This window comes from Streptomyces sp. NPDC085481 (assembly GCF_044541845.1).
Taxonomy (GTDB): Bacteria; Actinomycetota; Actinomycetes; order Streptomycetales; family Streptomycetaceae; genus Streptomyces.
Genome location: NZ_JBITTJ010000002.1, coordinates 339,066 through 450,312, shown reverse-complemented (window position 1 = coordinate 450,312; position 111,247 = coordinate 339,066). Strand labels below are relative to the sequence as shown.

Here is a 111,247-nt window from a genome sequence, read left to right as displayed (position 1 = left end):
CGGCTGTCGGCCGAGCGGGCGCGGGCCGCCGCAGAAAATCTTGACGAGGGCCGCATTGTGGATCAGGGGGGCGGGAAGACTGCTGAGCGTGGCCCCCTGGCCACGTCTCCCGAGCAGTCAGACCCCACTGCGGCACCCACCGCAGACCTCGCCACCGCCGCCGCACCGCCCGAGTCCGAGGCTGCCCCCACAGCCGATCCGGACACGGATGTCCAGCAACTCACCGCGGGACTGCTCCGCCTCCATGCCGAGCGGATGCAGGTGCTCGCGCGTGAGCAGCGCACGCGCGACCGCTTCACCGCGCTCCACCCGGAGGTGGCGGTCGCCGAAGTGGCCGCCCTGCCCGGCGATGTGCACGACCTCGCGGGGCTGCGGGCGATCGGTGACCGTCTGACGCTCGGTCGCATGCCACAGCCATAGCCGCACCCCTGGCCCTGGCTCCGACCCTGGCCCTGGCCCTGCGCTGAGCCCTGCGCTGGCCTAGGCGCGCGACCAAAGTGCTGCGCCGTGGCCGGTGTGACCTAGCCCACCGCCGCGTACGTCTCATACGTCGCGTCGTCGTCGATCGCCACGGGCAGCAGGCCCGCTCCCCGCTCGTACTCGGTGCGCGCCGTCTCCAGCAGCCGCCGCCACGAGGTGACGGTCGGCCGGCGGCGCAGCAGCGCGCGTCGCTCGCGCTCCGTCATCCCGCCCCACACGCCGAATTCCACCCGGTTGTCGAGGGCGTCGGCGAGGCACTCGGTCCGCACCGGGCACCCGGTGCACACCGCCTTCGCCCTGTTCTGCGCCGCACCCTGTACGAAAAGTTCATCCGGATCGGTAGTGCGGCAGGCCGCCTGCGCACTCCAGTCAGCTACCCAGCCCATACCGGCGCCGTCCTCTCCCGAATCGAGGCTCCCCCACGGCGGTAGCGGCATATTCACCGCTGCCAGTTGGGACGTTACGGAAGGTGGGCACAGCGCAACACCCCCTTCGGGCCCAATCTTGAATGGCCCGAACGGACTATGCGTACGCGGCAGATCACCCAGGGGAGTGATGCGAGGACATAACCCTCATACCGGACATGAGCCCGATTCAGGCATGAAGCTCCCGCACTTCGGGTGCACGGGATTTCATGCCGACGTCACGCACGGGTCTTGATGCCGGACCACACTGCTGTGACAGTTGGGAGCAGCTTAGGCCAAGGCATATACGTGTGTCCGGCGAATGAGAACGTAGACACCTCACGTTGCTATGCCGTCAAGTTCACGGGATGAGTCCTCCGAACACAGCGCGGTCGTGTGGCCACTTGTGACGACCGCGTACTCGTGACGTCGAGGACCGATGAGCAACTCGGGCCCGGTGCAGAACACCGGGGTTGGTTGGCGCAGGATGATGGACATGGAGAGCGCGATCGAGAAGATCAAGATCTGGTTCCGCTTCGTTCCACGAGAGGGCTGGTTCCCGCAGGACACCGAGGGCCTATGGGCGACGAGGCTCGACGTCGACACAGCCTGTGTGCAGAACACCCCCTTCCTTCAGGACGGGGTGGCCGAGGGTGACGTCGTGCGGTTCCGGACCGACGCCGACGGCCTTCACTGGGCTGTCGAGCGGATCAGCTCTTCTGGCAACTGCACGATTCGCGTTGTGCCTGTCCCTACTGGCCCTCTGGGGCGCAGCGCCCAGGCGGTGCGTCAACGCCTCTCGACGTTCGGACTCGATGGCGAGGCCTTCAGCGATGACTTCCCCATGGTGGCCTTCACCGTGCCGTCCGGCACGGACTACGCCGGGATCAAGGCCCTCCTCGCCCAAGGGCAGGAGGAAGGCTGGTGGCATTTCGAGGTTGGCTGCGGCACGGACGAGTGGTGGAACGCCTGACCTCTGCGGCTGGCCACCCTCATTGCGGCTGATCATGCAACCGCCGCCTCGGCCGCCAGTGGTGGCGTGGGGAAGGCCGCTTCTTCGTCGAAGAGCTTGCGCTTCTGAAGCCAGTGGTAGAGCTGGCCGATCATCCTGTTGAAGAGGTTGCGCTGGGCGGGCGCGTGCCAGTCGCCTTGTTCGCGGCGGCGCCGGTAGTGGGCGTTGGCCCCAGCGGATGCCCGGCGTGAGGTGAAGGCCCAGAGGTAGCCGGCGTGGTTGAGCCGGTCGTTCTTCACCCACCGTCTGGTGATGGCGGACTTCTTGCCGGAGGCGCGGGTGATGGGTGAGGGACCGGCGTAGGCCTTGAGGCCGCGGGCGTCGGCGAAGCGGGTGAGGTCGTCGCCGATCTCAGCCAGGACGCGGGCGGCGAGCTGGATGCCGGTGCCGGGGAAGCTCAGCAGGATCTCGGCGTCCGGGTGCTGAGGGAAGGCCTCCTCGACCGCTTTGGCGAGCTGGTCTGCGGCGGTGCGGGCGGCGTCCAGCTGGATGAGGAGGGCGAGCATCTGGAGGCGGTCCGCCTCGGCTTCGATGCCGCGCTGGCGGCCGGCTCGCTTGAGCGCGGCTTGGATCAGAGCGTCGTCGACCAGTGGGGGCTGGTGGTCCCACTCGGGGTGCGGTCAGCCGCGCGGCCCGGGCCGGGGTCGGGGCGGTCCTGAGGAGCTCGCGGGCCTCGGGCCGGCACAGGCCGTTGGCCCAGGCGGCGAGGGCGGCCAGGGCGGCCGGGTAGTACTCGCGCAGCAGGGAACGGAGCTGGTTGGCGAGCTGCTGCCGGTTCCACAACGAGTCCTGCTGGGCTCGGGCGAGGACGGTGATCGCACGGCCGAGGGCGCTGTCATCCGGCAGGGACCGGTGGGCGTGCATGTCAGTGCGGCGGATGTTGGCGAGGACAAGGGCGTCGCCGGGGTCGCACTTCTTGCGCGAGACGCTGTGCCGGTCGCGGTAGCGGGCGGCGGCCATCGGATCGATCGCGAACACCTTGCGCTCGCCGGTCCGCAGGACGGCGACCAGCAGGCCGCGGGAGGTTTTGATCGCGACCGGGATCGGGTTTGCGCTGGTAACGAGCGCATGCGGGCCACGCAGCGACCTAATCCCAGGCCTCGACCGCATCACGGCCGGGCCGCCATCTCACTAGCCGTTCGTGGCACCAGCGCACCCCACGGGTCTCGGTCTGCGCGGGAGCTCATAGGGCTCGGGCATATCGAGAGGTCACCGTGCGGCGTGCTCGCCCCACCAACGCCAACGAGTAATCAAGGCGATGGGATCGCCGGCGCCGGACGGCACCAGGTCTCAGCCGAGGCCTCATGGACCAGGCTGGCTTCAGGCATCCGTGCGGCGCCGACGAAGGCGGTGGCGGCCACGAAGACGCCGAGCGTCACCGCTCTGTGCCGAGGCATGCCAGCCCGGGTGATCGAAGGCATCCGCCCGGCGCCCACATGACCGCCACCACTCGCACCGGACCGCGCACCGATCTACGTTGAGGCCTCGACAGCCCGGCTGCACCTGGATGTCACGGTCTGGTACTCGAACGCTCCGAGAAGCACCCGCTCCTGCAGAACGCTCATGACTACGGATTAGGCTGCCCCCATGGCAAAGAAGCGCTCGGGCGGAGGTCTGACCGGGACCCAGCAGGCCGCCAAGTTCCTCGGTGTCAGTGTGCTCTCCGGAGCCGTGCTGGCAGGCATCGCCCTGCCCGCGGCCGGAGCACTCGGACTGGCGGCCAAGGGCACGGTCGAGGGGTTCGACGAGATCCCGTCCAACCTGAAGACACCACCCCTGAGTCAGCGCACCACCATCCTTGACTCCGAGGGCGGCCACATCGCCACCGTGTACTCGCGCGACCGGAAGGTCGTGCCGCTGGAGAAGATCTCTCCGTACATGCAGAAGGCGATCGTCGCGATCGAGGACTCGCGCTTCTACGAGCACGGCGCGATCGACCTCAAGGGCGTGCTGCGCGCGATCAACCGCAACGCCCAGTCGGGCGGCGTGTCGCAGGGCGCGTCCACGCTGACCCAGCAGTACGTGAAGAACGTCTTCGTCGAGGAGGCCGGCGACGACCCCGAGAAGGTCGCGCAGGCCACGCAGCAGACCATGGGCCGCAAGGTCCGTGAGCTGAAGTACGCGATCCAGGTCGAGGAGGAGCTGGGCAAGAAGAAGATCCTGGAGAACTACCTCAACATCACGTTCTTCGGGCAGCAGGCGTACGGCATCGAGGCCGCCGCGCAGCGCTACTTCTCCAAGCCCGCCGCCGGCCTCACGCTCCCCGAGGCCGCGATGATGGCCGGCCTGGTCCAGTCGCCGAGCCGCTACGACCCGGTGAACGACATCCAGGAGGCCACCAAGCGCCGGAACACCGTCCTCCAGCGCATGGCCGACGTCAAGGACATCAGCCAGGCGGAGGCCGACAAGGCGAAGGCCACCCCGATCACGCTCAAGGTGAAGTCGCCGAAGAACGGCTGCATCACCGCCGTGGACGGCGCCGGCTTCTTCTGCGACTACGTCCGCAAGACGATCCTCAACGACCCGGTCTTCGGCAAGACCGCCGAGGAGCGCCAGAAGCTGTGGAACCTGGGCGGCCTGACCGTCCGTACCACGCTGGCGCCGCGCGCCCAGGCCGCGGCCAACGAGGCCGCCGTCGCCAAGATCGACAAGGACGACAAGGTCGCCGCCTCGGTGGTGCAGGTCCAGCCCGGCACCGGCAAGATCCTGTCGATGGGTCAGTCCCGCCCGTACGGCCTCGACCAGAAGCTGCACCAGACGACGCTCAACCTCGCCGTCGGCAAGGAGATGGGCGGCACGACGTACGGCTTCCAGGTCGGTTCGACCTTCAAGCCGATCACGGCCGCGGCCGCGCTCGAGAAGGGGCTGAGCCCGGCGCAGTCGTTCACGACGCCGTGGAAGATCTCGGTGCCGATGAACTCGTACACCACCTGCGCGGGCGGGCCGGCCGGCGCCGGCAACTGGGACCTGTCGAACGAGGTCGAGTCCGAGGCCGGCAGCTGGGACATGACCAGCGCCCTCGGCAAGTCCATCAACACGTACTTCGCGCAGCTGGAGCAGATGACCGGCCTGTGCGAGACGGTGCAGATGGCGAAGAAGACGGGGTACGAGCGGGAGCTCGGCAAGAAGCTCAAGGAGCTCCCGTCGATCACCCTGGGCGGCCAGGAGGCCACCCCGCTCGACATGGCGTCGGTGTACGCCACCTTCGCCAACCGCGGCACCTACTGCACGCCCGTCGCCATCGAGTCGATCACGACGGCGAACGGCGAGAAGCTGAAGGTCCCGCAGACCGAGTGCTCGCGGGCGATGTCCGAGCGGACCGCGGACACGATCAACCAGATGCTGAAGGGCGTCGTCGAGGACGGCACGGGTACGAAGGCCGGTCTGAGCGACCGCGACAACGCGGGCAAGACGGGTACGACCAACGACCGCAAGGACGCCTGGTTCGTCGGCTACACGCCGAACCTGTCCACGGCTGTGTGGGTCGGCGACGACGTCGGCGAGAAGACCTCGATGTACGACATCACCATCGGCGGTCAGTACTACGACAAGGTCTGCGGCGGCTGCCTCCCGGGCCCGATCTGGAAGATCGCGATGACGGGGGCGCTCGACGCCGCCCAGACGCCGGGCTTCGTACAGATCAACGTGCCGCGTGGCGCGAAGCCGGAGGACAAGGACAAGGACAAGGACAAGGGCAAGCGCCCCGGCGACAACAAGCCGGGCCAGCGCCCGGACAACCCGTTCCCCGGCGGCATCACGCTGCCGCCGGACCTGATCGGCGGGGCGAACGGACGCGGCCAGGGCAACGGCGGCCGCAACGGCTGACCTGCCCGCGCCTGGCCCGACCGGTCCGTCCTGTCCGACCGGTCCGTCCGGTCCGGCCTGTCCGACCGGTCCGACACGAAAGGCGCCCCTTCCGGGTCACGGAGATCCAGGAGGGGCGCCTTCGTCGTACCCGTACGCGTACGGGGTCAGCCGGCCAGAAGCCGCTTCACGACGGCGGCGACGCGCCCGCCCTCGGCCTGGCCCGCGACCTTGGGGTTGACGATCTTCATGACGGCGCCCATGGCCCGCGGCCCCTCGGCACCGGCGGCCTTCGCCTCCTCGACGGCGGCGGACACGATGCCCTCCAGCTCCTCGTCGGACAGCTGCTTGGGCAGGTACGCGTCGAGGATCCCGCCCTCGGCGATCTCGCGCTCGGCCGACTCGGCGCGACCGCCCTGGGCGAAGGCGTCCGCGGCCTCGCGGCGCTTCTTCGCCTCCCTGGCGATCACCTTCTGCACCTCGTCGTCGGAGAGCTCGCGCTTGGTCTTGCCCGCGACCTCCTCCTTGGTGATCGCGGCGAGGGTCATCCGCAGAGTCGAGGAGCGCAGCTCGTCGCGGCCCTTGATCGCGGCGTTGAGGTCGTCCTGAAGCTTGGCCTTGAGCGTGGTCATGGGGTCAAGTGTGTCAGGTGCCGGGGCCGCCACGCCCGCGCATTTCCGCGCCGGGGGTCTGCGACGATATGGGGATGCGCGCACGGTACGGGATCCCCCTGAAGATCACGGCAGGACTCACGGCGACGGCCGCGGCCGGAGTCGTCTACGCGGCGGGCTTCGAAGCCCGCTCGTTCCGACTGCGCCGGGTGACCATCCCGGTGCTGCCGCGGGGCATGCGCGACCTGCGGGTTCTCCAGGTCTCCGACATCCACATGGTGAGCGGCCAGCGCAAGAAGCGGGCCTGGCTCCAGTCGCTCGCGGGCCTGCGCCCCGACTTCGTGGTCAACACCGGCGACAACCTCTCCGACACGAACGCGGTGCCCGAGGTGCTCGACGCGCTGGGTCCGCTGATGGAGTTCCCGGGCGTGTACGTCTTCGGCTCCAACGACTACTACGGGCCGCGGCTGCGCAACCCCGCCCTCTATCTGAAGGAGAAGATGCAGGGCCGCCACGGCCTCAACGGCAACCCGCCGGTGGTCGGCGCCGTGCACAATCCGTGGGAGGGCATGCGGGACGCGTTCGACGCGGCGGGCTGGCTGAACCTCACCAACACGCGGGCCCGCCTGAAGCTGCCGGACGTGGAACTGGCCTTCACCGGCCTCGACGACCCGCACATCAAGCGGGACCGGTACGAGCGGGTGGCCGGCGGCCCCGACCAGGACGCCGACTTCACGGTGGGCGTGGTCCACGCCCCGTACCTGCGGACGCTCGACGCGTTCACGGCCGACGGCTACGAGCTGATCCTGGCCGGCCACACCCACGGCGGCCAGCTCTGCATCCCCTTCTACGGCGCCCTGGTCACCAACTGCGACCTGGACACCGACCGCGTGAAGGGCCTGTCCACCCACACGGTCGACGACCACACCTCGTACCTCCACGTCTCGGCGGGCTGCGGCACCAACCGCTACACCCCGGTCCGCTTCGCCTGCCCCCCCGAGGCCACGCTCCTGACCCTGACGGCGCGCCCCTGACGGTCCCCGTGGACCACGCCCGACCTGCGGCGCGGGGAGGCGAAAACCGGATTTCGTCTCTGGGCGCGGGTGGGCTAAAGTAATCGATGTCGCCGCGACGTGAAGAACAGAGCAGCGACATCGGGGTGTAGCGCAGCTTGGCAGCGCGCTTCGTTCGGGACGAAGAGGTCGTGGGTTCAAATCCCGCCACCCCGACAGCTGAAACACCAGGTCAGGGGCCTGATCCGCGAGAGCGGGTCGGGCCCCTGAGTGGTTTCCTGGATCACCTTGGGAGCCGTTTGGGAGCCGAGTATGGGATGTGGCTCCCAGCAGGATTCCGGCTTCGGGGCTCCGTCGGCAGGTTTGTGGCCTTGGACGCGCACTCGCGACAAGTGCTGGCGTTCACGATGGACTACCTCACACGACAGAACGCGCTCGAGCGGGAGGACGTCCCGCTTCCTGCCGCAGTGATCACTTACGGCCGGGCCCTCACTAGCCCACCGTCTGCCACTCTGAAGAACCAGGCGGGGCAAGCCGCACCGGCCCTCGCAGCATCCACCCCAGCCTCTGCAACCGACTGAGACATTTCGTCACGATAGGTAACGTGCTGCATCCTTGAATTTGAGGCACCAGACTTCAAGGCCGCCCATCGGTCAGGGGACACAGCCGGTCCAGCTAAACAGGCAGGTCAGGCGACCCTAACCAGGCTCCAGCCCGCACCAGACCCATCCTTGAAAACTAGGCACTGAAATTCAAGGATGTCTGAGTATCCTTACATTGTGGATGCGAATCTCTTGGGTCAGTCACCGATCGGCACCTTGGTGCCGATCAGCGGCTACGACCCCCGTGCCGGCCGTGACTACCACGCCCACGCTTACGTCCCGGATGACCTGCCGCACAACGTCGAACTCACCGGGTCAACCCATCTGGCAGTCGCCAAAGCTGCTGCCGCTGTAGCAAGGGCTGACCAGGCGGCTCGGCAACTACCGAACCCGCGACTCTTGGTCCGACCGTCCATCCGGCGCGAGGCTGTGAGCACCTCCGCCCTGGAAGGTACGTACGCCGCGTTCACTGACGTCCTCGAAGCCGACTTCAAGGACCGCGCCCAGCTATCTGCGTCGGTTGCTGAAGTACTCAACTACGTCCGCGCCGCGGAGGAAGCCATCGCTTGGGTAGGTGAGCGCCCGATCACCCTCGCGCTGCTACAGCATCTCCAAGGGATCCTCGTACAGGGAACTCCCAGCGAGACCCGAGACGCTGGGCGGGTTCGGACGACCCAGGTCTTCATTGGACTCAACAGTGCCAATGTAGAAGATGCGCGTTTCGTCCCAGCACCGCCTGATCACAGACTCCGCGACGGCTTGCTCGTGTGGGAGGGATGGATCAACGGGAGCCAGGAGACGCACACCCTCGTGAAGATGGCTCTCGGTCACTATCAGTTCGAGACGCTTCACCCCTTTAACGATGGAAACGGCCGGCTTGGGCGCCTCGTGGTCGTCCTGCAGCTCATGGCGGCAGGTGAACTCCAACTTCCCATCCTCAACCTGTCACCGTGGCTCGAAGTGCGACGCCGCGCCTACCAAGACCACCTGCTCGACGTCAGCGTGACAGGCGATTACAACCCCTGGGTTTCGTTCTTCTGCCAGGCCGTAGAGGCGCAGGCCCACGAGGCGATGCGTCAGGTCAGCGGCTTGATCGACATCAAGCAGAAGTTCATGGATCAGCTGCGCTCCCTTCGAGCCAAGGGGGTTTCACTCCAGATCGCGGAAGACCTGATCGGCTACCCGATGCTCACAGTGAGAGATGCTGCCGACCGTTACGGAGTTACGTACCAGGCCGCTAATCAGGCTGTGGCGAAACTCGTTGAGCTGGGGATCCTTCAGCAACGGTCGGAGGGTAACTACGGCCGGATCTTTGCGTGCAACGACGTGCTGAGAGTCATGCAGCTACCACCACCGCCACAGCAGACCACCCTCCCAATCTCGTGACTATCGGCGACATGGTGCTCTCCTGCATCAGGCGCACCGGAAGAGTCGCCTGATACAGGTTGTGCTGATGCAAGGACAGACGGTACGACCGTGACCATGCACCGTTGGTCGCCGCTCAATGATCGCCAGTTGGCCCTACTTGCCCGCATCGGGGAGGGAACGGAGCCTGTTACCTCAGGCAGTCCGGAACTTGCTGCCACCGCTCGCGCCCTGAAGGGCCGGGGGCTGATCACCATGCCGAAGCAGGGCGGGAAGTGGCAGGCGGACATCACCTATGCCGGGCGCTTCTACCTGGAGCACGGGCATCACCCAGATCGGCCGGAGCGGTCTCCGCGCAGGCAGCCGTCGGCGGCCCCCGAGCCGAAGCCACAGGTTGCCTCTCCCCTTCGTCGACAGACCGCTGCCTCATCCGAGACAAAGCCAGCTGCGCCGGGTGCTGCGAAGCACCCGCGCCCCTCACCGGCGGAGGTCGGAGCGACCCTGATCGCCGAAGTGCAGCAGGCTGGGCGCTTCCTCCGCATCCCGGACCCGAGCGAAGGGGAGCGGGCCCGCTACCGGAGAGCATTCGACGCCGCGCGGCAGTGTGCGCCTGAGGGCTACCAACTGAAGTACAGCGGGCGGGCAGAGGGAGACTTCTTCCTTGGCCTGCTCCGGGTGACGGGCGAGGACGACACCGAGTGGAACCGGATCCGACTGGCCCGCAGTCGTGTGATCACCGACGTCGAGGACGTGATCGCGGCGGTCACCGCGGACCACAGCGCCTTCGAGATCTCGGACGAGGTGCTCCCACGGGTGCTTCTCTCCTTCGGCTCCTCGCCGAGCAGGCCCTCGCGCGACACGGCGATATCGCGGTGTCGAAGAAGCGCAGGCAGGTGAGGCCGCTGCTCACGGTCCACGGCAGGACGTACGAGATCAGCTTCAGCGAGCGGCAGAAGCAGGTCCGTTACGTGCCCACGCAGCCGGGCCGGCGGACGTACGACTGGCAGCGGGTCACCCCGGCCCACCGGCTCGAGCCGTCCGGCGAGCTGGAGCTGCAGGTGGCCCAGCAATCGGGGTACAGCTACGGATACCGCTACGGCTGGAAGAAGGAGTGGGCTGACACCCCCAAGAAACCGTTGGAGGACCAGATCGGCTCCGTCTTTCGGGCGCTGAAGGCCCGCGCGGAAGAAGAGGAACAGACCCGGCTGGCGCGGGAGGCGGAACAACAGCGTCAGCGTGAGGAGCGAGAGCGGCAACAGGAGGAACGCCGCCTGCGAGAGGCCAGAGAGGAAGAGGAGCACCGCCGGCGGAAGGCAGAGAAGGAGGAGCGTACGCGGCGAGAGTGGGAAGCGGCGGTCAGCGTCGCGACGATCAAGGCAGTGGACGCCGTACGGGTCGACCGGTTCGGCACCGCCCTGGCGCAGTGGCGGGCCGCAGGAGAGATTCGGGCCTTCTGCGCCGCGCTCGACGAGGCCGCCTCCGTCTCGGACGACGCCCACGAAGCCGGGCGGCTGCGCGAGTGGTCAGCGTGGGGGAGGACGGAGGCCGACCGCCTCGACCCGACAGTGGCCGGCAAGGGCCTGACCGCCCACAGCCTCCACGCGGAGCCCACGGGCGACCAGCTACGGCCCTTCCTCGACGGATGGCATCCGCAGCGGCCTGAGAAGGAGAAGCCTCCGAAGAAGGAAGAGCCCAAGGCGGAAGCCGAACCACCCAAGCCGGAGCCGGAGCGGTGGCGCGGCTTCACCGACGAACGTCTGGACCAAGGCTGGAGATATGGACGCCCAGGTCGCGCTCAATGGTGGAGGCGATGACGCCGTGCCCGCGGTCACGTAGGGCCTTCGCCGCCCGCTCCACCAGTTGCCCAAGCCGGATGACCTCGGCGCGCAGGGCGACCAGCTCGTCGTAGCGCTCGGCCTTGTCCTGACCACACCACTCACGGACGGTCCGGAGGACGGCCGCTTCCCCGTCCAGCTTGCGGTCGTCACGACGGCTGTAGGAGTACCAGGAGGACTGGGTACGCTCCTCGGCGATGGCCTGCTGCTTGCGGTCCACCTCCGGAAGGATGTCATCGGCGAGGCCGCCGGCCACGTGGCGTGCAATGCGCTCCGTGACCGGCCACCCGGCCAGACACATGCCATCGCGGTTCTCGTAGACCATCGGATCGCCTCGCAACTCCGCGGGATCCACCCCGACAACAGGGGCGCTGTCGTCGAGACGGCCCATCTCCAGGATCCCGGCGTCCGCAACACTGCGCCGCAGACGCAGCTTGCTCTTCGGGCGGACGAACCCGAGGACCATCCGCGCGGCCTCGAAGTCGGCGCTACCCCGCACGTGGCGCGACGCCTCGGCAAGCGCGAGCTCGCTCGCGTCATCCGCGCGGAACGCCTCGGCGTCCTCCCAGCGCGCCACGAGGGAACTCGGGTTGACCCACTCCTGCAGCCCGGCGTCGTCGCCTTCGAGGAACCGCACGTGGAGCCAACCGGTCCTGCCGCTCCCGCCTACCCGTACGACCTCGACCCGGCGAACCGCGCTGCCCAGCTCCTTCGGCCTCGCTCGGTAGGCCCAGTGCTCACCCATCTCCATCTGTCCATTGAGCCAGGTCTGTTGACCCCAGCACCGGCATTTACTCGAACCGTAGGAGTGAACCGAACGCACAGGGCCGACGATTCGCCGGCAAAGACGGCACGAGCCTCATCATCGCGAGGTCTTCACCAAGACACATGATTCCGCGCGTGCGCGCAGGAGGTCGTTGAGGACGCGCACCGGGGACGTGGGGCACATCGCCCGACGGGCGTCGAGCGCTGCCTCCCACCGCTGGGTGAGGCCGAGCACGAGGCGCTTGCGCATGCCGGGGGTGACATGCGCGTAGCGGGCCGAGACGGAGCCGTCGATGTGGCCCATGCGCTCGTCCATGAGGACCTTCTCGGTGCCGAGGTCCTCCATCATCGTCCGGTGAGTGTGGCGCAGACCGTGCGGCGTGAGCCCCTTGGCGATCGGCACCCAGCAGGCGTCGGCGCGGTCGCCAGCGTTGCGCCCTCGTGCCGGGACACCAGGCCACGGCTCGCCGAGGAGCGGCACCGGTCGTGCCTCCTGCGGCGCCTTCTTCGGGTACCAGCCGGATACGGCCGGCGTGAACAGCCAGGTGGCGAAGCCGTTGCGCCGCCAGTGGGCCGCGTGCTCCGACACGGTGCCGCCGCGTACGAACCCGAGGTCCGCGATGGCCTGCTCCACCTTGGCCCGCGTAGCTTCGGCGACGCGGTTGGGGTGGTTGAGGACGTTGGACACCGTGCCCGTGGAGACTCCGGCGCGGCGGGCGACGTCGACCAGCTTCGCGCCCTGGTGGCCGCTGTTACGGGCCGCGCCGAGTCCTCGGTAGACGTAGGTCTGCCGTGGCAGGGGCACGGGGTCGGCTTCGTACGGGCGATGTGGTTGGCAACGAGGGCTGACAGCCAGTCCATCGAGTCGATGGTGCGATAGCTGTCGTCCTTGGGCGGGACGCGCACGAGCTCGCCGGTATCCAGCTCGTACAGCTGCCACTCGACACGGAACGAACCGCGCCGGGCGAACTCCGTCTCCAGGCCGACTATTTCGCCCCAGCGCATGCCGGTGTAGCCCTTGTGCACCACGGCGACGAACTCGTCGTCGCGGCCAGAGAGCAGGGAAGCCCGCTCGGCGGTCAGCAGGATGCCGAGCGCGTCGGTGACGACCTTCTCCGGGCCGCGGTCGCGGGAACGGCCAGCACGCTTGCCGCGCCCACGCCGCCTCGCGGCCGGGTTGGAGGTGATCAATCCCTCGTCGATCGCGTCCTCGAGTATCAGGTGGAGCGTCGAGCGCCAGGTCTTGACGCTGGAGGCCGCGTACAGGGCCCGCTCCTTCTTCTCCCACAGCTCGACGTCCGTGCGCAGGATGCCGGAAAGTCGTCGAAGGCATTGTCTGTCAGCTCCGCGAGGCACTGCCACGGCTTGAAGGGGATGTCTCCGAGCGCCTCCAGGAGTTGCGGGGACGGTGTCAGGTCGATCTCTTCGGTGCTCGGCTCGCTGGTCTCGCTCGCCATGGTGCCCCCTCCAGCCCGTGATTTCGGTACCAGCCCCGCTGCTACGTCATGCGAGGTAACTGGTCAACTGATACACCACGGCGCTGACAATCGGCCGTGAGCTTCAGGGATATCTCGCCGACCAGCGCGTTTGCCGAACACGTGGATGAGGCGAGCGGCCCGTCATACCTGCCCACGGCAGAGCGGCTCGTTGGGAGCCACCTGAATGGTCTGCGCCGCAGCAGCGCGGCGCAGACCTGCGTGCATTCCAGTGCCCCACAGGGGCACGTCAATCAGGCAGCGGCCCTCGCGGATGCCTTGACCCACGCGGCACGATCCCCCGTCACATGCAGCGGCACGCCCGGCGCAGCGGTGGTCCTCGCCCGTCGAGGCTCCTGGAATGCACCGGCGAGACGGCTCCTGATGATCTCCTCCCGCAGATCGGCAGACAGGCCCTCGGGAATGCAGACCCACACCTTGCCGTCGGGGCTGGTGTCCGCCAGTGCGTATCCACGGGACTCGGGGTCCAGCTGCGAGTCCTCCACGACCTTGGCTCTCATGTGAGTGGTCACCGAGTCCACCGGGGGAAGGGCGTTCGGGGTGGCACACAACTCGGCTCGCGCGATCAGTTCGCCGAGCACTGTGCGCAGCTGTCGGGCTTCTGACAGGGAGAGGTTGCAGAAGCCGCCGCTACCGCGCTCGATGGTGAAGGCCAGCCGGGGGACTCTGCTGTAGGCCGGCTGTTCCAGACCTACCTGGATCTCGTCGTGAGCGACGACGCCCAGAGAGTCGACCGAGGGTTGGTGAAGGCCCAGCTCGACGATCTCGTTCTCTCCGCAGTGGAAGCGGTCCTCCAGCGCGCCGTCGGTGTGGCCTTCCTCGCGGTAGTGGCACCACGCCGGGCACAGGGAGGTGATCTCCACCGGGTGCTTCGGCCCGCCGGCGTACGCATCCTGGCTGGAGAGGTCCGCTCCCCCGAGGATCGCTGCGTACCGGTACTTCAGCGCCCGCAACGCGACCGTGTACTCCTCCAGCTCGTTGATGGCGGACTCGAACTGAGGCAGGTCCAGTTCGGCCCAGCTGCCTGCGGCGCCGAGCCAGATCTCCGGCTGCCGTTGCCCCTCGCCCTCGTCGAGCAGGCCGATGGTCACGGACAGCGCCGCCGCGTCATATCGGCTGCCCCGGTACGCGGGACCGAGCCACTCAACCGCAGCGCTCTCGTGCGCCTGATGGAGCGCATCATCCGCCGGGCCACTACACCAGGCCGGGCAGGCGTCGCCCTTGGGTACGCACAGGTTTTCAGTCGGGACAGAAGCGAGTTCCGGTGCCATGGTTCCTCCAACAGCGCGGGCTTCGGCACTTAGAACCAGCTTGACCGGAGAAGGCGCCATGACCCATAAATGCCCCAATAGTGCATTTTTGGCAGTCCAACTCAGTAAAATGCGCACGCCTACAGGAGAGTGATCGCGGGGTTCTTGGCGCACAACCGGTGGTCAAGCGTCGACGCTACCTGTGGGCTGCTGCGCCAGCTACGGCAAACTCGCCGAGTTCTGGGTGCGGTTCTGGTTGCATGCGTCTCCGCTGAACACTCCGCCGCAGGGCGGGCACCCACGACCCCTACCGGCCCCCACGCGAGCGCCGCCGCGTCCGAGCCCCTGTCGCTTCACGACGGAAAGCGAGTGTCGCAAGCCGGCGGACGTGGGCTCTGGGAGCCGTCTGGGAGCCGACCTGCTCCCCGGCTCCCTTCCGTACCCGCCGAGAGCAACTCGTACCAAGCCTCTGACCTGCCCAAACACCATCCACGCAGGCCAGATCACTAGCCGAACCTCATTCGGGACGAAGAGGTCGTGGGTTCAAATCCCGCCACCCCGACAGCCACAAGACCAGGTCAGGGGCCTGATCCGAGACATCGGATCAGGCCCCTGAGTGGTTTCCGGGGTCCTCTTGGGAGCCGGGTTCGGGCCACGGCTCCCCGAGTCCGGACCAGATTCCAGAGGCAGAGCCCATTGGACCGCGCCAGGAACCGTCCGAGCCATAGGCTCTGAGTGCCTGGCCAACGCCGCCGGGCACGGCGAGGGGGCACGGTGGATCATCTCTTCACGGTTTCGGGTCCGTCGGCGATACCGGTCTCACCCACGGGGCTGGCCGCGGAGGGGCTGCTCGAGCGGCAGCATCTTCAGGAGTGGGTGATCGACAACCCGCAGGTCCTCGGCGAGGCGGTGCTCGTGATCACCGCGGAGTTCGACCGGTGGGCCGACACGGACGGCGTTCCGGCGCGCGACCGGCTGGACGTCCTGGGACTGGACGCCACGGGGCGGCTCATCGTGGTCGAGCTGAAGCGGGGAGCAGCCGACCGGGACGTACACCTCCAGGCGATCACGTACGCCGCCCTGGTCTCCCGCTTCGTGGCGAACACCGGCAACCGCGCAGTTCAACAGCAACAGCTGCGCTTCCGGTTTCCCGAGGGCAGCCAAGTCCTGGAAGCGGTGGTTCCCTCGCGGCCCGAGGAAGAGTTAGGTGTGGTCAGGCGTCGTGAGTGCGAGCGGTCCACCCGAGAGGCCGTGTTCACCATTGGCCACCGCGAATGCGGCCAGACCGTAGCCTTTCGGATCCTCGCGTCAGGTAGGGATGCCGGCAAGTGGGAGGTCATACCCCACAACCCCGGCGGAGATGTCGGCTTCCATGAGCGCTCCGCCGAGCGCAGACGAGACGACCGGGAACACGTGCCTGCTTTCCTCTCCCTGACGTTCCTGCTTTTCAGCGTCCCGCCCCTCTTCACCTTCTTGGGATACATCGGCGAACCCGCTGCGGCGATCGTCAGCATCGCCTTCCTCGCCAGCATCGCGCCCCACCTCGCCCCCACAGCGCGCGCCCTGCGGGACTTCCTCACGCGGCCCCCGGCAGGGTCTGCCGTGACCATCAGTCGCGTCGACTCAGGCGTCCTCGCGTTCGGAGAGGACGCGCATATCCACGATGTGTCCTTCCCGCCGAACCGACCAGCCGCAGGTCCCACTGATCCAGCGTGATCCCTCCGCGTAGTGCGCTCCATCGCGCCCGGGAAGCGACTCCGCGCGGGAGGGCATCGGCGGCGTGGCAGACGGAACACCCCTGGGGCCGTCCGCGAGCCGCTTCGCGGCAGAAGTGGTCCTGCAGACGGGGCGTGGATGACCCGCTTCGGGGCCGGCGAGGGATTCCGCCGCCCCACCCCCGACGGATCGCTCAGGACCTTGGCGCGGGCACCAGAGCGCGGCGTGGCCGAATTTCGATAATCGACTTTGGGACAAGTGCGTTGATTACCGGCCAGACCATTCCACCATCCTGGAATATCCCCTTCATTTCCCCATAGCCTCTATGGCGACCGCAAGTCTGGAATAGAGAGGGAACCGTGAAGCTCACGAAGCGAATTTCAACGTTCGGAAGCGCACTCACAATCGCAGCCTCGGCGCTCGCAATGACATCGACCCCTGCAAGCGCCACCGTCACAGCGGACCCGTGCGCAGGGAAGTCCGAAAACTACATCGTCAAGAACTACGCCAGGGGATTCGTCAACCTCCCCCTGCGTTGCGGAACGTCGACCTGGGGCTACCGACACCTGGTCCCCAAGCATGGATTCAATGACAGCCAGATCGCCAACACGGTGGCACGAGGCAAGCAGAGCTTTGGGTTCTACTACACGAACCTGGCCCAGTGTCCGCCCATGACGTTCAAGGTCGTCTACAACGACGGGGCCCTTGGCGGTACCGGAGTCAGGCCGCAGGGCATCATTACCGCCTACTACCAGGCCGGCCACATTTCATCCATCGCCCCTCAGTCGACCGAAGCCGCCTGCTAAAATCAAGCATGGAGCAAGTGAGCATCCCTCCCGACCTTCAAATGGAATTGGAAAAGCCGTTCGGAGGCCTAGGAGATCCTGCTTTCAAGCTGTCAAACATCGCGTTCTCACGTGAAGGCGGAGAACTTACACTGTCTGCGACCGTGGACATCGCCCCGGACCGCGAGCACAGCGAGCGGTGGCTCCTCAGCCTGGAGTTCTCCGAATTTGACGCCGCCGCTGCGCATCAGGACGAAACAGCAGAAGCACACTCCTGGTTCGCCTTGATGGCGAAGACAAACATCATCGAGTGGTGGCACACACGGAAAACCGAGCCCAACATGCCCCTGCCTCCCCGCCGCATCGGATAGGCCCCCGATGTTTCGGTGAGTGACGCATCGCCCGCCGGGCAGGCGCCGGCTCGCACTGGGAGCCATCTGGGAGCCGATCTGCTCCCCAAGCCCCCGCGACACCGCCCAAGTCCACGGCGCACCAACGCTGTGACCAGGCGAAACCTGCACCGGCTCTTTCCGCGTCCGGGTGACTAGCTGAGTGACTACGGGTTCGGAGAGGCCCTGAAGATCTCGTCCATGGCCGTGGCCCCGGCCTGGATCACGGGTCTGATCTGTTTCCGGTAGACAGCCTCGGTCACGGCCGTCCCGGAGTGGCCGACGAGCCGGGAGATCTCTTCGACCGGGACCAGGCTGAGGTGAACAACGTCCGCACTGCGTGCCGTCGGATCGGGGGGCTGTGGCACTGTTCGTTGCCCCCCCCTTTATCCGTTAATGGACCGACGTGGACATGCCCAATCGGCAGGATGCCTCGGACCCCGTGGGTGTCTGACTGAGTGACCACCGGGTTGCCTGCGGGCGGACGCCTACGGGCGGCCACGGACCTCCGTCGCAGGTCAGCACCGTAGAATGGGCCGTTCGCCCGTCGCCCCGGAATGCTTCGGGACGAAGAGGTCGTGGGTTCAAATCCCGCCACCCCGACTTCGTAAGACCAGGTCAAGGGCTTGATCCACTCAGTGGATCAGGCCCTTCCTGCGTCTCCCGTGATCGTTTGGGAGAAATCCGGGAGAGGCTCGGTCGGGCTCTCCCGGGCCGCCTCCCGTCGGCAATCGCTCAGCGCGCGGACCGTTCGCTCCTCCGCGCCCACGACAGGACAGGTCCGCTCCGCCATGCCCTCCCCCGCCCTCTCCCTGCGTCGTCCGTCCTGGCTCTCCCCGAAGGTGTTGCGGACCGAGGTGCTCGGCGGGCTCGTCGTCGCGCTGGCGCTGATACCCGAGGCCATCTCGTTCTCGATCATCGCGGGAGTGGATCCGGCGATCGGGCTGTTCGCCTCGTTCACCATGGCCGTGACGATCGCGATCGTGGGCGGACGGCCCGCCATGATCTCGGCGGCGACCGGGGCGGTGGCCCTCGTCATCGCTCCGCTGAACCGCGAGCACGGCTTCGGCTATCTCGTGGCCGCCGTCATCCTGGCGGGTGTGTTCCAGATCGTGCTCGGCGCGCTCGGCGTGGCCCGGCTGCTGCGCTTCGTGCCGCGCTCGGTGATGGTCGGCTTCGTCAACGCCCTCGCCATCCTGGTCTTCATGGCGCAGGTGCCCGAGCTGCGGGACGTGCCGTGGGCCGTGTATCCGCTCGTCGCGGCCGGGCTGACGCTGATGGTGTTCTTCCCGAAGGTCACGACCGTGGTCCCCGCGCCGCTGGTCTCCATCGTCATCCTCACCACCATCACCGTGGCCGCCGGCATCGCCGTGCCGACAGTCGGCGACAAGGGGGCACTGCCGTCGGCACTGCCCGTTCCGGGGCTGCCGGACGTGCCCTTCACCCTGGACACGCTGGCGACGATCGCCCCGTACGCCTTCGCCATGGCGCTGGTCGGGCTGATGGAATCGCTGATGACGGCGAAGCTCGTCGACGACATCACGGACACGCGCTCCAGCAAGACGCGCGAGTCCGTCGGGCAGGGCATCGCGAACATCGTCACCGGGTTCTTCGGCGGCATGGGCGGCTGCGCGATGATCGGGCAGACGATGATCAACGTGAAGGTGTCGGGGGCCCGCACCCGGCTCTCGACGTTCCTCGCCGGCGTGTTCCTCATGGTGCTGTGCATCGCCTTCGGACCGGTCGTCTCCGAGATCCCGATGGCCGCGCTGGTCGCCGTCATGGTGATGGTCTGCTTCGCGACCTTCGACTGGCACTCGATCGCACCGAAGACGCTGAAGCGGATGCCGGCCGGTGAGATCACCGTCATGGTCATCACCGTGACGTGCGTGGTGGCGACCCACAACCTGGCGGTCGGCGTGATCGCCGGGTCGGTGACCGCGATGGTCATCTTCGCCAGGCGCGTCGCCCACCTGGCGAACGTCACCTCGGTCACCGACCCCGACGGGACCCAGGTCGTCTACTCCGTCACCGGCGAGCTGTTCTTCGCCTCCTCCAACGACCTGGTCGCGCGGTTCGACTACGCGGGAGACCCGGACAAGGTCGTCATCGACCTGGCCTCGGCCCACATCTGGGACGCCTCCACCGTCGCCGCGCTCGACGCCATCGAGACGAAGTACGCCCAGCGCGGCAAGACCGTCGAGATCACCGGCCTGAACGAGCACAGTGCCCGCATCCACCGCACGCTGAGCGGCGAACTCTCCCCCGGACACTGACGGGTCCCAGCGGCGGGTTCGCGGCCCCCGACGGTTGCCGCCGGGCCGGCTCGTCAGTCGGCGGGCCCTGCTGGACGTGAGTGCCGAGCGGTGCCCCCGCTCGCGTACGCCCCCGGCCGTGAGGCCCGCTCACTCGCAGCGGGCCTCACGGCGGGATGCACGAGGGGTCAGCCGATGATCTCGATCTTCCCGTTGGACACGGGCGTCTCGGGGACCGCGGGCGACGCAGGGGCGGTGAGCCCCTTGAGGAGCTGGGCGAGGTCGACGCCGGTGGTGGAGCTGAGGAGTTCCATGCCCTGGGCGACGTTGTCGGTGACGGTGCGGGAGAGCTTGCTCGCGCCGTCGGTGGAGATGACGGTCATCTTGTCGATGGCGGCCAGTGGCTCCGCGGCCTTGGCGACGACCTGCGGGAGGACCTCGACCAGCATCTGGAGGACGGCGGCGTCGCCGTAGCGCTCGAAGGCCTCGGCCTTCTTGTTCATCGCCTCGGCCTCGGCGGCGCCCCTGGCGGCGATCGACGCGGCCTCCGCGTCTCCCTCCAGCTGGACCGCCTGGGCGATCGCGGCGCGCCGGGCCCGCTCGGCCTCACCGCGCTTGGCTCCCTCGATGGCCTCCGCCTCGGCGAGGGCCTGACGGCGCTGCTTCTCACCCTCACCGGTCAGGCGAGCGCGCTCGGACTCGGCCTGCGCGGCGGCGATCGCGGCGAGGCGCTCGGCCTCGGCCTGCTTGACCCGGGCCACCCGCAGGGCCTCGGCTTCCTGCTCGGCCTGGTAGCGGCGAGCGTCGGCGGGCTTGCGGACCTGGGTGTCGAGCTGCCGGTCGGTCAGGGCCGCCTGGCGCTCGGCGACCTTCTCCTGCTCCGTGAGGATCTGCTGCTGGCGGTCCGCCTCGGCCAGCGGGCCCGCCGCGTTGGCCTGGGCGGCGGCCGCGTCCGTCTCGGCCTTGATCTCGGCCTGGCGGAGGTACAGCGTGCGCTCCGCGACGGCGATCTCCTCCTCCGCCTTCAGGCGGGCCTGCTCGGCGGTGCGGCGGGCGTTGGCCTCCGCGATGTCGGCCTCCTGCTTGGCGCGGGCGGCCTCCGGCCGGCCGAGGTCCTCCAGGTAGGAGCCTTCGGTGGTGATGTCCTGGATCTGGAAGGCGTCGAGGACGAGCCCCTGGCCGGACAGGCTGGCCTCGGCCTCCTCCGCGACCTGCCCGGCGAAGGCGGCGCGGTCGCGGATGATGTCCTCCACGGACATGCGGCCGACGATGGCGCGCAGGGCGCCGGACAACACCTCCTGGGTGAAGCCGACGATCCCGTCCTGCTGCTGGAGGAAGCGCTGGGCGGCCGCCCGGATCGCGTCCTCGGTGCCGCCGACCTTGACGATCGCGACGCCTTCGAGGTTGGCCTTGATGCCGCGCAGGGTGACGGCACCGCGGACGGCGACGGGGATGTGACGGCTGGACAGGTCGAGGGTGAAGCGCTGCTGCACGAAGGGGACGACGAACACCCCGCCGCCGACCACGACCTTCTGGCCGCTGTTGTCGGTGACTACCTGACCGGTCGTGGGGTCCGTGGACCTCTTGCCGCGGCGGCCCGTGATGATGAACGCCTCGCTGGGGCCGGCGACTTTGTAGCGGGTGACGACGGCCAGGGCGAGCAGGACGAGGAGGACGACCACCCCCACGACGGCGGTGACGACAGGACTCATGGCACAACTCCCGTAGAGCAGATGGAAGAAAGGATTCGTCAGCGCTCGACGGCGCGCACGGTGACCGAGGTGGACGAGGGGACGGCCGTCACCCATACCTCGGCGCCGCGAGGCAATGCGTCGCCTTCGGTGGCCGCGGCGTACTTGACCGGCTGGCCTCCGAGGCTCAGGAGGACCTCGCCGTAACGACCGCCCGCCGGAATGGCGGTGACCACGGTCCCGGCCGACCCCACGAGGTCGCCCTGGCGCGGGGCGTCACCGCTGCGGTCCCGCAGCAGGGCCCGGCCGAGCCGGTAGGTCGCCCAGCCGGCCCCCGTGCCGGCGAGCACTCCGGCGGTGGTCGCCGCTCCCGGCCCGAGTCCGGTGGACCCGAGCACGATCGCCCCCGTGAAGCCGAGCATCGAGACGAAGCCCGCGATCACCGGGAGCGACAGCCACCCGTCGAACAGTCCGTCCAGGGCGCCGTCGAAGATCCCCTCCAGCACCCCGTCGAACACCAGCGAGCAGACCAGCAGGACGATTCCCGCGATGCCGAGGCCCAGGAACAAGCCCATGAGCACCTCCCCCGTCAGACCGGTGATCTCGCCGGACAGCCGCATGGTGCCACCGCGCGCGTCCCGCGCACATTGCCTGCCACCGGCAATCTTTACGCGCCTTTGACGCACGCGGCTCACCCCGGCTGCACGCGCCGCACCGTTCAGTTCACCGGCATCCGACAACGAGATCGACGTGGACGTCGGCAAAGGGGCGTCGCATGGCGCGCGTTCATGCCGGATCCCGGCAACGACCGAGGCACGGCGCTGCCGTCAGGGACCCGTTAGAGGCGCGCAAGAAATGTATAAAGTTGCCGGTGGTGTGCCAGGGAGCCCGGTCGGCGAACAGGGGACGACCCCCTTCGAAGATCGGGGCTACCGCCATGGTGCTCGTCGCTGTCCGACGCGCAGTGCAACCGACCAGGAGGGGCACCATGCCAGCCCGTGATCTCGCCGAGCCCTATCCCCACGTGACGACCGACGACCCTGCCGTGGACGCCGTACGGCTGGTGGCCGAGCGGAACCTGCCCGCGCTCCTGGTCCTGGACACCGATGGCACTCCGTACGCCGTCGTGCCCGGCTCCCAGCTCGTACGGGAGCTCATCCCGGAGTACGTGATGGAGGACCCGCTGCTGGCCGCGGTCATCGACGAGCGGCACGCGGAGGCACTCGCCGAGGACCTCGCCGGCAAGACGGTCGCCGAGTGGCTGCCACGACGGACCTTCAAGCCGCAGTACGTCGGCCCGGACGCCGGGACGCTCCAGATCGCGGCCGTCATGGCCCGCTCCCACGTCCCGCTGGTCGCGGTGCTGGAACGGGACGGCGAGGGGAGCCGGCTGGTCGGGGTGGTCTCGGCCGCACGGCTCATGCGCCACCTGCTCGAAGTGGGCGGGCAGGGGTGAGCGACTGGCAGAGCTGGGTGGCCGTCGCCGTCTTCGCCGGCACCTATCTCCTGATCATCACCGAGTGGGTGCACCGCGTCGCAGCCGCCCTCGGCGGGGCCGCACTCATGCTGGCCATCGGCGCGACCGACGACGTCGCGGCGTTCCACTCCGACGAGACCGGCATCGACTGGAACGTCATCTTCCTGCTCCTCGGAATGATGGTGATCGTCGGCGTACTGAAGCGGACCGGGCTCTTCGAGTACCTGGCGATCTGGTCGGTGAAGAGAGCCAGGGCCCGCCCTTTCCGGGTCATGACGATGCTGGTCGTCATCACGGCGGTCGCCTCCGCCCTGCTGGACAACGTCACGACCGTGCTGCTCGTCGCACCCGTCACCCTGCTGGTGTGCGACCGGCTGCGGCTGCCCGCCGCGCCGTTCCTGATCGCCGAGGTCTTGGCCTCCAACATCGGCGGCACCGCCACTCTCGTCGGGGACCCGCCCAACATCATCATCGCCAGCCGGGCCGGGCTCACCTTCAACGACTTCCTCGTCCACCTCGCTCCCCTGTGCGCGGTCCTGATAGTCGTCCTGGTGCTGCTGTGCCGGGTGATGTTCGCCGAGCACTTCGTCTACGACGAGAAGCGCGCCGCCGAGCTGATGGAGCTGCGCGAGCGCGAGGCCATCTCGGATCCCCGGCTCCTCGCCCAGGGCCTGGGGATCCTCGCCCTGGTCGTCGCGGGCTTCGTCCTCCACCCCGTCCTGCACTACGAGCCCAGCGTGGTCGCCCTTCTGGGCGCCGGCCTGCTCGTGGCCATCTCCAAGGTGGAGACCGACGAGGTGCTTGGCGAGGTGGAGTGGCCCACCCTCGCGTTCTTCGCAGGGCTGTTCGTCATGGTCGGCGCGCTCATCGAGACCGGCGTGATCGGCACGCTCGCCGGCTCCCTCGCCGACGCCATCGGCGGCGCGGAACTCGGCGGCTCCATGCTCCTGCTGGGTGGCTCCGCCGTCCTGTCGGGGGTCGTGGACAACATCCCCTACGTGGCCACCATGGCGCCCGTCACAGGCCGGCTGGTCGCCGACATGGGCGGCGACCCCGACCACGTCATGTGGTGGGCCCTCGCCCTGGGCGCCGACCTCGGCGGCAACGCCACCGCCATCGGCGCCTCCGCCAACGTCGTGGTCCTCGGCATCGCCGAGCGCAACCGCACCCCGATCACCTTCTGGCAGTTCACCAAGTACGGCCTCGTCGTCACCGCTGCAACCGTCGCCGTGGCTGCCCTGTATCTGTGGCTGCGCTATTTCGCGCTCGCCTGAGAGACCCGCCGACGGGTTCCGGACGGCTGGACTCAGGGCCCGCTGCCGGGCCAGCCCAGCAGTCGGGCGCCGATGACCGCGGTCTGCAGGGTGTACCGGTGTCGGGGGTCGGCGGGGTCGGCCTGGGTGAGGGTGTGGATGCGCTCCAGCCGGTACGTCAGCGCCCGCACGCTCAGCGACAGCCGGCGGGCCGCCTCGGTGGCGACGCAGCCGCTGTCGAAGTACGCGGCCAGCGTGTCCAGGAGCGGCCCGGCGCCGCCGCGAGCCCGGCGCAGCGGGCCGAGCATGCTCTCCACCAGGTCGGCCATGGCCTGCCGGTCGCGGGTGAGGACCGGGTAGACCAGCAGGTCCGCGGCGTGCAGCACCGGGCCTTCCAGGTTCATCCGGTCGGCCAGGTCGAGCGCGTTGAGGGCCTCCTCGTACGAGTGGACGACCCCGCCCGCCCCCGGGTGGGAACGGCCGATCGCGACCCGGCCGCCGTCGGTGGCCGCGTACGCCCGTTTGGCGAAGTGGGCGAGTACGTCGGGCTGGTCGCCCGGGGCCACGCAGACGAGCCGGCCGTCCTTGGTGGCCAGCAGGATCTTCCGGTTGCCGAACCGGGAGAGGACCGCTTCCTCGATCCCCCGGGCCACCGGGTAGCCGTCACCGTACGGCTCGGGCCCGGCGGCAACCGCGACCGCATGCGCCTGGGAGAGCCTCAGGCCGAAACGCTCGGCGCGCTCGGCGAGGCGGCCCAGGTCGCTGCGTCCGTACAGCAGGTCGTCGATGAACTCCCGGCGCGCGGCCTCCTCCTGACGGACCGCGTGGTGCTGGGCCCGCTCGTAGCCCTCGGCGAAGGCGTCCACCGCCTGCTCGACCACCGCCAGCAACGAACCCACCGCTCCGGCGGCCAGCCGCGGCTGGATCTCCTGCGCCGCGGCGAGGTGGTCCCGTATGAGCCCGCGCAGCGGCAGCCCGGCCTCCGCCGCCCGCTCGCCCTGCACACGGCGGGACTCCAGCTCGGCGCGGGTGAGCCGACGTCCTGTGGCGCACGCGCCCAGCAGGATCTCGGCGTACCCCGCCACGTGGTTCTCCGGTGCTTCCCGGTCCGCCACGGCCCTCCCCCGATCCTGACGCGCCCCTGATGAGTCCTTGACGCGGGGACCAGGGTGCCACGGGCCTCACGGTGAACCGTCACCGGCATCACGACGCCGTGACTGCCCGTAGCGGTGGTCAGCGGTTGTCGTCGAGTTCCTGGTGCATCTGGGGCTGGTCGTCCTGGCCCTGGGTGAGCGCGGCCTTCTCCATGTCCCTGAACGCGGTCGAGGCGACGCCGAGGATGTCCTTGTAGGGGTTGACGCCGGTCACCTTCTCCGCGCCGCCGCCCAGGAGACCGCCGCCGATCCCGCTGACGACCTTGTGGCCGGCCGCGAGGGGTTTGCCCGCGGCCGACAGCAGACCCTTGGGAAGGCCCGCCATGTCCGCGTACTTGTCCCCCAGCGCGGTGCGGACCATGGCGATGAACGCGTCATGGGAGGGGCCGGGGAAGAACCTCCGGTAATAGTCGACGGCCTGCTTGGTCATGAAGACCCCGTCGTCGGTCCTCTTCCACTCCTTGTCGCGCTCCTGGTTCCACAGCCGGTCGACCTCGTCGGCGTCCTTGGGCAGCACCCACTTCTCCGGCGTGCCGAGGTAGTGGTTGACGTAGTGCCACGCGCACATGAACCCGTGCGCGTCGTCCTTCGAGACATCCAGGCCCAGGTTGCGCATCGCCTGGAGGATCTGCACGGAGAACACGCAGGCGGCGCCGGTGGTGTACTTCTGCGAGACCGGCTCGCCCCACGTGTCGTAGTCCCACTCGCCGCTCTTCTTGTGCAGCTGACGCACCGAGGCATGGACCAGGCGGACCTTGGTGACGTTCGCCTTCAGCGTGCCGTCGGTGTAGGCGCCCTTCTTGTCCATGTCGACGAACAGGCGCGAGGACTGCGACAGCCGCCGGCCCGGCCCCTCCACGCCGCCCAGCCGGCCGGTGGAGCGCAGGGTGAACGCGCCGGTCGGAGACAGGTACGTGCCGATCAGGCCGACCGTGCCCTGGAGCATGGCCACCTCGCCGCGGTGACGGTCGAAGAACTTCTCCGCCGCCTTGACGTCCGCGTCGGTCCAGCCCGGCGGGTCGGCTTCCGCGTTCTTCAGGAAGGCCGCCAGCTTCGGCGGAAGCGTGGAGCGGTCCTGACCTGGCTTGAGGGTCCCGATCGTCCGGAACAGGGCGTTGACCCCGTCGATCTCCTTGTTGTCGATCAGATCCGAGACCAACACGTCAGCCTCCGGATCACCCACCTTGCTCGCAGCCTCGAGCTCCTGGGCAACGTACTGAGCGGTCAGCGGCACAGCGCACCTTCCTCATCCAGGGAGAAACGGACCGCTCGCCGGACGGCACCACGGGAGGACCCCCGGGCGGTCTCCGCAGCCGGCGAGCACCACCATGCTCCCGGCCCCGCCGGCACGCACCTACCGCCGCTGGGCAATGGATCGTTTCCCCCTCACCCGGACGGCGTAGTCCCTCACGAGGGCGGTGGCGGGCCGGGACCCTGGCCGACCGCAACGCACCCGGCACGGCGAGCGACGCCGGAGGGCCGGGGGCTCGGGCGTCCGGGCGAGGCCGCACCGCAGGGCGCATGACCGCCTACGAGCGGGGAAGGCGCCCAGTGAGGTCAACGGATGGCGGGAGGCCGCCATGACTCGGTCAGTCGGAATCGATCTGTGGCGTTTCCGGACGACCGCACGTGACGGCCGGGGCGGGGGCGCGGACACAGGGCGGGGCGCGGGGCGCGGCAAGGCTAGGTGAGGCGAGGCGAAGGAGCCATGACAGAGAAGAAGATCATCACGGTGATCGGTGCCACCGGGCGGCAGGGCGGCTCGCTCTGCCGGGCGGTCCTGTCGGACCGGGACGGAGAGTTCGCCGTCCGTGCCGTCACCCGCCACCCCGAGTCCGTCCCGGCGCAGGAACTGCGCCGGCTGGGAGCCGATCTCGTACGGGCGGACATGGACGACGAGCCGAGCCTGGCACCGGCGTTCGAGCACGCGTACGGCGCCTTCCTGATGACGAACTTCTGGGAGCACATGTCCGCCGAACGGGAGAAGACCCAGGCTCACGCGCTGGCCCGGGCCGCCTCCCATGCCGGAGTGCAGCACGCGATCTGGTCCACGCTCGAGGACACCCGGGCATGTATCCCTCTCGACGACGACCGGATGCCGACCCTCCAGGAGCACTACAAGGTGCCCCATTTCGACGGCAAGGCCGAAGCCGACCACTACTTCACCGACCAGGGCGTACCCACGACGTTCCTGCGCTCCACCTTCTACTGGGAGAACCTGTTCGGGGCGTTCGCCCCGCAACGCGGCGGGGACGGCGCCCTCCGGCTCACGTACCCGATGGGCGAGAGCAGGCTCTCCGGCATCGCCTTCGAGGACATCGGCAAGACCGCCCTGGAGGTCTTCCGGCGCGGCACCGACCTCATCGCCGCCACCGTCAGCATCGCCGGCGAGCATCTCAAGGTCGCCGACATGGCCGCCGCCCTCACCGGGGCCGTCGGCGAACCGGTGCGCTACCGGCCCCTCACCGCCGACGAGTGGCGTGCGCAGGGCTTCCCCGGCGCCGACGAGACCGGGAACATGTTCCAGTACTACGCGGAGTGCGAGAAGGGCTTCACCGCGGCCCGGGAGCTCACCGCCGTCCGCGACCTCAATCCCGCGCTCCAGGACTTCGCCACCTGGCTCGCCGCCAACCACAGCAGACTCCGCACCCACTGGGCGTGATGTTCGCTGGTTGCGCGTGGACGACTCCTTGCGCGTGGGACGACCCCCGCGTGGGACGACCCCTTGGAGACGTCAGCTCTCCGCCGGCGGCCCCGGGTCAGCGGTGCCCGGGCGGACGATGACGACCGGGCACGAGGCGTGCAGGGCGCACTGCTGGCTGACCGAGCCCAGCAGGAGGCTCGCGAAGCCTCCTCGGCCCCGGCTGCCCACGACCAGCACGTCTGCACCCTCCGAAGCCTCGGTGAGGACCTTGGCCGGGTTTCCCCGGGCGACGTGCTCCTCCAGGGGCACCTCGCCGGTCTGGGCGAGCACGGTCCGTACCTCGTCCAGGAGTGCCTGTCTGGCGTGTTGCGCGTCGAAGGCGGCGTCGACGGGCGGCGCGGACCCGCCCGCTGCTCCGGGTACGTCGTAGGCCCCCCACGCTTCCAACGTCGCGCCGATCAGGCGGGCGTGCCGGGCTGCCCACCACAGTGCCTCGTGTGAGGACGGAGAGCCGTCCACTCCGACGACCACGCGCCGGGTCCGGTCGGTCCGGCCGGTCTGCTCGCTGGCGTTCATGACCGCACCCCCTTCACATGCGGGCTCCTCTTCAGGCGACTGCCCGGGGGAGGCCCGCTCATTCACGCGACCAGGCAGGCATGTGCGAGATCGCCACGGCCGAGGTCCTCGACAACCTGTGGCCGCCCGGCGGCGAGGGGCTTGGGTGGGCAGCTCTACGATGAGGCGTCCAAGGGAAGGGTGGGTCTTCAGGTGCTGGTCGCGGACCGATATCGGCTCCACATGTGTGTCGGGCGTGGCGGCATGGGTGAGGTGTGGCAGGCCACCGACGAGGTGCTCGGGCGGGACGTGGCCGTGAAGTTGATGCTGGGTCACGAGCACGACCCTTCGGCCGCCGACCGGTTCCGACTCGAGGCGCAGACCGCGGCCCGGCTGAGTCACCCTCATGTGGTGGGGGTCTTCGACTTCGGTACGTGGGACGGAAAGCTCTACCTCGTCATGGAGTTGGTGCAGGGCGAGAGCCTCGCCGGCGAGCGCGGCCAGGCGGCCGCGCTGCCCGCCGAGCAGGTCGCGACCGTCGCCGCGCACGCCGCCGCCGGGCTCGCGGCCGCGCACCGGCAGGGTGTCGTGCACCGGGACATCAAGCCGGGGAACCTGCTCAAGGACGCCGACGGGACCGTGAAACTCGCCGACTTCGGCATCGCGCGCTTCGTCGACGACCCGTCAGCGGCGCTCACCACCACCGGACAGATCGTCGGCACCGGGCTCTACCTCGCGCCCGAACGGGCCCTCGGACAGTCCGCGTCACCCGCGTCCGACGTGTACTCGCTCGGGTGCGTGCTCTACCAACTGCTCACCGGGCGCCCGCCGTTCCGGGGCGACACGGCGACGGCCCTGCTGTACCAGCACATCGACACCCCGCCGGCGCCGCCTCGGCAGCTGGGCGTCGCCATGCCGGCGGCGTTCGAGGCCTTCCTGCTGACGCTGCTGGCCAAGCAGCCGGAGCAACGGCCCGCGGCGCAGGCCATCGCCGACTGGTTCACCTCAGGAGCGTGGCGGGACCAGCCGATGCCGCTGCCGCCGCAGGCCGCACCCGCGGCCCGGCAGGGTGTGTCCGCCGCTCCGCCGGGTGGGCACGCGGCCCGGCAGGGTGCGACCGGCACCCGGCACGGTGGGCCCGGGCCCGGGCCTGGTGCTGTGCACGGCGGGGCCCTGGCCGGCGCCTCTCAGGCCGCGCCCGTACGACCGCAGGCCATGCCCGTACGGACGCACGGCGGCGCGGCCTCCCCGCGCGCCGGGCGTCGTGCCCAGCAGTCCGCCGGGAATCCGCTCGCCGCGATCTCGCGCCGCCGTCCCCGCAGGACGGCGGCCGTCGCCGGCGCCATCGCCTTCGTCGTCTTCCTGCTGATCGGGATGGCCTGGCTCCGCTGACCTGGTCCATTGCGTCCATGCATCCATGGCGTCCATGGCGTCCATGCCGTCGATGGTGTCGATGGTGTCGATGGTGTCAATAGACGCGCGGGGCCATCACATGGCCGTCCAGCTCCTCCGGGCCGAGCAGCAGACAGCGGGGCACGCCCGGGCCCGGGGTCGCGCGGACGATCACCGGTGTGGGCGGGTCGGTCGGCAGCTCGACGTGGACCATGACCGGGCGGTCGTCCCGGGTCGTCGCGTAGCCCGTCTCCTTGCCGTCCACCAGGATCTCGACGACCGGATGGTGGCCGGTCTGGACGGTGGCGCTGATCGAGTGGCCCCGGTAGTCGATGTGGAAGTGGTGCCGTGCTCTCATGACGCGCCTCCGCCCTTCCCGGGCTCCGGAGCGGCTTTCCGCTGCCTCCAGCGTAGGACGAGCACGAGGAGTCCGCGCAGCCTCAGGCGACCGCCCAGGCCATGGCGCCCATCAGGACCAGGGCCGCGCAGATCCCCAGGTTGACCGCCTTGTACTGGAGGAAGACCGCCGCGAACTCGCGGATGGTCGCGCTCGGCCAGAAGTACGCGGCGGTCGGCGAGCCCACCACCTGACCGTTCACCCCGGCCTTCCGGGCCATCAGGGCGGCCCGGAAGGCGTGGAAGTTGTTGGTGACGATCACGCACTCGGCGCCGGGCCGCCCCTGCTCCATCAGGTCCTTACTGAAGAGCATGTTCTCCTCGGTCGTCCGCGAGCGGTCCTCGCGCACGATCCGGTCCGCCGGGAAGCCCCGCTCCACCAGGTAGTCCGCCATGGCGTGCGACTCGGGCAGCTCCTCGTCCGGGCCCTGCCCGCCGGAGGTGATCAGCAGCGGCAGCGCGGGCACCTCGCGGCGCCGGGCGAGCGTCTCGTACACCTGCCGGCCCCGCTCCAGGCGGCTGGCGAGCAGGGGCGGTACGCGACGGCCGCCGATCAGGCCCGAGCCGAGGACGACGACGTAGTCGGCGTCGCGGCGGATGCGCATCCTGCCGTAGAGGAAGGCGTAGCCGATGAAGCAGACGAAGAGGAAGGAGACGTAACCGAGCACCATGAGGAGCGTGCCGACGACTATGCCGAGCGCCGTCGAGTGGGTGACGACCGCGGCGACCATCAGGGCCATCACGCCGAACATGCCCAGGCCCGCGAGCAGCGAGAGCAGGTTGGCGGGGCGCCGGCCCTCCTTGCGGACCATCTTCACGCCGTTCGCGCACAGCAGCCCGGCCAGGACGACCGGGCCGAGGCCGAGCAGCAGGAGCACGGCGACCGTCGCCGTCACGGCGACGCCGGGTGGGGCGTCGTCGAGCCCGGCGAGCAGGCCGAGGCCGAGGAAGGTGACGGCGAGTCCGAGGTAGACCGCGTTGCCGAACCGACGGCGGTCGCGCAGCACGCCCGCGCCGAACAACAACAGGAAGACGGCGGCCACGACGTAGGCGAACATGCCGTCATCGTAGGCGGCGCCACCGGCAACCGGCCTGCCCCCGGCGGCCGGAGAGCCGTCGTCAGGATCACGCCCCCTTCGGAGCCTTCGCCGCCTTCGACGCCTTGATCGAGTACATCAGGGGGATGCGGGGATGGTCAGCCGCGAAGCGGTAGTAGCCGTCCTCGTGCCGCGTGAGCGCGTCGAAGCGGGGGAACAGCGTCGCGTCGTGCTCGTGCAGGAACTCGATGCGCAGGCCCGCCTTCGCGATCGCCGTCACGACCTCGCCGACCGGGTGCACCCACTCGACGCTGCGGTTGTGTTCGGTGGGGGCGTCCAGGTCCGCGTACGTGCCCGGCGAGGTGTCCACCCACGGGTCGCGCACGAAGTAGTCGTTGACCAGCCGGATCGCGCTCTCGTCGTCGAACGAGTCGGCGATGGGATGGAACTCGGCGACGTACAGGAAGCCGCCCGGTGCGACCAGCGAGGCGGCCGTCTCGGCCCAGCGGTCGAGGTCGGGGAGCCAGCACAGTGCCCCGCCGCCGGTGTAGACGATGTCGTAGGAGGAGTCCGGCACGGCCTCGGCCGCGTCGTACGCGTCGGCGGCGACGAACGCGGCCTGCTCGGGAGTCAGACCGAGGTCGGCGGCGAGCTGGCGGGCCGTCTCGACGGCCGGCTCGGAGAAGTCCAGGCCGACCACGCGCGAGGCGCCGTGCCGGGCCCAGGACAGGGTGTCCAGGCCGATGTGGCACTGGAGATGCAGCAGGGAGCGCCCGGTGACGTCGCCGACCTCGGCGAGCTCGAAGTCGCGCATGGCCTCCTTTCCGGCGCGGAAGGCGTCGAGGTCGTAGAAGTCGCTCGCGACGTGGATCGGTACCCGCTCGTCCCAGCGGGCGCGGTTGGCCGCGTACCAGTCGTCAGGGGTCGGTGCGTACATGCCAGGGAGGTTATCCACAGCTTGCGGACACCGCGAACGGTTTGTCGGCGGCGCGGAGCATGATGGCTGCATGACTGAGAGCAGCAAGGGCCAGGACAGGGACGCCGAGGACGTCGGCGTGCGGGACATCGAGGTGAAGGACCTCCCCGTCTGGGAGCAGCGGTTCCGCGCGCCGCGGGTCTCGCTGCCCGAGTGGGCCGAGGAGGCCCCGGACCGCTCGCTGTTCGTGTCGAACGCGACGGGGACGTACGAGCTGTACGCGTGGGACCGGGCCACCGGCGAGCAGCGGCAGGTCACCGACCGGCCGAACGGGACGACGGACGGCACGCTGTCCCCGGACGGCCGGTGGGTGTGGTGGTTCGCGGACACCGACGGCGACGAGTTCGGGGTGTGGATGCGCCAGCCCTTCGATGTCGCCGACGGCGCGGCCGGGGGCGCGGACGAGCCGGCCGTGCCCGGGCTCGCCGCCTCCTATCCGGCGGGGCTCGCCATCGGCCGGAAGGGCACGGTGGTGGTGGGCAGGTCCACGGACGAGGAGGGCTCGACCGTGCATCTGCTGCGCGCGGGCGGGGCCGAGCCGGTGGAGATCTACCGGCACCGGGAGTCGGCCGGTGTCGGCGACCTGTCCTACGACGAGAGCCTGGTCGCGATCGAGCACACCGAGCACGGGGACGCGATGCACTCGGCGATCCGGGTGCTGCGCGCCGCCGACGCCTCCGTGCTGGCCGAGCTCGACGACACCAAGGGCGGCACGGAGGAGCTGGGTCTGAGCGTCCTCGGCTTCGCGCCGGTCGCCGGGGACACCCGGCTGCTCGTCGGGCACCAGCGGCGGGGCCGCTGGGAGCCGATGCTGTGGGACCCGGCGACGGGCGCCGAGACCGATCTGCGCCTCGACCTGCCGGGCGACGTGGAGGCCGAGTGGTATCCGGACGGCTCGGGGCTGCTGATCGTGCACAGCTTCGAGGCGCGCAGCGAGCTGTGGCGGTACGAGATCGCCACCGGCGCCCTGGTCCGGGTGGACACCCCGGCCGGCTCGGTGTCGAGCGCGACGGCCCGGCCCGACGGCTCGGTGGAGTTCCTGTGGTCGTCGGCCGCCGAGCCGCCGGTGGTGCGGTCCACGAACGGCTCGGTCGTCCTCGACCCTCCGGGCCCCAAGGCGCCGCCGTCGGTGCCGGTGGAGGACGTGTGGGTCCAGGGCCCGGGGGGCCGGGTGCACGCGCTCGTGCAGCGCCCGGCGAAGGGTGAGGGGCCGTTCCCGACCGTGTTCGAGGTGCACGGCGGCCCGACGTGGCACGACAGCGACGCGTTCGCCTCGGGCCCGGCGGCGTGGGTCGACCACGGCTACGCGGTCGTGCGGGTGAACTACCGCGGCTCGACCGGCTACGGCCGGGAGTGGACGGACGCGCTCAAGCACCGGGTCGGCCTGATCGAGCTGGAGGACATCACCGCGGTCCGCGAGTGGGCGGTGGCGAGCGGCCTGGCCGACCCGGAGAAGCTGGTCCTGGCGGGCGGCTCCTGGGGCGGCTATCTCACCCTGCTCGGCCTCGGCACCCAGCCGGACGCCTGGGCCGTGGGCCTGGCCGCGGTGCCCGTCGCCGACTACGTGACGGCGTACGAGGACGAGATGGAGGCCCTGAAGGCGCTGGACCGCACGCTGCTCGGCGGCTCGCCGGAGGAGGTGCCGGAGCGGTTCGCGGCCTCCTCGCCGCTGACGTACGTGGACGCGGTGAAGGCTCCGGTGCACATCTCGGCGGGCGTCAACGACCCGCGATGCCCGATCCGCCAGATCGACAACTACGTGGACCGGCTGGCCGCCCGGGGCGCGGTGCACGAGGTGTACCGGTACGACGCGGGGCACGGCTCGCTGGTCGTGGAGGAGCGGATCAAGCAGGTCGCCCTGGACCTGGACTTCGCGGCCAGACACCTGGGGACGCGGGGGACCCGGCCGACGGAGGGCTGAGTCCGCTTGCGTACCGTGGGGGTGTGTACCGGTTCCTGAGAACGCCCCGCTGGTGGGGGATCAACATCTTCGTCCTGCTGGCGATCCCGTTCTGCGTGTTCATGGGGACCTGGCAGCTGGGCAAGTTCGAGGACCGCGTCGACTCCCACCAGAAGGCGGAGCAGCGGCCCGACCCGGCGACCGTGCGCACCGAGCCGCTGGACGCGCTGCTGCCCGTGGACCAGGAGACCTCGGGCCGTATCGCCTCCGCCAGCGGACGGTACGGGGAGCAGTTCCTGGTCCCCGACCGCGCCCTGGACGGCCGCTCCGGCGCGTACGTCCTGACGCTTCTGAAGACGGACGGCGGCAAGGCGCTGCCGGTGGTCCGTGGCTGGCTGCCCACCGGCGCCACGGCGCCGGCCCCGCCGTCCGGCGAGGTCACGGTCGTGGGCGCGCTGCAGGCCTCGGAGAACCCGGGCAGCAAGGGCGTGCGCACGGCCGGCGGGCTGCCCGAGGGGCAGCTGGGCATGATCAGCGCCGCGTCCCTGGTGAACGTGGTCTCGGACGACGTGTACGACGCCTGGGTCACCCTCACGGACTCCCCGGCCGGGCTCACGCCGGTGCCGGCGGCCGCGGCCGCGGGCACGAGCCTGGACATGAAGGCCTTCCAGAACCTGGGCTACACGGCCGAGTGGTTCGTGTTCGCCGGCTTCGTGGTCTTCATGTGGTTCCGGCTGGTGCGCCGCGAGGCGGAGGCCTCCCGGGACGCGGCCCTGGGGCTGTAGGCCCGGTCGGCTTCTGGGCCCGATGGGCTTCTAGGCCCGGTCGGCTTCTAGGCCCGGTCGGCTTCTGGGCCCGGTCGGCTTCTGGGCCCGCTCGGGTTGTAGGTCTCCTCTGGCGGTAGGCCCTTCCGCCCCTCGCGGGCATCCTCTCAGGACGCGTCCAGGACCCCGGTCCGGTAGATCGTGCCCGCGCACGCGTTGGGGATGGTCGCCTCCGCGACCGGGCCGCCCGGGTCCGCCGTGTGCGTCACGGCGACGCTGCCGTCGGCCTGGGCGCCGTCCGCCAGGAGCTGGGCGGAGGCCGCGTTGCTGCCGTCGGTGCCCGTGCCGGCCGAGCCGCCGGCGGTGGTGCCGCCCGAGGCCGAGCCGCCGCCGGAGGACGTGCTGGGGGTGGGGGTCGGCGTCGGTCCCGTCGTGGTGGGGCAGGTCTCGCTGGGGACCCAGGCGAACCGCACCTCGTAGGCGTTGTCCGGGGTCAGCAGCAGCGCGGGCGACTCCTGCGAGGGGTCGGGCAGACCGCTCGCCGCGTCCCCCGCCGTGTGCGAGACGACCGTGATCTTCGCCTTGTCGGCCGCGCCCCGCGCCTCGAAGCCGACCTGACCTGCGCCACCGAGGGTGCAGTCGCGGCCGGAGACATTGGCGATGCGGAAGGTCCCGTAGACCTTCCCCGCGGAGTCGGGCGCGCCCGCCTGGACCGAGCTGACGCCCAGCTGGCCGGCCTCGCAGGTCGGCGAGGGCACCGGGGCGTCGGACTTGGTGCCGGCCTCGCCGCCGGAGCCGCCGCCCTGCGTGCCGGGCACCGGGGCGGTCGGCCGGCCCGCGCCCGCGGCCTCGCCCTGGCTCGGGGCAGCGGTCCCGGCGGGCGCGGTGGAGCCCTTCTGGCCGCCCTCGATGCCGGTCTCGGTGCCGGTGCCGCCCTGGGCCTGCTCGCCGTGGCCCGCGTTCACGGGGTTGTCGGCGGCGATCCCGCCCGAGTTGGCGACGTGCACGAACGCCGGCACGGCCGTGCCGACGAGGACGACGGCGGCGGCGATGCCGACGACCGCCTGTCGCTTGCGGGCGCGCCGTACGGGCACGGCGCGGCGCAGCTGCTCCAGCGCGTTGTCGGAGGGTTCGAGACCGGACACCGCGCCCTGGAGCAGTCGCCGCAGCGCCAGCTCGTCGGCCGAACCGGCCTCCGGCCCTTCGTTCACCATCCCGCGTCCACTCAGGTCGTCCCGGTCCAGCGGCCCGCTCATGAGGTCGCCTCCATGGCGACGCGCAGGGCCGCGATGCCACGCGAGCCGTACGCCTTCACCGATCCCAGGGAGATCCCCAGGGTCTCGGCGACCTGCGCCTCGGTCATGTCCGCGAAGTATCGCAGCACCAGCACCTCGCGCTGGCGCCGCTGGAGCCCGCGCATCGCCTTGATCAGCGCGTCCCGCTCCAGCTGGTCGTAGGCGCCCTCCTCCGCGCTCGCCATGTCCGGCATCGGCTTGGAGAGCAGCTTGAGCCCGAGGATGCGGCGGCGCAGGGCGGAGCGGGAGAGGTTGACGACGGTCTGGCGGAGGTAGGCCAGGGTCTTCTCGGGGTCGCGCACGCGGCTGCGCGCCGAGTGGACGCGGATGAACGCCTCCTGCACGACGTCCTCGCAGGAGGCCGTGTCGTCGAGGAGGAGCGCGGCGAGACCGAGCAGCGACCGGTAGTGGGCCCGGTAGGTCTCGGTGAGGTGGTCGATGGTGGTGCCGGCAGCCATCGTGTCGTCAGCGCCCTCGCGGGGCGCGGAAATACCGCTCACGGCGGCCGGTCGGGTCCTGATGGGCATGGGCGCGATCACCGGCATGCCGCCGGGCGGGCGCGGCCGCCGGAGCGGGCGCACCACTGCGCCGCGCAACGGGATGACCGCAGCGATGTCGAGTACCTCTGCCACGCCTGTTGGACACGCTTCCCCCCGTCAGGGTTGTACGCGTACGGCACCGTTTTTGGCGGTGCGTCGTTTGTCCTCATGCGTACCGTTCTCCCCCAATGCCCCGCTTTCACAGCGTGTTTCCGCGCCGCGCAGCCGTCCACACCGTCATGGGTGCACGCGAAGACGCCTCCCGCCCGACCACCGGTTGCAGAGGGGAGGGAAGAGCATCGTCGTCCAGGACATCTGACCTGTTCAAGAGGATACTGACGCCGATTTGCTCACAAGGCGTTCACAGATCCTACAAAGTCGAGCGGTCGCGCGGTGCCGGAATCCGGACGCTCGTGCCGCCGTCGCACCTACGAGGCGCTGAGCGTTCCGGCGATCCGCTCCGCGATCTGTACGGCGTTGAGCGCGGCCCCCTTGCGCAGGTTGTCCGCGCACACGAAGAAGTCGAGCGCCCGTTCGTCGTCCATCGACCGCCGCACCCGCCCCACCCACGTCGGATCGGTGCCCACGACGTCGGCCGGCGTCGGGAAGTCGCCCGTCGCGGGGTCGTCGTACAGCACGACGCCGGGCGAGGTCGCCAGGATCTCGTGGGCGCGGTCGACGGTGACGGGGCTCTCGAAGCGCGCGTGCACCGAGACGGAGTGTCCGCTCACCACGGGGACCCGGACGCAGGTGGCCGCGACGCGCAGCCCGGGCAGGTCCAGGATCTTGCGGGTCTCCTCGCGGATGCGCAGCTCCTCCGAGGACCAGCCGTCCTCGGCGAGCGCCCCGGACCAGGGCAGCACGTTGAGCGCGACCGGCCCGGGGAAGGGCCCGGTGTGGTCGCCGACGGCCCGCCGTACGTCTCCGGGATGGACGCCGAGCTCGCCGCCGGTCACCAGGGCCATCTGGTGGCGCAGCGCCGCCACGCCCGCCTTTCCGGCGCCGCTCGCCGCCTGCTGGGCGGTGACGACGAGCTCGGCGATCCCGAACTCGGCGTGCAGGGCGCCCACGGCGACGATCAGCGCCAGCGTGGAGCAGCCGGGGCTCGCGACGATGCCGCGCGGCCGTACCCGTGCGGCATGGGGATTGATCTCGGGGACCACGAGCGGCACGTCGGGGTCGGCCCGGAACGCCGCTGAGGTGTCCACGACCACCGCGCCCTTGGCGGCGGCGATCGGCGCCCACTGCGCGGCGACCGCCTCGGGCACGAGGAAGAGGGCGAGGTCGACGCCCTGAAGTGTCTCCTCGCCCAGCGCGAGGACCTCGCTCTCCTCCCCGCGCACGGCCAGCTTGCGGCCGGCCGATCGCGGGGAGGCGAGGAGTCGGATCTCGCCCCAGACGTCCGCGTGGTGCGTGAGCATCTGGAGCAGCACCGCGCCGACGGCACCGGTCGCTCCCACGACCGCGAGCGTCGGCTTGGCGCCTAGCTGCGGCATGTCACCGGCCGGTGCCGCCGTAGACGACGGCCTCATCCGAGTCGCTGTCCAGACCGAAGGCGGTGTGGACGGCGCGCACGGCCTCGTTGACGTCGTCGGCGCGGGTGACGACCGAGATGCGGATCTCGGAGGTGGAGATCAGCTCGATGTTGACGCCCGCGTCGGACAGCGCGCGGAAGAAGTCCGCGGTGACGCCCGGGTTGGTCTTCATTCCGGCGCCGACGAGGGAGATCTTGCCGATCTGGTCGTCGTAGCGGAGCGAGTCGAAGCCGATCGAGCCCTTGGCCTTCTCCAGGGCGTCGATGGCCTTGCGACCCTCGGCCTTGGGGAGGGTGAAGGAGATGTCCGTGAGCCCGGTCGAGGCGGCGGACACGTTCTGCACGATCATGTCGATGTTGATCTCGGCGTCCGCGACGGCCCGGAAGATGGCCGCGGCCTCGCCCGGCTTGTCCGGCACGCCGACGACGGTGATCTTCGCCTCGGAGGTGTCGTGGGCGACACCCGAGATGATGGCCTGCTCCACCTTCAGGTCCCCTTGCGGTTCGTTGCTGACCCAGGTCCCCTGCAGCCCCGAGAAGGACGAGCGGACGTGGATCGGGATGTTGTATCGGCGTGCGTACTCGACGCACCGGTGCAGCAGCACCTTGGAGCCGGAGGCGGCGAGCTCCAGCATGTCCTCGAAGGAGATCCAGTCGATCTTCTTCGCCTTCTTCACCACACGCGGGTCGGCGGTGAACACGCCGTCGACGTCGGTGTAGATCTCGCAGACCTCGGCGTCGAGCGCCGCGGCCAGGGCGACGGCGGTCGTGTCGGAGCCGCCGCGGCCGAGCGTGGTGATGTCCTTCTTGTCCGCGGACACGCCCTGGAAACCGGCGACGATGGCGATGTTGCCCTCGTCCAGCGCGGTGCGGATGCGGCCCGGCGTGACATCGATGATGCGCGCTTTGTTGTGGACCGAGTCGGTGATGACACCGGCCTGGCTGCCCGTGAACGACTGGGCCTCGTGGCCCAGGTTTTTGATCGCCATGGCCAGCAGGGCCATGGAGATCCGCTCTCCGGCGGTCAGCAGCATGTCGAACTCACGCCCGGCAGGGATCGGGGATACCTGCTCGGCGAGATCGATCAACTCGTCCGTCGTGTCGCCCATCGCGGAGACCACGACGACCACTTGGTGGCCGTTCCTCTTGGCATCCACGATCCGCTTGGCGACGCGCTTGATGCCTTCGGCATCGGCAACGGAGGAGCCTCCGTACTTCTGCACGACAAGGCCCACGTGCGCTCCTCGCTCAGTCTTCGCCGCAGCTGGCACTGCGGTCGGCTCAGTCTAACGAGCGGCCCGGAATCGCCGACGGTATATCACATCCTGAGATGTCCCGCTCAGCTTGTGATCACCGCCGGAGGCCCGGGCCGCCCGTGCAGAGCGCATGCCCGGGAGTCCCGGAGGTACGCGCCGATGTGGGCGGCCTCACATGCCGACGTGGCCGTGGCCGACGTGACCCACGTGCCCGACGTGCCCGACGTGCCCGACGTGCCCGAGGTGCCCGAGGTGCAGCGTGAACGGGTGGTCGTCGCCCAGGAAGCGCAGGCTGTCGTCCGCCACCGCCGCGAACTCGGACGCCGCCCGTTCCGTCTGCCCCACGGCGTCGTAGAGCCACACCAGATGGAGCCGGGACATGAGGGTGTCGGGGTGCGCGAAGCCCAGGAGCTCCGTGCGGCCGGCGAGGGTCCGCTCGTGCTCGGCGATCGCCCGCTCAAGGCGCCCGGCGACCTGACAGGCGACCCCCAGGTCGCTGCGGACCCGCAGGGTGCCGCGGTGTACGGGGCCCAGCAGCCGTTCCAGACCGGCGAGCGCGCCTTCGAGCAGGGCCAGTGCGCGGTCGTTGTCGCCGAGATGGCGCAGGGTGACCGCGAGCCGCCCCCGGGCGAGATGCGTCTCTGCCGCCTCCTCGCCGAGAAGACGGGTGAGGTCGTCGACGACCTGCCGCTGGTACCGGGCCGACGCCGCCAGGTCCCCCTCGCGCGACCAGCACTGCGCGACGCCTTCGCGGGCCAGGACGGTCTGCGGATGATCCGCCCCGAGCACCCGCTCGCGGCAGGTCACCACCCGCTCGAACCAGACCTCCGCGCGACCCGTGTCCCCGCCCTCCATCAGGAACCACGCCGCCCGTTCGATCAGCGCGGCCGTCCGTGCCGTGTCCGCCGCCGCGCCGGCGTACTGCGCGTACGCCTCGACGTGCGGGAACAGCTCCCGCCAGGCGGTCCACTCCGAGACGCCCGCCACCTCGGTCGGCGCGACCTGCTCCAGGGCCTCCTCGGCGAGGAGCCGGGCCGCGGCGATGTCCTCCGCCCGCCGGTGCGGATCGTTCCCGTCCGGCGTACGGGCCACCCCCTGCACCAGACGGTGCACCGACACCGCGCCGTCCTCGTGCAGGGTGAGCATGCTGTGCGAGGCGAGCCGGCCCAGCGCGCGCCGTACGGCGAAGGGCGTGGCGAGCCGGTCGAGGAGGGCGCGGGGGATCCGGTCCGGCGCCCACCAGGCGAGGACCCGCAGGATGGTCCCGGTGAGCGGATCCGCGGCCACGAGCCGGTCCAGGGTCAGCCGCCAGGTCCAGGCGACGGCCTGGCCGCCTTCGGCCCCGCCCTCGACCGGGATCTCGTACAACTCGCCTGGATACGTGCCGAGTTGTTCCAGGTACTCGACGGGTGTCGTGCCCGTCTCCGCGCAGTACGCCGCCGCCTGCGCGACCGCGAGCGGCAGCTGCCCGAGGGTCGCGCACAGCCGGTGGGCCCCTGAGGTGTCGCGCGGCCCGGTGTGCGTGAGGATCCGGGTGAACATCTCGACGGACTCGGCCCGGTCCGGCACCTCCAGGGTGAGCACCCGGGCGATCCCGTACCAGCCGCCCGTCTGCCGGGTCGTGATCAGGATCCGCCCGCCGCGGACACGGTCGAGCAGGGGCGCGAGGTCGGCGGCCGCGGAGACGTCGTCCAGGACGAGCAGCCAGTCGTCGTGCGCGGACAGCCATTGCAGGGCCCGCTCGCGCAGGGCCTCCGGCGGCAGTACGTCGATGAGCGCGGGCTGCTGGGCGGCGGCGAGGCCGACGAGACCGGCGTCCAGCTCGGAGCGGCTCTCGGCGGTGATCCACCAGACCAGCGCACGGCCGGCGGCCTGCCCGGAGGCCCAGCGCGCGGCGAGCGTGGACTTGCCGACACCGCCGAGGCCGCAGATCACGACGATGTCCAAGCCCTCGTCGAGCACCGCCAACTCCCGCTGCCGGCCGACGAAATGGGCCTGCCCCCGGGGCACGTTGACCAGTCCTCGCGGGGCGGCCGGGGCCGCGGTCAGGGCGTCCGGCGGCAACAGGGTCGCCCGCTCGATCCGGGTGACGTGGTCCCCCGTCGAGACCCATCCGATGTTCCCGCCTGCGGCCACCGCGCGGTCGCCGGAGGCGTGGACGCCGTCGGCCGGACCGCTCCCGCCGCCCGTGGCACCGCCGCCCGTACCCGTACGGTCCGCGCTCACGCGTCGCCCGTCGACACGCTCCCGATGTCCCCGCCGGCGGCCACCGAGCGGTCGCCGGAGGCGGTCACGGGACCGGAGGGGGAGGCGGGCGCGGCGGGCGCGCCCGGAGCGGGGGTCGGGGGCGGCGTCGGTGCGGTGGCGCCCGGCGCCGTGGCGTTGCCGTTGCCGTTGCCGGTCACCGCGACGCCGATGCTGCCGCCGGCGGCGACGGAACGCTCACCGGAGGCCGTCACGCCCGCCGCGCCGCTCGCCGAAGGCCGCGCCCAGAGGGACAGGCCCACGCCCACGAGCGCGAGCACCGCGCCCACCACGCTCGCGATCTGGTCGGCCTTGCCGAGGTCCGCGACGGCGACCGCCACCAGGGCCGCGGCCCCCAGCGCGCCGAGCCCGGCCCCGGTCCACATCAGCACTCTCGAACGCCCGCTCCCCGTCATGAAACCCATGATGGCAGGGCGTTCCCCAGCGTGCCGCAACACTGTTCTCACAAAGGTTTCGGCATCCGAGACGGCAACGGTGTGACCTGGACACATCCCTCACGGGGTGTCAGTCTCCGGCCATGCGTTCTCGCTCCGCCGCCATCGCCGCGGCCGCCGTTCTCGCCGCCCTCGCCGCCTCCGGCTGCGCGCCCCAGGAGGCCACCGGCACCGCCTCGGGCCCGGCCCCGTCCGGGTCCGGGCCCGCCGGGTCGGCCGCCTCCTGTGCGGCGGACGCGCTCGCCACCAAGGCGAAGGGGAAGTTGACCGTCGGCACCGACACGCCCGCCTACGCGCCCTGGTTCCAGGACGACGACCCGTCCAACGGCAAGGGCTACGAATCCGCCGTCGCGTACGCCGTCGCGCGGAAGCTCGGCTTCGCCAAGGGGGACGTCGTCTGGCAGAAGGTCGCCTTCAACAACGCCTTCGCGCCCGGCGCGAAGACGTTCGACTTCGACATCAACCAGGTCTCCGTCAACGAGGACCGCCGCAAGGCCGTCGACCTGTCATCCGGTTACTACGACGTCCGCCAGACCGTCATCGCGCTGAAGAACTCCAAGGCGGCCAAGGCGACGAGCATCGCGGACCTCAAGGGCGCCAAGCTCGGCGCGCAGGTCGGCACGACCAGCCTCGACGTCATCAACGAGTTGATCAAGCCGTCCGAGCAGCCCGCCGTCTTCCAGAAGAACGACCTCGCCAAGGCCGCGCTCAGGAACGGCCAGGTGGACGCGATCGTCGTCGACCTGCCCACCGCGTTCTACATCACCGGCGCCGAGGTCCCCGAGGCCAAGGTGGTCGGCCAGTTCGAGACCACCGGCGGCGCCAAGGAGCAGTTCGGCCTCGTCCTCGACAAGGGCTCCCCGCTGACCGTCTGCGTGTCCGGGGCCGTCGACGCCCTGCGCAAGGACGGCACCCTCGCCGCCATCGAGAAGCAGTGGCTGTCCGACGCGGCGGGCGCCCCGGTGCTCAAGTGACCGTCCTCAAGGAAGACACGCACGACGAGGCGTACCGGCCGTCCGCGCGGCGGATCGAGCGCGAGCGCTACAAGCGCTCGCGCACCCGCCGCGCGACGGCCGTCGCCGCCCTGAGCACCGCCGTCACCCTGGCGGCGCTCTTCCTGATCGTCACCAACTCCCCCGGCTGGCCGCGCACCAAGGAGACGTTCTTCAGCTGGAAGTACGCGCGCCAGGCGCTGCCCCTGGTGCTCGACGGCCTCTGGCTCAACCTCCGCCTGCTCCTCGTCTGCGGCGCCGTCACCCTCGTCGTCGGCCTGCTGCTGGCGGTCGCCCGCACCCTGCGCGGCCCGGCGTTCTTCCCGCTGCGGGCGCTCGCCACCGCGTACGTCGACTTCTTCCGCGGCCTGCCGCTCATCATCTGCCTGCTCGCGGTGATCTTCGGCGTCCCCGCGCTGCGCCTCCAGGGCGTCCCCACCGACCCGGTGGTGCTGGGCGGCACCGCGCTCGTGCTGACCTACTCGGCGTACATGGCCGAGGTGTTCCGGGCCGGCATCGAGAGCGTCCACCCCAGCCAGCGGGCCGCCGCCCGCTCGCTCGGCCTGTCCGGCGCGCAGACCATGCGCTTCGTCGTCCTGCCGCAGGCCGTACGGCGGGTCGTGCCGCCGCTGCTCAACGACCTGGTGTCGCTGCAGAAGGACACCGGCCTGGTCTCCATCGCGGGCGCGGTCGACGCGGTGTACGCGGCACAGATCCTGGCCGGCAAGACCTTCAACTACACCCCGTACGTCGTCGCCGGCCTGGTCTTCGTCGTGCTCACCATCCCCATGACCCGCTTCACCGACTGGGTCACGGCCCGGATGAACCGGCGCCAGTCGCAAGGAGGCACGGTATGACGGACACGCCCGTCCTCCGCCTGGAGTCCGTCCGCAAGACCTACGGCCGCAGCGTCGTCCTGCGCGACGTCGACCTGGCGGTCCCGCAGCACTCCGTCACGGTGCTCATCGGCGCCTCCGGCTCCGGCAAGTCGACGCTGCTGCGCTGCGCCAACCTCCTGGAGGAGATCGACGACGGCGCCATCTTCCTGGACGGCGAGGAGATCACCGACCCGCGCGTGGACGCCGATGCCGTACGGCGCCGGATCGGCGTCGTCTTCCAGGCGTACAACCTCTTCCCGCACATGAGCGTGCTCGACAACATCACCCTCGCCCCGCGCCGCGTCCACAGGGCCGGGCGCCGGGAGGCCGAGGAGCGGGCCAGGGAGCTCCTGGACCGGCTGGGCCTCGGCGAGAAGGCGGGCGAGTACCCGGACCGGCTCAGCGGCGGCCAGCAGCAGCGCGTGGCCATCGCCCGCGCCCTCGCAAGCCGGCCGCGCCTGCTGCTCCTCGACGAGGTGACGGCGGCGCTCGACCCGGAGCTGGTGGGCGAGGTCCTGAACGTGGTGCGGGACCTCAAGGAGGAGGGCATGACGATGGTCATCGCCACCCACGAGATGGGCTTCGCCCGGGAGGTCGCCGACGAGGTCTGCTTCCTGGAGAACGGGATCGTCCTGGAGCGCGGCACCCCCGCGGAGGTCTTCGGCACCCCGGTCCACGAACGGACCCGCCGCTTCCTCAGCCGGATCGTCGAAGCGGGACGCCTTTAGCCCCTGTCCCCTGGCCTCTGGGCTCTGACCTCTAGCCTCTGGCCCCTGGCCTTTGGCCTCTGGCCCCTGGCGTCTAGGTCCTGTCCGGCGGATCTTGATCAGCCAACGCCCAGAGTGCAGTGGAGAAGCGCGGAGATTGCCTGGCACCGGCATGGTCAGGCACCACCAGGTCCAGCGACAATGTGGCATCTTCGGGCCGGACGTGACTCGCGTTCCTGGCCTCTTAACGGTCGGAGCGGAGCGGCACCATGGCATGGGTAGTAGGAACGGGCGCGTTCTTGGGGCTGCTGGCGATCGTGTTGGGAACCGTGACGCTCCGGACAGGGTGGATCGTGCCCACGGCGCGCCGCCACGTCACCAGGCCCCGGCTCCACGGCCTCGGTGCCCTGCTCACGGGCACATCCCCCCTTCTGCAGAGCCTCTTCTACTTTCGAATCTTGCCGAGCGTTTCGTGGGAGGTCCGCTTCTTCGGCGGAAACGCCTTCCTGTTTGCTGGACTCCTCCTCATTGTCCTCAGTCAGATGCTGCCGGTCCGCCGAAGCCCGGACCACGCCGATCCCTCAGGCGTTTGAAGGGTGCGGGCAGATCACGGCCGTAGCCATAGACGGGTCGCCGCGATGGTGACGGTGCCGTGGAAGACGTAGGCCCTCTTGTCGTAGCGGGTGGCGACAGCCCGGGAGTTCTTGAGCCGGTTGATCGCCCGCTCGACCTCGTTGCGGCGCTTGTAGATCTCGCTGTCGAAGCCGGTGGGCCGGCCGCCCTTGCTGCCGCGTCGTTTGCGGTTGGCCCGCTGGTCCTTCGGTTCGGGGATGGTGTGCTTGATCTGGCGTCTTCGCAGGTAGCGGCGATTGCGGCGTGAGCTGTATGCCTTGTCGCCGCCGAGGTGGTCCGGTCGGGTGCGTGGCCGTCCGCCCTGCGGTCGGGGAACGCCGACGCGTTCGAGGACCTCGATCATCTGCGGCGCGTCGCCCCACTGGCCCGGCGTGACCAGGAACGCCAACGGCCGGCAGCCGCCTTCACCCGCGAGATGGATCTTGCAGGTCAGGCCGCCCCGGGACCGTCCGAGTCCTTCGTCAGGGCGGTGGTGCCGGGGCGTGGTCCTTTTTTCGGGACACGTGGCTTCTTCTTCCGGGCGCCCGCCGCGTGCTGGTGGGCCCGGCAGGACGTCGAATCGACGCTGACCATGCTCCAGTCGATCCGGCCCGCGAGATCGGCGTCGGCCTGGACGGCACGCAGGATCCGATCCCACGTGCCGTCTGCCGACCAGCGCCGATGCCGTTCATAGACGGTCTTCCAGCTGCCGACTCGCCGGTCGCGTCGGTGCCGAAGACGGCGTCCAGGAGGGTTCGGGTCCCGCAGGCCACCAGCGTGACCAGACGCGGCATCGGGTATCCGGCCGGCCCGTTCTGTCCTGCCTTCGCCTTGGGGAAAGCCAACAGGTTCGCGGGTGTGTCCGGCAGGGCGATCCGGGTGCCGTCGATCGCGACCACCAGCCTGCCCGCGAACCGTGTCATCTGTGTCGCGGTCACCGCTGCGGGGCCTTTGACCAGGTCGAACAGAGCTTTCAATGGTTTGGGGCCGACACGTCGCATCGCGGCCGTGATCGATGAACCTGCCGGCACGGGCAGCGGCACGGACAGTGAGGCGGTCAGCCGGGACCAGATCCCGGTCCAGCCCACTCCGGTGAACAGCGCGCCTGCAAGCAGGAGGTAGACCACCACCCGCGACGGCGGCCGCCGCACCCGCTGCTGCAGACCACCCGCGGATGCGAGTGCCTCATCGACGAGATCGAACGGAACGACCTGGGTCAACTCGCCCAGGTGACCCACGGCAAACACACCGGGGGCATGCGTAATGACAGAATCGGACACCGCAGCCCTTGTGGAGGAACACGAGTCTTGGCGGACCCGAGAACCACTACAAGGGCTGCACCCGTATCACCAGCCGAAACGCCGAGCGTTTGCGTCACGGATCGAACCCCTAACCGAACGGCATTGCCCCTAACCCCCACAGGGCAGGCCGTCACTGACGCGGGACCTCGATGCCCGCCGCGCGCAGGTGCCCCTCGACCAGCGTGTTCAACCGGGCGATGGACGGCGCCTCGTCCTCCCGGTGGTGGTTGACCACTCCGTACCGAGAGACCGCGTCGGGCCCGTGCGGTCGCTTGTCCGGCAGCGTCAGCAGCGCGCGGACGCCCAGCAGGTTGGCGGCCACCGATGAGGCCAGCTCCTCGATCCGCGGGTCGTCGGGATCCCAGGACCTCGCCTCCCAGCCGCGCTTGGTCAGCTCGACGAACTCGGGGTCGTCGAGCCGGTGTTCGAGGTTGGCCAGGAAGAGGTCGAAGACCTCGGGAGTCAGCGCCCGCGACAGCACCAGAGCCTCCCGCTGGGTGGTGACGTAGTCGGGGCTGAAGTCGAGCTCAACGAGTCGCTCCAGGACCGCGCAGGCCCGGTCGGGCAGCAGGGCGCGGTCACCGTGGGCGAGCCGGTGCAGGGTGTCGCGGCGGGCGGTCAGCTCCTCGATCTGCTCGGTGAGCCGGCGGCGGACGTCGTCCAGGGCGGTGGCGAACCGCTCGGGCTCGGCGTCGAGCAGCTCACCGATCTCGGCCAGCGGCACCCCCGCCCCCGCCAGCGCCCGGACCTGGACAAGCCGCAGCAGGTCGGCCGACCCGTAGCGCCGGTAGCCGGAATGATCCCGTTCCGGTTCGGCGACCAGGCCGAGCCGGTGGTAGTGCCGCACCGTCTTGACGGTGATCCCGACGAAAGCCGCCGCCTGACCGATCGTGAGCCCCTCTGCCATGGGGTGAGAGTAACGCTCCTCTGTCGCCTTGACCTTGACCTTGGGTCAGGGTCCACGCTCATCTCACACCCGCTGACGCGAGATGAGGAATCACCATGAGCGAGCAGAACACCACCACCGCCGCGCAGGACCGCCCCGAGATCCGCAAGGCCATGCAGGAGATCGTCGACGCCGGATTCGCCGGAGTGCAGCTGCGCGTGAACGACGAGCTCGGCGAGTGGATCGGAAGCGCCGGCGTGAGCGAGCTGGGCATGACCGCGAAGCCGCCGACCGACGGGCACTTCCGGGTCGGCAGTGTCACCAAGACCTTCGTCGCGACCGTCGTCCTGCGGCTGGTGGCCGAGGGCAGGCTCGGCCTTGAGGACCTGGTGGCCGACTACCTGCCCGAGCTCGGGCTCGACCGGCGGATCACCGTACGGATGATGCTGCAGCACACCAGCGGGATCTTCAACTTCACCGGCGAGTTCTCCGCCGACGGGACGGTCGAGCCCGGTGTGGTCGCCGGCTTCGGCAAGGAGTGGGCGGACCACCAGTTCGTGACGTACCGGCCGGAGGAGCTGGTGCGGGGAGCGCTGGCGAAGCCTGCGCGGTTCGAGCCGGGGACGGCCTGGAGCTACTCCAACACCAACTACGTACTGGCCAGGCTGCTGATCGAGAAGGTCACCGGACGTTCCCTGCCCGAGGAGACGCACCGGCTGATCCTGGGCCCGCTCGGGCTGACCGGCACCGTACTGCCGGAGACCCGGGAGGATATCCCCGAGCCGCACGCCCACGGCTACTTCGGCTACGACGACGCCGGCCAGTGGAAGGTGGTCGACACCACCCGCTTCAACCCTTCCTGGGCATCCGCCGCCGGCGACATGATCTCGACCACCCGGGACCTCCACACGTTCTTCTCCGCACTGAACGGCGGCAGGCTCATCTCGTCCGAGCTGCTGGCCGAGATGCGCGTCCCGGACCCCACGATGGGTTACGGCCTCGGGGTGTTCGTGGAGGAGCTGGAGGGCGGCGGCACGGTCCTCCACCACAACGGAGGGTTCTGGGGCTGGGGTGCGCTGATGTACAGCACGCCCGACGGCAACAAGACCCTGACCGGCTCGCTGACCTCCGGGGACGTCGAAATGGACCTGCCCACCATGGCCGGGACGTTCGAGAATCTGAAGCAGACGCTGGTCAAGGCGGTGTTCGCGTAGCGGGCGTCCCTCACCAGACACCTCCTAGGGGCAATGCCGTTCGGTTAGGGGTTCGATCCGTGACGCAAACGCTCGGCGTTTCGGCTGGTGATACGGGTGCAGCCCTTGTAGTGGTTCTCGGGTCCGCCAAGACTCGTGTTCCTCCACAAGGGCTGCGGTGTCCGATTCTGTCATTACGCATGCCCCCGGTGTGTTTGCCGTGGGTCACCTGGGCGAGTTGACCCAGGTCGTTCCGTTCGATCTCGTCGATGAGGCACTCGCATCCGCGGGTGGTCTGCAGCAGCGGGTGCGGCGGCTGCCGTCGCGGGTGGTGGTCTACCTCCAACCGAACGGCATTGGCCCTAGCCCCGGCCTCCCGTCTCCGGCCGGGAGGGGTCAGACCTTCGGCCGTCCCAGCCCCAGCGGTCCCGCGATCTCCTGCGCCATCACGCGGCCCGCCTCCTCCGCGAGGTCGTCCTCCGCGAGGTCCTCGTCCGTGTCGAGCCCGTCCAGCTCGGCGAGCGGCTGGTCGAGGCGGACGTGCGCGACCAGGGACTGCAGGGCGCGCAGGGTGGCGGAGGCGGTGGGGCCCCAGTTGGAGAAGTACGAGAACTGCCACCACCACAGCGCCTCGCTGGTCCGGCCCGCCCGGTAGTGGGCCAGGCCGTGCCGCAGGTCGGTGACGATGTCGGCGAGGTTGTCGGAGATCCGGGCCGGGACGGGGGCCTTGCGCGGCTCGTACGGGTCGAAGACCTCGGAGAAGACGTCGACCGGCTCCAGCATCACCGCGAACCGCTCGCGCAGGTCGTCCATGTCCATGTCGGGACCCGCGTCCGGCTCGTACTGCTCCTCGGGGACGAAGTCCTCGTGGGCGCCGAGCCGGCCGCCGGCGAGCAGCAGCTGGGAGAGCTCCAGGAGCAGGAACGGCACGGCGCTGCCCGGCTCGTCGCCCTTGGCGACCTCGGTCGTGGCGACGATGAAGCTCTCGATCGAGTCCGCGATCTGGACGGCGAAGTCGTCCGGGTCCTGCGTGATCGAGTGCAGTGTGGCGTCAGACATCGAGGAGCCTCCCTGAGAGCGCACGGTGCGCACGGACTCGGTCGTCGTCATACATCTAGCAGCCGCCGTCCCTCGAAGGCACGCCCGAGGGTCACCTCGTCGGCGTACTCCAGGTCGCCGCCGACCGGCAGGCCGCTCGCGAGGCGGGTCACCCTGAGACCCATGGGCTTGATCATCCGCGCCAGGTACGTGGCGGTGGCCTCGCCCTCGAGATTCGGGTCGGTCGCCAGGATCAGCTCGGTGACCGTGCCGTCCGCGAGCCGCGCCAGCAGCTCGCGGATGCGCAGGTCGTCCGGGCCGACACCCTCGATCGGGCTGATCGCGCCGCCGAGCACGTGGTAGCGGCCGCGGAACTCGCGGGTCCGCTCGATCGCCACGACGTCCTTCGGCTCCTCGACCACGCAGACGACCGTCTGGTCCCGGCGCGGGTCGCGGCAGATGTTGCACTGCTCCTGCTGTGCCACGTTGCCGCAGACCGCGCAGAACCTGACCTTCTCCTTGACCTCCAGGAGCGCCTGGGCGAGCCGGCGCACGTCCGTGGGCTCGGCCTGGAGGATGTGGAAGGCGATCCGCTGGGCGCTCTTGGGACCGACGCCGGGCAGCCTGCCCAGTTCGTCGATGAGGTCCTGAACCACGCCTTCGTACAACGGAACGCCCTTCTCCGGGGTGCTTGATTCTTACGGTAGTGGCTTAAATGCAGCGTTAGAAGCCCGAGGCGGGCCCGGGCGCCGGGGCAGTGGTCAGAAGCCCAGGCCCGGCATGCCGCCGAGGCCCTGCGCCAGCGGGCCCAGCTTGGCCTGCTGGAGCTGCTGCGCGTTGTCGTTGGCGGCCTGCACGGCGGCCACGATCAGGTCGGCGAGGGTCTCGGTGTCCTCCGGGTCGACCGCCTTGGGGTCGATCACCAGGCCGCGCAGCTCGCCCGAGCCGGTCACCGTCGCCGTGACCAGGCCGCCGCCCGCCTGCCCCTCGACCTCGGTGGCCGCGAGCTCCTCCTGGGCGCGGGCGAGGTCCTGCTGCATCTTCTGGGCCTGCTGGAGCAGCTGCTGCATGTTGGGCTGGCCACCACCGGGGATCACGGTCACTCACTCCTGAGGTTCGGAAGTCGGTACGCCATCGTCGGGACGCCTTCGGACGTCGGTACGCCGAGCCTACGTGGTCGCCGACCGGGGTGCCGACACAACACTTTCGAGTGAGAAACTGCGTGCTCCTCTACCTGATCAAGACCCTCTTGCGGGCGGAAATCCCGGGATTCCGGGCCCACAGCCCACCATTCGGCGGTAGGAAGGGCAGGCACCACGTGCACCGCACGTCACGGAACGACATGAGCGCTGAGCTGAACAGAGGAGTTCCCCGGTGAGCCAGCAGCCGGACATGCAGCCGCAGCCGGGGAACCCCGAAGGTCCGGGGAAGCCCGGCGGTCCTGCCGCGCGCCGCGATCTGACCGGGTCCCCCTTCCCGCTCGGCGACTGGGGCGAGCCCGCGGAGCGTCTCGACGAGCTCTACCGCTGGGTCGAGTCCAACGCGCTGCGCACCGCCGAGTGGTACCTCTCCGACCGCGTCTGGAAGCGCCGCTGCGCCCGCGTCCTGCGGGTCGGCACGGCCCTCGGGGTGATCGCGGGCGCGGCGCTGCCGCTGCTCGACCTGACCGGGGTGGCCGAGGGCACGGCGGGCTGGGGTTACCTCTCCCTGCTGCTCGGCGCGGCCTGTCTGGCCTGCGACCGGTACTTCGGCCTGACCTCGGGCTGGATAAGGAACGTGGCCACCGCACAGGCGGTGCAGCGGCGCCTGCAGGCGCTCCAGTTCGACTGGGCGTCGGAGAGCGTGCGCGAGGTCCTGGGCCCCACGGAGGGCACGGCGAGCGAGGCGGCCGAGCGCTGCCTGGGGGTGCTGCGGCGCTTCTCGGAGGACGTCACCGAGCTGGTGCGGGCGGAGACCGCGGACTGGATGGTCGAGTTCCGCTCGGGCCCGGCCCCGCTGGCCCTGCAGTCGGTGGGCACGACCCCGGCCCGCCCCGAGAGCGGCCACCCTTCGGGGCGCTTCCCGCTGCCGCCGGGCACCCGCCCGAACATGCCGCGCCAGCGGCCGCCGGAGCCGCGCTGAGCGCACGAGGACGGGTACGGGTACGGGTACGGCGACCGGGTACCCGTACCCGTACACGCGAGGTCTTCGGGCCTAGCTCAGGATGATCATCGAGCCCTGCCCCAGGCTCCGCGTCGCCGCCGCGTGCAGGCCAAGCCAGACGTGGCGCTCGCGCGCGAAGGGGCTGCTGTCCTGGTACGGGACGGAGGCGGCGGGCTCCTCCAGGGCGGTGGGCCGGTCCGGGGGCAGGGGCGCGGCGGGCGGGTTGGCCGGGTCGATGCCGATCGCGGGCGCGACGAACTCCAGCTCGCGCAGCAGCCCGTGCGAGGAACCCAGCGGGCCGCCGCCCTCCAGGAGTTCGTCGTTGGACAGCGGTACGGGGAAGTCGACCGGCACATAGGCGCCGGCGTGGTCGTAGTGCCACACCAGGTGCGACTGCTGGGCGGTGGCCTCGAACATCTCCAGGAGCTGCTCGTAGTCCCCGCCGAGCTCCCCGACCGGCTCGACGGGCAGCCCGCACGTCTGGAGCAGGTAGGCGCGCCGCAGGAAGTGCAGGGCCTCGTAGTCGAAGCCGGCGACCGGGGCGACGTCCCCGGAGAGTCCTGGCATGTACGCGTAGACGGGCACGGTGGGGAGGCCGGCCGAGGTCAGGGCGTGGTCGTAGGCGGCGATCTCGTCGGCGAAGGGGTTGTCGGGGCTGTGGCACAGCACGTCGACGAGGGGGACCAGCCACAGGTCACAGGCCAAGGGAGGCTCGCTCTCCGTCAGTTGCAGGGACGGCCAGGGTAGTCGGGGCGCGCGGCCTCGCACACCCGCTGGAGGACCTGCCCTCGGAGCGCCCGGCTCAACCCGTCGGCCGGGCGCGGTCCGCGAGCCGGTCGAGGCGGTCGGCCCACTCCAGGGACCGCGCGTTGTACTCCCGTACGACTCCGACGGCGGCCTCCCCGTCGCAGCGGGTGATCGCGTCGACCAGGTCCACGTGGCCGCTCCACAGCCAGCCGGTGAGTTCGCGGTCGGAACGGAGGTAGGGCACGGAGAAGACCCAGGCCTGGACCCGCAGCCGGTGCAGGAAGTCGGCGATGTGGTCGTTGGCGGAGATGAGCCGGGCGAGCTCGCGCCAGTAGCGGATGTCGTAGCCGATGAGGACGTCGAGGTCGCCTGCGCGGGCCGCGCGGGCGGCCGCCTCGCCGCGGCGACGTATCGAGACCAGCGTGACCCCGTACGACAGGTCGGGCTCGGCGGGCCGGGTGCGGGCCGCGTCGCGGCGGAAGATGCCGTCGACGACGAGCATGCGGGCCTCGACCATGCCGCGGTAGTCGTCGACCGAGAACCGGTGCACGCGGAAGCCGCGGTGCTGGTCGGAGTCGAGGAGTCCCTGGGCGCAGAGGTCGACGAGCGCCTCGCGGACGGGCGTCGCGGACACGCCGTACTGCTCGGCGATCTGCTTGACGGTGAATTCCTCGCCCGGCTGGAGACGCCCCGCGAGGACTTCGTCACGCAACGCATCCGCGATCTGCCGCCGCAGGGTGTTGCGGGTGACAGCTCCTCCGCTCGCGGGCATGGTGTTCGGCCCCCTCCGTCCGGCTTCGGGACACCCTAGTCCAGTGCACGGAGGGGGCCGATGACGTCACGCTGAGTGATGCCTGCTTGGCAGGCGGGTCAGACGGTGTGCTCGTCGGCGACGCTCAGGGCCGCGTCGAGGGCCGCCAGACCCTCCTTGGCCTCCGCCTCGGTGACGTTGCAGGCGGGGACCGCGTGGGTGCGGTTCATGTTGATGAAGGGCCACAGGCCGTGCTTCTTGGCCGCGGCGCCGAAGGCGGCCATGGGCGCGTTGGCCTCGCCGGCCGCGTTGTACGGGACGAGCGGCTCGCGGGTCTCGCGGTTCCTGACCAGGTCGAGCGCCCAGAAGACGCCCATGCCGCGCACCTCGCCGACCGACGGGTGGCGCTCGGCGAGCTCGCGCAGGCCGGGTCCGAGGACCTTCTCGCCGATGTGGGCGGCGTGCTCGACGACCTGTTCGTCCTCCATCACCTGGATGGTGGCGACGGCGGCGGCGCAGGCCAGCGGGTGACCGGAGTAGGTCAGTCCGCCCGGGTAGGGCCGCTTGTCGAAGGTGGCGGCGATCTCGGCGCTGATGGCGACGCCGCCGAGCGGCACGTAACCGGAGTTCACGCCCTTGGCGAAGGTCATCAGGTCGGGCACGACGTCGAAGTGCTCGGCGGCGAACCACTTGCCCGTACGGCCGAAGCCGGCCATGACCTCGTCGAGGACGAAGACGATGCCGTACTTGTCGCAGATCTCGCGCACGCCGGCGAGGTAGCCGGGCGGCGGGGTCATGATGCCGGCGGTGCCCGGGACGGTCTCCAGGATGATCGCGGCGATGGTCGCCGGGCCCTCGAAGGCGATGGTGTCCTCGAGGTGGGCGAGCGCGCGCTCGCACTCCTGCTCCTCGGTGGTCGCGTAGAACGGCGAGCGGTAGAGGAACGGCGCCCAGAAGCGCACCACGCCGGCCGAGCCGGTGTCGGAGGCCCAGCGGCGCGGGTCGCCGGTGAGGTTGATCGCGGTGGAGGTGGCGCCGTGGTACGAGCGGAAGGCGGAGAGCACCTTGTGGCGGCCCGTGTGCAGACGGGCCATCCGGACGGCGTTCTCGACGGCCTCGGCACCGCCGTTGGTGAAGAAGATCTTGTCCAGGTCGCCCGGGGTGCGCTCGGCGATGAGGCGTGCGGCCTCGGAGCGGACGTCCACGGCGAAGGCGGGAGCGAAGGTGGCGAGCTTCCCGGCCTGCTCCTGGATGGCGGCGACCACCTTGGGGTGCTGGTAGCCGATGTTGGTGTAGACGAGGCCGCTGGTGAAGTCGAGGTAGCGGTTTCCGTCGTAGTCCCAGAAGTACGAACCCTCGGCGCCGGCGACGGCGAGCGGGTCGATCAGGCCCTGGGCGGACCAGGAGTGGAACACGTGCGCGCGGTCGGCGGCTTTGACGGCCGCACCGGCCTGGGGGTCGGGTTCGACATGAGGGGTCATAGGTCGAGGGTAAGGAAGTGCAGGTGGGGCGGGCCATGACCATCTTGTCCACCGAGACCGGGACGGACGAGACAGGTTGCCGGACGGCTGTGCGGGAGACCTCCTCTTGACAGTCTGCTGTCGTCATGACAGCCTGCTGTCATAGGCGCCACAGGAGCAGGGACGAGGGAGCCACCATGGACACCAAGACCGTTCATCTCGCCGTCTACGACACGCTCGCCGACTGGGAGACCGGGCATGCCACCGCGTGGCTCGCCCGCGCCGGATTCACCGTCCGGACCGTCGGCCCGGCCGCCGAGAAGCCCGTCACCACGATCGCGGGGATCCGGATCGTCCCGGACCTCGCCCTGGACGGCCTCGACCCCGCCGACAGCGCCCTGCTGATCCTTCCGGGCGCCGAGAAGTACGACGAGGGCGACGAGCTCGCGCCCTTCACCGCCAAGGCCCGGGCCTTCCTGGACGCGGGCGTCCCCGTGGCCGCCATCTGCGGCGCCACCGCCGGCCTCGCGAAGGCGGGCCTGCTCGACGACCGCCCGCACACCAGCGCGGCCTCCTTCTACCTGGCCGCGACCGGCTACGAGGGCGGCGCGCACTACGTGGAGGCCGACGCCGTCCGGGACGGGGACCTGATCACGGCGGGCCCGACCGAGCCGGTGGCCTTCGCGCGCGAGATCTTCGCCCGGCTGGGCGCGTACGAGGGGAAGCGGGACGCCTGGTACCGCCTCTTCCACGACTCGGACCCGGCGGCGTTCGCGGAGCTGAACGCGGGCGAGGCCGAGGGTGATGCCGAGGCCGAGGGTGAGGGCGCCTGAATGAGCCGCGCACCACAGGAGGCCCTCTCCCGCACCGCCCTGGGCGTCTTCCGCCTCAACGGCCAGTTCCTCGCCGTCTCCGAGAAACTCGCCGAACCGGCCGGCCTGACCGCCGCCTGGTGGCAGGTCCTCGGCGCGGTCCTGCCCGAGCCGCTGCCGGTCGCGGGCATCGCCCGCGTCATGGGCATCACCCGCCAGAGCGTCCAGCGCATCGCCGACCTGCTGGTCCGGGAGGGCCTCGCCGCGTACGAGCCCAACCCGGCCCACCGCCGCGCGAAGCTCCTCACCCCGACCGAGGCCGGCCGCGCCGCCATCCGCCGCATCGACCCCGGCCACGCGGACCTGGCCGCCCGGCTCCTGCACGAGCTGGGCGGGCAGGAGGTGTTCGACGAGACGGTACGGGTGCTGGAACGGCTGTCCAGAGCGCTGGAGGCCCTGGAAGAGGGCCACCAGTAGCCGGCCGTCCCCACCACGGCGGCGAACGCGCGCGGTGCGCCGTCGGCCCGGGCCTCGTCCTCGACGGCGCGGAGCTCGTCCATCGCGATGCGGAAGGCGGGGCCGCAACCAGCGACCCGTCCCGGCCGCCCGTCACACGAGGATCTCCGTGGCGGCGCTCCGGAGGAGGAGGGGGTGCACGAACCGGTCCGGGCCACTCGGCGGAAACCGCCAGGCGAGGGGCCAGGTCCTTCCCGTCAACGCGGGAACGGGCACGTAACTCATATGGCCGGGTGCGGCGTTGAAACGGGTCACGCCCCTGGGCCACGAGCGGCGGGCCGTGGAGCCGGGCGGGAGGAGGAAGTAGACCCCCCGGCGGCCGTTCGCCTCGGTCACGACCGGCCCCGGGTCGCCGCCAGTGAGCAGCTCCATCAGGTCCGCCAGGCGACGCCCGTCGTCGCCGTCGACGCGGATCGCGTCGAATTGCACGCCGGCCTTGCGGAGTTGGAATCCGGAATGGGGAATCCAATCACATGGCGCGATGTTTAGCTCGGGTTTTGAAGCATTCACAGGGACATGTTCCCGCGTCGCCGCTAGCGTTTTCCACGACTGCGCGGGGTGCGTCGACAACCCTTTGACCTGCGTCAACGCCCTTCGTTCGCAGTCGAATTCGGCGGGGAGCAGTTGAGACCGGTTGAGACCGGTTGAGTCCGAATGGGGAACGGAATGGCGCGAGCGGAGAACAGGGAAACGGTCGGCCCTGCGGCCAGGATGGCGGCCGCCGTGGCGAAGCGATTGCGGCAGAAGAAGGGCTGGACGCAGGAGTATCTGGGCACCCAGATGGGCTTCACGGGCGCGGCGATCAGCGCCATGGAACGGCTCATCCACCCAGTGAGCGAAGAGATGCTCGTCCAGCTCGAACACGTCCTGGGTGGCGGCACGGGCATCTTCGAGGAGATGCAGGAGCTCGTACGCCTGGAGAAGCTGCCGGAGCAGTTCCGGGGCTACGCGCCGATCGAGCAGAAGGCGGTGGGGCTGTGCCTGTACGCCAACCACGTGGTGCACGGGCTGTTCCAGACGGAGGCGTACGCGCGGGCGTTGATCGCGGGGGGTCATCCAGAGCCCACCCCGGAAAGAGTCGAGGAGCTGGTGGTCGGCCGGATGTCGCGGAAGGCTCTCTTCGACCGGAAGCCGGTGTGCGAGATCGAGCTGATCCTCGACGAGTCGGTACTGAGGCGAGCGATCGGGGACGAGGAGGTCATGCGGGAGCAGCTGGCCTACTTGGCAGAGTGCGCGCGGAGGGGCAACGTGAATCTGCAGGTGCTGCCGTTGGATGCGGGGTTGGGGGGCAAGTACGCAGGCGATCGGGGAACTCTGGAGATCGTCGAGACCCCGGCTCACGACCACGTGACCTTCCTGGAGATCCAGGGAGAGAGCCTGCTGATCACCGACCGGACGAAGGTCAGTACGCACCGGCAGCGATATGCGAAGATCCGGGCACAGGCCCTGGATCCGCGCAGGTCGCTGGGCTTCATCGAGGAGTTGGCGGGAGTACGGAGATGAGCGAGACCCTGCACTGGTTCAAGTCCAGCTACAGCGACAGCGGCGGCGGCAGCTGCATCGAGGTCGCCTTCGCCTGGCGCAAGTCCTCGCACAGCGACGGCAGCGGCGGCAACTGCGTAGAGGTGGCCATCGACGCCGCCTGCCCCCACGCCGTCCACCTCCGCGACTCGAAGCAGAGCGACGGCCCCACGTTCGCCGTGGAGCCGTCCTCCTGGACCGCGTTTCTCGCCTGGCAGGACTGACTAGCAGTACAGGTTCGACCCGGTCGGGACGCCCAGGATCTGGGTGAACTGCTGGTACTTGGTGACCCGGCTCTGGACCTGGGCCGGGTTGCCGCCGTTGCATTCCAGCGAGCCGTTGATGGAGCGGATGGTCTCGCCGAAGCCGGCACCGTTGACCATGGCGTTGTGGGCGGTCATGGTGCCGGGGCCGTTCTGGGTGTTCCAGTACCAGAGGCCGGTCTTCCAGGCGACGGCCGCGTCACGCTCGACGCGGTAGGGGTCGGCGAGCAGGTTGATGCCGAGCGCGTCGCCCGCGGCCTTGTAGTTGAAGTTCCAGGACAGCTGGATCGGGCCGCGGCCGTAGTACGCGGCCTGGCCGGCGGGGCAGCCGTAGGACTGGCTCGCGTCGCAGTAGTGCGGGTAGTTGGCGGTGTTCTGCTCGACGACGTAGACGAGGCCGCCGGTCTCGTGGTGGACGTTGGCGAGGAAGGCCGCGGCCTCCTGCTTCTTCACCGTGTCGCTGCCGGTGTTGGCGAAGCCGGGGTACGCGCTGAGGGCGGCGGTGAGGCCGCTGTACGTGTAGAAGGAGTTCCGGCCCGGGAACATCTGGTTGAACTGGGCCTCGGAGACGACGAATCCGGAGCTCGGCGGCGGAGTGGTGGGCGGGGTGGTGCCACCGCCGTCGCAGGCGCCCTGGTCGGCCCAGACGCCCCATTCGCCGGTCGTGCCGGGGGTCTCGTTCTGGGTCCACCACTTGGCCGACCAGTTGTGGCCGTTGTACGAGGCCGTCATCCCGCCCGTGTAGACGCTGGAGGAGTTCCAGGCGGCCGCGCAGGCGGCGGCCGCGCCGGCCGAGGCGGCGGGGAGGAGTACGGCGAGGCCGACGACCGTACAGATCGTGGCGAGGACAGTGAGCAGACGTCGCAACATGCGCTCGTCCTTCCGGTGGGGGAAGGCCAGCGAAGCGCGATTGGTCTGTACCTGTCAAGGTCTAGACCAAGCTTGTGACACAAGCGGAGGCGATGCCTCGATCCTGGCGATTGAACGAGTTCGAAAATGGACGTTCCAGCGGCGATCATGCTGTTACGCTCGTCCGGTCAAACGGGGAAATCGGGGAGGAAATTCAGTGGTTCGGCACAACCTCACGCGCGGCGCGTCCGTCGCCGCTCTGGGGCTCGCACTCACCGCCGGCGGGGTGATACCGCTCGCCGCACCGGCCGCGGCGGACACGCCGGCACCGCCGCAGGAGGTCGTGGTGCCTCCGGCGTACCACCCGGACACCCGGCACGCCTCGGTGTACCGCGCCGAGGCCGCCGAGGAGGGGGAGGCCGACTCCGTGGGCGCCGAGGGCGTCTTCCACACGGAGGCGGGCGCCAAGAGCACCCTGTGGACCCGGTTCTCGGACGGGAAGAGCTTCCCGGTCACCGACCCGGAGAAGTGGGTCGCGCCCAAGGGCACCAGCACGGACGTCCTCGCGTACGTCTACCCGGACCACGTCGAGCTGCGGCACGCGGACGGCACCGTCCGCACCGTCGCGGTGCCGGAGCACCTGACCGGCGTCAAGGTCTACGGCTCCACCGTCGTCGCCTTCGACACCGCCGCGAAGACCGCGCACCTGCTGACGGCCAAGGCCGACGGCTCGACCGGCGACGTGCGGATCGAGGAGCCCGAGGGCTTCGGCTACACCACCGCGGTCGCCGGCGACGCCACGTCCATCGTGCTGCCCGGCCCCGTCACCGACGGGAAGCGCCGCCATGTCGTCGTCTCCGCGGAAACCGGCAAGGTCCAGGGGCTCACCCCCGCGGTGCCCGAGTCGTACACGCGGGTGAAGCTCTCGCCCGCGTACCTCGCGACGTACAGCACCGACAAGACGGGCGACAAGGTCCTCGTCGCCTCGCGCACCGACCTCTCGGCACCCCTGACCCCGGTGACCGTGAAGTCGTACGACCTGCCGCTGGACCACGTCAACATCGTCGGCGACTGGCTGACCTACAACCGCTCGAACAACGTCGAGGCCCTGCCCATCAACGGCGGCGGCACCCCGGTCGAGCTGGTCAAGGAGAGCTACCGGCCCGCGGCCGGGCCCGACGGCACCGTCGTGGTCGTGGGCGGCACCGGAGCGGCCGACTGGGGCATCCGGCGCATCACGGCCGGCGCCGACGGCAAGCCCGTCGTGTCGACGGTCAAGAAGCTGCCCGGCTACCCGGCCCGCATCGAGCGCCTCACGCTCGCCCAGGGGCAGCTGGCCGTCATCGACGACAGCGCCGCCTACAGTCACGAGACCAATCCACGGCCCCATCAGTGGTCCCGCATGATCGGCGCGGGCAGCACGCCCACCTACGGCGAGCGCACGGAGATCGACAGCTCCCTCGACCGCTGCGCCGAAGGCGACCTCGTGTGCGCCGAGTACTGGGGCACCGGCGACGGGCGCTTCGTGACCCGCATCGGCGGCTCCCTCGTCCTCACCGGCCGGCAGGACTTCATCGCCACCCACCAGGGCGACAAGGCGCGGGTGCGGGACGTCAACGGCTCGTACATGGTCGTGGACACCACGGAGGGGTCAACCCCGGTGCAGCGCGTCCTCGCGCTCACGTCCGGCATCGACACCAGCAAGGTCCTCGAACAGCGCACCCCGGTCGCCTCCGCCCTCTGGGGCTCCCGGCTGTGGACCGCCGGTGCCGAGAACGGCGCCGTGACCGCCAAGGACCTGAAGACCGGCGCGAGCGTCGAGTCCCTGAACACCGGCGCCCCGTGCGTGCCCGATGAGCTCCAGGCCGCGGGCCGCTGGCTCTACTGGAGCTGCGGCGCGAACGGACCGGCCGGCGTCTACGACCGTACGGCCAAGTCCTCCAAGGCCGTTCCGTCCGGCGAGGCCCTGCTCGGCGACGGCTATGTCGTCACCCATGACAAGGCCGCCGGCAAGCTCGTCCTCACCGGCACCGACGCCGCCAAGCCCGTCAGCCGCGTCGTCGGCGACCTGCCCGACACCGGCACCTCGCAGCGCCGGGTCCGCTGGAGCGTCGACAAGTTCGGCGGCCACATCGCGTACGCCGACGCCGCCGAGCAGGTCCACATCGTGCCCAGCGGCATCGCGCCGCAGCCCCTGGAGCTCCTCCTCCGTGAGGACGCCCCGGTCGTGCACGCGTCCGGCATGGGGTCCGCCATCACCTCGGTGACCCCGTCCCGCCCCCTCGGCGCCTGGACCCTGACCGCCCGTCACGTACGCAGCGGCAAGGTCAGCGTGCTGGACTCCGGCACCGACGGACGCTGGCTGAACCCGGTCTGGGACGGCCGCGACAAGAACCGCGACCCGCTGCCCAACGGCCTGTACGCCTGGACGATGACCAGCCGGCCCGCCGACGGCGTCGGCGCCGAGGTGAAGCTGACCGGGACCACCATCCTGCGCGGCGCGCAGTCCCCGGCCAGCGACTCCTTCACGAGCCTGCCGACCAAGCGCGTCATGGACACCCGTGACGGCACCGGCGTCACCCAGGGCAAGCTCGGCGCCAAGGACACCGTCACCCTGGACCTCAGGGGCCTCCCGGGCATCGACGAGCACCTGACCACGTCCGTGGCCCTGCACGTCACCGCCACCAACGCCGGCGCGGGCACCTTCATCTCCGCGTACCCGGCGTACGCCACCCGCTCCAGCGCGTCGAACCTCAACGTGCCGGCCGGCAAGACGGTCTCCAACCTGGTGGTCGTCCCGGTCACGGGCGGCAAGGTCACCTTCTACAACCACGCGGGCACGGTCGACCTCATCGCCGACCTCGCCGGGGCGAACGCCTACGACGACGGCAAGGGCGCGCTCTACCAGCCCATGACCCCCTGGCGGGCCCTCGACACCCGGACGGGTCTCGGCGCGCCCCGGGCCAAGGTGCAGGGCGGCTCGCGGGCACACCTGTCCTTCAGGGGCACCGCGCTCGGCGGCACCGACGTGACCGCGGTCGTGCTGAACCTGACGGCGACCAACGTCACCAAGGGCACCTTCGTCGCCGGCCTGCAGACCGGCGGCCAGGTCGTCGGCTCGCACCTGAACCCCGGTCCCGGCGAGACCCGGTCCAACCTGGTGGTCGTGCCCGTCAAGGACGGCGGGATCGACCTGTACAACCACAACGGGGCGGTCGACCTGATCGCCGACGTGGCCGGGTACTACACGAGCTCCAACCTGGGCTCGCTCTACGAGCCGCTGAACCCGGCCCGGCTCATGGACAGCCGCAACGGCACCGGGGTCGCCAAGGCCAAGGTGGGCGCCAAGGGGACCGTCACCCTGACGGTCGCCGGCAAGGGCGGCGTCCCCGCGACGGGTGCCACGGCCGTCGTGCTCAACGTGACGGCGACCAACGCCACCGCGGGCACGTACGTCACGGCGTACCCGTACGGCACCACCCGCACCAGCGCGTCGAACCTCAACGTGCCGGCCGGGGCGACGGTGTCGAACCTGGTGGTCGTCCCGGTGAAGGACGGCAAGGTCACCTTCTACAACCACAACGGCGCGACGGACCTCATCGCCGACGTGCAGGGGTTCTACGCCGAGTAGTCGCGCAGTCGGCCCCACCCGGCCCCGGAGCCCCGCCCGTGCGGGGGTCCGGGGCCGGTCCGGTTTCAGATCATCAGGACGATCCGGCCGGGCCGGTGGCCCGCCTCGGCGCGGCGGTGGGCCTCCGCGGCCTCCTCCAGGGGGAGGACATCGGCCACCCGGGTGATCAGCTCCCGGTTCCCCACCTTCTGGAGGATGTCCGTCAGGAGACGGGGGTCGGAGCGGGCGCGCTCGAACTCGACGCGGATGTCACGCTCGGAGGCCGGGACCCGGTCCGGGGCGATGGAGACGAAGACGCCGCCGTCCTTCAGGGCGGCCAGCGCCGGGGTGCTCAGCAGGGCCCCGTCGAAGACGCCGTCCACGCCCTCCGGGACGAGCTCCCGCACCGCGCGGACGACCTCGGCCGGTTCGCCGCGCGGGACGCACTCCTTGGCTCCGAGGACCTTCAGCTCGCTCTCGTCGCCCTCGTACGAGACGGCCACCACCCGCAGCCCGGCGGCCGAGGCCAGCTGGACCGCGAACCGGCCCACGACACCACTCGCGCCCGTGATGAGCAACGTGGCCCCCGCCGGGAGTCCGGCCAGGCCGAGGCCCTGATGGGCGGTGATCGCGGCCAGCGGGACGGAGGCCGCCGAGGGGAACTCCACGTCGTCCGGGAGGGGGGCCAGCCACTCCGGGGCGACCTGTACGACCTCGGCGTACGTGCCCTCGCCGGTCAGCTCCTCGTACCAGGGCACGAAGCCCGCCACCCGGGTACCCGCCGGCAGAGTGGCCTCCTCGCCGGGCGCCGGGTCGAGCAGCCTGCCCGCGAAGTCCGTACCGAGGACGAACGGCGGGCGCAGATCACCCATGTGGTCGGCGTACAGGCCGGCCCGGATCCGGAGGTCCGCCATGGTCACACCGGCCGCACGCAGCCGCACCCGGACCCTGCCCGGCACGTCCCCGGCCTCCGGCTCGGGGCGGCGGGCCATTCTCAGCACCTCGGGTCCGCCGTAGGCGGTCACTTCGACGACACGCATGGGTCTCCTCCCGCGGAAGCCCCCTCGTGGCCATTACACCCACGCCCCGCACCCCCGGCAACAGGTGAAGGAAGCCCGGGGGAACCGCGCGGAAGCTGACGGAAGCACGAACGCCGGACGGCGAGAAGCCCGCTCCCGCACCGGACCGCACACACGTCGTTACGGTGGCGTCCGTGGACTGGAACCTTCGCCGACGGCCCCAAGCCCGACGGCTACCCCCAGCTGCGCGAGAACATGGTCGCCGTCTCCCTCTACACCCTGGTCCTCAACGACCGGGTGCCCTTGCAAAACCTCTCCCTCGACGCCCGTACGCCGCCTCTACCGCGGCGACGTCACCAACTGGCAGCAGCTCGGCGGCCCCGACCTCGACGTGCGGCTGGTCAGCCGCGACGCCAACTCCGGCACCCGCGAGGTCTTCCAGCGCCGCGTCCTCGGCCGCAACGAGCCCGCCAACTCCTCCCGCAACTGCGCCCGCAAGGACGACCCCGAGGCCGAGGTCATCCGCTGCGAACTCGACAGCACCGAACAGGTCCTGTCCACCGTCGCCGAGCTCCCAGGCGCCATCGGCTACACCGAGCTCCGCTCCGGCAGCGGCCTGAGCGGCCTGCACCGGGTCGCCATCGACGGCCGGAAACCCCACGTCGACGAGATCGGCACCTCCCCCTACCCGTACCGGGAGATCGAGTACGCCTACACCTGGGGCGCGCCGCCCGCCGACTCTCCGACCTCCAGCTTCCTCACGTATCTCGGCCGGGGCGGCGGCCAGGCCGTCATCACCACCCACGGCCATCTGCCCTGCGCCACCCCCAAGGGCCTGAAGATCTGTGGCGAGGGATGACGGCCGGTCTGGCATGCTCTTCCGTCGTGGATCCCTTGAACGCGGACGACCCGGTCGTCATAGGACCGTTCCGGCTGCTCGGCCGCCTCGGCGTGGGCGGCATGGGCCGGGTGTACCTGGCCCGTTCGGCCGGCGGACGCGCGGTCGCGGTGAAGGTCGTGCACCCGGAGCTGGCCGCCCAGGACGAGTTCCGGCGCCGGTTCGCCCGTGAGGTCGCCGCCCTGGAGCGGGTCTCCGGCACCGGCACCGCGCCCGTGCTCGGCGCCGACACCGGAGCCGAACTCCCGTGGGTCGCCGTCGGATACGTGCCCGGGCCCTCGCTGCGTACGGTCGTCGGCGACGAGTACGGGCCGCTGCCGACCGAGAGCATCCGCACCCTCGCCTCCGGGCTCGCCCGGGCGCTCACCCACGTCCACGCCTCGGGCCTGGTCCACCGCGACCTGAAGCCGTCCAACGTGCTGCTCACCGTCGACGGCCCGAAGATCATCGACTTCGGCATCGCCCGCGCCGTCGACACCGTCACCGACGGCGGCCTCACCAGCACCGGCGCGGTGGTCGGCTCCCCCGGCTTCATGTCGCCCGAACAGGTGAGAGGCGAGCGGCTGACGCCCGCCTCGGACGTCTTCTGCCTGGGTTCGGTGCTCGCGTACGCGGCGACCGGCCGCTCCCCGTTCGGCGGGGCGGACAGCGGGGTCCACGCCACGATGTTCCGCATCGCCCACGACGAGCCCGACCTGACGGATCTCGCGCCCGAACTCACCGGCCTCATCCGGGCCTGCCTCAGCAAGGACCCCGCCGGGCGCCCCTCGGCGGCCGAGCTCGTCGACACCCTCCCGGTCACCGACCCCTGGCTGCCCGCCGACGTCCTGGCCCGCCTGGGCCGCCACGCGGCCCGCCTCCTGGAGGCGGACGCGGAGGCCGCGCCGGGCTCGCCCCCGCGGGAGGCCGGCGCGGGCCGCGCCGGGACCGGCGACCCGACCCCCGCGACCCCGCTGCCCGGGACGAAGGCCCCGGCCCCCGGGCGCCGCCGCCGGGGCCTGCTCGCCACCGTCACGGCCGTCGCCGTTCTGGCCGCCGCGGGAGCCGCGTACACCTTCTGGCCCGACCCGGACAAGGGCATGGACGGCCAGAAGAACAAGGCGCGCGGCACCACCGGCCCGGTATCCGCCCGGCCCGCCGGGATCGTCCCGGCCGCCTTCCTCGGCGCCTGGGAGGGCAACCTGCAGGGCTCCGCCGACCACCCCCGCGAGACCTTCCGGCTCGAACTCACCCAGGCCGCGGCCGGCACCAAGGCCGCCGTCTACGTCCACGTGACCGACGAGCGGCTGTGCATGGGCCGCTCCCGGCTCGTCTCGGCCGACGAGGACAAGGTCGTCCTCGGCGACTCGGACGTCACCACCGGCGTGCCCGCCCAGCGCTGCACGCCCGCCGCCCGCCAGACCCTCACCCTGCGCTCCCCCGAGGTCCTGGAGTGGACCTCCGGCGCCGCCAAGGCCACCTTCCACAAGGCGCGCACCGGCTCCGAGGCCGTCCCGGCGAAGCTCGTGGGCTCCTGGCGGATGCGGAACGACCCCCTGGTCTTCGGGAAGAACGTCGACCGCTACTCCGACGAGGTGACCATCACCCAGGGCCCGGTCGGCTCCGCCGTCTTCCACAACCAGCACGGCTACCCCCGCACTGACGCCGAGGGCAACCCCACCTCCGAGACGGTCCGCTGCGGCTGGACCGCCCTCCTCGCCGGCACGGGCACCCCCCTGGTCATCGGCCCCGGCACCGCCGACACGGGCACGGACCCCGACTGCGACCCGGCGGGCATCGCGTCCTACGTCGAGCTCATCCGCTACAAGGGCGAGGACCGGCTCCTCGTCTACCCGATGACGGACGGGGAGCCGGGGGAGTACTACCGGGTGCGGTGACCGGCGCCCGGGCCAGGTCGGAAAGCAGCGAGGGCCCGCGCCCCGTGATCCGGGGTGCGGGCCCTCGCCCGGGTGGTGCGGGACGGGCTACAGGAACGAGTTGATCTCGATCGTCTCGGTGCGGCCCGGGCCGACGCCGATCGCGGAGATCGGGGCGCCGGACATCTCCTCCAGGGCCTTCACGTAGGCCTGGGCGTTCTTCGGGAGGTCCGCGAAGGTCTTGGCCTTGGTGATGTCCTCGGACCAGCCCGGGAGCATCTCGTAGACCGGCTTCGCGTGGTGGAAGTCGGTCTGCGAGTACGGGAGCTCCTCGACGCGCTTGCCGTCGATCTCGTACGCGACGCAGACGGGGATCTGCTCCCAGCCGGTCAGGACGTCGAGCTTGGTGAGGAAGAAGTCGGTCAGGCCGTTGACGCGGGTCGCGTAGCGGGCGATGACCGCGTCGAACCAGCCGCAGCGGCGGTCGCGGCCGGTGGTGACGCCACGCTCGCCGCCGATGCGGCGCAGGGCCTCGCCGTCCTCGTCGAACAGCTCGGTCGGGAACGGGCCGGCGCCGACACGGGTGGTGTACGCCTTGAGGATGCCGATGACGCGGCTGATCTTCGTCGGGCCCACGCCCGCGCCGGTGCAGGCGCCGCCGGCGGTCGGGTTGGAGGAGGTGACGAAGGGGTAGGTGCCGTGGTCGACGTCGAGCAGGGTGCCCTGGCCGCCCTCGAAGAGCACGACCTTGTCGTCGTCGAGCGCCTTGTTGAGGATGAGGGTGGTGTCCGCGACGAACGGCTTGATCTGCTCCGCGTACTGGAGCATCTCCTCGACGATCTGGGCGGCCTCGATGGCGCGGCGGTTGTAGAGCTTGGCGAGCAGCTGGTTCTTGCCCTCCAGCGCCGCCTCGACCTTCTGGGTGAGGATCGACTCGTCGTACAGGTCCTGGACCCGGATGCCGACGCGGTTGATCTTGTCGGCGTAGGTCGGGCCGATGCCGCGGCCGGTGGTGCCGATCTTGCGCTTGCCGAGGAACCGTTCCGTCACCTTGTCGAGGGTGACGTTGTACGGCGTGATCAGGTGGGCGTTGCCGCTGATCAGGAGCTTCGAGGTGTCGACGCCGCGCTCGTTGAGCCCGCTCAGCTCGGAGAGCAGGACCGCCGGGTCGACGACGACGCCGTTTCCGATGACCGGGGTGCACCCCGGGGAGAGGATTCCGGAAGGGAGAAGGTGCAGCGCGTACTTCTGGTCGCCGACGACGACCGTGTGGCCGGCGTTGTTGCCGCCCTGGTAGCGCACCACATAGTCAACGGATCCACCGAGCAGGTCGGTGGCCTTTCCCTTGCCCTCGTCACCCCACTGAGCACCGAGCAGCACAAGTGCGGGCACAGGCGTACACCCCTTCCGGGTGGGGCATGTCCAAGGTCAGGGGGCCGACGCCGCCTCACCGGTGTGCCCCGGAATAGACGAAGCCCCTGGCGCAATAGCGCAAGGGGCTCTTGCACAAAGAGACTACCCGAGGAAGGACCGAGGTGTCGGCTCACGACCAGCTGCTTGTGGTCATCGACCCGGTCGCCCGCCGGATGGACGGCGAGTCCGTGCGAATCGCGAAAGATGTGCTGTCCGCGGGCGCGGAAACGAAGATCTGCCTGCCGGACACTCCGGAGGAGTTCGCCCGCGCCCTGGCCAGGCGGGGCTCCAGGCGCCCGGTCGTCCTCGGCGACGACCGCGCCCTGCTCCGTACGGTGACCCTGCTGCACCGCGAGCGGGAGCCCGTCTGCGGGGCCCTCTCGCTCGTCCCGATCGGCGCCCCCGACCGTCTGGCGGTGGCCCACGCGCTCGGCGTGCCGCCGGGCACGGTGGCGGCGGCCCGCACGGTCCTCGACGGTGTGGCGCGCCGCCTGGACCTGCTGGTGGACGACAGCGGCGGGGTGGTCCTCGACCACCTGGACGTCCCGGCCGCCCGGACCCTCGCCGCCGCGCCGCCCACCGTCTGGGACACCTGCCGCTCGCTGGTGCGCACCCTGGTCCGCCCGGCCCCCGCGCCGGCCGCGCTCGCGGTGCGGACGCACCGGCTGCGGGTGGAGGCGGACGGGGTGCTGCTCAGCGACGTGGACACCCCGGTGGAGGGTCTGACCGCCCGCGCCCTGGGCGGCGCCGCCGCCCTGACCCTGGTCCCGGCGGGTGCCCCGCCGGTCCACGCCACCGCCCACACCCTGACGGTGACGGGCCCCGACTTCCGCTACCGCGCCGACACGACGGTCTCGGGCCCGGTCCGGCGGCGGACCTGGACGGTGCGGGCGGGCGCGTGGGGGCTGACGCTGCCGGCCGGCGAGGGGGTAGGGCGGCGCCTGGGGTAGGGCACGCTACGCCCTCGGCAGGGGCTCGCCCTTGGCCTCCCTGTGGGCCCGCCAGCGGTCCATCATCCCGAGCATCTCCTGCTGGAGGAACTCGAAGAACTCGGCCGTGTCCGCCGTCCGGGTGCCGGCCGCCGTGTCCGGGCCGAGGATCTCGGAGCCGTCGCGCAGGACCTTCTCCCAGCGGGTGAGGATCTGGTCGCGGCGGGTGAAGGTCTCGTACCAGAGCTCGTTGTGCAGGACGTAGCGGTCGCGGCGGGTGCCCGGGTCGCGCTCGCGGCTGACCATGTTGACCTGGGTGAGGTAGCGGACCGCTCCGGAGACGGCGGCCGGGCTGATCCGGAGCTGTTCGGCGAGTTCGGCGGAGGTCATCGAGGCCGTCTCGGAGGCGAGCAGGGCCGCGAAGACGCGGGCGGCCATGCGCTGCATGCCGGCCTCGGTGAGTTCGGCGGCGAAGCGCTCGACGAAGCGCGAGACGGCTTCTTCGTTGGTCGTCGTCATGCCTTCCACTATGTCACCAACTTTCTACGCTTCCTTAACTTCACAAGTTTGTGAAAGTAGCGTACGTTCTGAAGCATGACGAAGGCAATCACGGTCGCCGGGCTCCACAAGGCGTTCGGCCGCACCCACGCGCTGGACGGTCTCGACCTGGCGGTCGAGGCCGGCGAGGTCCACGGCTTCCTCGGCCCCAACGGCGCCGGGAAGTCCACCACCATCCGGGTCCTGCTCGGGCTCTTGCGGGCCGACTCCGGCGCCGTACAGCTGCTCGGCAAGGACCCCTGGGCCGACGCCGTCGAGCTCCACCGGCGCCTCGCCTACGTCCCCGGCGACGTCACCCTGTGGCGCAACCTCTCCGGCGGCGAGGTCATCGACCTCTACGGACGCCTCCGCGGGGGCCTCGACACGACGCGGCGGGCCGAGCTGATCGAGCGCTTCGAGCTCGACCCCACCAAGAAGGGCCGCACCTACTCCAAGGGCAACCGGCAGAAGGTCGCCCTCGTCGCCGCGTTCGCCTCCGACGTGGACCTGCTCGTCCTCGACGAGCCCACCAGCGGCCTCGACCCGCTGATGGAGGAGGTCTTCCAGGACTGCGTCACCGAGGCCCGCGACCGCGGCCGGACGGTGCTCCTGTCCAGCCACATCCTCAGCGAGGTCGAGACCCTCTGCGACCGGGTCAGCATCATCCGCAAGGGCCGCACCGTCGAGTCCGGTTCGCTCGCCGAGCTGCGCCACCTCACTCGTACCAGCGTCTCCGCCGAACTCGCCGGAGCGCCCAACGGGCTCGCCCACCTCCCCGGTGTGCACGACCTCGACGTCCAGGGCCGGCGCGTGAAGCTCCAGGTCGACACCGACAAGCTCGACGCCGTCCTGCGCTCGCTCACCGAGTCCGGCGTCCGCAGCCTCACCAGCACCCCGCCCACCCTGGAGGAGCTCTTCCTCCGTCACTACGCGGAAGAAGTGGCCACGTCATGAGTACTGTCGCGCTGACCGGCACCGGCGCCCTCACCAGGCTCGCCCTGCGCCGCGACCGGCTGATGACGCCGGTCTGGGCCCTGGTCACCGGCGGCATGGTCGCCAGTGGCGTCGGCTCCCTCCAGGGCCTGTACGGCACGGCCGCCCAGCGCGCCGAGCTCGCCGCCTCCATGACCGCCAACAGCTCGATGCGCTCGCTGTACGGGCCGGTCTTCGGCGACTCCCTCGGCGGGCTCGTGGCCTGGCGGTTCGGCACCTTCGCCGCGGTCCTGGCCGCCGTGATGAGCCTGATCATCGTGGTCCGGCACACCCGCGAGGAGGAGGAGACGGGCCGTCAGGAGATGCTGTCCGCCGGCGCGGTGGGCCGCCGGGCGCCGCTGACCGCCGCGCTCCTGGCCGCGTTCCTCGCCAACACCGCCGTCGCCCTGATCGTCACCGCCGGGCTCGCCGGACAGGGCGGGGCCGGCGCCCTCGCCCTCGGCCTCGCGATCGGGGGGACCGGCATGGTCTTCGCGACCATGGCCGCGATCGTCGCCCAGCTCACCGAGAGCGCCCGGCTCGCCAAGGGCCTGACCGGCGGCCTCCTCGGCCTCGCGTTCGTCCTGCGGGCGGCGGGCGACGCCGCCACCGCCGACGGCAGCAGCGTCCTGACCTGGCTCTCCCCCATCGGCTGGGCCGAGCACGTCCGTCCCTTCGCCGGCGAACGCTGGTGGGTGCTGCTCCTGCTCGTCGCAGCGGTCCTGGCCCAGACGGCCGTCGCGTACGTGCTGACCGCGCGCCGCGACGTCGGCATGAGCTTCCTGCCCACCCGGCCGGGACCCGCCACCGGCCGGCTCGCGACGGCGGGCGCCCTCGCCTGGCGGCTCCAGCGCGGCACGGTGCTCGGCTGGTCGCTCGGCTTCCTGCTGGGCGGTCTGGTCTTCGGCGGCATGGTCGAGGGCGCGGCCGACATCGTCGGCGACAACGAGCAGGCACGGCAGATCTTCGAGCGGATGGGCGGCCAGAGCGCCCTCACCGACGCGTTCCTCGCCACCATGGTCGGCCTGTTCGGCATGGTCGCGGCCCTCTTCGCGGTCGGCTCGGTGCTGCGGCTGCACGGCGAGGAGACCTCGCAGCGCGCCGAACCCCTGCTCGCCGGCCCCGTCGGCCGGCTCCGCTGGGCGGCCGGGCACCTGGTGGTCGCCTTCGCCGGATCGGCCCTGATCATGCTGCTCAGCGGCCTCGGGCTCGCCCTCTCGTACGGGCATGACCTCGGGCCCGTCCTCGGCGCGTCGCTCGGCCGGCTCCCCGCGATCTGGACCCTGGCGGGCCTCGCCGTCCTCCTCTGGGGCGCCGTCCCGAAGGCCGCCGTCGCCGCCTGGGGCGTGGCCGGGGTGTGCCTGGCGCTCGGCTGGATCGGCCCGGCGCTCGACCTGCCGCAGTCGGTCCTGAACCTCTCGCCGTTCGGCCACCTGCCGAAGCTCCCCGGCCAGGACCCGGCCTGGGGCCCGTTCGCCGCCCTGACGGCGCTCGCGGCGGCCCTGGTGGCGGGCGGTCTGGCCGGGCTGCGGCGGCGGGACATGGTGAGCTGATCCCCGTGGGCGGCCGGGGTCAGATCTCCACCAGCAGCTCCTCGAAGCCCCTGATCACGTACCCCGGCTTCCACACCGGCTCCGCCGCGAGCCGCATCCCCGGCGCCCGCCGCAGCAACTCGCCGAAGACAGCGGCCAGTTCGAGGCGGGCGAGCGGGGCGCCGAGGCAGTAGTGGATGCCGGCGCCGAAGGTGACGTGGGGGTTGTCGGCGCGGGTGAGGTCGAGCTCGTCGGCGGTGGGGCCGAAGCGGGCGGGGTCGCGGTTGGCGGAGCCGAAGAGCAGGGCGACCTCGGAGCCGCGCGGGATGACCTGGCCGCCGATCTCGATGTCGTCGAGGACCCAGCGCTCGAACATCTGGAGCGGGGTGTCGTAGCGCAGAAGTTCTTCCACAGCTGTGGACAACTTTTCGGGATCCGGACGCACGCCCTCGCGCAGCAACGTCCACCAGCCGTTGACCGTGGTGTTCACGGTCGCCTCGTGCCCCGCGTTGAGCAGCAGCACACAGGTGGAGATCATCTCCTGCTCGGTCAGCTCCGCCACGCCGATCAGGCCCGAGATCAGATCATCCCCCGGATCCTTGCGCCGGCGGGCGATCAACTCCCGCAGGTAGTCGGAGAATTCGATCGATGCGCGCACCGCCCGGCGGGCCGTCTCCTCCGAGGGGTTCAGCTCGAACATCCCGCAGATGTCGGCCGACCACGGCCGCAGCCGCCCCCGCTCCTCCTCGTCGTCCGGGACGCCCAGCATCTCGGCGATCACCGCGACCGGCAGCGGCTCGGCCACGACCGACAGCAGGTCGCCGCCGCCGGCCGCGACCAGCTCCCCCACCCGCTCCGCGGCGAGCCGCCGTACCGTCGGTGCCAGTTCCTCCACCGTCCGCGGGGTGAACGCCTTCGACACCAGGCGCCGGATCCGGCTGTGGTCGGCCGCCTCCAGGTCGAGCAGCCCGTGGTCGTTGAGCGTGTGGAACGGCTCGTGGTCGGCAGCGGGGGCCTCGCGCCCGAACTCCTCGTGGGTGAAGCGGTGCGTGTACGTACGGCCCAGGCGGCGGTCCCGCAGCAGCGCCGACACGTCCTCGTAGTGCGGGATCAGCCACTGGCGGGTGGGCCCGAACCAGTGCGCGCGGCCGGTGGCGCGCAGCTCGGCGTACGCGGGGTAGGGGTCGGCGACGAACTCCGGGGACCAGGGGTCGAAGGCAGCCTCCATGACCGGACGCTACCGCCGCGGCCCCCGACTCGGGCACGTCCCGGCGCGATCCGCCTCAGCGGCCCTACCCGCCGACCTGCACCAGCCTCGCCTCGTACGCGAAGACCGCCGCCTGCGTCCGGTCGCGCAGGCCCAGTTTCACCAGGATGCGGCTCACATGGGTCTTGATCGTGGACTCGGCGACGACGAGGTGGTCGGCGATCTCCGCGTTCGACAGGCCCTGCGCGATCAGCACCAGGACCTCCGTCTCGCGCTCGGTGAGCTCCCCGATCTGCGCCATCGCCGGCGGGCGTGGAGACGCCGCCGCCGACTTGGCGAACTCGGTGATCAGCCGCTTGGTGACGGTCGGCGCGAGCAGCGCCTCGCCGGCCGCGACCACCCGGACGCCGTCGGCGAGCTGGCGGGCCGAGGCGTCCTTGAGGAGGAAGCCGGAGGCCCCGGCACGCAGCGCCTGGTACACGTACTCGTCCAGGTCGAAGGTGGTCAGGACGAGCACCTTCGCGTCGGCGTTCGCGGCGACGATCTCGCGGGTGGCGTCGATGCCGTTCAGCTCCGGCATGCGGATGTCCATCAGGACCACGTCGGGGCGGAGTGCGGCGACCTGGGCGACCGCCTCGCGGCCGTTGACCGCCTCGCCGACCACCTCGATGTCCGGCATGGCGCCGAGCAGCACCGAGAAGCCCTCGCGGACCATCATCTGGTCGTCGACGATCAGGACCCGGATCACTGGTCCGCCTCCTCACGGGCGACGGGGATGAAGGCCGCGACTTCGTAGCCGCCTTCGGCCGTCGCCTCGGCGGTCATCTCGCCGCCCAGCATGGCGACCCGCTCCCGCATGCCGGTGATGCCGTGCCCGGCGCCCGGCGAGGGCTTCACCAGGCCGCGCGCGGGACCGTTCACGATGCGCAGGCCGAGGCCGCCGAGGACGTACGACACCTCGACCCTGGCGCCGGCGCCGGGGGCGTGCCGCAGCACGTTCGACAGGGCCTCCTGCACGATCCGGTACGCCGAGAGCTCCACGCCCTGCGGCAGCTCCCGCACCGCGCCCGTCACGGCCTTGTCCACGTCGAGACCGGCCTCGCGGACGTTGGAGACCAGTCCTTCCAGGTCGGCGAGAGTGGGCTGCGGGGCGTCCGGGGCCTCGTAGTCCTCGGCCCGTACGACTCCGAGGACGCGGCGCAGCTCGGTGAGCGCGGCGACCGCGTTCTCCCGGATGGTGGCGAAGGCCTGCTCCAGCTCCGGCGGCGGGTTCTCCACCCGGTAGGGGGCGGCCTCGGCCTGGATGGCGACCACCGACATGTGGTGGGCGACGACGTCGTGCAGCTCGCGGGCGATGGTGGTCCGCTCCTCGAGCAGGGTGCGCTTCGAGCGTTCGACGGCGGTCACGGACTGCTGGACGCTGACCTCGCGGGCGGCCTCGCGGCGCACCTGGCGCATGGCCACGACCAGCAGGAACATCGCGGAGAAGAACAGCATCTGCGGCGCGTCCGAGCCGTAGCCGCCGAGGAGGACGGTGGCGAAGATGGCGTAGGTCGCGGTGAGCGCCCACATCCAGGCGGCGGTACGGGGGCGGGTGCGGGCGGCGACCACGGTGAGCACGACGAGGTGCGCGGCGAACGAGTTCGGCGCCCACGGCCAGCCGTCGCCGTAGCTGCCGGCGTACGCCAGGAACGGCGTGGTGGCCAGCGAGGCCCAGAACGCGAGGACCGGGCGGACGAGCGTGAGCAGCACGATCGCGGCCGGGACGCACGAGTACACGAGAACGATCGGGCCGAAGCGGTTGTGCACCTGCTCGTAGCCGAGGAAGAGGACCATCATCGCCAGGAAGGCGACGACGGCGTGCGGGAGCAGGCCCACGTGGACCCGTATCCGCTCCGGGAGGAAGCGGGTCGGGCCGCGGTCCGTGTCCATGCGGGGCATCGGACGGTAGGAGAAGGCGTCGAAGCCGAGGTCGGCGCGCAGACCGCCGAGCGCCTTCAGCGTCAGGCGGAGCTCGGGGCTGCGGCTCGATTCGGTGGTCTGGGTCGAAGTCACCCGTCCACGGTACGGGCGGGGCCGGGGTGGGGGCGTCCGGCTGGATGCGGATCCTGGTGGGTCCGCCTTGAGGACTACGCGGCCCGCCACGCCGTCCCGTGCGGGCGCGGCGGGGCCCCGCCGCCTCACCACGCCAGCTGGGCGATCTCCTCCGCCACCACCGCGCACGCGTCCGCGGCCGGGTCGATCAGGGGGAAGTGGCCGATGTCCTCCAGGAGGGTGAAGCCGACGGTCTCGCCGGCCTTCGCGGCGGCCTCCACGTAGGCCTCGGCGACGTCCGGCGGGACGACGATGTCCTCGCGGCCCTGCACGACTGTGGTCGCGATGCCGGTCGGGAGCAGCAGCGCCGGGTCCGCCATCGCCGCACGGGTGGCGAACTCCTTCTCGCCGCCCAGGAGTTCCGCCACCGCGCCGCCGCACACCCCCAGCTCCACCGCGCTGTCGAAGTGGGCGATCGGGGCCAGGGCCACCACCCCCCGCAGGGCCGGCGGGCCGGCCAGGCGCCAGGGGGAGCCCGCGGGCAGGACGTGGCGGGCGGCGGCCCACAGGGCCAGGTGACCGCCCGCCGAGTGGCCGGTCAGGACGATGCGGCGCGGGTCGGCCTGCGGCAGGTGCGCCGCGGCCAGGTCGGGTACGGCGTCCAGCGCCGCGGCCACGTCGTCGAAGGTCTCCGGCCAGCGGCCCGCCACCGGCGCGGCCCCGCCCTGCCGGGGGATGTCGCTGCCGCGCCGGTACTCGACGCTCGCCACCGCGAAGCCACGGCGTGCCAGGAAGTCCACGAAAGGGGTCAGGTGCTGCCGGTCGTACGGCGCCCGCCAGGCGCCGCCGTGCAGGGCGACGACGAGCGGCGCGCTGCTCCGTCCGTCGCGCGGGGCGTAGAAGTCGACCACCTGATCGGGGTGCGCACCGTACGCGGCGGAGGCGTCCGGGGCGACGGCCGGGTGCGAGAAGGCCGATGCTTCTTCGGCGGCGTCGCGCGCGGCGGGGTCCGGCATGCTGCTTCCAACCTCTCCTCAGACAGGGCCGATTGGCCTGACCTGCGGGGACGGTACCAGGCGTACGGCCACCGCAGATCAGGCGATCATCAGACCTATGCCGTCGGCGTGTCCGCGCCGGGCGTCGCCCCGCCGGCGGGAACCTCCGTGAGGACCTCCGCAAGCACCCGCGCCGCCCGCTCCGCGTCCGCGAAGGACACGTACAGCGGGGTGAAGCCGAAGCGCAGCACGTCCGGGCGGCGCAGGTCGCCCACCACGCCGCGCCGGATCAGCTCCGCCATGACCTCGGGCGCCTCGGCGCAGCGCAGTGCCACCTGGCTGCCGCGTTCGGCGTGCGCCTCGGGGGTCACCGACGCGACCCGGCCCTCGGGGGCGTAGGCCCGTACGCACTCCAGGAAGAAGTCGGTGAGGGCCAGGGACTTGGCCCGCACGTCCTCGATCCTTACCCCGTCCCACACGTCGAGCGCCGCTTCGAGGGCGAGCGTCGACAGGATGTCGGGAGTGCCGACCCGGCCCCGCAGCGCGCCGTCGGCGGCGGCGTAGCCGGGGGTCATGCCGAACGGGTCGCGGTGCGAGTTCCAGCCGGGCAGCGGCGAGTCGAAGGCCGCCTGGTGGCGCTCGGCGACGTACAGGTACGCGGGCGCGCCGGGACCGCCGTTGAGGTACTTGTACGTGCAGCCGACGGCCAGGTCGACGCCGTGGGCGTCCAGGCCCACCGGCAGCGCGCCGGCGCTGTGGCACAGGTCCCAGACGGCCAGGGCGCCCGCCTCGTGCAGCACGGCGGTGAGGCCGGGCAGGTCGTGGAGGCGGCCGGTGCGGAAGTCGACGTGGTTGACCAGGGCCAGCGCCGTACGGTCGGTCACCGCGCCGGGCAGCTCGGCGGGCGTGACCGGCACGATCCGGTGGCCCGTCATGCGCGCCGCCGACTCCGCGATGTACCCGTCCGTGGGAAAGGTCGTCGCGTCGACGAGGATCTCGTCCCTGCCGCCGTCCGCGAGGCGCGCGGCCGCGACGACCGCCTTGAAGACGTTCACGCTGGTCGAGTCGCCGACCACGATCTGTCCTTCGGCGGCGCCGACGAGCGGGGCGATCCGGTCGCCGATCCGCTCGGGCGCGGTCCACCAGCCGGACTCGTCCCAGGAGCGGATGCGCAGCTCGCCCCACTCGCGGGCGATGACGTCGGCCATCCGGCCGGGGACGTGGGCCGGGAGCGCGCCGAGCGAGTTGCCGTCGAGGTAGACGGTGTCGTCGAGGGCGAACTTCTCGCGGTGCTTGCCGAGTTCGTCCCCGGCGTCGAGCCTGGCCGCCCGCTGCGCGTACGTGTCAGACATGGCTGCGCGCCGTCCACAGCTCGGGGAACACGTTCTTCTGCGCCCGCTTCTCCAGCCAGGCCACGCCCGCCGAGCCGCCGGTGCCGGTCTTGGCGCCCATCGCGCGGCGGGTCGCCACCAGGTGGTCGTTGCGCCATCGCCAGACGAGCTCGGCGACATCACTCAACGCCTCGCCGAGGCGGACGAGTTCGGTGTTCTGGTCCGCGTCCGCGTAGATGCCGGCCCAGATCCGCTCGACCTCGGCGTTCGGCTCGTAGCGCAGCGCCAGGTCGCGGCCGAGGACCTCGGTGGGGACGGGCAGGCCGCGGCGGGCCAGCAGCCGCAGCGTCTCGTCGTACAGGCTGGGCTCCTGGAGCGCCTTCTCCAGCTCGGCGTGGACGCGCGGCGCGCCGCGGTGCGGCACCAGCATGGACGCCGACTTCTCGCCGAGCAGGAACTCCATGCGCCGGTACATCGCCGACTGGAAGCCGGAGCCCTCGCCGAGGGCGCTGCGGTAGGCGTTGAACTGGGCCGGGGTGAGCTGGGCGAGCGGCCGCCAGGAGTGGTTCAGGGCCTCGAGCTCGCGCACGGAGCGCTTGAGCGCGTCCATGGCGACCTGCAGCTTGTCCTCGCGCAGGGCCCGGCTCGCGGTCTCCCACTCGTGGACGATCACCGTGAACCACAGCTCCATGACCTGGGTGGTGACCAGGAAGACCATCTCGCCGGGGTCGTCGGAGCGCAGATGCTGCAGGTGGGTGAGAACGTCCGCCTGTACGTAGTCCTCGTACGGCGTCGTGCCCGCGAAGTCGAGGTTCGGCGCATCGGCGACCGAACCGGCTCCAGAGGCATCGGGGAAGGTGGACATCGCTGTCTCCTCGATACGTACTACCGGGTAGCGGTCCGCTCCTTCCGTTTGGCACGGGAGCCCCGGTCCCCTCGGGAGGCGGCTTCGTCGCGCGCCGTCCCAAGCGCATCATTACACGACCGGGCCCGTGATGTAGATGCCGTCTTCGTCATACGGATACGCATTCGATCTGCAGCCGTTCAGGCCCTTGATCTGTTGCATCATCACGGGCGCGAGCCTGCCCGGGCCGGGGCAGCCCATGTGCTGCCGGATGCCGATCTCGTGCCCGACCTCGTGGTTGATGATCAGGTGCCGGTATTCGGCGGGCCCGCCCGCGAAGGTCGGGGAGCCGAGCAGCCACCGCTTGAGGTTCACCACGACACCCGTGGTGGTCTCGCAGTTCAGCTCGCCGTGGGTGTTCATGCCGTTCGCCAGACAGAGCTGGTCGGCGGTGGCCGGCGTGGCGATCCGGATGACGAAGTCGGCGTTCTCGGAGACCAGTTGGAACCGGCCGCGACCGTGCGCCGCCCAGCCGCGCGGGTGCGCCAGTATCTTCTGGATCTCCTCGGCGGCCTCACGGGCGGAGATGTCGACGCCGTCCTCGACCTGCACGCGGTAGCGGCGCAGGGAGCCCCCGGAGCCGACGGCGTCGCCGGTGGACTGGGCGGTGGTGAAGGTGCCCGCGCCGGACTGGGGCACGGTGGTCTTCTTCGGGGCGGGCTTGGTCGTCTTCTTCGCCGTGGGCACCGGCTTCGGCTTCGGTTTCGGCGTGGGCGTCGGCTCCGGGCTCGGCGGGGCCGTCGTCGGGTCCGGCGATGCGACGGCCACGGGCGGCGGCGCGGCGGCGCTCTGGGTGCCGTTGAAGTGGGCGAGGGCGGCGCCTCCGCCCAGCGAGACCAGGACGAGCGCGAGCACCGGGAGCACGAGGCGCCCCGGGGACCGGCGTTTCTCCCGTCTGCGGCGACGGTTCTGCTGCGCGGCGCGTTTGCCCAAGACAGACTTCTCCCCCTGCGTGCGCCGGGGTGGGGAGAGGGGCGTGGGGGGCCTCTGCGCCGGCGGCTCGGTACAACGGTCCGGAGGATCGTACCGGCCGCTTCGAACGCCCTCGAACGCGTCGAGGACTCTGTCCGGATTTCCCCCCGCCCCGGGGACGGGGGGTTTCCCGGCGGCCACGGTGCGTGGCAGGGGGCCTTGGGCGGGCCCGGCCGAGCGTCGGCCGTACGTCAGCCGAGGGTGTCCGCGGCGGTCTGCGAGGAGTCGCGCAGGAAGGTCGAGCAGCGCTCGTACTCCTCCTTCTCGCCGATCTCGCCGGCCGCGCGGGCCAGCGCGTGCAGGGCGCGCAGGAAGCCGCGGTTCGGCTCGTGCTCCCACGGCACCGGGCCGTGGCCCTTCCAGCCGTTGCGGCGCAGGGCGTCGAGGCCCCGGTGGTAGCCGGTACGGGCGTACGCGTACGACTCGATCACGCGGCCGCCTTCGTACGCGTCGTCGGCGAGCTGCGCCCAGGCGAGCGAGGAGGTCGGGTACTTCGCGGCGACATCGGCCGGCGCGGCCCCGCTCGCGAGCAGCTCACGCGGCTCCGGGTCGTCGGGCAGGTGGGTGGGGGCCGGTCCCCCCAGCAGGTTCTCGTGGATGGCCATGGGGCCAGTCTGCCTCAGGGCGGGTCCGGTGCGGACCCGGCATGATCGGCGAGACACCCCTAAGCGGCGTCCGGCCGGGCGGGCCTGCGTTCGCCCGGGTCCAGGGGCGGCGAGGTGACCCCGCAGTGCACCCGGCACTCGGGGTGGCAGTCGGCGCGGGCCGGGGCGCGCATGGTCGACCAGGCCAGGATCGCGCCGGCCACCAGGACGCCCGCCAGGATCGGCATCGCCTGCCGGAACGCGTCGCCGAACTGGTCCGCCGAACGGTACGCCTCCGGGCCCATGCCCACGAGCAGCGGCAGCGCCGCCACCGCGATCAGGCCCGCCGCGCGGGCGGCCGCGTTGTTGATGCCGCTGGCCAGGCCCGCCCGGGACACGGGCACCGAACCGAGCACGGTCGCCGTCAGCGGGGCGACCAGCGTGGTCATGCCGAGCCCGAGCACCAGCAGCGCGGGCAGCACGTCCGCCACGTAGGAGGGGTTCTCCCCCACCCGCAGCATCAGCAGCATGCCCCCGGCGCACAGCAGCGGCCCCACCGTGAGCGGCAGCCGCGGCCCGGTCTTCTCGCCGAGCTCGCCCGCCTTCGCCGAGAACAGCAGCATCAGGGCCGTCGTCGGCAGCAGGGCCGCACCCGCGGCGAGCGCCGAATAGCCGGACACCACCTGGAGCTGGAGGGCGGCCAGGAAGAAGAAACCGCCGAACGCCGCGTACACGCACAGCGTCACCAGGTTGACCGCGGTGAAGAGCCTCGAGGCGAATATCGAGGGCGGCACCATCGCGTCCTCGCCGCGCCGCCGCTCCACCAGCGCGAACCCGGCGCCGATCACCCCACCGACCACGCCCGCCCACCACACCTGGGCGATCAGCGCGTACGTCACGAGGGCGAGCGCCGCGGCCCCGAGCACCGCGCCGAGGACGTCGAACCGGCCGTGCGCCGTCTCGTCCCGGGACTCGGGCACGTGCCGCAGCGCCACCGGCACGCAGATCATGGCCAGCGGCACGTTCAGCAGGAACACCCAGCGCCAGCCGGGGCCGTCCACCAGATAGCCGCCCACGAACGGCCCGACCGCCGCCCCCACCCCGCCGAACCCGGACCACAGGCCGACCGCCCTGGCCCGGTCGTCCGGGTGGAAGGTGGCCTGGATCAGCGCGAGCGAGCCTGGGGTGAGCAGCGCCCCGCCCACGCCCTGCAGGGCCCGCGCGCCGATCAGCACGGCCGCGTTCGGGGCGAGCCCGCAGAGCAGCGAGGCGGCCGCGAACCACACCACGCCGATCACGAACACCCGCCGCCGCCCGTACCGGTCGCCGAGCGATCCGCCGAGCAGGATCAGCCCGGCGAGGGTGACCATGTAGGCGTTGACGGTCCACTGCAGGTCGGCGAGATCGGCGCCCAGGTCCTCGCCGATGTGGGGCAGCGCGACATTGACGACGGTGGAGTCGAGCAGGGCCATGGCCGAGCCGAGGACGGTCGTGAGCACGATCCACCGGCCCGTCCCCGAGGCGAGCCGGATACCCGCGCTCGCCGCTGCTCCCGCCGCTTCCGCCATGCCTGCATGGTCCCCCGAACCGGTCGGCCTCGCAGCCGCGCCGGTCAGCCGCGCAGCCGCGCAGCCGCCCGTACCAGCGCGTCCACGCCCCGCTCGGCCTTGGCCCGCGGGCAGCCCACGTTGAGCCGGACGAAGCCGGGGGTGCCGTAGACCCCGCCGGGCATGATCGCGACCCGCTCGGCCGTCACCAGCTCCTCCTGGAGGGCGGTCTCGTCGATGCCCAGCGGGCGCAGGTCGATCCAGGCCAGGTACCCGGCCTGCGGCGGCGACCAGACGACCCCCGGCAGGCCCTCGGCGAGCCGCTCCCCGACCAGGCGCATGGTGCCGGCGACATAGCCGCGCAGCGCGTCCAGCCACGGCGCGCCGTGCTGGTAGGCGGCGATGTGGGCGGTCAGCGACAGCACCGCGGGGGAGGCCAGGCCCTCGCCGGTCTCCATGCGGCGGACGAAGGCGACCCGTTCGTCCGGATCGCCGAGGAAGCCGTACGAGCCGGAGAGCGCGGGAAAGTTGAAGGCCTTGGTCCCGGAGGTGACCAGCGCCCAGCGCCGGCCGCGCCCCGGCTCGGCGACCGCCGACCACGGCACATGGCGGTGGCCTTCGGTGGTCAGGTCGGCGTGGATCTCGTCGCTGACGACGGCCGCGCCGTGCTCCTCGGCGAGCCGGGCGAACTCCTTCAGCTCGTCCTCCCGCCACACCCGGCCGGTCGGGTTGTGCGGGGAGCAGAGCAGCAGCATCCGGCTGTCGGGCCGGGCCAGCTCACGCTCCAGGGCCTTCATGTCGCCGACCGGTACGCCGCGCAGCTCGCGGCCGAGTCCGGTGACCGCCTTGCGGAAGCCGTCGTAGGTGGGGGTGTGGACGACGATCCCGTCGCCGGGCTCGGTCCACATCTTCAGCAGCTGGGAGAGCTGGTTGAGCACGGAGGGCGCGTACACCATCGTGTCCGGGTCGACGGCGGTGCCGTAACGGCTCGCGTACCAGTCCCGTACGGCCTCCCGGAACCCGCCGAGCCGCCAGTCGGTGTAGCCGAACACGCCGTGGTCGACGCGGTCGCGCAGGGCGTCCAGGACGGCCGGCGGGGAGGCGAAGTCCATGTCGGAGATGGTGAAGGGCAGCAGGTCGGACACGCCGAAGCGGTCCGCTATGCCGTCCCACTGCACGGACCAGGTGCCGCGCCGGTCTATCGCGCGGTCGAAGTCGAACGCCACAGCTCATGCCCTCCGGATACGACGACGGGTCCGGCACCACTCTCGTGGCGCCGGACCCGTTCGCACAACAGCGCTTGCTTCCGCGGCCGCGTGCTTCGGCAGCAGCGCTTACTTCAGCCGGGTGCCGGCCGAGCGCAGCGCGACGCACGCCTCGGAGACGCGCTTGGCCATGCCGGCCTCGGCGAGCTTGCCCCAGGTGCGCGGGTCGTAGGTGGACTTCTTGCCGACCTCGCCGTCGACCTTCAGGACACCGTCGTAGTTCTTGAACATGTGGTCCGCCACCGGACGCGTGAAGGCGTACTGGGTGTCGGTGTCCAGGTTCATCTTCACCACGCCGTTCTCGATGGCGGTGGCGATCTCCTCGGCGGAGGAGCCGGAGCCGCCGTGGAAGACGAAGTCGAACGGGGACGCCTTGCCGAACTTCTCGGAGACACCCGCCTGGAGGTCCTTGAGCAGCTCGGGGCGGAGCACGACGTTGCCCGGCTTGTAGACGCCGTGGACGTTGCCGAAGGAGGCGGCCAGCAGGTAGCGGCCCTTCTCGCCCAGGCCCAGGGCCTCGGCGGTGCGGATCGCGTCGTCGACGGAGGTGTACAGCTCGTCGTTGATCTCGTGGGTGACGCCGTCCTCCTCGCCACCGGTCGGGGTGATCTCGACCTCGAGGATGATCCGGGCGGCGGCGGCCTTCGCGAGCAGCTCCTGGCCGATGGCCAGGTTGTCGGCGAGGGTCTCGGCGGAGCCGTCCCACATGTGCGACTGGAAGAGCGGGTTCTCGCCGCGGGCCACGCGCTCGGCGGAGATGTCGATCAGCGGGCGGACGTAGCCGTCCAGCTTGTCCTTCGGGCAGTGGTCGGTGTGCAGCGCGACCGTGATGTCGTACTTCGCGGCGACGATGTGCGCGAACTCGGCCAGGGCTACGGCGCCGGTGACCATGTCCTTGTTGTGCTGGCCGCCCAGGAACTCGGCGCCACCGGTCGAGATCTGGATGATGCCGTCGCTCTCGGCCTCCGCGAAGCCGCGCAGCGCGGCGTGGAGGGTCTGGGACGAGGTCACGTTGATGGCCGGGTAGGCGAACTTGCCTGCCTTCGCCCGGTCGAGCATCTCGTTGTAGACCTCGGGGGTTGCGATGGGCATTCGTCCGCTCCTTGTGATGTGCGGGTGTGTGCGTTGCTAGGCCCTGACCTGGGGGCGACGTCATCGTCGCCGCCCATCTTTCCAGACTCCTGTGCGAGGTCCCACGGGCCGTGCACGCAAAAGGCGGGGTGTTTCACGTGAAACACCCCGCCTTTACTCAAACACGCAGGTCAGGACCATTCCGCGAAGGGGTCCGGGACCTAAGTCACGACTTGGCGGCGGTTACGCCAGGTCAAGATCCGACAGCTGGTAGCCGGTGAGGTAGGTCAGCCCCGCCCCGGCGATCGCGTCGGCCGCACCGCGGTCGACGATCGTCGCGACGGCGACGACCTCGCCGCCCGCCTCGCGGACCGCCTCCACGGCGGTCAGCGGCGAGCCGCCCGTGGTGGAGGTGTCCTCGACCACCAGGCAGCGGCGCCCCTTGACGTCGGCGCCCTCGATGCGGCGCTGCATGCCGTGCGCCTTCTGCGCCTTGCGCACGACGAAGGCGTCCAGGCGCTCACCGCGCGCGGCGGAGGCGTGCAGCATCGAGGTCGCGACCGGGTCGGCGCCCAGCGTCAGACCGCCCACGCAGTCGAAGTCCAGGTCCTTGGTCAGGTCCAGCATCACCTGACCGACCAGCGGCGCGGCCTCGCCGTCCAGCGTGATCCGGCGCAGGTCGATGTAGTAGTCGGCCTCAAGACCCGAGGAGAGGGTCACCTTGCCGTGCACCACGGCCTTGTCCTTGATCTGCTGGAGCAGCTCAGCGCGTACGTCAGTCATGTCCACGAGCTTAAAGGCGCCGCCAGCTCCAGGTGGTCGCGACCTCCAGCGGGTCGATCTCGGTGACCAGGCGCGGCAGGGTGTTGAGACCGTTCGGCGGGCCGGACTGCGGCTCGACGCAGACGGCGTCCGCCGGCTCGTCGTAGATCACGACCCACTCGGCCCGGCTCGTGACCCTCAGCTCCAGCTGCCCGGGCCAGGTCAGAGTGACGTCGACGCCGTCGGGCATGCCGAAGCAGTCGTCCCAGGGGCGCGGGGTGGGGTCGATCCGGCGGCCGGTGGGCAGGTGGTTCTCGCCGCGCTCCTCCTGCCAGCCGGGCGTGAAGCCGAGCTCGACGTCCTGACCGCCGAGGTTGCGGTGGAACCAGGGGTGCCAGCCGGCCTGCGCGGGGAAGGAGGCCCCGGCGGTCTCGATGCCGAGCTGGAGGGTGAGGGAGTCCTCGGCCAGCTCGAAGACCTGGGTGACCTTCCCCGCGTACGGCCAGGGGTCGGCCAGCTCGGTGGTGAAGGCGGCGGTCGTCTCGGTGACCTGGGCGGACTTCCACGGGACGGCACGGACGGTGCCGTGCAGGGCGTGCGGCGCGGCGTGCTCGCTGACGGGGAGCTGGTGGACGGTGCCGCCGTTGCGGAAGCGGCCGTTCTCGGTGCGGCCCGCCCACGGCGCCATCACGAAGCACCCGTGATGCGCTCCCTGGAGCAGCAGTTCGGTGCCTCCGATGCGCAGCCCGGCGATGCGGCAGCCGTGCTCCGGGTCGATGGTCAACTCGGCGTCGCCGGCCGTCAGTCGCGTCAGATTGCTCACGGCACGACCTTAGACGGCCGGGGGGCACCCTTTCAGCGCGTCCTGGCGCCCTTTCAGCGGCGACGGCGCAGGGCCCGGCCGACGACGACCGCGGAGGCGATCGCGAGGGCGGCGGCGGGGGCGATCCAGCGCAGCGTCGCGGAGGCACCCGAAGCCTCGGGGGCCGGGACGGGGGCGTACCGGCCGCGCGGCGGGGCGTGGTCGACCTCCTCCGCGCTGCGCCCGATCATGGTCCGCCGGGCGTGGGCCGCCTCGGCGGCGGGCGGCCGGGCGCCGAGCTCGTCGTCCACGGTGTCGTCGGCGAGCGGGTCGAGGGACGGGGGCGGGACGGGGGTGTCGAACACCGACGCACGGCCGGGCTCCTCGACCCCGTCGTCGACGCCGTCGTCGTCGCTGTCGGCCTCCGCCTCGGCGTCCTGCTCGTCGTCGCGCTCGTCGTCGCGCTCGGCGTCCTGGTCGACATCCCGCCCGGGGTCCTGCTGGGCCTCACGCCGGGCGTCCCGCTCCGCGTCCGCGAGGGCCCGCGACTCGGCCGCCATCTCCGCCTCGACGTCCGCGACGGCGGCCAGCGCCTCCGCGAACCGGTCGAGCAGCCGGGCGCCCGCCGCGCCACGCGCCTCGGGATCGGCGTCCGCGAGCCGGCCGCCCGCCGTCACCCGGCCGGTGAAGGAGAGCGTGGTGCCCTCGGCCACCGGAGTGAGGGCGAGTGTCAGCGCGAGGGCCGCCGTGCCCTTGCCGCGCACCTCGCTGCCCTCGCCCTCGACGGCGAAGGCCCCGTCGCGCTCGGTGCAGCGCAGCACTCCGCGGTACGTGATGGTGTTGCCGCCGACCCGGATCCTGAGCCGCCCGGCGAGGGGCCCCGCTCCCGTGTCGGCGTCCTGCTGGAGTCCGGGGACGCAGCGCGCCACCCGGGCCGGGTCCGTCAGCGTGGCGCGCAGGACCTCGGCCGGGACAGGGACGAACACCTCATGCTCCATGGGAGCCGAGCCTACTCAGGCCCGGCCCGCGCGTCGCCTGATTGCGGGGCTCCCGGAGCTCAGTAGCGCGGGTGGACCAGTGTCGAAGGGGGGAGTCCGGCCGCGTGGCGGGTGCGTTCCATGCGGCTTTCCGCGCCGGTCAGGGTGCCGGGGGTGAGCGAGCGCAGGCTGGGGGCTGCCGGGGCGAGGCCGAGGGCGGGCCGGCGGGGGCCCGGGGCGGCGAGCAGGAAACCCCACTCGCCCGCGCCCGGCGCCGGCGCCCCCGAGGCGCGGTCCGCCCGGTCCGGGCCGGCCGCGAAGCTGGAGCCGCGGCCGCTCGCGCCGTAGGGGCGGGTGGCGAATCCGGCCGCGCGCAGGGTCGCGTCGACCGTCCAGTACGTACGGGGGCGGGCGCTCGCCGATCCCGCGTGGACGACGAGCCGACCGCCGTCCGTAAGGGCGCCGGCGGCGAGTCCGTAGAACTCCTCCGAGTAGAGCTTGGCGCTGGGGGTGATGCCGGGGTCGGGCAGGTCGGAGATCACCACGTCGTACCGTTCCTGCACGGGCCGCGTGCCGCGCAGCCAGCCGAAGGCGTCCCCGTAGACGACGTCCACGCGCGGGTCCCGGAAGGCGTTCCCGTTGAGCGCGGCGAGCCCGGGATCGGTGCGCACCAGGCGGACGACGCCGGGGTCGACCTCGACGACGGTGACCGCGCGGACGTCGGGGTAGCGCAGCACCTCGCGGGCGGCGAGGCCGTCGCCGCCGCCGAGGATCAGCACCCGCGCGTGCGGCCCGTTCATCGCGGGGTGCACGAGGGCCTCGTGGTAGCGGTACTCGTCCTGGCCGCCGACCCGCAGCCGCCCGTTCAGGAACAGGTCGGGCGGCCCGCCGCGCTCCCCCGTGACCACCACCTCCTGGAGCCCGGTCTGTACGGCGACCCGCACGTCGTCGCCGTACACCGCCCGGCGCGCGGCCTGCTCGAAGTCGTCGACGAGGACGGTCGCGGTGGCGAGGACGGCGAGCACGGAGAGGTTGGCACCGACGAGCAGCACGCGCGAACGGACCGTCAGATCACGGCGGAACAGCCAGAGCACGAGCCCGCCGCCGGCGACGGCGTTGACCGCGCCGGTGACGAGCGCGCCGGTGAGCTGACCGAGCCAGGGCAGCAGCAGGAACGGGAAGGCGAGCCCGCCGACGAGCGCGCCCACGTAGTCGGCGGCGAAGAGGTCGGCGACCGTCCCCGCCGCGTCGTGCTGCTCCCGCCGCAGCCCCCCGCCACTCGCGGCCGGACGCCCCGGCTCGGCACCGCGCCCCGGCTCGGCACCGCGCCCCGAATCGGCACCGCGCCCCGAATCCGCCGAACGCACCGACTCGGGAGAACGCACCGACTCGGGAGAACGCATCGACTCCGCCCGCTGGATCAGTGACATCAGCAGCGGGATCTCCGCCCCGATCAGCACCCCGATCGCCAGCGAGAACGCCACCAGGACGTACCGGGACTCGCCCAGCCAGGCGAAGGCCGCGTACAGGACCATCGCCGAGCAGCCGCCGATCAGCGCGAGGCCGCCCTCGACCAGGCCGAAGCCCACCGCGGCACGGCAGCGCAGCCGCTTGGCGAGCAGCGAGCCGAGGCCCATCGCGAAGACCATGACGGACAGCACGACGGAGGCCTGGGTGACCGAGTCGCCGATCAAGTACGAGGCGAGCGCGACCAGTTCCAGCTCGTAGACGAGCCCACAGGCGGCGCAGACGAACACCACCGCGAGCACCGGATACCGCACCGCGCCCGGCCGCTCTGGCAGCCGCACCGCCCGCTTGGGTGGCAGGGGCATGGTCACGGGCGGGTCGATCATGCCCGTAACGCTACGTCACGCGCCAGTCGCCGCCTGTCACCCACACGAGTGCACCTGAGGCATTGGGACGGCGCGTCAGAGTGCGACGGGCATACGGGCTCCGATCCGGGTCCTGGTCACCACCAACTGCCCTTCCTGCGGGTAGGCGTGCCAGGTACGCCACCGCACCTGGCCCTCGTGGCGCTGCGCCAGCATCGCCGTGAAGGCGTGCGGCGAGCCGGGGAAGGTCCCGGCGAGGCCGTGGGGATGGTCGGCGACGAGTGCGAGCAGCTCCTGCGCGCGGCCGGCGAACGAGCCCTGGGTGAGGGTCTCGACGCGGGCCGCGAACTCGTACTCCCACTCGCCCACCCGCTTGGACACGCCCAGCGGCAGCGGCGTACTGCTGCCGGGCATGCAGGCGACGGTCTCGGAACAGCTGCGGTCCTCCTCCTCGAGGAGCACCTGGTGGGAGGCGCCGAGCAGCCGCAACTGCAGCTTGGCCCCGGCGAGTTCGAGATCGAGCACGGCGAGCGCGGGCAGCGGGTCGCGCCCCAGCGCCCAGGCCAGGTCGGCCGCACGCGTGTCGGTGTAGGAGGTCTTCAGGGTCGTGAGCATGGGTCGGCTCCGCAAACACGGTTTGACGGGTGGGCCGGGGGCGTCCCGGACAGGTGTTCTCGACCGGGAGTGGGGATCGCCGGCTCGGGTCCACACACGGTCCGAGGGCTGGATGTTCTCAACAGCGAGGGAATCATGAACCGCAGCCGGCTCACAGCGTTTTTACCCAACTTGACGTGGTTTCCATCCCCTCGGGGGCCCCACGGTTCAACTGTTCAGTCGGAATCGATAGCGTGGTTCCCACAATCGCCAACGGAAAGGTGCCCGGCGGCCGTTGTACGCCCCCGCCGGGCACCGCGCGGTCCGGCGGAGCCGACGGCCCCGTGTCAGTCGCCTCCGCCGTAGGCCTCTGCCGTCGGCCTCTGCTGTCGGTCTCTGCTGTCGGTCACTACCGTCGGTCACTGCCGTCGGTCACTGCCGTCGACCTATGCCGTCGGCCTATGCCGTCGGCCGTCCCGTCAGTCGCCTCCGCCGCCGCCACCGCAGCCGCCACCACCACCGCACGAGGAGCCGCACGAGGACGAGCCGCAGCCGCCACCGCCGTCACCGCCGCTCGACCACCCGCCGCGGCGGCGGCGACGCCGACGGCGGGAGCCGCCCGAGGCCGACGAGAAGCCGATGACCACAAGGGCGAAGAACGCGATGATCAGAAACGCTTCCATGGGAATCCCCCGATTTCCTGCGGGGCCCTTTCACTCGCGGGCCCTTCGTGACAGGGGGATGCCCGCCCCGAACCGGGCCCAAAGCGCACTTGAGCAAATCCAGAGCTTCGCCCCAGGATGACGGTCATGAAACGACCGCTGCTCAATCGACGGCTCGCGGAGTTCGGCACCACGATCTTCGCCGAGATGTCCGCACTCGCCACCCGGACCGGTTCGATCAACCTGGGTCAGGGCTTCCCCGACACCGACGGCCCCGACGAGATCCGCGAGGCCGCCGTCCGGGCCCTGCGCGAGGGGCACGGCAACCAGTACCCGCCCGGCCCCGGCATCCCCGAGCTGCGCACGGCCGTCGCCGAGCACCAGCAGCGGCGCTACGGCCTCGCGTACGACCCCGACACCGAGGTCCTGGTCACCGCCGGGGCCACCGAGGCCATCGCCGCCGCGCTGCTCGCCCTGGTCGAGCCGGGCGACGAGGTCATCGCCCTGGAGCCGTACTACGACTCGTACGCCGCCTGCATCGCCATGGCCGGCGGCACCCGCGTCCCGGTCACCCTCCGCCCGCACGACGGCGCCTTCGCGCTCGACCTGGACGAGCTGCGGGCCGCGGTCACCGGGCGGACCCGGCTGATCCTGCTCAACACCCCGCACAACCCCACCGGTACCGTCCTCACCCCCGCCGAGCTGACCGCGATCGCCGAGCTCGCCCAGGAGCGCGACCTGCTCGTCGTCACCGACGAGGTGTACGAGCACCTGGTGTACGACGACGCCGTCCACGTGCCGCTCGCGAGCCTGCCCGGCATGCGGGAGCGCACCGTCACCATCGGCTCCGCCGGCAAGACGTACTCCTTCACCGGCTGGAAGGTCGGCTGGGCTACCGGCACACGGGAACTCGTGACCGCTGTCCGAACCGCCAAGCAGTACCTGACCTACGTCAGCGCAGGCCCGTTCCAGAGCGCGATCGCCGAGGCGCTGCGCCTGCCGGACGCGTACTACGACGGCCTCCGCGCCGACCTGCAACGCAAGCGCGACCTGCTCGGCGACGGACTGCGCGCCGCCGGGTTCGAGGTCTACCAGCCCCGGGGCACCTACTTCATCACCACCGACATCACCCCCTTCGGCGAGAAGGACGCCCACGCCTTCTGCCGCACCCTCCCCGAACGCTGCGGGGTCGTCGCCATCCCCAACTCCGTCTTCTACGACGACCCCGACGCCGGCCGCACCCAGGTCCGCTTCGCCTTCTGCAAGCGGACGGTTGTTTTGCAGGAGGCGGTTGAGCGCCTCGGTCGGCTGGCCCGCTGAGAGCGGGCCGGATGGACATGCGGGCATGGGCCCGGTCTTCCAGCCAGGCCTGTGCCGCACAGGAGCTACGAGCTACTCGGTGTCCCTGGGATGCCGAGTGGACGCGTAGACCAGAATGACGGTCGCCGTTTCCGGGCTGACCAAATAGCGCACGCGGCCGCCACTCGTGACTTCGAACTCCCACTGCTCCAGCGCGGATCCCTTCCACTCCTTGGTGGAGAGCCTTCCGCGTAGCTGGTGCTGACGGTTCCAGTTGTCACGCGACAGCGGGTCGGTGCGCAACGCCTCCAGGCATCTGTGGGCGCTGGGCAGTGCCACGCGGCACAGCTCCTCCCAGCCCGTCACCGCCTCCGTGGTTCCGAAGACCACGTTCCACCCACTCAGGGGCGGGACGCTGACACGATCACCCTTCTTCGGGCTCACCCGCCCACCTCGACCGGCCCCAGGTCACCCCCGTCGAGCGGACGCAGAGCTTCCTTGAGCTGCTCCGGATCCGCGTTGATACGAGCCGTCGCCCTCCAGGAGACGAGCGCCCGGTGCACAGCCTCCCTGGCACCCAGTTCTGCCGCATCGGAAAGTGCTTCCAGGAGTTCCACCGTGAAAGCGCGCATCTCCTCGCCGTCCAGGTGCCGCACCCAAGGGAAAACCTCGGGCAGCGCCAGCAGGAGCGACCGGGCTCCGTCATCGTGCTTCATGAGTGCGAGGAAGAGCCGCGACGCCGTCGTGAGGTTCTCCTCGGTGCGCTCCGCGTGCACGGCCGTCGTCAGCACCATGTCGGGTGCGTCCCGATGCGTGACACGCAGAGCACCGAGGGCGGCGGCCCGGGCGGCTACGGCCTTCGGGTTTCTCGACAGATCCGTGAACGAAACCGATTCGGGCTCGGCTCCCAGGTAAGCAAGGCTCATACTCAGACTGTACTCAGATTGTGTTCTGAGTGCCAGAGTTTTCCCTGGTGCTCCGTGCTCACGCCTTGCCCTTCTGCAAGCGGACGGAGGTCCTCGAAGAGGCGGTGGACCGGCTGAAGAGGCTGGCCGCGGGCTGAGCGGGCGGCGCGGGTAGGGTCCCCTCGTTCGGTCATCCGATCGAGCGCGTTCCGCCTTGGGGGGTACCCGCGCATGTCCGCACCGAAGTTCTCACCGAGCCGCAGAGCGGCCCTCGCCACGCTGGCCGGAGTCGCCGCGGGCGGCGCCCTGCCGCTCGCCGCGGCACCGACGGCGAGCGCCGCGCCCGCCACGGTCCCGGCGGTGACGGTGCCGCCGGCCGAGCCCGTCGTCGCCCAGGGTCCCGGCGTCCGGCTGCCGATGCTGGTCGACCCGACCGACGCCTGGCACTTCACCGCCCACCCGGCGGGCGCCCTGACCACCCGTACGATCGCCGGCGGCCTGGAGGTCTCGGACGACAAGGGTGTGCTCGCCACGCTCACCACGGGGGCCAGGACGGTCACGGTGCGCGGACCGAAGCGCTGGTTCACCGAGCAGAAGAAGAAGGTCGAGGACGCCTTCGACCGGACCCCGCCCACCGGCGGCTGGGGCATGTCCCCCGGCGGCGGCACGTGGTCCCACCACAACGGCGCCGACGCGGACTACTTCCTGGAGAGCGGCCGGGCCGCCATCACGCTCGCCGCCAACAAGAGCCGCTACTCGCTGCTCCCCGACGGGGCGATCGGCGACGTCTACGCGGCCGCCCGCTTCTCCTTCGACCGGCTCCCGGCCGGCGCACCCGTCTCGCTCGGCCTCGTCTTCGCCGCGAAGGACGTCAACAACCACTACCGGGCCCGGCTGATCGTCACCCCCGCGGGAGACGTCCAGCTGGTGCTGGAGAAGGAGCTGGCGGACACCTCGACCACGCTCAGCGCGCCGGTCACGGTCGGCACCGGCTTCGCCGCCTTCGACCACTGGTGGGTCCGCGTGGAGAAGACCGGCGACCTGCTGCGGGCCCGCGCCTGGAAGCACGGGACGGGCGTGACGGAGCCCGGCACCTGGCAGCACAGCGTCCACGACCCCGAGAAGGACGCGGCGAAGGTCTTCCGGACCGGCACCGTCGGCGTCCGGGGTCTTGCCTCCGTCGGCGCCACCGTGATCCCGCAGGCCCGGATCTACGACTTCACCATCGACTCGGCCACCTGGGCCGAGCCGCCGCTGGTCACCCACGACACCTGGGTACGGGTCCTGCCGGAGCCCTTCGGCGGCTCCTGGACGCCCGCGCTGGAGCAGCAGATCCGCGCCTGGGCGGGCGACACCTCGCCGGACGTCCTCGCGTACTCCTCGATGTACCGGCCCTTCGCGCCCGCCGTCACCGACCCCGCGCGGGGCGGCGCCCAGGTGCTCGGCGAGTCCGGGTACAGCGAGGCGGACCCGGTGACCGGGCTGCGCAAGGTCGGCGCCGACTTCCACGAGTACATGGGGATCGACGACTGGCCCTTCCCCAACGGCGAGACCGGCAAGCTGGAGCAGTCGGGCCACAACCTCGACTGCTCGGGCTTCGTCCGGATGGTCTACGGCCACCACATGGGCATCCCGATGGTCCTCTACCGGAACTTCGACAACGTCAACCTGCCCCGCGAGTCGAAGGACCAGGCGGCCTCCGGCCCCGGCGTGAAGATCGCCGACGGCGGCGTCGGCCAGGTCCCGCCGCTCGACGGCCTCCGCATCGGTGACGCGGTCTTCTTCGACACGGACGAGGACTCGGACGCCGGCGGCCACATCGGCATCTACATGGGCGTGGACCAGAAGGGCAAGAAGCGCTTCGTCTCCAGCCGCAAGACCCCGAACGGGCCGACCATGTCCGACCTCGGCGGCAAGTCGATCCTCGACGGCGACCCGAAGACCACCGAGAGCAACGGCGACCTGTACACGAACACGCTGCGGGTGATCCGCCGCTTCTGATCCGCGCGCCCCCGCCGTTCCGCGGGTCCGGTCCGGTAAACCGCTTGTCGGGTAGAGACCGGATTCCCGCGCGCACGGAGGTGCCCCCTGTCCGCCGAGACGCTCGACCGCCCGGCGTCCACCGCCACCGCCACCACCGCGCCGGCAGCCGCCCGGCGCGTGCCGCGGTGGCGGGCCTCGCTCCATCGCGCGGCGCCCGCCCTCGGGCTCTTCGCGGCCGCCCGGCTCACCGGGATGCTGGTGCTCGCGCTGTGGGCCTGGCACGTCGGGCGGTCGCCCCGGGCGCTGCTCGCGAAGTCCTGGGACTCGGACTGGTACACGCACATCGCCGCCCACGGCTACGGCCGCACGCTGCACTGGGCCGACGGGGGCGAGCAGTCGGACCTGGCGTTCTTCCCGCTGTACCCCGGTCTCGTCCGCGCCGTCACGGGCGTGCTGCCGGTCTCCGGCGGGACGGCCGGGCTGCTGCTCTCCTGGCTCGCGGCGGGGGCGGCCGCCTGGGGCGTCTACCTGGTCGCCGAGCGGCTCGCCGGCCGGCCGGTCGCCGTCGTGCTCGTCCTGCTGTGGGGCCTGCTGCCGCACTCGATCGTGCTGTCCATGGCGTACACCGAACCGCTCATGACCGCCTTCGCGGCCTGGGCCCTGTACGCGCTGCTGACCCGCCGCTGGCTGTGGGCGGGCGCGCTCGCCACGCTCGCCGGGCTCTCCCGGCCCAACGGGGTGGCCGTCGCGGCCGCCGTCCTGGCCACCGCCGCGTTCGAGCTTTGGCGGCGGCGCGGGCGGGCGGCCGCGGAGTGGCGGCTGTGGGCGGGGACGCTCCTCGCGCCGGCCGGCTGGCTGTCGTACCTGCTGTGGGTGGGTGCGCGCCGGGGCGATCTGCTCGGGGGCTATTTCGCCGTGCAGGACGGCTGGACCTCGCGCTTCGACTTCGGGCGGGGTGCGCTGCGTTTCGTACGGGAGATGCTCAAGGGGCCGACCCAGTTCGGCTACGTGATGGCGCTGCTCATCACCGGGGCGGGGGTGCTGCTGTTCGCGCTGCTCGCGCTGGTGGAGCGGCCGCCGCTGCCGGTCCTGGTCTACACGGGCGTCCTCGTCCTGATCACCGTCGGCGGTTCGGGCTTCTTCGAGTCGAAGCCGCGGTTCCTGCTGCCGGCCTTCCCGCTGCTGCTGCCGCTGGCCCGGGCGGTGACGAGAGCCCGGCCACGCGCCGCGATCGTGATGATCACGGGCCTGGCCGGGCTCTCGTTCGCCTTCGGGGTGTACGCGCTGACGCTCGCGCGCATGGCCCTGTGACGCGGGGTCCTGTGCGGGACGACTACTCGGAGTCGCCGGACTCCTTGTCCTCCGGGGCCTCGAGACCGAACTGCTCGACGATCCACTTGTCGAACTCGATCGACGCGCGGACCCAGCTGACCGTGGAGGACACGAAGTGCTCCAGGGCCACGCCGGTGCCGATCAGCATCTGGGCCTCGCCGATGAGGCGGAGGGTGGCGGAGCCGTCCTCCTCCTCGTGCAGGTGCGTGTACACCTTGGGCCACAGGGTGCGGCGGTTCCAGTCGTCGATCGCGTCGAGGATCCTGGCGCGGTCGTCGGCCGCGTGGGGGCGGTCGTAGAACGTGCGGACGGAGAAGACCTGCTGCTCGTCCTCGCCGCGGAACATGAAGTACGTGCGGAAGTCCTCCCACGGCGCCGCGAGGTCACCCTCGTCGTCGACGACGTACTTCAGCTCCATCTGGTCGAGGAGCTGCTTGACCAGGTCCTGGTCGGGAACGACGGGGCCCGCCGGTCCTGCGGCCTGAGGCTGGGCCCCGAAATTGGGAATCGAGGACGGGTCGATGCTCACCGGGATTTTCCCTTCGTACGGATGCCCGCCATCCTCCCTCATCGCGGGCGGTACGTGGCAAGTCCCCACGGCGCTATCCGCTGCGGGCGGAACACGAGCGTCCGAGCCGCGTTCCGGGGACCGCGGGCCCGGGACACCCCTTACCGCTCGGCCCGCCCCACGATCAGGCCGCCCTCGAAGCGGTCCACCCGGACGGTGTCGCCGTCGCGGACCTCGCCCGCCAGGATCTCCTTGGCGAGGCGGTCGCCGATGGCGGTCTGGATGAGGCGGCGCAGCGGGCGCGCGCCGTAGGCCGGGTCGTTGCCCTCCTCCGCGAGCCAGGCCAGGGCCTCGGGCGTGACGTCCAGGGTGAGACGCCGGTCGGCGAGGCGGCGGGCCAGGCGGTCGATCTGGAGCCGGGCGATGCGGGACAGCTCGGCCTGGTCCAGAGCGGAGAAGACCACGATCTCGTCGAGGCGGTTGAGGAACTCCGGCTTGAAGCTCGCCCGGACCACCTCCAGGACCTGCTCCCGCTTCTCGGGCTCGCTGGTCAGCGGCTCCACCAGGAACTGGCTGCCCAGGTTGGAGGTGAGGATCAGGATCGTGTTGCGGAAGTCGACCGTGCGGCCCTGGCCGTCGGTGAGGCGGCCGTCGTCGAGGACCTGGAGCAGGACGTCGAAGACCTCCGGGTGGGCCTTCTCCACCTCGTCCAGGAGCACCACGCTGTACGGGCGGCGGCGCACGGCCTCGGTGAGCTGGCCGCCCTCCTCGTAGCCGACGTAGCCGGGCGGCGCGCCGACCAGGCGGGCGACGGAGTGCTTCTCGCCGTACTCCGACATGTCGATGCGGACCATGGCCCGCTCGTCGTCGAAGAGGAAGTCGGCGAGCGCCTTGGCCAGCTCGGTCTTGCCGACGCCGGTCGGGCCGAGGAAGAGGAAGGAGCCGGTGGGCCGGTCGGGGTCGGCGATGCCGGCCCGGGTACGGCGCACGGCGTCGGAGACGGCCCGCACGGCCTCGCTCTGGCCGATCAGGCGCCGGCCGAGCTCGTCCTCCATGCGCAGCAGCTTCTGCGTCTCGCCCTCGAGGAGGCGCCCGGCCGGGATGCCGGTCCAGGAGCCGACCACGTCGGCGATGTCGTCGGGGCCGACCTCCTCCTTGACCATGGTGTCCTTCGCGGCCTCCTGCTCGGCCTCGGTGGCCGCCGCCAGCTCGCGCTCCAGGGTCGGGATCTCCCCGTAGAGCAGCTTGGAGGCGGTGTCGAAGTCGCCGTCGCGCTGGGCGCGCTCGGCCCGGCCGCGCAGCTCGTCGAGCTGCTCCTTCAGCTCGCCGACCCGGTTGAGGGACTGCTTCTCCTTCTCCCAGCGGGCGGTGAGGCCGCGCAGCTCCTCCTCGCGGTCGGCGAGGTCGCGGCGCAGCTTCTCCAGGCGCTGCCGGCTCGGCTCGTCGGTCTCCTTGGAGAGGGCGAGCTCCTCCATCTTGAGCCGGTCGACGGAGCGCTGGAGCTCGTCGATCTCGACCGGGGAGGAGTCGATCTCCATCCGGAGCCGGGAGGCGGCCTCGTCGACCAGGTCGATGGCCTTGTCCGGGAGGAAGCGGGAGGTGATGTAGCGGTCGGAGAGGGTCGCCGCGGCCACCAGCGCGCTGTCGTTGATCTGCACCTTGTGGTGGGCCTCGTAGCGCCCCTTGAGCCCGCGCAGGATGGCGACGGTGTCCTCGACGCTCGGCTCGGCGACCAGGACCTGCTGGAAGCGGCGCTCCAGGGCGGGGTCCTTCTCGATCCGCTCGCGGTACTCGTCGAGGGTCGTGGCGCCGACCATGCGCAGCTCGCCGCGGGCCAGCATGGGCTTCAGCATGTTGCCGGCGTCCATGGCGGAGTCGCCGCCGGCGCCCGCGCCGACGACGGTGTGCAGCTCGTCGATGAAGGTGATGACCTGGCCGTCGCTCTCCTTGATCTCGGAGAGGACGGTCTTCAGCCGCTCCTCGAACTCGCCGCGGTACTTCGCACCCGCGACCATGGCACCGAGGTCGAGCGAGACCAGCCGCTTGTTGCGCAGCGACTCGGGGACGTCGCCCTTCACGATCCGCTGGGCGAGGCCCTCGACGACGGCGGTCTTGCCGACGCCGGGCTCGCCGATGAGGACGGGGTTGTTCTTGGTGCGACGGGAGAGGACCTGGACGACGCGCCGGATCTCGTGGTCGCGGCCGATGACCGGGTCGAGCTTGCCCTCCCGGGCGGCGGCGGTGAAGTCGGTGCCGAACTTCTCCAGGGCCTTGTACGAGCCCTCCGGGTCGGCGGTGGTCACCCGGCGCCCGCCCCGGGACTTCTCGAAGGCGTCCTGCAGCCGGTGCGCGGTGGCGCCCTGCCGGTCGAGGACCTGGCCGGCCTGGCCGCCCTTGGCGGCGATGCCGATGAGCAGGTGCTCGGTGGACAGGTACTCGTCGCCGAGCTTCTTGGCGCGCTCGGCGGCGTCGGCGATGACGGCGAGCAGCTCACGGTTGGGCTGCGGGGGCGCGACGGTGGACCCGGTGACGCTGGGCAGGGCGGCGAGCAGTCGCTCAGCGCCGTTGCGCACGGCGGCCTGGTCGGCCTCGACGGCGGCGAGCAGGTCCGTGATGTTCTCGTTGTCCTGACCGGCCAGCAGCGCAAGCAGTAGGTGCGCGGGGGTCAGATCGGCGTGCCCCTGGGACACGGCGCGGCTGCTCGCCGCGTTCAGCGCGTCCCGGCTCCTGTTGGTCAGTTCGGCGTCCACGTGCGGGGTCTCCTCCTCGAAGCCGGACTCGTCGTCACGTCGGCCCGGGTCGACTCTTTGACTCATCCAACGTACACAAAGTTGAGTCCATTCCGCTCAAGGTATCGGAGGGAGTCGCCCCGGAGGTAGTTTCCGGCACATGGCCATCGACCCGAGCAAGCCCAGCGACTCGTACCTCAGCTTCTGGCGCGAGTACCACATGTGCACCCTGACCACCCCGCGCCCGAACGGCACGCCGCACGTGGTGGCGGTCGGTGTCACGTACGACCCCGAGGGCGGCGAGAAGGGCATCGCCCGGGTCATCACGAACAAGCACAGCCGCAAGGTCGCCAACGTCCTGGCGGCGGGCGCGGACGGCGCGCGGGTCGCGGTCTGCCAGGTGGACAAGGGGCGCTGGGCGACGCTCGAGGGCGTGGCGCGGATCCGCACGGAGGCGGAGGTCGTCGCGGACGCCGTGGACCGCTACGCGGCCCGCTACGGCCGGGTCCCGGCACCGAACCCGGACCGGGTCGTGATCGAGATCGCGCTCACCCGCGCGATGGGGCGCGCCTGACGGTAAAGCCCGACGGGCCGACGGCACGACGGCACCACGGCACCACGGCACGGAAAAGCACAACGGCGCCATCGCGTTTCAGGTCCGCGATGGCGCCGCTGTGTGGGGGAAGCACCTGAGCGATCTACAACGACGGGGGAACCGCTCAGGCACTGCGGGGGGTGGCGGTGATGGTCTCGGGCTCGACCAGCTGATGGTCCCGCTGGTCGAGATTGACGAAGATCATGCCGTACCTGACGGCACAGCGGACGGGCTGCGGGGCGCCACGCGGCCGGCGCAGACACCGATAGGCGCGGACGTCCTCGTCCTGCTCACGGGCGACGACGATCGGCTCCCCGAAGAGAGTGACCATCAACGAGTCGCCACGGTGGGGGATGGCCGTGACGAGATCGATGAAATGCCACCCGGAGCGGTAGGCCGAGGCCATCTCCCGCCGGAAGGACCGGTCGTCCGGCGGGACGGTCATGCTTCCGTGTCCGCCCGGCCGGTGTCCCACACGGGGTCGATCTGACGGGCCGGGGCGACGTCCCAGACCGGGTCGTTCGGCGCTGCGACGACGCCGGCGGGCGTGCTGTCCCACACCGGGTCGCTGACGGCCAGCGCTCCTACTGCCGCCGCCCCAATGAAGACGGAAGCAAGTATCGAGCGAAGCAGTTTCGTGGACATGAGCGGCTTCGACCTCACTTGATGGTTTCCTCTCCCCCGCGTACAAGACGATGGCTCAGTCTTTGCGCTCGCACCACAGAGGCAATGCATCATGTTCCTGAAATACAGGATCCTGGGGGGTGTGCATATGCCGCAGAACGACACAGACGGGACACATCCGCACGGGCATGTCGACCTCTGTGCAGCCGGATCGGACTTGTACGCAAGTGCGTTGCGGATCGGGCGAATAACCAGGAGTGAGGCAGAAGCCGCACCCTGCCTCATGGACCTCGACCTGCTCCACCCGGACGCCGACGACCCGTCCTGGCTGCGACCCGTTCCACCCTCGGCGGCACTCGCCCGCCTCGTCCAGCCCCTTGAACGGGAAATCCAGGACCGGCGCGCCCTGGCCATGGGCCTGTCCAGCACTTTCGAGCCGTTCATGGCCATCAGCGCCCAGGACCCCTCGACCACCCACGCCATCACCGTCCTCGAGGGCATCCACCGCATCGACGCCGTCCTCGGCCGCGCCACCGCCGAGTGCTCGCAGGAACTCCTCACCGTCCAGCCCGGCGGCGGCCGCAGCGAACACACCCTCAACACCGCGCTCAACCGCATCCAGCCGCTGCTCGACCGCGGCGTCCGCGTCCGCACCCTCTACCAGCACACCGTCCGGCACAGTCCCGGCATGCAGGTCTACCTCGAACAGGCCGGCATGGACCGGCTCCAGGTCCGCACCCTGGAGGAGAGCATCGAGCGGCTCATCATCATCGACCGCTCCGTCGCCCTCATACCGGCCCGCCAGGACCGCCAGGTCGCCCTCGAACTTCGCCACCCCGGCCTCGTCGAATACCTCGCGACCGTCTTCGAGCAGTCCTGGGCCCGCGCCACCCCGTTCGGCGAACAGGTGCCCGGCGCCCAGCCGAGGGACGGCATCAGCGGCGTCCAGCGTTCCATCGCCAAGCTGCTCGTCGAGGGCCACGTCGACGAGGCCATCGCCCGCCGCCTCGGCATGAACGTCCGCACCTGCCGCGCCCACATCGCCAAACTCGCCGCGACCCTCGGCAGCGGAAGCCGGGCCCAACTCGGCTACCTCATCGCCCGGTCCGGCATCCTGAAGCAGGAACCGGAACCGGAAGCAGAAGCAGAAGCGGGCCAGGAAGCGGAGCAGGTCGACTGACCACCATGTACGTACAGATCGCACTCGACGGCCCCGCCGGCACCCTGCACGTCTCCGGACACGGACTGCCCACCGTCGAACTCACCCGCGCCCCCGGCAGCCCCGCCGACGCCCACACCCCCATCGGCACCCGCGACGCCCGGCTGCTCACCCTCACCGTGGACGGCGCGCCCGCCGCCCTGCGGCCCGCCAGGGGCCGCCTCTCCCGCCGCTCCTACCGGGTCGACGTCACCGTGGGCACCACCCGCTACCGGCTCGTCCCCTGCTCGTACGGCGAGAGCCGGCTCACCCGCGACGGCCGGCCCGCCGGCATCCTGGAGTCCTCCGGCGACGGCCGCGTCGACGCCGACTGGGACACCGCCGCCGACCCCCGCGACCAGGCCGTCGGCACCGCCCTCGCCGCCGCCTTCGGCACCGGGGCCCAGCCGTGGTGGCAGACCGCCGCCGACTTCCTGGCCGAGCTCATCCCGTAGAACGCGGGCTCGTCCCGCAGAACGCGAAAGGCCCCCTCCGAAGAGGGGGCCCACGAGAACTCGGGACTACTCGCCGCGCTTGTGCCCCGGCCGCCACACGACGAGCGCGCTGGCCTGCTGCACATCGGTGTACGGGACCAGGTCGCGCCGGTACGAGGCGTGCACCTGGGCCTCGCGCTGGCGCATCGCCGCCGCCGCGCCGTCGACCGCGGCCGCCAGCTCGGCCACCCGGGCCTGGAGCGCCGCGACCTGGTTCTCCAGCTCGATGATGCGCTTGATCCCGGCCAGGTTGATGCCCTCGTCCTGCGACAGCTGCTGCACCTGGCGGAGCAGCTCGATGTCACGGGCCGAGTAGCGCCGCCCACGGCCCGCCGTGCGGTCCGGGGAGACCAGGCCCAGGCGGTCGTACTGGCGCAGGGTCTGCGGGTGCAGACCGGAGAGCTGGGCCGCCACCGAGATGACGTACACCGGCGTCTCGTCGGTCAGTTCGTACGCCCGGTTACCGAACCCGGGCTGTCGGCGACGGCCTTCCATCTCCTCAAGCTCCCTTCGCTGCCTGGAACAGCTCTGCCCTGGGGTCCGGTCCCGCGGTGGCCTCGCGGTACGTCTCCAGGGCCTCACGGGCCTTGTCGTCCAGCTCCTTCGGCACCGCGACCTCCACCGTGACGAGGAGATCGCCGCGGGTGCCGTCCTTGCGGACCGCGCCCTTGCCACGGGCGCGCATGGTGCGGCCGTTGGGGGTGCCCGCGGGCAGCTTCAGCGTGACCGCGGGGCCGCCGAGGGTCGGCACCTTGATCTCGCCGCCGAGGGCCGCCTCGTCGAACGTGACGGGCACCGTGACGGTGAGGTTGTCGTCCTTGCGGCCGAAGACCGGGTGGGCGTCGACGTGCACGACCACGTACAGATCGCCGTTCGGCCCGCCGCGCTCGCCGGGCGCGCCCTTGCCGCGCAGCCGGATCTTCTGGTTGTCGCTCACGCCCGCGGGGATGCGGACCTGCATCGTCCGCGAGGACTTGGCCCGGCCGCTGCCCTTGCAGACCTCGCAGGGGTGCTCGGCGATGAGGCCGCGGCCCTTGCAGTCCACGCACGGGTCGGTCAGCGAGAAGCCGCCGCCGCTGCCGCGCGAGACCTGCCCGGTGCCGACGCAGGTCGGACACACCCGGGGGGTGCCGTTCTTGTCGCCGGTGCCCGAACACGCCTTGCAGGGCTGCTGGCTGGACATCCGCAGCGGGACCGTGGCGCCCTCGATGGCCTCGGTGAAGCTGAGCGTCACCTCGGACTCGATGTCCTGACCGCGGCGCGGCTGCGTACGGGTGCCCGCACCGCCCGCGCCCCGGTTGAACAGGCCGCCGAAGACGTCCCCGAGCCCGCCGCCGAAGCCGCCGGCCCCGCCGGGGGCGCCCTGGGCACCGCCGAAGAGGTCGCCCAGGTCGAAGTTGAACGAGCCCCCGGCGCCCGGGCCACCGGCCCGGAAGCCGCCGTTGCCGAACAGGGCGCGGGCGTCGTCGTACTCCTTGCGCTTCTTCGGGTCGCCGAGGACGTCGTTCGCCTCGGAGATCTCCTTGAAGCGCGCCTCGGCGCCGGTGTCGCCCTTGTTGGCGTCCGGGTGGTTCTCGCGGGCGAGCTTCCGGTACGCCTTCTTGATCTCGGCGTCGGTGGCGTCCTTGGGGACGCCGAGAACCTTGTAGTAGTCCTTCTCGACGAAGTCCTTCGTGCTCATCGACGTCCCTCCTTCCGGACGGTCAATGCGTCACCCCTCTTCGGGGGCACCGCTCTCCTCGTCGGCCTTCTTCTCGTCCTTGGCGGCCGGAGCCGCGCCCGGCTGGGGCTCGGCGACGGCCACCCGGGCGGGCCGGATGGTCCGCTCGCCGATCCGGTACCCCGGCTGCAGGATCGCCACGCACGTCGTCTCGGTGACGTCCGGTGCGTAACTGTGCATCAGGGCCTCGTGGATCGTCGGGTCGAAGGGCTCGCCCTCCTTGCCGAACTGCTGCAGACCCATCTTGGCGGCCACGGTCTCCAGCGACTCGGCGACGGACTTGAATCCGCCCACGAGCTCGCCGTGGTCCCGCGCCCGGCCGATGTCGTCGAGCACGGGCAGGAGCTCGGTCAGGAGGCTCGCGACGGCGATCTCCTTGACCGAGACCCGGTCCCGCTCCACGCGGCGGCGGTAGTTCTGGTACTCGGCCTGGAGCCGCTGGAGGTCCGCCGTGCGCTCACCGAGCGCCGTACGAGTCTGGTCCAGCTGCGCCAGCAGGGCTACGTCCGTAGCGTCCCCGGCCGGGGCCGCCCCCTCCGCCTTGTCGGCGGAGTCGGCGGCCTCGGTCTCGTCGGGCGTGCCGTCGGCGGGGACGTCGGGCTTCTCCTCGAAGCCCGGGGTCTCCTCCGACATCAGGCAGCGCCGCCCTTCGGCTTGTCCTCGTCGACGATCTCGGCGTCGACGACGTCGTCCTCGGCCTGGGCCTGCTGGGCGCCCTCGGTGCCGGCGGCACCCTGGGCGGCCTGCGCGTCGGCGTAGAGCGCCTGGCCGAGCTTCTGGGAGACGGCCGCGACCTTCTCGGTGGCGGTGCGGATCTCCGCGGTGTCCTCGCCCTTGAGCTTCTCCTTCAGCTCGGCGACGGCCGCCTCGACCTCGGTCCTGACGTCACCGGGGACCTTGTCCTCGTTGTCCTTGAGGAACTTCTCCGTCTGGTAGACCAGCTGCTCGCCCTGGTTACGGGACTCGGCGGCCTCGCGGCGGCGGTGGTCCTCCTCCGCGTACTGCTCGGCCTCCTGACGCATCCGGTCGACCTCGTCCTTCGGCAGCGAGGAGCCGCCGGTGACGGTCATCTTCTGCTCCTTGCCCGTGCCCAGGTCCTTCGCGGTCACGTGCATGATGCCGTTGGCGTCGATGTCGAAGGCGACCTCGATCTGCGGGACGCCGCGCGGCGCCGGCGGCAGGCCGGTCAGCTCGAACATGCCGAGCTTCTTGTTGTACGCCGCGATCTCGCGCTCGCCCTGGTAGACCTGGATCTGCACGGACGGCTGGTTGTCCTCGGCCGTCGTGAAGATCTCGGACCGCTTGGTCGGGATCGTGGTGTTGCGCTCGATGAGCTTGGTCATGATGCCGCCCTTGGTCTCGATACCGAGGGACAGCGGAGTCACGTCGAGGAGCAGAACGTCCTTGACCTCACCCTTGAGCACACCGGCCTGCAGGACGGCACCGATGGCGACGACCTCGTCCGGGTTCACACCCTTGTTGGCCTCGTTGCCACCGGTCAGCTCCTTGACGAGCTCGGCGACGGCGGGCATACGGGTGGAGCCGCCGACCAGGACCACGTGGTCGATCTCGGACAGCTGGATGCCGGCGTCCTTGATGACGTTGTGGAACGGGGTCTTGCAGCGGTCCAGGAGGTCCGCGGTCAGCTGCTGGAACTGGGCGCGGGTGAGCTTCTCGTCCAGGTGCAGCGGGCCCTCGGCGGAGGCCGTGATGTAGGGCAGGTTGATCGAGGTCTCCGTGGAGGAGGACAGCTCGATCTTCGCCTTCTCGGCCGCCTCGCGCAGACGCTGCAGGGCCATCTTGTCCTTGGACAGGTCGACGCCGTGACCGTTGGCGAACTGCTTCACCAGGTAGTCGACGACGCGCTGGTCCCAGTCGTCACCACCGAGGTGGTTGTCACCGTTGGTGGCCTTCACCTCGACGACGCCGTCGCCGATCTCCAGGAGGGACACGTCGAAGGTGCCGCCACCGAGGTCGAAGACGAGGATCGTCTGGTCGTCCTTGTCCAGGCCGTAGGCCAGGGCGGCCGCGGTCGGCTCGTTGACGATGCGCAGGACGTTGAGGCCCGCGATCTCACCGGCCTCCTTGGTGGCCTGGCGCTCGGAGTCGTTGAAGTAGGCCGGGACGGTGATGACCGCGTCCGTGACCTTCTCGCCCAGGTAGGCCTCGGCGTCGCGCTTCAGCTTCTGGAGGATGAAGGCGGAGATCTGCTGCGGGTTGAAGTTCTTCCCGTCGAGCTCGATCTTCCAGTCGGTGCCCATGTGGCGCTTCACGGACCGGATGGTCCGGTCGACGTTGGTGACCGCCTGACGCTTGGCGACCTCGCCGACGAGCACCTCGCCGTTCTTCGCGAAGGCGACGACGGACGGCGTGGTCCTGGCGCCTTCGGCGTTGGTGATGACGGTGGGCTCGCCGCCTTCGAGAACGCTGACGACGGAGTTAGTCGTGCCCAGGTCGATGCCGACCGCACGTGCCATTTCAATTCCTCCAGCTGACTGACTTGAGTGGAACTGACTCAAGGATGCACGAGGGCCGCACGGGAGTCAACAGACCTGAGTGGAGTCGACTCAACTCTTCGCGCTCACCCTCACTCATCTAACGGGCGCGCGGGGCGCGTCGTTCCCCGCGCCCGGAGGGTGCACCATGAGAGAGTCCGGACATATCCCATAATCCTCGCCGGGAAGGTGTGGGGCATGACGGCGAAGCGCACGTTCGAGGTGGGTCGCACGTTCGAGGCGAGTCGCAGGCTCGGCGTGACGCGCGCGTTCGACGTGAAGCGCCCGCTCGACGTGAAGCGCCCGCTCGGCATGGAGCGCGCGTTCGGCATGAAGCGCGCGCTCGACGTCGTGGGCGGGCTCGTCCTCCTCGCCGCCCTCGCGCCGCTGATCGCCGCCGTCGCCCTGTCCGTCGCCCTCGGGACGAGCAGTGCGCGCGGGATGCTGCGCCGCCGCCCGGTCGCGGGACTGGGCGACCGCACCTTCACCATGCTGACGTTCCGCACGAAGAGTCCGCTGGCCTCGCTGCCGCTCCTGCTGCACGTCGTACGGGGCGAGATGTCCCTGGTGGGGCCCTGTCCGCTGGCGCCCGGACACCGGGAGAGCGCGGGGGACGGGCGGCGCCGGCTCTCCGTACGGCCGGGGGTGACCGGCCTCTGGCAGATCAGCGGGCGCTCGGAGCTGCCATGGGAGGAGCGTGAGCTGCTTGACCTCCACTATGTGGACCACCACTGGCTCGGCATGGATCTGGTGATCCTGGCGCGTACGCTGCCAGCAGTCCGTAAACGTCGCCACGCGGGCCCGACGGCAAGGGTTGCCTGAGCGACACAGATCACCGTGAGCTCCGCTACAGCGCGGCGGCTCCAACGGGTAATCTCGGCACGGACTGAATAAGTTACCGCTTAGTAGGCCCGCCTGGCCCCCGCCCGAGGAGCCCCTCATGCAACTCGCCGCGATCGTCGTGTCGATCGTCATCACGGTGGTCGCCGTCGCGCTGTTCGGCCGCGCCACCGTACAGATCTACCGCTTCGTGCGGCTCGGTCAGCCGGTGCCCGCGGGAACGCGCACCGGCGACCCCAAGCAGCGCACCATCACGCTGGTCAAGGAGTTCCTCGGCCACACCCGGATGAACCGCTGGGGCATCGTCGGCTTCGCGCACTGGTTCGTGGCGGTGGGCTTCTTCTCGCTGCTGCTCACCATCGTCAACGCGTTCGGCCAGCTCTTCCAGGCGGACTGGCTCATCCCGATCATCGGCGACTGGCTGCCGTACGAGATCTTCACCGAGTTCCTCGGCCTGATGACCGTCCTCGGCATCGTGACCCTGATCGTGATCCGGCAGCTGAACCGGCCGGGCGGGGCGGGCCGCAAGTCCCGCTTCGCGGGCTCCAAGACGGGCCAGGCGTACTTCGTCGAGGCCGTCATCCTCATCGTCGGCGTCTGCATCATGACGCTGCGCGCCCTCGAAGGCGTCCAGCACCACGTGACCGGCTGGGAGCCGGGCTTCTTCGCCTCGTACCCGCTGATCGCGCTGCTCGACAACCTGGACCTGAGCACGATCCAGTACCTCACCTACTTCTTCGCGGCGCTCAAGATCGTCACGTCCTTCACCTGGATGATCACGGTCTCGCTCAACACCAACATGGGCGTCGCCTGGCACCGCTTCCTCGGCTTCCCGAACATCTGGTTCAAGCGCAACGCCGACGGCTCCACGGCCCTCGGTGCGCTCCAGCCGATGACGACGGCCGGCAAGGAGATCGACTGGGAGGACCCGGCCGAGGATGCCGTCTTCGGTGTCTCCCAGGTCGAGCAGTTCTCCTGGAAGGGCATCCTCGACTTCTCCACCTGCACCGAGTGCGGCCGCTGCCAGTCGCAGTGCCCCGCCTGGAACACCGGCAAGCCCCTCTCGCCGAAGCTCCTCATCATGTCGCTGCGCGACCACGCGCACGCCAAGGCGCCGTACCTGCTCGCGGGCGGCGGCAAGACGATGGAGGGCGAGGAGAAGGCGACCGAGGAGCAGCTCAAGGACGTCCCCGCGGCCGCTCTCGCCGAGGCCGAGCGCCCGCTGATCGGCACCGCCGAGGAGAACGGCGTCATCGACCCGGACGTCCTGTGGTCCTGCACCACCTGCGGCGCCTGCGTCGAGCAGTGCCCGGTCGACATCGAGCACATCGACCACATCGTCGACATGCGCCGCTACCAGGTGATGATCGAGTCCGCCTTCCCCTCGGAGGCCGGCACGATGCTCAAGAACCTGGAGAAGAAGGGCAACCCCTGGGGTCTGGCCAAGAAGCAGCGCGTCGAGTGGACCAAGGAGGTCGACTTCGAGGTCCCGATCGTCGGCAAGGACATCGAGGACCTGTCGGAGGTCGACTACCTCTACTGGGTCGGCTGCGCCGGCGCCCTGGAGGACCGGGCCAAGAAGACCACGAAGGCCTTCGCCGAGCTGCTGCACATCGCGGGCGTCAAGTTCGCGATCATGGGCGGCGAGGAGAAGTGCACGGGTGACTCCCCGCGCCGCCTGGGCAACGAGCCGCTGTTCCAGCAGCTCGGCCAGGAGAACGTCGCCATGCTGAACATGGCGTTCGGCGAGGACGACGAGGACGAGTCGACGAAGAAGCCCAAGTCGGCCAAGAAGATCGTCTCGACCTGCCCGCACTGCTTCAACACCATCGCCAACGAGTACCCGCAGCTCGGCGGCGACTACGAGGTCATCCACCACACCCAGCTGCTCCAGCACCTCATCGACGAGGGCAAGCTGATCCCGGTGACCCCGGTCGACGGCCTCATCACCTACCACGACCCGTGCTACCTGGGCCGCCACAACAAGGTCTACACGCCCCCGCGCGAGATCATGTCCGCCGTCCCGGGCCTGCGCCAGCAGGAGATGCACCGCCACAAGGAGCGCGGCTTCTGCTGCGGCGCCGGTGGTGCGCGGATGTGGATGGAGGAGCGGATCGGCAAGCGCATCAACACCGAGCGCGTGGACGAGGCGCTGTCCCTCAACCCGGACATCGTCTCCACCGCCTGCCCGTTCTGCCTGGTCATGCTGACGGACTCCGTCAACGGCAAGAAGAACGACGGCAAGGCGAAGGAGAGCCTGCAGGTCGTGGACGTCGCCCAGCTGCTGCTCGACTCGGTGAAGACGCCGGCGGAGCCGGAGCCGGCGGAGGAGCCGGAGCCGGAGCCCGCCGCGTAGGTCTCCGCTCGTACGTGCCGGAAGGGCCGCCCCCGCAGATGTGCGGGGGCGGCCCTTCCGGCATGCGAACGTCGTTGGACTCGCGGACGTCGTGGACTCGTGGACGTCGTGGACGTCAGCCTTGCTGACCGCTGCCCCGGCGGTGGTAGAGGGCGAAACCGAGCGCGGCGGCACCGAGGGCGGCCATACCGCCGCCGGCGCCGATGAGAGCGGCCTGGTGGGTGCCCTCGGCGACGTTCTCGGCCCCGGCCTTGACGGCACCCTTGGGGAGGGTGCCGCGGGGCACGACGACGGTGCTCTGGTGCTTCTGCGCCTTGTAGGTGGCGACGAGCTTGCCGTTGAAGTCGTAGACCCAGCTGTTGCCGCCCTGCTGCGGGGTGTCGACGACGACGAAGCGGTCGACGCCCTTGCCCTGGGGGACGATCTTGTACGTCCAGCCGTCGTGGACGGTGGAGAGGTGCTCGAGGTCGACCGAGCCGAGGCGGTGGCCCTTGGGCGTGGAGATCTCGACGCGGGGCCCGTTCTTGCCCTGGTAGAACTTGGCGACGTTGCCGTCGGCCATGGTGATCCTGGCGTGCGCCTGGTGCGGGGCGGGCTTCGGCTTGGGGGCCGGCTTGGGCTTCGGGGCCGGCTTGGGCTTCGGGGTCGGCTTGGGCTTCGGGGTCGGCTTGGGGTCGGGCTTCGGGGTGGGGACCTGGTCCATCCAGGAGCTGACCGAGCCGTCGGGCTTGAGCACCACGTGCAGGCCGTTGTTCTGGCCGTACGCGGGCTGCCCGGAGGTGGTGAGGGTGTCGAGCAGCGTGCCGCCGGACCAGATCTCGGCCGCGTACTGGTCCGTACCGGTCTGGTAGACCTTCGCGACCGAGCCGTCGCCGAGCCGGTACGACTGGACGAAGGTCCGCTTGGCCGGCGGGTCGACCTGCCTGCCCTGGTCGGGACCGACCGGGTCCTGGACCTCCCCCTGGCCGTCGACGCCCTGCCCCTGATCCCGGTTTCCCTGGTCCGGGTTTCCCTGATCCGGGTTTCCCTGATCCGGGTTTCCCTGATCCTGGGTCTGCCCCTGGTCGGCGGGCGCCGGACTGTCGTCGGCGAAGGCCGCAGCCGCCGGGAGGGAGAGGGCGGCGATGGTGCCGGTGGCGATGGCGGCGGTACGCAGGGTCCGACGGGCGATACGCATGGGAAAGTTCCTTCTGCCTGGCTTGTTCGGCGACATTTCCAAGGTAAAAGCCCTATGTATGGGCATTCCGTCGGATGTGTAACAGCCCGGGCAAGGCTGGGACGCGGCTCCGTAAATCCCCTCCGCAAGCCCTGAGGGGGACCTGACGCCCCCTAAGGGATGTCACAGCTCTGCCCCACTCCGCCCCGAAGGCGCCAGCTCACAGCGGGAACGGGTACGTTCTTGACGTGGCTGGATTCAGGAACGGACGCGGCCGGGCCGGTGGCCCCCCGCAACGACAACCGCAGCAGGCTCCGTACGGGTACAACGCGGCACCGCCGCCGTACCCGCAGCAGCAGTACCCGCCGCAGCAGCAGGGCGGCCAGGTGTACGGCGAACCGGAGTACTTCGGCGACCCGCACGTACAGCAGCACCAGCAGCAGTACGCGGCCGACAACAACCCGGGCCACACTCAGGTCTTCAGCGTCCACGACGACCCGTACGGCGCCGGCGCCACCTACCAGGCCGGCGCCGCCCCCGTACCCACGGGCCCGCGACTGTCCTGGAAGCCCCTGCTCGGCGGCATCGTGCTGCGCCCCGCGGACACCTTCCTGCGGATGCGCGACCACGCCGTGTGGGGCCCCGCGCTGATCGTCACCTTCCTCTACGGCCTGCTCGCCATCTTCGGCTTCGACAAGGCCCGCGACGAGGCGATCAACGCGACCCTCTCCACCGCGATCCCGTACGTCCTGATGACGGGCGCCGGCTTCGTCGTCGGCGGACTGATCCTGGGCGCGGTCACCCACACCCTGGCCCGCCAGCTGGGCGGCGACGGCTCGTGGCAGCCGACGGTCGGCCTGTCGATGCTGATCATGTCCATCACGGACGCCCCGCGCCTGGTCTTCGCCCTGTTCCTGGGCGGCGAGAACGGCCTGGTCCAGGTCGTCGGCTGGCTGACCTGGCTGGCGGCGGGCGCGCTCTTCACGATCATGGTGAGCCGCTCGCACGACCTGCCGTGGCCGAAGGCGCTGGGCGCGTCGGCGATCCAGCTGGTGGCCCTGCTGAGCCTGATCAAGCTGGGCACGCTGTAGGAACACCGGACCGACGGACAAGAGACCAGAGAGCCCCCGCCGAAGAGGATTCGGCAGGGGCTTTCCGATGTCAGAAGTCAGCGGTCCGGACTCAGGCGTCGAGCACCTGGCCCTCGCGGCGGACGACGGGCGGTTCGACGCTCCAGGGGAAGTTGATCCACTCGTCGGTCTTCTTCCACACGTACTCGCACTTCACGAGGGAGTGCGACTTCTCGTAGACGACCGCGGAGCGGACCTCGGCGACGTGGTCGACGCAGAAGTCGTGGACGAGCTTGAGCGTCTTGCCGGTGTCGGCGACGTCGTCGGTGATGAGCACCTTCTTGTCGCTGAAGTCGATGGCGTTCGGCACGGGTGCCAGCATGACCGGCATCTCCAGCGTCGTCCCGACCCCGGTGTAGAACTCGACGTTCACGAGGTGGATGTTCTTGCAGTCCAGGGCGTAGGCCAGACCACCGGCGACGAAGACGCCGCCGCGGGCGATGGAGAGCACGAGGTCGGGCTCGTAGCCGTCGTCGGCGATGGTCTGGGCGAGCTCGCGGATGGCGCGCCCGAAGCCTTCGTACGTCAGGTTCTCGCGTACTTCACTCATGCCGGCTACCGCCTCA

General features: G+C 71.0%; 100 protein-coding genes, 1 tRNA gene and 7 pseudogenes (2 of these 108 only partly in view). 43 read left to right on the top strand and 65 right to left on the bottom strand.

The window, feature by feature from the left end; translation table 11 throughout:
* A protein-coding gene (locus tag ACIGEZ_RS07945) for an ArsA family ATPase (protein WP_399827174.1) crosses the window boundary here: on the top strand, positions 1 to 420 show its final stretch. The gene continues 957 nt to the left of window position 1, outside the view; the window shows 420 of its 1,377 coding nt (coding positions 958-1,377); its start codon lies off the left edge, out of view; its stop codon occupies positions 418 to 420.
* Between the two features lie 101 nt (positions 421 to 521).
* On the opposite strand, the gene ACIGEZ_RS07940 is transcribed toward ACIGEZ_RS07945, so the two are convergent.
* A complete protein-coding gene (locus tag ACIGEZ_RS07940) occupies positions 522 to 866 on the bottom strand; it encodes a WhiB family transcriptional regulator (RefSeq protein ID WP_376626734.1) in 345 nt (114 codons plus the stop codon).
* A 505-nt stretch (positions 867 to 1,371) separates the two neighbouring features.
* Here ACIGEZ_RS07940 and ACIGEZ_RS07935 point away from each other — a divergent pair.
* The gene (locus ACIGEZ_RS07935; RefSeq protein ID WP_399827602.1) at positions 1,372 to 1,857 is read left to right on the top strand and encodes a DUF4265 domain-containing protein; all 486 of its coding nucleotides are present in this window, start codon (positions 1,372 to 1,374) and stop codon (positions 1,855 to 1,857) included.
* 32 nt (positions 1,858 to 1,889) lie between these two features.
* Here ACIGEZ_RS07935 and ACIGEZ_RS07930 read toward each other — a convergent pair.
* Positions 1,890 to 2,955 (bottom strand): annotated as a pseudogene (locus tag ACIGEZ_RS07930) (transposase); the annotation flags it as partial.
* 528 nt (positions 2,956 to 3,483) lie between these two features.
* Here ACIGEZ_RS07930 and ACIGEZ_RS07925 point away from each other — a divergent pair.
* A complete protein-coding gene (locus tag ACIGEZ_RS07925) occupies positions 3,484 to 5,721 on the top strand; it encodes a transglycosylase domain-containing protein (protein WP_399827171.1) in 2,238 nt (745 codons plus the stop codon).
* A gap of 146 nt (positions 5,722 to 5,867) precedes the next feature.
* Here the strand turns inward: ACIGEZ_RS07925 and ACIGEZ_RS07920 are convergent, their stop codons facing one another.
* Positions 5,868 to 6,332 (bottom strand): GatB/YqeY domain-containing protein, encoded by a 465-nt coding sequence (locus tag ACIGEZ_RS07920; protein WP_399827168.1) that lies wholly within the window; start codon positions 6,330 to 6,332, stop codon positions 5,868 to 5,870.
* 74 nt (positions 6,333 to 6,406) lie between these two features.
* Between ACIGEZ_RS07920 and ACIGEZ_RS07915 the strand changes: the two genes are divergently transcribed.
* The 5 genes from ACIGEZ_RS07915 (at position 6,407) to ACIGEZ_RS07895 (ending at position 11,105) form a co-directional block, all read left to right on the top strand.
* Positions 6,407 to 7,345 (top strand): metallophosphoesterase, encoded by a 939-nt coding sequence (locus tag ACIGEZ_RS07915; RefSeq protein ID WP_399827165.1) that lies wholly within the window; start codon positions 6,407 to 6,409, stop codon positions 7,343 to 7,345.
* 121 nt (positions 7,346 to 7,466) lie between these two features.
* Positions 7,467 to 7,540 (top strand) — tRNA-Pro (locus ACIGEZ_RS07910).
* Positions 7,541 to 8,103: 563 nt separating this feature from the next.
* The gene (locus ACIGEZ_RS07905; protein ID WP_399827164.1) at positions 8,104 to 9,312 is read left to right on the top strand and encodes a Fic family protein; all 1,209 of its coding nucleotides are present in this window, start codon (positions 8,104 to 8,106) and stop codon (positions 9,310 to 9,312) included.
* A gap of 90 nt (positions 9,313 to 9,402) precedes the next feature.
* Complete coding sequence (locus ACIGEZ_RS07900) at positions 9,403 to 10,188, top strand: hypothetical protein (RefSeq protein ID WP_399827162.1); 786 nt, start codon at positions 9,403 to 9,405, stop codon at positions 10,186 to 10,188.
* Complete coding sequence (locus ACIGEZ_RS07895; protein ID WP_399827160.1) at positions 10,164 to 11,105, top strand: hypothetical protein; 942 nt, start codon at positions 10,164 to 10,166, stop codon at positions 11,103 to 11,105. The genes ACIGEZ_RS07900 and ACIGEZ_RS07895 overlap by 25 nt, the downstream gene beginning before the upstream one ends.
* On the opposite strand, the gene ACIGEZ_RS07890 is transcribed toward ACIGEZ_RS07895, so the two are convergent.
* From ACIGEZ_RS07890 to ACIGEZ_RS07880, 3 genes and pseudogenes are all read right to left on the bottom strand, one after another.
* A complete protein-coding gene (locus ACIGEZ_RS07890) occupies positions 11,035 to 11,877 on the bottom strand; it encodes a PE-PGRS family protein (protein WP_399827157.1) in 843 nt (280 codons plus the stop codon). The genes ACIGEZ_RS07895 and ACIGEZ_RS07890 overlap by 71 nt on opposite strands.
* Before the next feature lie 111 nt (positions 11,878 to 11,988).
* A pseudogene (locus ACIGEZ_RS07885) lies at positions 11,989 to 13,211 on the bottom strand (LacI family DNA-binding transcriptional regulator); the annotation flags it as partial.
* Positions 13,212 to 13,620: 409 nt separating this feature from the next.
* The gene (locus ACIGEZ_RS07880; RefSeq protein ID WP_399827156.1) at positions 13,621 to 14,658 is read right to left on the bottom strand and encodes a DUF6907 domain-containing protein; all 1,038 of its coding nucleotides are present in this window, start codon (positions 14,656 to 14,658) and stop codon (positions 13,621 to 13,623) included.
* A 753-nt stretch (positions 14,659 to 15,411) separates the two neighbouring features.
* Between ACIGEZ_RS07880 and ACIGEZ_RS07875 the strand changes: the two genes are divergently transcribed.
* The 3 genes from ACIGEZ_RS07875 (at position 15,412) to ACIGEZ_RS07865 (ending at position 17,509) form a co-directional block, all read left to right on the top strand.
* The gene (locus ACIGEZ_RS07875; protein WP_399827154.1) at positions 15,412 to 16,353 is read left to right on the top strand and encodes a hypothetical protein; all 942 of its coding nucleotides are present in this window, start codon (positions 15,412 to 15,414) and stop codon (positions 16,351 to 16,353) included.
* Between the two features lie 359 nt (positions 16,354 to 16,712).
* Positions 16,713 to 17,159, top strand: coding sequence for a hypothetical protein (locus tag ACIGEZ_RS07870; RefSeq protein WP_399827151.1), 447 nt, complete (start codon positions 16,713 to 16,715; stop codon positions 17,157 to 17,159).
* Positions 17,160 to 17,167: 8 nt separating this feature from the next.
* Positions 17,168 to 17,509 carry a hypothetical protein gene (locus ACIGEZ_RS07865; protein WP_399827148.1) on the top strand — a complete coding sequence of 114 codons (342 nt, stop codon included), beginning with the start codon at positions 17,168 to 17,170 and terminating at the stop codon, positions 17,507 to 17,509.
* Between the two features lie 185 nt (positions 17,510 to 17,694).
* Here ACIGEZ_RS07865 and ACIGEZ_RS07860 read toward each other — a convergent pair.
* Positions 17,695 to 17,838 (bottom strand): annotated as a pseudogene (locus ACIGEZ_RS07860) (site-specific integrase); the annotation flags it as partial.
* A 480-nt stretch (positions 17,839 to 18,318) separates the two neighbouring features.
* Between ACIGEZ_RS07860 and ACIGEZ_RS07855 the strand changes: the two are divergent.
* Positions 18,319 to 19,803, top strand: coding sequence for a SulP family inorganic anion transporter (locus ACIGEZ_RS07855; protein WP_399827145.1), 1,485 nt, complete (start codon positions 18,319 to 18,321; stop codon positions 19,801 to 19,803).
* Positions 19,804 to 19,970: 167 nt separating this feature from the next.
* On the opposite strand, the gene ACIGEZ_RS07850 is transcribed toward ACIGEZ_RS07855, so the two are convergent.
* Both ACIGEZ_RS07850 and ACIGEZ_RS07845 read right to left on the bottom strand, forming a co-directional pair.
* Complete coding sequence (locus tag ACIGEZ_RS07850) at positions 19,971 to 21,494, bottom strand: flotillin family protein (RefSeq protein ID WP_399827142.1); 1,524 nt, start codon at positions 21,492 to 21,494, stop codon at positions 19,971 to 19,973.
* A 38-nt stretch (positions 21,495 to 21,532) separates the two neighbouring features.
* Positions 21,533 to 22,048: an NfeD family protein gene (locus tag ACIGEZ_RS07845; RefSeq protein WP_399827599.1), complete on the bottom strand. Its 516-nt coding sequence runs from the start codon at positions 22,046 to 22,048 to the stop codon at positions 21,533 to 21,535.
* Positions 22,049 to 22,461: 413 nt separating this feature from the next.
* Here ACIGEZ_RS07845 and ACIGEZ_RS07840 point away from each other — a divergent pair, with 413 nt between their 5' ends.
* Together ACIGEZ_RS07840 and ACIGEZ_RS07835 are read left to right on the top strand one after the other, a co-directional pair.
* Positions 22,462 to 22,929, top strand: coding sequence for a CBS domain-containing protein (locus tag ACIGEZ_RS07840; RefSeq protein ID WP_399827140.1), 468 nt, complete (start codon positions 22,462 to 22,464; stop codon positions 22,927 to 22,929).
* Positions 22,926 to 24,224: an SLC13 family permease gene (locus ACIGEZ_RS07835; RefSeq protein WP_399827137.1), complete on the top strand. Its 1,299-nt coding sequence runs from the start codon at positions 22,926 to 22,928 to the stop codon at positions 24,222 to 24,224. Before ACIGEZ_RS07840 ends, ACIGEZ_RS07835 begins: the two co-directional genes overlap by 4 nt.
* Before the next feature lie 32 nt (positions 24,225 to 24,256).
* Here the strand turns inward: ACIGEZ_RS07835 and ACIGEZ_RS07830 are convergent, their stop codons facing one another.
* Complete coding sequence (locus tag ACIGEZ_RS07830) at positions 24,257 to 25,318, bottom strand: PucR family transcriptional regulator (protein ID WP_399827134.1); 1,062 nt, start codon at positions 25,316 to 25,318, stop codon at positions 24,257 to 24,259.
* 118 nt (positions 25,319 to 25,436) lie between these two features.
* Complete coding sequence (locus ACIGEZ_RS07825; protein WP_399827132.1) at positions 25,437 to 26,519, bottom strand: oxygenase MpaB family protein; 1,083 nt, start codon at positions 26,517 to 26,519, stop codon at positions 25,437 to 25,439.
* Between the two features lie 546 nt (positions 26,520 to 27,065).
* On the opposite strand from ACIGEZ_RS07825, the gene ACIGEZ_RS07820 reads away from it, so the two are divergent.
* Positions 27,066 to 28,019: an NmrA/HSCARG family protein gene (locus ACIGEZ_RS07820; protein WP_399827130.1), complete on the top strand. Its 954-nt coding sequence runs from the start codon at positions 27,066 to 27,068 to the stop codon at positions 28,017 to 28,019.
* 72 nt (positions 28,020 to 28,091) lie between these two features.
* Here the strand turns inward: ACIGEZ_RS07820 and ACIGEZ_RS07815 are convergent, their stop codons facing one another.
* A complete protein-coding gene (locus ACIGEZ_RS07815; RefSeq protein WP_399827128.1) occupies positions 28,092 to 28,577 on the bottom strand; it encodes a universal stress protein in 486 nt (161 codons plus the stop codon).
* A gap of 222 nt (positions 28,578 to 28,799) precedes the next feature.
* Between ACIGEZ_RS07815 and ACIGEZ_RS07810 the strand changes: the two genes are divergently transcribed.
* Positions 28,800 to 29,948, top strand: a complete 1,149-nt coding sequence (locus ACIGEZ_RS07810; RefSeq protein WP_399827126.1) for a serine/threonine-protein kinase — start codon at positions 28,800 to 28,802, stop codon at positions 29,946 to 29,948.
* Between the two features lie 76 nt (positions 29,949 to 30,024).
* Here ACIGEZ_RS07810 and ACIGEZ_RS07805 read toward each other — a convergent pair whose 3' ends face one another.
* The 3 genes from ACIGEZ_RS07805 to ACIGEZ_RS07795 form a co-directional block, all read right to left on the bottom strand.
* Positions 30,025 to 30,306: a hypothetical protein gene (locus ACIGEZ_RS07805; protein WP_399827124.1), complete on the bottom strand. Its 282-nt coding sequence runs from the start codon at positions 30,304 to 30,306 to the stop codon at positions 30,025 to 30,027.
* Between the two features lie 82 nt (positions 30,307 to 30,388).
* Positions 30,389 to 31,402: a YdcF family protein gene (locus ACIGEZ_RS07800; protein WP_399827122.1), complete on the bottom strand. Its 1,014-nt coding sequence runs from the start codon at positions 31,400 to 31,402 to the stop codon at positions 30,389 to 30,391.
* A gap of 67 nt (positions 31,403 to 31,469) precedes the next feature.
* The gene (locus ACIGEZ_RS07795; protein ID WP_399827119.1) at positions 31,470 to 32,318 is read right to left on the bottom strand and encodes a class I SAM-dependent methyltransferase; all 849 of its coding nucleotides are present in this window, start codon (positions 32,316 to 32,318) and stop codon (positions 31,470 to 31,472) included.
* A gap of 70 nt (positions 32,319 to 32,388) precedes the next feature.
* On the opposite strand from ACIGEZ_RS07795, the gene ACIGEZ_RS07790 reads away from it, so the two are divergent.
* Together ACIGEZ_RS07790 and ACIGEZ_RS07785 are read left to right on the top strand one after the other, a co-directional pair.
* Entirely contained in the window at positions 32,389 to 34,278 is a 1,890-nt protein-coding gene (locus ACIGEZ_RS07790; protein WP_399827117.1) for a prolyl oligopeptidase family serine peptidase, read from the top strand.
* Positions 34,279 to 34,301: 23 nt separating this feature from the next.
* Complete coding sequence (locus ACIGEZ_RS07785; protein ID WP_399827114.1) at positions 34,302 to 35,042, top strand: SURF1 family protein; 741 nt, start codon at positions 34,302 to 34,304, stop codon at positions 35,040 to 35,042.
* Positions 35,043 to 35,188: 146 nt separating this feature from the next.
* Here ACIGEZ_RS07785 and ACIGEZ_RS07780 read toward each other — a convergent pair whose 3' ends face one another.
* From ACIGEZ_RS07780 to ACIGEZ_RS07755, 6 genes are all read right to left on the bottom strand, one after another.
* The gene (locus ACIGEZ_RS07780) at positions 35,189 to 36,277 is read right to left on the bottom strand and encodes a hypothetical protein (protein ID WP_399827112.1); all 1,089 of its coding nucleotides are present in this window, start codon (positions 36,275 to 36,277) and stop codon (positions 35,189 to 35,191) included.
* The gene (locus tag ACIGEZ_RS07775) at positions 36,274 to 36,948 is read right to left on the bottom strand and encodes a SigE family RNA polymerase sigma factor (protein WP_399827109.1); all 675 of its coding nucleotides are present in this window, start codon (positions 36,946 to 36,948) and stop codon (positions 36,274 to 36,276) included. The genes ACIGEZ_RS07780 and ACIGEZ_RS07775 overlap by 4 nt, the downstream gene beginning before the upstream one ends.
* A gap of 335 nt (positions 36,949 to 37,283) precedes the next feature.
* Positions 37,284 to 38,351, bottom strand: a complete 1,068-nt coding sequence (locus ACIGEZ_RS07770) for an aspartate-semialdehyde dehydrogenase (RefSeq protein WP_399827106.1) — start codon at positions 38,349 to 38,351, stop codon at positions 37,284 to 37,286.
* 1 nt (position 38,352) lies between these two features.
* On the bottom strand, positions 38,353 to 39,624 hold the full coding sequence (locus ACIGEZ_RS07765; protein WP_399827104.1) for an aspartate kinase: 1,272 nt from the start codon (positions 39,622 to 39,624) through the stop codon (positions 38,353 to 38,355).
* 192 nt (positions 39,625 to 39,816) lie between these two features.
* On the bottom strand, positions 39,817 to 41,871 hold the full coding sequence (locus tag ACIGEZ_RS07760) for a tetratricopeptide repeat protein (RefSeq protein WP_399827101.1): 2,055 nt from the start codon (positions 41,869 to 41,871) through the stop codon (positions 39,817 to 39,819).
* Complete coding sequence (locus ACIGEZ_RS07755) at positions 41,868 to 42,305, bottom strand: hypothetical protein (protein WP_399827100.1); 438 nt, start codon at positions 42,303 to 42,305, stop codon at positions 41,868 to 41,870. The genes ACIGEZ_RS07760 and ACIGEZ_RS07755 overlap by 4 nt, the downstream gene beginning before the upstream one ends.
* 122 nt (positions 42,306 to 42,427) lie before the next feature.
* Here ACIGEZ_RS07755 and ACIGEZ_RS07750 point away from each other — a divergent pair, with 122 nt between their 5' ends.
* Genes ACIGEZ_RS07750 through ACIGEZ_RS07740 form a run of 3 tightly spaced genes read left to right on the top strand, consistent with a single transcriptional unit; the run spans position 42,428 to position 44,942 of the window.
* Positions 42,428 to 43,318, top strand: coding sequence for an ABC transporter substrate-binding protein (locus tag ACIGEZ_RS07750; RefSeq protein WP_399827098.1), 891 nt, complete (start codon positions 42,428 to 42,430; stop codon positions 43,316 to 43,318).
* Entirely contained in the window at positions 43,315 to 44,193 is an 879-nt protein-coding gene (locus tag ACIGEZ_RS07745; RefSeq protein ID WP_399827096.1) for an amino acid ABC transporter permease, read from the top strand. Before ACIGEZ_RS07750 ends, ACIGEZ_RS07745 begins: the two co-directional genes overlap by 4 nt.
* Positions 44,190 to 44,942 carry an amino acid ABC transporter ATP-binding protein gene (locus tag ACIGEZ_RS07740; protein ID WP_399827093.1) on the top strand — a complete coding sequence of 251 codons (753 nt, stop codon included), beginning with the start codon at positions 44,190 to 44,192 and terminating at the stop codon, positions 44,940 to 44,942. Before ACIGEZ_RS07745 ends, ACIGEZ_RS07740 begins: the two co-directional genes overlap by 4 nt.
* Positions 44,943 to 45,528: 586 nt before the next feature.
* On the opposite strand, the pseudogene ACIGEZ_RS07735 reads toward ACIGEZ_RS07740, so the two are convergent.
* The 3 genes and pseudogenes from ACIGEZ_RS07735 to ACIGEZ_RS07725 all read right to left on the bottom strand — a co-directional run.
* Positions 45,529 to 46,250: pseudogene (locus tag ACIGEZ_RS07735) on the bottom strand (IS5 family transposase); the annotation flags it as partial.
* Between the two features lie 254 nt (positions 46,251 to 46,504).
* Positions 46,505 to 46,771: pseudogene (locus ACIGEZ_RS07730) on the bottom strand (transposase domain-containing protein); the annotation flags it as partial.
* Positions 46,772 to 46,964: 193 nt separating this feature from the next.
* On the bottom strand, positions 46,965 to 47,741 hold the full coding sequence (locus ACIGEZ_RS07725; RefSeq protein ID WP_399827091.1) for a MerR family transcriptional regulator: 777 nt from the start codon (positions 47,739 to 47,741) through the stop codon (positions 46,965 to 46,967).
* Positions 47,742 to 47,836: 95 nt separating this feature from the next.
* On the opposite strand from ACIGEZ_RS07725, the gene ACIGEZ_RS07720 reads away from it, so the two are divergent.
* Both ACIGEZ_RS07720 and ACIGEZ_RS07715 read left to right on the top strand, forming a co-directional pair.
* Positions 47,837 to 48,934, top strand: coding sequence for a serine hydrolase domain-containing protein (locus tag ACIGEZ_RS07720; protein ID WP_399827090.1), 1,098 nt, complete (start codon positions 47,837 to 47,839; stop codon positions 48,932 to 48,934).
* A 157-nt stretch (positions 48,935 to 49,091) separates the two neighbouring features.
* A pseudogene (locus ACIGEZ_RS07715) lies at positions 49,092 to 49,244 on the top strand (transposase domain-containing protein); the annotation flags it as partial.
* 65 nt (positions 49,245 to 49,309) lie between these two features.
* On the opposite strand, the gene ACIGEZ_RS07710 reads toward ACIGEZ_RS07715, so the two are convergent.
* The 3 genes from ACIGEZ_RS07710 to ACIGEZ_RS07700 form a co-directional block, all read right to left on the bottom strand.
* A complete protein-coding gene (locus tag ACIGEZ_RS07710; protein ID WP_399827088.1) occupies positions 49,310 to 49,972 on the bottom strand; it encodes a DUF5063 domain-containing protein in 663 nt (220 codons plus the stop codon).
* 47 nt (positions 49,973 to 50,019) lie between these two features.
* Positions 50,020 to 50,619 carry a recombination mediator RecR gene (gene recR / locus ACIGEZ_RS07705; RefSeq protein WP_399827085.1) on the bottom strand — a complete coding sequence of 200 codons (600 nt, stop codon included), beginning with the start codon at positions 50,617 to 50,619 and terminating at the stop codon, positions 50,020 to 50,022.
* A 93-nt stretch (positions 50,620 to 50,712) separates the two neighbouring features.
* The gene (locus ACIGEZ_RS07700; RefSeq protein ID WP_361856189.1) at positions 50,713 to 51,048 is read right to left on the bottom strand and encodes a YbaB/EbfC family nucleoid-associated protein; all 336 of its coding nucleotides are present in this window, start codon (positions 51,046 to 51,048) and stop codon (positions 50,713 to 50,715) included.
* A 295-nt stretch (positions 51,049 to 51,343) separates the two neighbouring features.
* Between ACIGEZ_RS07700 and ACIGEZ_RS07695 the strand changes: the two genes are divergently transcribed.
* On the top strand, positions 51,344 to 52,072 hold the full coding sequence (locus tag ACIGEZ_RS07695) for an SLATT domain-containing protein (protein WP_399827597.1): 729 nt from the start codon (positions 51,344 to 51,346) through the stop codon (positions 52,070 to 52,072).
* 72 nt (positions 52,073 to 52,144) lie between these two features.
* Here ACIGEZ_RS07695 and ACIGEZ_RS07690 read toward each other — a convergent pair whose 3' ends face one another.
* From ACIGEZ_RS07690 to ACIGEZ_RS07680, 3 genes are all read right to left on the bottom strand, one after another.
* Positions 52,145 to 52,798, bottom strand: coding sequence for a hypothetical protein (locus tag ACIGEZ_RS07690; protein ID WP_399827083.1), 654 nt, complete (start codon positions 52,796 to 52,798; stop codon positions 52,145 to 52,147).
* Between the two features lie 97 nt (positions 52,799 to 52,895).
* Positions 52,896 to 53,612 carry a GntR family transcriptional regulator gene (locus ACIGEZ_RS07685; RefSeq protein WP_399827080.1) on the bottom strand — a complete coding sequence of 239 codons (717 nt, stop codon included), beginning with the start codon at positions 53,610 to 53,612 and terminating at the stop codon, positions 52,896 to 52,898.
* A 98-nt stretch (positions 53,613 to 53,710) separates the two neighbouring features.
* Entirely contained in the window at positions 53,711 to 55,072 is a 1,362-nt protein-coding gene (locus ACIGEZ_RS07680; protein ID WP_399827078.1) for an aspartate aminotransferase family protein, read from the bottom strand.
* A 176-nt stretch (positions 55,073 to 55,248) separates the two neighbouring features.
* Between ACIGEZ_RS07680 and ACIGEZ_RS07675 the strand changes: the two genes are divergently transcribed.
* On the top strand, positions 55,249 to 55,884 hold the full coding sequence (locus ACIGEZ_RS07675; protein WP_399827076.1) for a DJ-1/PfpI family protein: 636 nt from the start codon (positions 55,249 to 55,251) through the stop codon (positions 55,882 to 55,884).
* On the top strand, positions 55,885 to 56,340 hold the full coding sequence (locus ACIGEZ_RS07670; RefSeq protein WP_399827073.1) for a MarR family winged helix-turn-helix transcriptional regulator: 456 nt from the start codon (positions 55,885 to 55,887) through the stop codon (positions 56,338 to 56,340). It begins immediately after the preceding gene.
* A 132-nt stretch (positions 56,341 to 56,472) separates the two neighbouring features.
* Here the strand turns inward: ACIGEZ_RS07670 and ACIGEZ_RS07665 are convergent, their stop codons facing one another.
* Positions 56,473 to 56,808, bottom strand: a complete 336-nt coding sequence (locus tag ACIGEZ_RS07665; protein WP_399827071.1) for a hypothetical protein — start codon at positions 56,806 to 56,808, stop codon at positions 56,473 to 56,475.
* A gap of 237 nt (positions 56,809 to 57,045) precedes the next feature.
* On the opposite strand from ACIGEZ_RS07665, the gene ACIGEZ_RS07660 reads away from it, so the two are divergent.
* Both ACIGEZ_RS07660 and ACIGEZ_RS07655 read left to right on the top strand, forming a co-directional pair.
* Complete coding sequence (locus ACIGEZ_RS07660) at positions 57,046 to 57,882, top strand: helix-turn-helix transcriptional regulator (RefSeq protein ID WP_399827069.1); 837 nt, start codon at positions 57,046 to 57,048, stop codon at positions 57,880 to 57,882.
* Positions 57,879 to 58,124 (top strand): DUF397 domain-containing protein, encoded by a 246-nt coding sequence (locus tag ACIGEZ_RS07655; protein WP_399827066.1) that lies wholly within the window; start codon positions 57,879 to 57,881, stop codon positions 58,122 to 58,124. The genes ACIGEZ_RS07660 and ACIGEZ_RS07655 overlap by 4 nt, the downstream gene beginning before the upstream one ends.
* Here ACIGEZ_RS07655 and ACIGEZ_RS07650 read toward each other — a convergent pair whose 3' ends face one another.
* On the bottom strand, positions 58,125 to 59,033 hold the full coding sequence (locus ACIGEZ_RS07650; RefSeq protein ID WP_399827064.1) for a glycoside hydrolase family 19 protein: 909 nt from the start codon (positions 59,031 to 59,033) through the stop codon (positions 58,125 to 58,127). It abuts the gene before it with no gap.
* 196 nt (positions 59,034 to 59,229) lie between these two features.
* Here ACIGEZ_RS07650 and ACIGEZ_RS07645 point away from each other — a divergent pair, with 196 nt between their 5' ends.
* On the top strand, positions 59,230 to 62,643 hold the full coding sequence (locus ACIGEZ_RS07645; RefSeq protein WP_399827061.1) for a hypothetical protein: 3,414 nt from the start codon (positions 59,230 to 59,232) through the stop codon (positions 62,641 to 62,643).
* Between the two features lie 65 nt (positions 62,644 to 62,708).
* Here ACIGEZ_RS07645 and ACIGEZ_RS07640 read toward each other — a convergent pair whose 3' ends face one another.
* Positions 62,709 to 63,662 carry an NADP-dependent oxidoreductase gene (locus ACIGEZ_RS07640; protein WP_399827059.1) on the bottom strand — a complete coding sequence of 318 codons (954 nt, stop codon included), beginning with the start codon at positions 63,660 to 63,662 and terminating at the stop codon, positions 62,709 to 62,711.
* 189 nt (positions 63,663 to 63,851) lie between these two features.
* On the opposite strand from ACIGEZ_RS07640, the pseudogene ACIGEZ_RS07635 reads away from it, so the two are divergent.
* Both ACIGEZ_RS07635 and ACIGEZ_RS07630 read left to right on the top strand, forming a co-directional pair.
* Positions 63,852 to 64,500, top strand: a pseudogene (locus tag ACIGEZ_RS07635) (substrate-binding domain-containing protein); the annotation flags it as partial.
* A gap of 26 nt (positions 64,501 to 64,526) precedes the next feature.
* Entirely contained in the window at positions 64,527 to 66,416 is a 1,890-nt protein-coding gene (locus ACIGEZ_RS07630) for a serine/threonine protein kinase (RefSeq protein WP_399827056.1), read from the top strand.
* 87 nt (positions 66,417 to 66,503) lie between these two features.
* Here ACIGEZ_RS07630 and ACIGEZ_RS07625 read toward each other — a convergent pair whose 3' ends face one another.
* Positions 66,504 to 67,787, bottom strand: a complete 1,284-nt coding sequence (locus tag ACIGEZ_RS07625) for an adenylosuccinate synthase (protein WP_399827054.1) — start codon at positions 67,785 to 67,787, stop codon at positions 66,504 to 66,506.
* Positions 67,788 to 67,981: 194 nt separating this feature from the next.
* On the opposite strand from ACIGEZ_RS07625, the gene ACIGEZ_RS07620 reads away from it, so the two are divergent.
* Positions 67,982 to 68,758 (top strand): diacylglycerol kinase, encoded by a 777-nt coding sequence (locus ACIGEZ_RS07620; RefSeq protein ID WP_399827594.1) that lies wholly within the window; start codon positions 67,982 to 67,984, stop codon positions 68,756 to 68,758.
* A gap of 6 nt (positions 68,759 to 68,764) precedes the next feature.
* Here ACIGEZ_RS07620 and ACIGEZ_RS07615 read toward each other — a convergent pair whose 3' ends face one another.
* Positions 68,765 to 69,256 (bottom strand): GbsR/MarR family transcriptional regulator, encoded by a 492-nt coding sequence (locus ACIGEZ_RS07615; protein WP_399827051.1) that lies wholly within the window; start codon positions 69,254 to 69,256, stop codon positions 68,765 to 68,767.
* Between the two features lie 75 nt (positions 69,257 to 69,331).
* On the opposite strand from ACIGEZ_RS07615, the gene ACIGEZ_RS07610 reads away from it, so the two are divergent.
* The gene (locus ACIGEZ_RS07610; protein ID WP_399827048.1) at positions 69,332 to 70,228 is read left to right on the top strand and encodes an ATP-binding cassette domain-containing protein; all 897 of its coding nucleotides are present in this window, start codon (positions 69,332 to 69,334) and stop codon (positions 70,226 to 70,228) included.
* Positions 70,225 to 71,799: an ABC transporter permease gene (locus ACIGEZ_RS07605; RefSeq protein ID WP_399827046.1), complete on the top strand. Its 1,575-nt coding sequence runs from the start codon at positions 70,225 to 70,227 to the stop codon at positions 71,797 to 71,799. Before ACIGEZ_RS07610 ends, ACIGEZ_RS07605 begins: the two co-directional genes overlap by 4 nt.
* Positions 71,800 to 71,818: 19 nt before the next feature.
* On the opposite strand, the gene ACIGEZ_RS07600 is transcribed toward ACIGEZ_RS07605, so the two are convergent.
* From ACIGEZ_RS07600 to ACIGEZ_RS07520, 17 genes are all read right to left on the bottom strand, one after another.
* Positions 71,819 to 73,006 carry a cytochrome P450 gene (locus ACIGEZ_RS07600; RefSeq protein ID WP_399827044.1) on the bottom strand — a complete coding sequence of 396 codons (1,188 nt, stop codon included), beginning with the start codon at positions 73,004 to 73,006 and terminating at the stop codon, positions 71,819 to 71,821.
* A gap of 64 nt (positions 73,007 to 73,070) precedes the next feature.
* Positions 73,071 to 73,733, bottom strand: a complete 663-nt coding sequence (locus tag ACIGEZ_RS07595; protein WP_399827042.1) for a response regulator — start codon at positions 73,731 to 73,733, stop codon at positions 73,071 to 73,073.
* Positions 73,730 to 75,040: a sensor histidine kinase gene (locus ACIGEZ_RS07590; RefSeq protein WP_399827040.1), complete on the bottom strand. Its 1,311-nt coding sequence runs from the start codon at positions 75,038 to 75,040 to the stop codon at positions 73,730 to 73,732. Before ACIGEZ_RS07590 ends, ACIGEZ_RS07595 begins: the two co-directional genes overlap by 4 nt.
* Before the next feature lie 125 nt (positions 75,041 to 75,165).
* On the bottom strand, positions 75,166 to 76,035 hold the full coding sequence (locus tag ACIGEZ_RS07585; protein WP_399827037.1) for an alpha/beta hydrolase: 870 nt from the start codon (positions 76,033 to 76,035) through the stop codon (positions 75,166 to 75,168).
* Between the two features lie 95 nt (positions 76,036 to 76,130).
* Positions 76,131 to 77,366, bottom strand: coding sequence for a kynureninase (kynU, locus tag ACIGEZ_RS07580; RefSeq protein WP_399827034.1), 1,236 nt, complete (start codon positions 77,364 to 77,366; stop codon positions 76,131 to 76,133).
* Complete coding sequence (locus tag ACIGEZ_RS07575) at positions 77,359 to 78,210, bottom strand: tryptophan 2,3-dioxygenase family protein (protein WP_399827032.1); 852 nt, start codon at positions 78,208 to 78,210, stop codon at positions 77,359 to 77,361. Before ACIGEZ_RS07575 ends, kynU begins: the two co-directional genes overlap by 8 nt.
* Positions 78,211 to 78,321: 111 nt before the next feature.
* Positions 78,322 to 79,182 carry a DUF3152 domain-containing protein gene (locus ACIGEZ_RS07570; RefSeq protein ID WP_399827030.1) on the bottom strand — a complete coding sequence of 287 codons (861 nt, stop codon included), beginning with the start codon at positions 79,180 to 79,182 and terminating at the stop codon, positions 78,322 to 78,324.
* Positions 79,183 to 79,412: 230 nt separating this feature from the next.
* Positions 79,413 to 79,826 (bottom strand): DUF3151 domain-containing protein, encoded by a 414-nt coding sequence (locus ACIGEZ_RS07565; protein ID WP_399827028.1) that lies wholly within the window; start codon positions 79,824 to 79,826, stop codon positions 79,413 to 79,415.
* A gap of 59 nt (positions 79,827 to 79,885) precedes the next feature.
* The gene (locus ACIGEZ_RS07560; RefSeq protein ID WP_399827026.1) at positions 79,886 to 81,373 is read right to left on the bottom strand and encodes an MFS transporter; all 1,488 of its coding nucleotides are present in this window, start codon (positions 81,371 to 81,373) and stop codon (positions 79,886 to 79,888) included.
* A 44-nt stretch (positions 81,374 to 81,417) separates the two neighbouring features.
* A complete protein-coding gene (locus ACIGEZ_RS07555; RefSeq protein ID WP_399827023.1) occupies positions 81,418 to 82,578 on the bottom strand; it encodes a MalY/PatB family protein in 1,161 nt (386 codons plus the stop codon).
* Between the two features lie 108 nt (positions 82,579 to 82,686).
* Positions 82,687 to 83,709: a class II fructose-bisphosphate aldolase gene (fbaA, locus tag ACIGEZ_RS07550; RefSeq protein WP_399827020.1), complete on the bottom strand. Its 1,023-nt coding sequence runs from the start codon at positions 83,707 to 83,709 to the stop codon at positions 82,687 to 82,689.
* A gap of 222 nt (positions 83,710 to 83,931) precedes the next feature.
* Positions 83,932 to 84,471, bottom strand: coding sequence for an orotate phosphoribosyltransferase (pyrE, locus tag ACIGEZ_RS07545; RefSeq protein WP_399827018.1), 540 nt, complete (start codon positions 84,469 to 84,471; stop codon positions 83,932 to 83,934).
* 10 nt (positions 84,472 to 84,481) lie between these two features.
* A complete protein-coding gene (locus ACIGEZ_RS07540; RefSeq protein WP_399827016.1) occupies positions 84,482 to 85,273 on the bottom strand; it encodes an aldose 1-epimerase in 792 nt (263 codons plus the stop codon).
* Positions 85,274 to 85,326: 53 nt separating this feature from the next.
* Positions 85,327 to 86,250: an SRPBCC family protein gene (locus tag ACIGEZ_RS07535; RefSeq protein ID WP_399827014.1), complete on the bottom strand. Its 924-nt coding sequence runs from the start codon at positions 86,248 to 86,250 to the stop codon at positions 85,327 to 85,329.
* Positions 86,251 to 86,309: 59 nt separating this feature from the next.
* A complete protein-coding gene (locus tag ACIGEZ_RS07530; RefSeq protein ID WP_399827011.1) occupies positions 86,310 to 88,082 on the bottom strand; it encodes a spermidine synthase in 1,773 nt (590 codons plus the stop codon).
* Positions 88,083 to 88,157: 75 nt separating this feature from the next.
* On the bottom strand, positions 88,158 to 88,676 hold the full coding sequence (locus tag ACIGEZ_RS07525) for a DUF2617 family protein (protein WP_399827008.1): 519 nt from the start codon (positions 88,674 to 88,676) through the stop codon (positions 88,158 to 88,160).
* Between the two features lie 458 nt (positions 88,677 to 89,134).
* Complete coding sequence (locus ACIGEZ_RS07520; protein ID WP_399827006.1) at positions 89,135 to 89,338, bottom strand: hypothetical protein; 204 nt, start codon at positions 89,336 to 89,338, stop codon at positions 89,135 to 89,137.
* A gap of 117 nt (positions 89,339 to 89,455) precedes the next feature.
* Between ACIGEZ_RS07520 and ACIGEZ_RS07515 the strand changes: the two genes are divergently transcribed.
* Positions 89,456 to 90,637: a pyridoxal phosphate-dependent aminotransferase gene (locus ACIGEZ_RS07515; protein ID WP_399827004.1), complete on the top strand. Its 1,182-nt coding sequence runs from the start codon at positions 89,456 to 89,458 to the stop codon at positions 90,635 to 90,637.
* A 72-nt stretch (positions 90,638 to 90,709) separates the two neighbouring features.
* On the opposite strand, the gene ACIGEZ_RS07510 is transcribed toward ACIGEZ_RS07515, so the two are convergent.
* Complete coding sequence (locus ACIGEZ_RS07510) at positions 90,710 to 91,060, bottom strand: hypothetical protein (RefSeq protein WP_399827002.1); 351 nt, start codon at positions 91,058 to 91,060, stop codon at positions 90,710 to 90,712.
* On the bottom strand, positions 91,057 to 91,542 hold the full coding sequence (locus tag ACIGEZ_RS07505; RefSeq protein WP_399826999.1) for a prevent-host-death family protein: 486 nt from the start codon (positions 91,540 to 91,542) through the stop codon (positions 91,057 to 91,059). The genes ACIGEZ_RS07510 and ACIGEZ_RS07505 overlap by 4 nt, the downstream gene beginning before the upstream one ends.
* A 210-nt stretch (positions 91,543 to 91,752) precedes the next feature.
* Between ACIGEZ_RS07505 and ACIGEZ_RS07500 the strand changes: the two genes are divergently transcribed.
* Positions 91,753 to 93,522: an NlpC/P60 family protein gene (locus tag ACIGEZ_RS07500; protein WP_399826996.1), complete on the top strand. Its 1,770-nt coding sequence runs from the start codon at positions 91,753 to 91,755 to the stop codon at positions 93,520 to 93,522.
* A gap of 159 nt (positions 93,523 to 93,681) precedes the next feature.
* Positions 93,682 to 94,815, top strand: a complete 1,134-nt coding sequence (locus ACIGEZ_RS07495) for a glycosyltransferase family 39 protein (protein WP_399826994.1) — start codon at positions 93,682 to 93,684, stop codon at positions 94,813 to 94,815.
* Between the two features lie 22 nt (positions 94,816 to 94,837).
* Here ACIGEZ_RS07495 and ACIGEZ_RS07490 read toward each other — a convergent pair whose 3' ends face one another.
* Both ACIGEZ_RS07490 and clpB read right to left on the bottom strand, forming a co-directional pair.
* Complete coding sequence (locus ACIGEZ_RS07490) at positions 94,838 to 95,365, bottom strand: YbjN domain-containing protein (RefSeq protein WP_399826991.1); 528 nt, start codon at positions 95,363 to 95,365, stop codon at positions 94,838 to 94,840.
* A gap of 140 nt (positions 95,366 to 95,505) precedes the next feature.
* Complete coding sequence (gene clpB, locus ACIGEZ_RS07485; protein WP_399827591.1) at positions 95,506 to 98,094, bottom strand: ATP-dependent chaperone ClpB; 2,589 nt, start codon at positions 98,092 to 98,094, stop codon at positions 95,506 to 95,508.
* 139 nt (positions 98,095 to 98,233) lie between these two features.
* Here clpB and ACIGEZ_RS07480 point away from each other — a divergent pair, with 139 nt between their 5' ends.
* Positions 98,234 to 98,647 carry a pyridoxamine 5'-phosphate oxidase family protein gene (locus ACIGEZ_RS07480; protein WP_399826989.1) on the top strand — a complete coding sequence of 138 codons (414 nt, stop codon included), beginning with the start codon at positions 98,234 to 98,236 and terminating at the stop codon, positions 98,645 to 98,647.
* A 145-nt stretch (positions 98,648 to 98,792) separates the two neighbouring features.
* On the opposite strand, the gene ACIGEZ_RS07475 is transcribed toward ACIGEZ_RS07480, so the two are convergent.
* A complete protein-coding gene (locus ACIGEZ_RS07475) occupies positions 98,793 to 99,113 on the bottom strand; it encodes a (2Fe-2S)-binding protein (RefSeq protein ID WP_399826987.1) in 321 nt (106 codons plus the stop codon).
* Entirely contained in the window at positions 99,110 to 99,313 is a 204-nt protein-coding gene (locus ACIGEZ_RS07470; protein WP_399826984.1) for a hypothetical protein, read from the bottom strand. The genes ACIGEZ_RS07475 and ACIGEZ_RS07470 overlap by 4 nt, the downstream gene beginning before the upstream one ends.
* A 127-nt stretch (positions 99,314 to 99,440) precedes the next feature.
* Here ACIGEZ_RS07470 and ACIGEZ_RS07465 point away from each other — a divergent pair, with 127 nt between their 5' ends.
* Both ACIGEZ_RS07465 and ACIGEZ_RS07460 read left to right on the top strand, forming a co-directional pair.
* Entirely contained in the window at positions 99,441 to 100,472 is a 1,032-nt protein-coding gene (locus ACIGEZ_RS07465) for a helix-turn-helix transcriptional regulator (RefSeq protein ID WP_399827589.1), read from the top strand.
* Between the two features lie 5 nt (positions 100,473 to 100,477).
* Positions 100,478 to 100,945, top strand: coding sequence for a hypothetical protein (locus tag ACIGEZ_RS07460; protein ID WP_399826981.1), 468 nt, complete (start codon positions 100,478 to 100,480; stop codon positions 100,943 to 100,945).
* Positions 100,946 to 101,011: 66 nt separating this feature from the next.
* Here ACIGEZ_RS07460 and ACIGEZ_RS07455 read toward each other — a convergent pair whose 3' ends face one another.
* The 4 genes from ACIGEZ_RS07455 to dnaK are packed head-to-tail and all read right to left on the bottom strand — an operon-like array spanning position 101,012 to position 105,181.
* On the bottom strand, positions 101,012 to 101,479 hold the full coding sequence (locus tag ACIGEZ_RS07455) for a heat shock protein transcriptional repressor HspR (RefSeq protein WP_399826978.1): 468 nt from the start codon (positions 101,477 to 101,479) through the stop codon (positions 101,012 to 101,014).
* A 4-nt stretch (positions 101,480 to 101,483) separates the two neighbouring features.
* Positions 101,484 to 102,665 (bottom strand): molecular chaperone DnaJ, encoded by a 1,182-nt coding sequence (dnaJ, locus tag ACIGEZ_RS07450; protein ID WP_399826975.1) that lies wholly within the window; start codon positions 102,663 to 102,665, stop codon positions 101,484 to 101,486.
* A gap of 30 nt (positions 102,666 to 102,695) precedes the next feature.
* Complete coding sequence (grpE, locus tag ACIGEZ_RS07445) at positions 102,696 to 103,337, bottom strand: nucleotide exchange factor GrpE (RefSeq protein WP_399826973.1); 642 nt, start codon at positions 103,335 to 103,337, stop codon at positions 102,696 to 102,698.
* On the bottom strand, positions 103,337 to 105,181 hold the full coding sequence (dnaK, locus tag ACIGEZ_RS07440; protein ID WP_399826970.1) for a molecular chaperone DnaK: 1,845 nt from the start codon (positions 105,179 to 105,181) through the stop codon (positions 103,337 to 103,339). The genes grpE and dnaK overlap by 1 nt, the downstream gene beginning before the upstream one ends.
* A gap of 216 nt (positions 105,182 to 105,397) precedes the next feature.
* Here dnaK and ACIGEZ_RS07435 point away from each other — a divergent pair, with 216 nt between their 5' ends.
* Together ACIGEZ_RS07435 and ACIGEZ_RS07430 are read left to right on the top strand one after the other, a co-directional pair.
* A complete protein-coding gene (locus ACIGEZ_RS07435) occupies positions 105,398 to 106,021 on the top strand; it encodes a sugar transferase (protein WP_399826967.1) in 624 nt (207 codons plus the stop codon).
* Positions 106,022 to 106,139: 118 nt separating this feature from the next.
* On the top strand, positions 106,140 to 108,395 hold the full coding sequence (locus ACIGEZ_RS07430; RefSeq protein ID WP_399826964.1) for a (Fe-S)-binding protein: 2,256 nt from the start codon (positions 106,140 to 106,142) through the stop codon (positions 108,393 to 108,395).
* 115 nt (positions 108,396 to 108,510) lie between these two features.
* Here ACIGEZ_RS07430 and ACIGEZ_RS07425 read toward each other — a convergent pair whose 3' ends face one another.
* Complete coding sequence (locus ACIGEZ_RS07425) at positions 108,511 to 109,572, bottom strand: hypothetical protein (protein ID WP_399826962.1); 1,062 nt, start codon at positions 109,570 to 109,572, stop codon at positions 108,511 to 108,513.
* A 227-nt stretch (positions 109,573 to 109,799) separates the two neighbouring features.
* Here ACIGEZ_RS07425 and ACIGEZ_RS07420 point away from each other — a divergent pair, with 227 nt between their 5' ends.
* The gene (locus tag ACIGEZ_RS07420; RefSeq protein ID WP_399826959.1) at positions 109,800 to 110,642 is read left to right on the top strand and encodes a Yip1 family protein; all 843 of its coding nucleotides are present in this window, start codon (positions 109,800 to 109,802) and stop codon (positions 110,640 to 110,642) included.
* A 91-nt stretch (positions 110,643 to 110,733) separates the two neighbouring features.
* Here the strand turns inward: ACIGEZ_RS07420 and ACIGEZ_RS07415 are convergent, their stop codons facing one another.
* Positions 110,734 to 111,231 (bottom strand): phosphoribosyltransferase, encoded by a 498-nt coding sequence (locus ACIGEZ_RS07415; RefSeq protein WP_399826957.1) that lies wholly within the window; start codon positions 111,229 to 111,231, stop codon positions 110,734 to 110,736.
* A gap of 13 nt (positions 111,232 to 111,244) precedes the next feature.
* Positions 111,245 to 111,247 carry the end of a dCTP deaminase gene (dcd, locus tag ACIGEZ_RS07410; RefSeq protein WP_365229171.1) on the bottom strand. 573 nt of this gene lie beyond the right edge of the window, so the window shows 3 of its 576 coding nt (coding positions 574-576); its start codon lies beyond the right edge, outside the window; it ends in the stop codon at positions 111,245 to 111,247.

Excerpts from the sequence above, each read along its gene's own strand:
- ACIGEZ_RS07940 (WP_376626734.1), bottom strand. The coding sequence starts at position 866 with ATGGGCTGGGTAGCTGACTGGAGTGCGCAGGCGGCCTGCCGCACTACC.
- ACIGEZ_RS07935 (WP_399827602.1), top strand. The coding sequence starts at position 1,372 with ATGATGGACATGGAGAGCGCGATCGAGAAGATCAAGATCTGGTTCCGC.
- ACIGEZ_RS07925 (WP_399827171.1), top strand. The coding sequence starts at position 3,484 with ATGGCAAAGAAGCGCTCGGGCGGAGGTCTGACCGGGACCCAGCAGGCC.
- ACIGEZ_RS07920 (WP_399827168.1), bottom strand. The coding sequence starts at position 6,332 with ATGACCACGCTCAAGGCCAAGCTTCAGGACGACCTCAACGCCGCGATC.
- ACIGEZ_RS07915 (WP_399827165.1), top strand. The coding sequence starts at position 6,407 with ATGCGCGCACGGTACGGGATCCCCCTGAAGATCACGGCAGGACTCACG.
- ACIGEZ_RS07890 (WP_399827157.1), bottom strand. The coding sequence starts at position 11,877 with ATGGAGATGGGTGAGCACTGGGCCTACCGAGCGAGGCCGAAGGAGCTG.
- ACIGEZ_RS07880 (WP_399827156.1), bottom strand. The coding sequence starts at position 14,658 with ATGGCACCGGAACTCGCTTCTGTCCCGACTGAAAACCTGTGCGTACCC.
- ACIGEZ_RS07865 (WP_399827148.1), top strand. The coding sequence starts at position 17,168 with ATGGAGCAAGTGAGCATCCCTCCCGACCTTCAAATGGAATTGGAAAAG.
- ACIGEZ_RS07855 (WP_399827145.1), top strand. The coding sequence starts at position 18,319 with ATGCCCTCCCCCGCCCTCTCCCTGCGTCGTCCGTCCTGGCTCTCCCCG.
- ACIGEZ_RS07850 (WP_399827142.1), bottom strand. The coding sequence starts at position 21,494 with ATGAGTCCTGTCGTCACCGCCGTCGTGGGGGTGGTCGTCCTCCTCGTC.
- ACIGEZ_RS07845 (WP_399827599.1), bottom strand. The coding sequence starts at position 22,048 with ATGGGCTTGTTCCTGGGCCTCGGCATCGCGGGAATCGTCCTGCTGGTC.
- ACIGEZ_RS07840 (WP_399827140.1), top strand. The coding sequence starts at position 22,462 with ATGCCAGCCCGTGATCTCGCCGAGCCCTATCCCCACGTGACGACCGAC.
- ACIGEZ_RS07820 (WP_399827130.1), top strand. The coding sequence starts at position 27,066 with ATGACAGAGAAGAAGATCATCACGGTGATCGGTGCCACCGGGCGGCAG.
- ACIGEZ_RS07815 (WP_399827128.1), bottom strand. The coding sequence starts at position 28,577 with ATGAACGCCAGCGAGCAGACCGGCCGGACCGACCGGACCCGGCGCGTG.
- ACIGEZ_RS07810 (WP_399827126.1), top strand. The coding sequence starts at position 28,800 with ATGTGTGTCGGGCGTGGCGGCATGGGTGAGGTGTGGCAGGCCACCGAC.
- ACIGEZ_RS07805 (WP_399827124.1), bottom strand. The coding sequence starts at position 30,306 with ATGAGAGCACGGCACCACTTCCACATCGACTACCGGGGCCACTCGATC.
- ACIGEZ_RS07800 (WP_399827122.1), bottom strand. The coding sequence starts at position 31,402 with ATGTTCGCCTACGTCGTGGCCGCCGTCTTCCTGTTGTTGTTCGGCGCG.
- ACIGEZ_RS07795 (WP_399827119.1), bottom strand. The coding sequence starts at position 32,318 with ATGTACGCACCGACCCCTGACGACTGGTACGCGGCCAACCGCGCCCGC.
- ACIGEZ_RS07790 (WP_399827117.1), top strand. The coding sequence starts at position 32,389 with ATGACTGAGAGCAGCAAGGGCCAGGACAGGGACGCCGAGGACGTCGGC.
- ACIGEZ_RS07780 (WP_399827112.1), bottom strand. The coding sequence starts at position 36,277 with ATGAGCGGGCCGCTGGACCGGGACGACCTGAGTGGACGCGGGATGGTG.
- ACIGEZ_RS07770 (WP_399827106.1), bottom strand. The coding sequence starts at position 38,351 with ATGCCGCAGCTAGGCGCCAAGCCGACGCTCGCGGTCGTGGGAGCGACC.
- ACIGEZ_RS07755 (WP_399827100.1), bottom strand. The coding sequence starts at position 42,305 with ATGACGGGGAGCGGGCGTTCGAGAGTGCTGATGTGGACCGGGGCCGGG.
- ACIGEZ_RS07750 (WP_399827098.1), top strand. The coding sequence starts at position 42,428 with ATGCGTTCTCGCTCCGCCGCCATCGCCGCGGCCGCCGTTCTCGCCGCC.
- ACIGEZ_RS07740 (WP_399827093.1), top strand. The coding sequence starts at position 44,190 with ATGACGGACACGCCCGTCCTCCGCCTGGAGTCCGTCCGCAAGACCTAC.
- ACIGEZ_RS07725 (WP_399827091.1), bottom strand. The coding sequence starts at position 47,741 with ATGGCAGAGGGGCTCACGATCGGTCAGGCGGCGGCTTTCGTCGGGATC.
- ACIGEZ_RS07720 (WP_399827090.1), top strand. The coding sequence starts at position 47,837 with ATGAGCGAGCAGAACACCACCACCGCCGCGCAGGACCGCCCCGAGATC.
- ACIGEZ_RS07710 (WP_399827088.1), bottom strand. The coding sequence starts at position 49,972 with ATGTCTGACGCCACACTGCACTCGATCACGCAGGACCCGGACGACTTC.
- ACIGEZ_RS07695 (WP_399827597.1), top strand. The coding sequence starts at position 51,344 with ATGCAGCCGCAGCCGGGGAACCCCGAAGGTCCGGGGAAGCCCGGCGGT.
- ACIGEZ_RS07685 (WP_399827080.1), bottom strand. The coding sequence starts at position 53,612 with ATGCCCGCGAGCGGAGGAGCTGTCACCCGCAACACCCTGCGGCGGCAG.
- ACIGEZ_RS07680 (WP_399827078.1), bottom strand. The coding sequence starts at position 55,072 with ATGACCCCTCATGTCGAACCCGACCCCCAGGCCGGTGCGGCCGTCAAA.
- ACIGEZ_RS07675 (WP_399827076.1), top strand. The coding sequence starts at position 55,249 with ATGGACACCAAGACCGTTCATCTCGCCGTCTACGACACGCTCGCCGAC.
- ACIGEZ_RS07670 (WP_399827073.1), top strand. The coding sequence starts at position 55,885 with ATGAGCCGCGCACCACAGGAGGCCCTCTCCCGCACCGCCCTGGGCGTC.
- ACIGEZ_RS07660 (WP_399827069.1), top strand. The coding sequence starts at position 57,046 with ATGGCGCGAGCGGAGAACAGGGAAACGGTCGGCCCTGCGGCCAGGATG.
- ACIGEZ_RS07655 (WP_399827066.1), top strand. The coding sequence starts at position 57,879 with ATGAGCGAGACCCTGCACTGGTTCAAGTCCAGCTACAGCGACAGCGGC.
- ACIGEZ_RS07650 (WP_399827064.1), bottom strand. The coding sequence starts at position 59,033 with ATGTTGCGACGTCTGCTCACTGTCCTCGCCACGATCTGTACGGTCGTC.
- ACIGEZ_RS07640 (WP_399827059.1), bottom strand. The coding sequence starts at position 63,662 with ATGCGTGTCGTCGAAGTGACCGCCTACGGCGGACCCGAGGTGCTGAGA.
- ACIGEZ_RS07620 (WP_399827594.1), top strand. The coding sequence starts at position 67,982 with ATGGACGGCGAGTCCGTGCGAATCGCGAAAGATGTGCTGTCCGCGGGC.
- ACIGEZ_RS07615 (WP_399827051.1), bottom strand. The coding sequence starts at position 69,256 with ATGACGACGACCAACGAAGAAGCCGTCTCGCGCTTCGTCGAGCGCTTC.
- ACIGEZ_RS07610 (WP_399827048.1), top strand. The coding sequence starts at position 69,332 with ATGACGAAGGCAATCACGGTCGCCGGGCTCCACAAGGCGTTCGGCCGC.
- ACIGEZ_RS07605 (WP_399827046.1), top strand. The coding sequence starts at position 70,225 with ATGAGTACTGTCGCGCTGACCGGCACCGGCGCCCTCACCAGGCTCGCC.
- ACIGEZ_RS07600 (WP_399827044.1), bottom strand. The coding sequence starts at position 73,006 with ATGGAGGCTGCCTTCGACCCCTGGTCCCCGGAGTTCGTCGCCGACCCC.
- ACIGEZ_RS07585 (WP_399827037.1), bottom strand. The coding sequence starts at position 76,035 with ATGCCGGACCCCGCCGCGCGCGACGCCGCCGAAGAAGCATCGGCCTTC.
- kynU (WP_399827034.1), bottom strand. The coding sequence starts at position 77,366 with ATGTCTGACACGTACGCGCAGCGGGCGGCCAGGCTCGACGCCGGGGAC.
- ACIGEZ_RS07575 (WP_399827032.1), bottom strand. The coding sequence starts at position 78,210 with ATGTCCACCTTCCCCGATGCCTCTGGAGCCGGTTCGGTCGCCGATGCG.
- ACIGEZ_RS07565 (WP_399827028.1), bottom strand. The coding sequence starts at position 79,826 with ATGGCCATCCACGAGAACCTGCTGGGGGGACCGGCCCCCACCCACCTG.
- ACIGEZ_RS07560 (WP_399827026.1), bottom strand. The coding sequence starts at position 81,373 with ATGGCGGAAGCGGCGGGAGCAGCGGCGAGCGCGGGTATCCGGCTCGCC.
- fbaA (WP_399827020.1), bottom strand. The coding sequence starts at position 83,709 with ATGCCCATCGCAACCCCCGAGGTCTACAACGAGATGCTCGACCGGGCG.
- pyrE (WP_399827018.1), bottom strand. The coding sequence starts at position 84,471 with ATGACTGACGTACGCGCTGAGCTGCTCCAGCAGATCAAGGACAAGGCC.
- ACIGEZ_RS07535 (WP_399827014.1), bottom strand. The coding sequence starts at position 86,250 with ATGGAGCATGAGGTGTTCGTCCCTGTCCCGGCCGAGGTCCTGCGCGCC.
- ACIGEZ_RS07530 (WP_399827011.1), bottom strand. The coding sequence starts at position 88,082 with ATGATCGACCCGCCCGTGACCATGCCCCTGCCACCCAAGCGGGCGGTG.
- ACIGEZ_RS07525 (WP_399827008.1), bottom strand. The coding sequence starts at position 88,676 with ATGCTCACGACCCTGAAGACCTCCTACACCGACACGCGTGCGGCCGAC.
- ACIGEZ_RS07520 (WP_399827006.1), bottom strand. The coding sequence starts at position 89,338 with ATGGAAGCGTTTCTGATCATCGCGTTCTTCGCCCTTGTGGTCATCGGC.
- ACIGEZ_RS07515 (WP_399827004.1), top strand. The coding sequence starts at position 89,456 with ATGACGGTCATGAAACGACCGCTGCTCAATCGACGGCTCGCGGAGTTC.
- ACIGEZ_RS07505 (WP_399826999.1), bottom strand. The coding sequence starts at position 91,542 with ATGAGCCTTGCTTACCTGGGAGCCGAGCCCGAATCGGTTTCGTTCACG.
- ACIGEZ_RS07500 (WP_399826996.1), top strand. The coding sequence starts at position 91,753 with ATGTCCGCACCGAAGTTCTCACCGAGCCGCAGAGCGGCCCTCGCCACG.
- ACIGEZ_RS07480 (WP_399826989.1), top strand. The coding sequence starts at position 98,234 with ATGGCCATCGACCCGAGCAAGCCCAGCGACTCGTACCTCAGCTTCTGG.
- ACIGEZ_RS07475 (WP_399826987.1), bottom strand. The coding sequence starts at position 99,113 with ATGACCGTCCCGCCGGACGACCGGTCCTTCCGGCGGGAGATGGCCTCG.
- ACIGEZ_RS07470 (WP_399826984.1), bottom strand. The coding sequence starts at position 99,313 with ATGTCCACGAAACTGCTTCGCTCGATACTTGCTTCCGTCTTCATTGGG.
- ACIGEZ_RS07465 (WP_399827589.1), top strand. The coding sequence starts at position 99,441 with ATGCCGCAGAACGACACAGACGGGACACATCCGCACGGGCATGTCGAC.
- ACIGEZ_RS07460 (WP_399826981.1), top strand. The coding sequence starts at position 100,478 with ATGTACGTACAGATCGCACTCGACGGCCCCGCCGGCACCCTGCACGTC.
- ACIGEZ_RS07455 (WP_399826978.1), bottom strand. The coding sequence starts at position 101,479 with ATGGAAGGCCGTCGCCGACAGCCCGGGTTCGGTAACCGGGCGTACGAA.
- dnaJ (WP_399826975.1), bottom strand. The coding sequence starts at position 102,665 with ATGAGCACGAAGGACTTCGTCGAGAAGGACTACTACAAGGTTCTCGGC.
- grpE (WP_399826973.1), bottom strand. The coding sequence starts at position 103,337 with ATGTCGGAGGAGACCCCGGGCTTCGAGGAGAAGCCCGACGTCCCCGCC.
- dnaK (WP_399826970.1), bottom strand. The coding sequence starts at position 105,181 with ATGGCACGTGCGGTCGGCATCGACCTGGGCACGACTAACTCCGTCGTC.
- ACIGEZ_RS07435 (WP_399826967.1), top strand. The coding sequence starts at position 105,398 with ATGACGGCGAAGCGCACGTTCGAGGTGGGTCGCACGTTCGAGGCGAGT.
- ACIGEZ_RS07430 (WP_399826964.1), top strand. The coding sequence starts at position 106,140 with ATGCAACTCGCCGCGATCGTCGTGTCGATCGTCATCACGGTGGTCGCC.
- ACIGEZ_RS07425 (WP_399826962.1), bottom strand. The coding sequence starts at position 109,572 with ATGCGTATCGCCCGTCGGACCCTGCGTACCGCCGCCATCGCCACCGGC.
- ACIGEZ_RS07415 (WP_399826957.1), bottom strand. The coding sequence starts at position 111,231 with ATGAGTGAAGTACGCGAGAACCTGACGTACGAAGGCTTCGGGCGCGCC.